Source organism: Kosakonia cowanii JCM 10956 = DSM 18146 (assembly GCF_001975225.1).
Taxonomy (GTDB): Bacteria; Pseudomonadota; Gammaproteobacteria; order Enterobacterales; family Enterobacteriaceae; genus Kosakonia; species Kosakonia cowanii.
This window is the reverse complement of record NZ_CP019445.1, coordinates 4,078,626-4,192,819: the sequence shown is the minus strand read 5'-3', so window position 1 is coordinate 4,192,819 and position 114,194 is coordinate 4,078,626. Positions and strand designations below refer to the sequence as shown.

110 protein-coding genes, 8 tRNA genes and 2 pseudogenes (1 of these 120 only partly in view) are annotated in these 114,194 nt (G+C 54.6%); 61 read left to right on the top strand and 59 right to left on the bottom strand.

Going from position 1 to position 114,194, the window contains the following annotated elements; genetic code table 11:
- Nucleotides 1-942, top strand: the 3' portion of a protein-coding gene (tsuA, locus tag BWI95_RS19945; RefSeq protein WP_054803206.1) for a thiosulfate utilization transporter TsuA/YeeE. It extends 114 nt beyond the left edge of the window; the window shows 942 of its 1,056 coding nt (coding positions 115-1,056); its start codon lies off the left edge, out of view; it ends in the stop codon at nt 940-942.
- Nucleotides 943-958: 16 nt separating this feature from the next.
- The gene (gene tsuB, locus BWI95_RS19940) at nt 959-1,186 is read left to right on the top strand and encodes a thiosulfate utilization sulfurtransferase TsuB/YeeD (RefSeq protein ID WP_023479141.1); all 228 of its coding nucleotides are present in this window, start codon (nt 959-961) and stop codon (nt 1,184-1,186) included.
- Nucleotides 1,187-1,220: 34 nt separating this feature from the next.
- Here tsuB and sbcB read toward each other — a convergent pair whose 3' ends face one another.
- Nucleotides 1,221-2,645 (bottom strand): exodeoxyribonuclease I, encoded by a 1,425-nt coding sequence (gene sbcB / locus BWI95_RS19935; protein ID WP_076770113.1) that lies wholly within the window; start codon nt 2,643-2,645, stop codon nt 1,221-1,223.
- Between the two features lie 209 nt (nt 2,646-2,854).
- Here sbcB and dacD point away from each other — a divergent pair, with 209 nt between their 5' ends.
- From dacD to cobT, 7 genes are all read left to right on the top strand, one after another.
- Nucleotides 2,855-4,015 (top strand): serine-type D-Ala-D-Ala carboxypeptidase DacD, encoded by a 1,161-nt coding sequence (gene dacD / locus BWI95_RS19930; protein WP_054803205.1) that lies wholly within the window; start codon nt 2,855-2,857, stop codon nt 4,013-4,015.
- Between the two features lie 121 nt (nt 4,016-4,136).
- A complete protein-coding gene (sbmC, locus tag BWI95_RS19925) occupies nt 4,137-4,610 on the top strand; it encodes a DNA gyrase inhibitor SbmC (protein ID WP_054803204.1) in 474 nt (157 codons plus the stop codon).
- A gap of 124 nt (nt 4,611-4,734) precedes the next feature.
- The gene (locus BWI95_RS19920; protein WP_023479166.1) at nt 4,735-5,793 is read left to right on the top strand and encodes an FUSC family protein; all 1,059 of its coding nucleotides are present in this window, start codon (nt 4,735-4,737) and stop codon (nt 5,791-5,793) included.
- Between the two features lie 166 nt (nt 5,794-5,959).
- Nucleotides 5,960-6,295: a DUF496 family protein gene (locus BWI95_RS19915; protein WP_054803203.1), complete on the top strand. Its 336-nt coding sequence runs from the start codon at nt 5,960-5,962 to the stop codon at nt 6,293-6,295.
- A gap of 179 nt (nt 6,296-6,474) precedes the next feature.
- Nucleotides 6,475-7,020 (top strand): bifunctional adenosylcobinamide kinase/adenosylcobinamide-phosphate guanylyltransferase, encoded by a 546-nt coding sequence (gene cobU, locus BWI95_RS19910; RefSeq protein WP_054803202.1) that lies wholly within the window; start codon nt 6,475-6,477, stop codon nt 7,018-7,020.
- Nucleotides 7,017-7,757, top strand: a complete 741-nt coding sequence (gene cobS, locus BWI95_RS19905; RefSeq protein WP_076770112.1) for an adenosylcobinamide-GDP ribazoletransferase — start codon at nt 7,017-7,019, stop codon at nt 7,755-7,757. The genes cobU and cobS overlap by 4 nt, the downstream gene beginning before the upstream one ends.
- A 19-nt stretch (nt 7,758-7,776) precedes the next feature.
- The gene (gene cobT / locus BWI95_RS19900; RefSeq protein ID WP_054803201.1) at nt 7,777-8,835 is read left to right on the top strand and encodes a nicotinate-nucleotide--dimethylbenzimidazole phosphoribosyltransferase; all 1,059 of its coding nucleotides are present in this window, start codon (nt 7,777-7,779) and stop codon (nt 8,833-8,835) included.
- A gap of 101 nt (nt 8,836-8,936) precedes the next feature.
- Here cobT and BWI95_RS19895 read toward each other — a convergent pair whose 3' ends face one another.
- A complete protein-coding gene (locus tag BWI95_RS19895; protein ID WP_054803200.1) occupies nt 8,937-9,248 on the bottom strand; it encodes an ArsR/SmtB family transcription factor in 312 nt (103 codons plus the stop codon).
- Between the two features lie 218 nt (nt 9,249-9,466).
- On the opposite strand from BWI95_RS19895, the gene fusA reads away from it, so the two are divergent.
- From fusA to BWI95_RS19865, 6 genes are all read left to right on the top strand, one after another.
- Entirely contained in the window at nt 9,467-11,569 is a 2,103-nt protein-coding gene (gene fusA, locus BWI95_RS19890) for an elongation factor G (RefSeq protein ID WP_076770111.1), read from the top strand.
- 180 nt (nt 11,570-11,749) lie between these two features.
- A complete protein-coding gene (locus tag BWI95_RS19885; RefSeq protein ID WP_076770110.1) occupies nt 11,750-12,052 on the top strand; it encodes a helix-turn-helix domain-containing protein in 303 nt (100 codons plus the stop codon).
- 63 nt (nt 12,053-12,115) lie between these two features.
- Nucleotides 12,116-13,072 (top strand): L,D-transpeptidase, encoded by a 957-nt coding sequence (gene ldtA / locus BWI95_RS19880; RefSeq protein ID WP_076770341.1) that lies wholly within the window; start codon nt 12,116-12,118, stop codon nt 13,070-13,072.
- 121 nt (nt 13,073-13,193) lie between these two features.
- Nucleotides 13,194-14,219 carry an LLM class flavin-dependent oxidoreductase gene (locus tag BWI95_RS19875; protein ID WP_054803199.1) on the top strand — a complete coding sequence of 342 codons (1,026 nt, stop codon included), beginning with the start codon at nt 13,194-13,196 and terminating at the stop codon, nt 14,217-14,219.
- Nucleotides 14,220-14,581: 362 nt separating this feature from the next.
- Nucleotides 14,582-15,439, top strand: a complete 858-nt coding sequence (locus tag BWI95_RS19870) for a glucose 1-dehydrogenase (RefSeq protein ID WP_076770109.1) — start codon at nt 14,582-14,584, stop codon at nt 15,437-15,439.
- 16 nt (nt 15,440-15,455) lie between these two features.
- On the top strand, nt 15,456-16,520 hold the full coding sequence (locus BWI95_RS19865; RefSeq protein WP_054803197.1) for a class I mannose-6-phosphate isomerase: 1,065 nt from the start codon (nt 15,456-15,458) through the stop codon (nt 16,518-16,520).
- 59 nt (nt 16,521-16,579) lie between these two features.
- On the opposite strand, the gene BWI95_RS19860 is transcribed toward BWI95_RS19865, so the two are convergent.
- Nucleotides 16,580-16,655: transfer RNA gene (locus BWI95_RS19860), tRNA-Asn, on the bottom strand.
- Between the two features lie 5 nt (nt 16,656-16,660).
- Between BWI95_RS19860 and BWI95_RS24080 the strand changes: the two genes are divergently transcribed.
- The 3 genes from BWI95_RS24080 to BWI95_RS19850 all read left to right on the top strand — a co-directional run bounded on the left by BWI95_RS24080 (nt 16,661) and on the right by BWI95_RS19850 (nt 18,462).
- Entirely contained in the window at nt 16,661-16,819 is a 159-nt protein-coding gene (locus tag BWI95_RS24080; protein WP_219846320.1) for a DUF5951 family protein, read from the top strand.
- Nucleotides 16,819-18,306, top strand: coding sequence for an EmmdR/YeeO family multidrug/toxin efflux MATE transporter (locus BWI95_RS19855; protein WP_076770108.1), 1,488 nt, complete (start codon nt 16,819-16,821; stop codon nt 18,304-18,306). The genes BWI95_RS24080 and BWI95_RS19855 overlap by 1 nt, the downstream gene beginning before the upstream one ends.
- 80 nt (nt 18,307-18,386) lie before the next feature.
- A tRNA-Asn gene (locus BWI95_RS19850) sits at nt 18,387-18,462 on the top strand.
- Between the two features lie 211 nt (nt 18,463-18,673).
- Here the strand turns inward: BWI95_RS19850 and BWI95_RS19845 are convergent.
- The 7 genes from BWI95_RS19845 to BWI95_RS19815 form a co-directional block, all read right to left on the bottom strand.
- A complete protein-coding gene (locus tag BWI95_RS19845) occupies nt 18,674-20,128 on the bottom strand; it encodes an AMP nucleosidase (RefSeq protein ID WP_054803196.1) in 1,455 nt (484 codons plus the stop codon).
- A gap of 133 nt (nt 20,129-20,261) precedes the next feature.
- Complete coding sequence (gene acuI / locus BWI95_RS19840) at nt 20,262-21,239, bottom strand: acrylyl-CoA reductase (NADPH) (RefSeq protein WP_054803195.1); 978 nt, start codon at nt 21,237-21,239, stop codon at nt 20,262-20,264.
- Nucleotides 21,236-21,937, bottom strand: coding sequence for an acrylate utilization transcriptional regulator AcuR (gene acuR / locus BWI95_RS19835; protein WP_054803194.1), 702 nt, complete (start codon nt 21,935-21,937; stop codon nt 21,236-21,238). Before acuR ends, acuI begins: the two co-directional genes overlap by 4 nt.
- A gap of 103 nt (nt 21,938-22,040) precedes the next feature.
- Nucleotides 22,041-22,229: a YjfB family protein gene (locus BWI95_RS19830; RefSeq protein WP_054803193.1), complete on the bottom strand. Its 189-nt coding sequence runs from the start codon at nt 22,227-22,229 to the stop codon at nt 22,041-22,043.
- A 105-nt stretch (nt 22,230-22,334) separates the two neighbouring features.
- The gene (locus tag BWI95_RS19825; RefSeq protein ID WP_076770107.1) at nt 22,335-22,643 is read right to left on the bottom strand and encodes a YciI family protein; all 309 of its coding nucleotides are present in this window, start codon (nt 22,641-22,643) and stop codon (nt 22,335-22,337) included.
- A gap of 10 nt (nt 22,644-22,653) precedes the next feature.
- Entirely contained in the window at nt 22,654-23,268 is a 615-nt protein-coding gene (locus tag BWI95_RS19820) for an FMN-dependent NADH-azoreductase (RefSeq protein ID WP_076770106.1), read from the bottom strand.
- A gap of 16 nt (nt 23,269-23,284) precedes the next feature.
- On the bottom strand, nt 23,285-24,049 hold the full coding sequence (locus tag BWI95_RS19815) for an alpha/beta fold hydrolase (RefSeq protein ID WP_083699425.1): 765 nt from the start codon (nt 24,047-24,049) through the stop codon (nt 23,285-23,287).
- Between the two features lie 118 nt (nt 24,050-24,167).
- Between BWI95_RS19815 and BWI95_RS19810 the strand changes: the two genes are divergently transcribed.
- Nucleotides 24,168-25,160, top strand: a complete 993-nt coding sequence (locus BWI95_RS19810) for a GlxA family transcriptional regulator (RefSeq protein ID WP_054803191.1) — start codon at nt 24,168-24,170, stop codon at nt 25,158-25,160.
- Nucleotides 25,161-25,205: 45 nt separating this feature from the next.
- Here the strand turns inward: BWI95_RS19810 and BWI95_RS19805 are convergent.
- Nucleotides 25,206-25,281, bottom strand: a tRNA-Asn gene (locus tag BWI95_RS19805).
- A 341-nt stretch (nt 25,282-25,622) separates the two neighbouring features.
- On the opposite strand from BWI95_RS19805, the gene nac reads away from it, so the two are divergent.
- Nucleotides 25,623-26,540 carry a nitrogen assimilation transcriptional regulator NAC gene (gene nac, locus BWI95_RS19800; protein WP_054803190.1) on the top strand — a complete coding sequence of 306 codons (918 nt, stop codon included), beginning with the start codon at nt 25,623-25,625 and terminating at the stop codon, nt 26,538-26,540.
- 101 nt (nt 26,541-26,641) lie between these two features.
- Nucleotides 26,642-27,592, top strand: a complete 951-nt coding sequence (gene cbl, locus BWI95_RS19795; RefSeq protein ID WP_054803189.1) for an HTH-type transcriptional regulator Cbl — start codon at nt 26,642-26,644, stop codon at nt 27,590-27,592.
- Between the two features lie 41 nt (nt 27,593-27,633).
- Here the strand turns inward: cbl and shiA are convergent, their stop codons facing one another.
- Nucleotides 27,634-28,950, bottom strand: coding sequence for a shikimate transporter (gene shiA, locus BWI95_RS19790; RefSeq protein ID WP_076770105.1), 1,317 nt, complete (start codon nt 28,948-28,950; stop codon nt 27,634-27,636).
- A gap of 243 nt (nt 28,951-29,193) precedes the next feature.
- Here shiA and BWI95_RS19785 point away from each other — a divergent pair, with 243 nt between their 5' ends.
- From BWI95_RS19785 to BWI95_RS19775, 3 genes are all read left to right on the top strand, one after another.
- Nucleotides 29,194-29,733, top strand: a complete 540-nt coding sequence (locus BWI95_RS19785; RefSeq protein ID WP_054803188.1) for a DUF2058 domain-containing protein — start codon at nt 29,194-29,196, stop codon at nt 29,731-29,733.
- 108 nt (nt 29,734-29,841) lie between these two features.
- A complete protein-coding gene (locus BWI95_RS19780; RefSeq protein WP_023479132.1) occupies nt 29,842-30,318 on the top strand; it encodes a cold-shock protein in 477 nt (158 codons plus the stop codon).
- A gap of 28 nt (nt 30,319-30,346) precedes the next feature.
- Nucleotides 30,347-30,592 carry a DUF2543 family protein gene (locus tag BWI95_RS19775; RefSeq protein ID WP_023479185.1) on the top strand — a complete coding sequence of 82 codons (246 nt, stop codon included), beginning with the start codon at nt 30,347-30,349 and terminating at the stop codon, nt 30,590-30,592.
- Nucleotides 30,593-30,667: 75 nt separating this feature from the next.
- Here the strand turns inward: BWI95_RS19775 and BWI95_RS19770 are convergent, their stop codons facing one another.
- From BWI95_RS19770 to mtfA, 3 genes are all read right to left on the bottom strand, one after another.
- Nucleotides 30,668-32,641: a PhoX family protein gene (locus BWI95_RS19770; RefSeq protein ID WP_076770104.1), complete on the bottom strand. Its 1,974-nt coding sequence runs from the start codon at nt 32,639-32,641 to the stop codon at nt 30,668-30,670.
- A 170-nt stretch (nt 32,642-32,811) separates the two neighbouring features.
- A tRNA-Asn gene (locus tag BWI95_RS19765) sits at nt 32,812-32,887 on the bottom strand.
- A 99-nt stretch (nt 32,888-32,986) separates the two neighbouring features.
- On the bottom strand, nt 32,987-33,784 hold the full coding sequence (gene mtfA / locus BWI95_RS19760; RefSeq protein WP_054803186.1) for a DgsA anti-repressor MtfA: 798 nt from the start codon (nt 33,782-33,784) through the stop codon (nt 32,987-32,989).
- 93 nt (nt 33,785-33,877) lie between these two features.
- Between mtfA and BWI95_RS19755 the strand changes: the two genes are divergently transcribed.
- Nucleotides 33,878-33,967 (top strand) — tRNA-Ser (locus BWI95_RS19755).
- A 192-nt stretch (nt 33,968-34,159) separates the two neighbouring features.
- Here the strand turns inward: BWI95_RS19755 and BWI95_RS19750 are convergent.
- The gene (locus tag BWI95_RS19750; RefSeq protein WP_054803185.1) at nt 34,160-34,909 is read right to left on the bottom strand and encodes an SDR family NAD(P)-dependent oxidoreductase; all 750 of its coding nucleotides are present in this window, start codon (nt 34,907-34,909) and stop codon (nt 34,160-34,162) included.
- A 97-nt stretch (nt 34,910-35,006) separates the two neighbouring features.
- Here BWI95_RS19750 and BWI95_RS19745 point away from each other — a divergent pair, with 97 nt between their 5' ends.
- Nucleotides 35,007-35,366 (top strand): winged helix-turn-helix transcriptional regulator, encoded by a 360-nt coding sequence (locus BWI95_RS19745; RefSeq protein ID WP_054803184.1) that lies wholly within the window; start codon nt 35,007-35,009, stop codon nt 35,364-35,366.
- 147 nt (nt 35,367-35,513) lie between these two features.
- On the opposite strand, the gene BWI95_RS19740 is transcribed toward BWI95_RS19745, so the two are convergent.
- Nucleotides 35,514-36,584: a LacI family DNA-binding transcriptional regulator gene (locus BWI95_RS19740; RefSeq protein WP_054803183.1), complete on the bottom strand. Its 1,071-nt coding sequence runs from the start codon at nt 36,582-36,584 to the stop codon at nt 35,514-35,516.
- A 203-nt stretch (nt 36,585-36,787) separates the two neighbouring features.
- Between BWI95_RS19740 and BWI95_RS19735 the strand changes: the two genes are divergently transcribed.
- The 3 genes from BWI95_RS19735 (at nt 36,788) to BWI95_RS19725 (ending at nt 38,687) form a co-directional block, all read left to right on the top strand.
- On the top strand, nt 36,788-37,042 hold the full coding sequence (locus BWI95_RS19735) for a hypothetical protein (RefSeq protein WP_054803182.1): 255 nt from the start codon (nt 36,788-36,790) through the stop codon (nt 37,040-37,042).
- Entirely contained in the window at nt 37,029-38,294 is a 1,266-nt protein-coding gene (locus tag BWI95_RS19730; RefSeq protein ID WP_054803181.1) for an oligosaccharide MFS transporter, read from the top strand. The genes BWI95_RS19735 and BWI95_RS19730 overlap by 14 nt, the downstream gene beginning before the upstream one ends.
- Before the next feature lie 138 nt (nt 38,295-38,432).
- The gene (locus BWI95_RS19725) at nt 38,433-38,687 is read left to right on the top strand and encodes a MafI family immunity protein (RefSeq protein WP_076770103.1); all 255 of its coding nucleotides are present in this window, start codon (nt 38,433-38,435) and stop codon (nt 38,685-38,687) included.
- Nucleotides 38,688-39,103: 416 nt separating this feature from the next.
- Here BWI95_RS19725 and BWI95_RS19720 read toward each other — a convergent pair.
- Nucleotides 39,104-40,005 (bottom strand): annotated as a pseudogene (locus tag BWI95_RS19720) (LysR family transcriptional regulator).
- Nucleotides 40,006-40,129: 124 nt separating this feature from the next.
- Here BWI95_RS19720 and BWI95_RS19715 point away from each other — a divergent pair.
- A complete protein-coding gene (locus BWI95_RS19715) occupies nt 40,130-41,521 on the top strand; it encodes an MFS transporter (protein ID WP_054803233.1) in 1,392 nt (463 codons plus the stop codon).
- Nucleotides 41,522-41,647: 126 nt separating this feature from the next.
- A complete protein-coding gene (locus BWI95_RS23410; RefSeq protein WP_156884930.1) occupies nt 41,648-42,307 on the top strand; it encodes a hypothetical protein in 660 nt (219 codons plus the stop codon).
- Between the two features lie 304 nt (nt 42,308-42,611).
- Here the strand turns inward: BWI95_RS23410 and BWI95_RS19705 are convergent, their stop codons facing one another.
- Entirely contained in the window at nt 42,612-44,045 is a 1,434-nt protein-coding gene (locus tag BWI95_RS19705) for an MFS transporter (protein ID WP_076770101.1), read from the bottom strand.
- Nucleotides 44,046-44,185: 140 nt separating this feature from the next.
- Between BWI95_RS19705 and BWI95_RS19700 the strand changes: the two genes are divergently transcribed.
- A complete protein-coding gene (locus BWI95_RS19700) occupies nt 44,186-44,542 on the top strand; it encodes an ArsR/SmtB family transcription factor (protein ID WP_054803179.1) in 357 nt (118 codons plus the stop codon).
- A gap of 785 nt (nt 44,543-45,327) precedes the next feature.
- On the opposite strand, the gene BWI95_RS19690 is transcribed toward BWI95_RS19700, so the two are convergent.
- The 4 genes and pseudogenes from BWI95_RS19690 to BWI95_RS19675 form a co-directional block, all read right to left on the bottom strand.
- The gene (locus tag BWI95_RS19690; protein ID WP_076770099.1) at nt 45,328-46,263 is read right to left on the bottom strand and encodes a hypothetical protein; all 936 of its coding nucleotides are present in this window, start codon (nt 46,261-46,263) and stop codon (nt 45,328-45,330) included.
- A 341-nt stretch (nt 46,264-46,604) separates the two neighbouring features.
- Nucleotides 46,605-46,835 carry a hypothetical protein gene (locus BWI95_RS19685; protein ID WP_076770098.1) on the bottom strand — a complete coding sequence of 77 codons (231 nt, stop codon included), beginning with the start codon at nt 46,833-46,835 and terminating at the stop codon, nt 46,605-46,607.
- Nucleotides 46,836-46,983: 148 nt separating this feature from the next.
- Nucleotides 46,984-47,133 (bottom strand): annotated as a pseudogene (locus BWI95_RS23835) (helix-turn-helix domain-containing protein); the annotation flags it as partial.
- Between the two features lie 129 nt (nt 47,134-47,262).
- Complete coding sequence (locus tag BWI95_RS19675; protein ID WP_054803177.1) at nt 47,263-47,682, bottom strand: bleomycin resistance protein; 420 nt, start codon at nt 47,680-47,682, stop codon at nt 47,263-47,265.
- A 312-nt stretch (nt 47,683-47,994) separates the two neighbouring features.
- Here BWI95_RS19675 and drpB point away from each other — a divergent pair, with 312 nt between their 5' ends.
- The 4 genes from drpB to BWI95_RS19655 all read left to right on the top strand — a co-directional run bounded on the left by drpB (nt 47,995) and on the right by BWI95_RS19655 (nt 57,678).
- A complete protein-coding gene (gene drpB / locus BWI95_RS19670; RefSeq protein WP_023479203.1) occupies nt 47,995-48,258 on the top strand; it encodes a cell division protein DrpB in 264 nt (87 codons plus the stop codon).
- 31 nt (nt 48,259-48,289) lie between these two features.
- The gene (locus BWI95_RS19665) at nt 48,290-48,988 is read left to right on the top strand and encodes a phosphohydrolase (protein ID WP_054803176.1); all 699 of its coding nucleotides are present in this window, start codon (nt 48,290-48,292) and stop codon (nt 48,986-48,988) included.
- 12 nt (nt 48,989-49,000) lie between these two features.
- Nucleotides 49,001-49,471, top strand: coding sequence for a very short patch repair endonuclease (locus BWI95_RS19660; protein ID WP_054803175.1), 471 nt, complete (start codon nt 49,001-49,003; stop codon nt 49,469-49,471).
- A gap of 332 nt (nt 49,472-49,803) precedes the next feature.
- Nucleotides 49,804-57,678 (top strand): hypothetical protein, encoded by a 7,875-nt coding sequence (locus BWI95_RS19655; RefSeq protein ID WP_076770096.1) that lies wholly within the window; start codon nt 49,804-49,806, stop codon nt 57,676-57,678.
- A 101-nt stretch (nt 57,679-57,779) separates the two neighbouring features.
- Here BWI95_RS19655 and yedA read toward each other — a convergent pair whose 3' ends face one another.
- Entirely contained in the window at nt 57,780-58,691 is a 912-nt protein-coding gene (gene yedA, locus BWI95_RS19650) for a drug/metabolite exporter YedA (RefSeq protein ID WP_076770095.1), read from the bottom strand.
- Between the two features lie 212 nt (nt 58,692-58,903).
- Between yedA and BWI95_RS19645 the strand changes: the two genes are divergently transcribed.
- The 3 genes from BWI95_RS19645 (at nt 58,904) to dgcQ (ending at nt 61,865) form a co-directional block, all read left to right on the top strand.
- Complete coding sequence (locus BWI95_RS19645; RefSeq protein WP_054803165.1) at nt 58,904-59,812, top strand: DUF808 domain-containing protein; 909 nt, start codon at nt 58,904-58,906, stop codon at nt 59,810-59,812.
- 73 nt (nt 59,813-59,885) lie between these two features.
- Nucleotides 59,886-60,068 carry a YodC family protein gene (locus BWI95_RS19640; protein WP_042717206.1) on the top strand — a complete coding sequence of 61 codons (183 nt, stop codon included), beginning with the start codon at nt 59,886-59,888 and terminating at the stop codon, nt 60,066-60,068.
- An 87-nt stretch (nt 60,069-60,155) separates the two neighbouring features.
- Nucleotides 60,156-61,865, top strand: coding sequence for a cellulose biosynthesis regulator diguanylate cyclase DgcQ (gene dgcQ / locus BWI95_RS19635; RefSeq protein ID WP_054803164.1), 1,710 nt, complete (start codon nt 60,156-60,158; stop codon nt 61,863-61,865).
- On the opposite strand, the gene BWI95_RS19630 is transcribed toward dgcQ, so the two are convergent.
- On the bottom strand, nt 61,829-62,659 hold the full coding sequence (locus tag BWI95_RS19630) for a mannosyl-3-phosphoglycerate phosphatase-related protein (protein WP_054803163.1): 831 nt from the start codon (nt 62,657-62,659) through the stop codon (nt 61,829-61,831). The two genes, dgcQ and BWI95_RS19630, sit on opposite strands and share 37 nt — an antisense overlap.
- 207 nt (nt 62,660-62,866) lie before the next feature.
- Entirely contained in the window at nt 62,867-63,097 is a 231-nt protein-coding gene (gene yodD, locus BWI95_RS19625) for a YodD family peroxide/acid resistance protein (protein ID WP_054803162.1), read from the bottom strand.
- 127 nt (nt 63,098-63,224) lie between these two features.
- Between yodD and dsrB the strand changes: the two genes are divergently transcribed.
- The gene (gene dsrB, locus BWI95_RS23640) at nt 63,225-63,413 is read left to right on the top strand and encodes a protein DsrB (protein ID WP_023479212.1); all 189 of its coding nucleotides are present in this window, start codon (nt 63,225-63,227) and stop codon (nt 63,411-63,413) included.
- 43 nt (nt 63,414-63,456) lie between these two features.
- Here the strand turns inward: dsrB and rcsA are convergent, their stop codons facing one another.
- The 14 genes from rcsA to fliF all read right to left on the bottom strand — a co-directional run bounded on the left by rcsA (nt 63,457) and on the right by fliF (nt 75,063).
- Nucleotides 63,457-64,080: a transcriptional regulator RcsA gene (gene rcsA / locus BWI95_RS19615; protein WP_076770094.1), complete on the bottom strand. Its 624-nt coding sequence runs from the start codon at nt 64,078-64,080 to the stop codon at nt 63,457-63,459.
- A 280-nt stretch (nt 64,081-64,360) separates the two neighbouring features.
- Nucleotides 64,361-65,149 (bottom strand): flagellar biosynthetic protein FliR, encoded by a 789-nt coding sequence (fliR, locus tag BWI95_RS19610; protein ID WP_076770093.1) that lies wholly within the window; start codon nt 65,147-65,149, stop codon nt 64,361-64,363.
- An 8-nt stretch (nt 65,150-65,157) separates the two neighbouring features.
- Nucleotides 65,158-65,427 carry a flagellar biosynthesis protein FliQ gene (gene fliQ, locus BWI95_RS19605; protein ID WP_023479157.1) on the bottom strand — a complete coding sequence of 90 codons (270 nt, stop codon included), beginning with the start codon at nt 65,425-65,427 and terminating at the stop codon, nt 65,158-65,160.
- An 8-nt stretch (nt 65,428-65,435) separates the two neighbouring features.
- Nucleotides 65,436-66,173, bottom strand: a complete 738-nt coding sequence (gene fliP, locus BWI95_RS19600; protein WP_023479117.1) for a flagellar type III secretion system pore protein FliP — start codon at nt 66,171-66,173, stop codon at nt 65,436-65,438.
- Nucleotides 66,173-66,547 carry a flagellar biosynthetic protein FliO gene (fliO, locus tag BWI95_RS19595; RefSeq protein WP_054803161.1) on the bottom strand — a complete coding sequence of 125 codons (375 nt, stop codon included), beginning with the start codon at nt 66,545-66,547 and terminating at the stop codon, nt 66,173-66,175. The genes fliP and fliO overlap by 1 nt, the downstream gene beginning before the upstream one ends.
- Nucleotides 66,548-66,554: 7 nt before the next feature.
- Complete coding sequence (gene fliN, locus BWI95_RS19590; RefSeq protein ID WP_023479148.1) at nt 66,555-66,971, bottom strand: flagellar motor switch protein FliN; 417 nt, start codon at nt 66,969-66,971, stop codon at nt 66,555-66,557.
- Entirely contained in the window at nt 66,968-67,972 is a 1,005-nt protein-coding gene (fliM, locus tag BWI95_RS19585; protein ID WP_054803160.1) for a flagellar motor switch protein FliM, read from the bottom strand. Before fliM ends, fliN begins: the two co-directional genes overlap by 4 nt.
- Nucleotides 67,973-67,976: 4 nt before the next feature.
- A complete protein-coding gene (gene fliL, locus BWI95_RS19580; RefSeq protein WP_042712913.1) occupies nt 67,977-68,444 on the bottom strand; it encodes a flagellar basal body-associated protein FliL in 468 nt (155 codons plus the stop codon).
- A 101-nt stretch (nt 68,445-68,545) separates the two neighbouring features.
- On the bottom strand, nt 68,546-69,826 hold the full coding sequence (gene fliK / locus BWI95_RS19575) for a flagellar hook length control protein FliK (RefSeq protein ID WP_076770092.1): 1,281 nt from the start codon (nt 69,824-69,826) through the stop codon (nt 68,546-68,548).
- Complete coding sequence (gene fliJ, locus BWI95_RS19570; protein WP_023479175.1) at nt 69,823-70,266, bottom strand: flagellar export protein FliJ; 444 nt, start codon at nt 70,264-70,266, stop codon at nt 69,823-69,825. The genes fliK and fliJ overlap by 4 nt, the downstream gene beginning before the upstream one ends.
- Before the next feature lie 20 nt (nt 70,267-70,286).
- Nucleotides 70,287-71,657: a flagellar protein export ATPase FliI gene (gene fliI / locus BWI95_RS19565; RefSeq protein WP_054803159.1), complete on the bottom strand. Its 1,371-nt coding sequence runs from the start codon at nt 71,655-71,657 to the stop codon at nt 70,287-70,289.
- Entirely contained in the window at nt 71,657-72,379 is a 723-nt protein-coding gene (gene fliH / locus BWI95_RS19560; protein ID WP_076770091.1) for a flagellar assembly protein FliH, read from the bottom strand. The genes fliI and fliH overlap by 1 nt, the downstream gene beginning before the upstream one ends.
- The gene (gene fliG, locus BWI95_RS19555) at nt 72,372-73,370 is read right to left on the bottom strand and encodes a flagellar motor switch protein FliG (RefSeq protein WP_023479131.1); all 999 of its coding nucleotides are present in this window, start codon (nt 73,368-73,370) and stop codon (nt 72,372-72,374) included. Before fliG ends, fliH begins: the two co-directional genes overlap by 8 nt.
- Nucleotides 73,360-75,063 carry a flagellar basal-body MS-ring/collar protein FliF gene (gene fliF, locus BWI95_RS19550; RefSeq protein ID WP_054803158.1) on the bottom strand — a complete coding sequence of 568 codons (1,704 nt, stop codon included), beginning with the start codon at nt 75,061-75,063 and terminating at the stop codon, nt 73,360-73,362. The genes fliG and fliF overlap by 11 nt, the downstream gene beginning before the upstream one ends.
- Before the next feature lie 223 nt (nt 75,064-75,286).
- On the opposite strand from fliF, the gene fliE reads away from it, so the two are divergent.
- A complete protein-coding gene (gene fliE / locus BWI95_RS19545) occupies nt 75,287-75,601 on the top strand; it encodes a flagellar hook-basal body complex protein FliE (RefSeq protein ID WP_094193003.1) in 315 nt (104 codons plus the stop codon).
- Nucleotides 75,602-75,692: 91 nt separating this feature from the next.
- Here the strand turns inward: fliE and yedF are convergent, their stop codons facing one another.
- Together yedF and yedE are read right to left on the bottom strand one after the other, a co-directional pair.
- Nucleotides 75,693-75,923: a sulfurtransferase-like selenium metabolism protein YedF gene (gene yedF / locus BWI95_RS19540; protein WP_034812490.1), complete on the bottom strand. Its 231-nt coding sequence runs from the start codon at nt 75,921-75,923 to the stop codon at nt 75,693-75,695.
- The gene (gene yedE / locus BWI95_RS19535) at nt 75,920-77,131 is read right to left on the bottom strand and encodes a selenium metabolism membrane protein YedE/FdhT (RefSeq protein WP_076770090.1); all 1,212 of its coding nucleotides are present in this window, start codon (nt 77,129-77,131) and stop codon (nt 75,920-75,922) included. The genes yedF and yedE overlap by 4 nt, the downstream gene beginning before the upstream one ends.
- A 205-nt stretch (nt 77,132-77,336) precedes the next feature.
- Here yedE and yedD point away from each other — a divergent pair, with 205 nt between their 5' ends.
- Complete coding sequence (yedD, locus tag BWI95_RS19530; RefSeq protein WP_054803157.1) at nt 77,337-77,747, top strand: lipoprotein YedD; 411 nt, start codon at nt 77,337-77,339, stop codon at nt 77,745-77,747.
- Nucleotides 77,748-77,812: 65 nt separating this feature from the next.
- Here yedD and fliT read toward each other — a convergent pair whose 3' ends face one another.
- The 3 genes from fliT to fliD are packed head-to-tail and all read right to left on the bottom strand — an operon-like array spanning nt 77,813 to nt 80,018.
- Entirely contained in the window at nt 77,813-78,172 is a 360-nt protein-coding gene (fliT, locus tag BWI95_RS19525) for a flagella biosynthesis regulatory protein FliT (protein ID WP_054803156.1), read from the bottom strand.
- On the bottom strand, nt 78,172-78,582 hold the full coding sequence (gene fliS, locus BWI95_RS19520) for a flagellar export chaperone FliS (protein WP_076770089.1): 411 nt from the start codon (nt 78,580-78,582) through the stop codon (nt 78,172-78,174). The genes fliT and fliS overlap by 1 nt, the downstream gene beginning before the upstream one ends.
- Nucleotides 78,583-78,605: 23 nt before the next feature.
- Complete coding sequence (gene fliD / locus BWI95_RS19515; protein ID WP_054803155.1) at nt 78,606-80,018, bottom strand: flagellar filament capping protein FliD; 1,413 nt, start codon at nt 80,016-80,018, stop codon at nt 78,606-78,608.
- 244 nt (nt 80,019-80,262) lie between these two features.
- Here fliD and BWI95_RS19510 point away from each other — a divergent pair, with 244 nt between their 5' ends.
- From BWI95_RS19510 to BWI95_RS19490, 5 genes are all read left to right on the top strand, one after another.
- Nucleotides 80,263-81,168, top strand: coding sequence for a flagellin N-terminal helical domain-containing protein (locus BWI95_RS19510; protein WP_054803154.1), 906 nt, complete (start codon nt 80,263-80,265; stop codon nt 81,166-81,168).
- Nucleotides 81,169-81,353: 185 nt separating this feature from the next.
- Nucleotides 81,354-82,259 carry a flagellin N-terminal helical domain-containing protein gene (locus BWI95_RS19505; protein WP_054803153.1) on the top strand — a complete coding sequence of 302 codons (906 nt, stop codon included), beginning with the start codon at nt 81,354-81,356 and terminating at the stop codon, nt 82,257-82,259.
- 204 nt (nt 82,260-82,463) lie between these two features.
- A complete protein-coding gene (locus BWI95_RS19500; RefSeq protein WP_076770088.1) occupies nt 82,464-83,369 on the top strand; it encodes a flagellin N-terminal helical domain-containing protein in 906 nt (301 codons plus the stop codon).
- A 204-nt stretch (nt 83,370-83,573) separates the two neighbouring features.
- On the top strand, nt 83,574-84,479 hold the full coding sequence (locus BWI95_RS19495; protein WP_076770087.1) for a flagellin N-terminal helical domain-containing protein: 906 nt from the start codon (nt 83,574-83,576) through the stop codon (nt 84,477-84,479).
- A 204-nt stretch (nt 84,480-84,683) separates the two neighbouring features.
- Nucleotides 84,684-88,334 (top strand): glycosyltransferase, encoded by a 3,651-nt coding sequence (locus BWI95_RS19490; protein ID WP_076770086.1) that lies wholly within the window; start codon nt 84,684-84,686, stop codon nt 88,332-88,334.
- A gap of 60 nt (nt 88,335-88,394) precedes the next feature.
- Here the strand turns inward: BWI95_RS19490 and BWI95_RS19485 are convergent, their stop codons facing one another.
- Complete coding sequence (locus BWI95_RS19485) at nt 88,395-91,964, bottom strand: glycosyltransferase (RefSeq protein ID WP_076770085.1); 3,570 nt, start codon at nt 91,962-91,964, stop codon at nt 88,395-88,397.
- A gap of 247 nt (nt 91,965-92,211) precedes the next feature.
- Between BWI95_RS19485 and BWI95_RS19480 the strand changes: the two genes are divergently transcribed.
- Nucleotides 92,212-93,351 carry a DegT/DnrJ/EryC1/StrS family aminotransferase gene (locus BWI95_RS19480; RefSeq protein ID WP_076770084.1) on the top strand — a complete coding sequence of 380 codons (1,140 nt, stop codon included), beginning with the start codon at nt 92,212-92,214 and terminating at the stop codon, nt 93,349-93,351.
- Nucleotides 93,352-93,383: 32 nt separating this feature from the next.
- Here BWI95_RS19480 and BWI95_RS19475 read toward each other — a convergent pair whose 3' ends face one another.
- The 9 genes from BWI95_RS19475 to BWI95_RS19435 all read right to left on the bottom strand — a co-directional run bounded on the left by BWI95_RS19475 (nt 93,384) and on the right by BWI95_RS19435 (nt 101,240).
- Complete coding sequence (locus BWI95_RS19475; RefSeq protein ID WP_076770083.1) at nt 93,384-94,580, bottom strand: acyl-CoA reductase; 1,197 nt, start codon at nt 94,578-94,580, stop codon at nt 93,384-93,386.
- Nucleotides 94,564-95,649 carry a LuxE/PaaK family acyltransferase gene (locus BWI95_RS19470; RefSeq protein ID WP_076770082.1) on the bottom strand — a complete coding sequence of 362 codons (1,086 nt, stop codon included), beginning with the start codon at nt 95,647-95,649 and terminating at the stop codon, nt 94,564-94,566. The genes BWI95_RS19475 and BWI95_RS19470 overlap by 17 nt, the downstream gene beginning before the upstream one ends.
- The gene (locus BWI95_RS19465) at nt 95,633-97,015 is read right to left on the bottom strand and encodes an AMP-binding protein (protein ID WP_076770081.1); all 1,383 of its coding nucleotides are present in this window, start codon (nt 97,013-97,015) and stop codon (nt 95,633-95,635) included. Before BWI95_RS19465 ends, BWI95_RS19470 begins: the two co-directional genes overlap by 17 nt.
- On the bottom strand, nt 97,012-97,977 hold the full coding sequence (locus BWI95_RS19460; protein ID WP_076770340.1) for a transketolase family protein: 966 nt from the start codon (nt 97,975-97,977) through the stop codon (nt 97,012-97,014). Before BWI95_RS19460 ends, BWI95_RS19465 begins: the two co-directional genes overlap by 4 nt.
- The gene (locus tag BWI95_RS19455; protein WP_076770080.1) at nt 97,970-98,788 is read right to left on the bottom strand and encodes a transketolase; all 819 of its coding nucleotides are present in this window, start codon (nt 98,786-98,788) and stop codon (nt 97,970-97,972) included. Before BWI95_RS19455 ends, BWI95_RS19460 begins: the two co-directional genes overlap by 8 nt.
- Complete coding sequence (locus BWI95_RS19450) at nt 98,785-99,528, bottom strand: SDR family NAD(P)-dependent oxidoreductase (protein WP_054803243.1); 744 nt, start codon at nt 99,526-99,528, stop codon at nt 98,785-98,787. Before BWI95_RS19450 ends, BWI95_RS19455 begins: the two co-directional genes overlap by 4 nt.
- A 10-nt stretch (nt 99,529-99,538) precedes the next feature.
- Complete coding sequence (locus tag BWI95_RS19445) at nt 99,539-100,282, bottom strand: SDR family NAD(P)-dependent oxidoreductase (protein ID WP_054803244.1); 744 nt, start codon at nt 100,280-100,282, stop codon at nt 99,539-99,541.
- Between the two features lie 4 nt (nt 100,283-100,286).
- Complete coding sequence (locus BWI95_RS19440; protein ID WP_054803245.1) at nt 100,287-100,529, bottom strand: hypothetical protein; 243 nt, start codon at nt 100,527-100,529, stop codon at nt 100,287-100,289.
- A gap of 63 nt (nt 100,530-100,592) precedes the next feature.
- On the bottom strand, nt 100,593-101,240 hold the full coding sequence (locus tag BWI95_RS19435; protein ID WP_232374395.1) for an acetyltransferase: 648 nt from the start codon (nt 101,238-101,240) through the stop codon (nt 100,593-100,595).
- 477 nt (nt 101,241-101,717) lie between these two features.
- Here BWI95_RS19435 and BWI95_RS19430 point away from each other — a divergent pair, with 477 nt between their 5' ends.
- The 7 genes from BWI95_RS19430 to sdiA all read left to right on the top strand — a co-directional run bounded on the left by BWI95_RS19430 (nt 101,718) and on the right by sdiA (nt 107,454).
- Nucleotides 101,718-102,437 (top strand): RNA polymerase sigma factor FliA, encoded by a 720-nt coding sequence (locus BWI95_RS19430; protein WP_023480141.1) that lies wholly within the window; start codon nt 101,718-101,720, stop codon nt 102,435-102,437.
- Nucleotides 102,438-102,499: 62 nt separating this feature from the next.
- Nucleotides 102,500-103,051, top strand: a complete 552-nt coding sequence (gene fliZ, locus BWI95_RS19425) for a flagella biosynthesis regulatory protein FliZ (protein ID WP_042717714.1) — start codon at nt 102,500-102,502, stop codon at nt 103,049-103,051.
- Between the two features lie 80 nt (nt 103,052-103,131).
- Nucleotides 103,132-103,932 (top strand): cystine ABC transporter substrate-binding protein, encoded by an 801-nt coding sequence (gene tcyJ / locus BWI95_RS19420; protein WP_042717715.1) that lies wholly within the window; start codon nt 103,132-103,134, stop codon nt 103,930-103,932.
- 106 nt (nt 103,933-104,038) lie between these two features.
- Complete coding sequence (dcyD, locus tag BWI95_RS19415) at nt 104,039-105,025, top strand: D-cysteine desulfhydrase (RefSeq protein ID WP_076770079.1); 987 nt, start codon at nt 104,039-104,041, stop codon at nt 105,023-105,025.
- A gap of 19 nt (nt 105,026-105,044) precedes the next feature.
- Nucleotides 105,045-105,713 (top strand): cystine ABC transporter permease, encoded by a 669-nt coding sequence (gene tcyL / locus BWI95_RS19410; protein ID WP_076770078.1) that lies wholly within the window; start codon nt 105,045-105,047, stop codon nt 105,711-105,713.
- On the top strand, nt 105,710-106,462 hold the full coding sequence (tcyN, locus tag BWI95_RS19405; RefSeq protein ID WP_054803247.1) for an L-cystine ABC transporter ATP-binding protein TcyN: 753 nt from the start codon (nt 105,710-105,712) through the stop codon (nt 106,460-106,462). Before tcyL ends, tcyN begins: the two co-directional genes overlap by 4 nt.
- Nucleotides 106,463-106,731: 269 nt before the next feature.
- Entirely contained in the window at nt 106,732-107,454 is a 723-nt protein-coding gene (gene sdiA, locus BWI95_RS19400) for a transcriptional regulator SdiA (RefSeq protein ID WP_042712095.1), read from the top strand.
- A 65-nt stretch (nt 107,455-107,519) separates the two neighbouring features.
- Here sdiA and BWI95_RS19395 read toward each other — a convergent pair whose 3' ends face one another.
- Nucleotides 107,520-107,744, bottom strand: coding sequence for a DUF2594 family protein (locus BWI95_RS19395; RefSeq protein ID WP_023480046.1), 225 nt, complete (start codon nt 107,742-107,744; stop codon nt 107,520-107,522).
- Nucleotides 107,741-107,812, bottom strand: a complete 72-nt coding sequence (locus BWI95_RS24155) for a hypothetical protein (protein ID WP_419978993.1) — start codon at nt 107,810-107,812, stop codon at nt 107,741-107,743. The genes BWI95_RS19395 and BWI95_RS24155 overlap by 4 nt, the downstream gene beginning before the upstream one ends.
- 394 nt (nt 107,813-108,206) lie before the next feature.
- Between BWI95_RS24155 and uvrY the strand changes: the two genes are divergently transcribed.
- The 6 genes from uvrY (at nt 108,207) to BWI95_RS19365 (ending at nt 111,748) form a co-directional block, all read left to right on the top strand.
- Entirely contained in the window at nt 108,207-108,863 is a 657-nt protein-coding gene (gene uvrY / locus BWI95_RS19390; RefSeq protein WP_054803248.1) for a UvrY/SirA/GacA family response regulator transcription factor, read from the top strand.
- Nucleotides 108,860-110,692: an excinuclease ABC subunit UvrC gene (gene uvrC, locus BWI95_RS19385; protein ID WP_076770077.1), complete on the top strand. Its 1,833-nt coding sequence runs from the start codon at nt 108,860-108,862 to the stop codon at nt 110,690-110,692. Before uvrY ends, uvrC begins: the two co-directional genes overlap by 4 nt.
- Nucleotides 110,693-110,748: 56 nt before the next feature.
- Nucleotides 110,749-111,297, top strand: coding sequence for a CDP-diacylglycerol--glycerol-3-phosphate 3-phosphatidyltransferase (pgsA, locus tag BWI95_RS19380; protein ID WP_023480080.1), 549 nt, complete (start codon nt 110,749-110,751; stop codon nt 111,295-111,297).
- 148 nt (nt 111,298-111,445) lie between these two features.
- Nucleotides 111,446-111,521: transfer RNA gene (locus tag BWI95_RS19375), tRNA-Gly, on the top strand.
- A 54-nt stretch (nt 111,522-111,575) separates the two neighbouring features.
- Nucleotides 111,576-111,649: transfer RNA gene (locus BWI95_RS19370), tRNA-Cys, on the top strand.
- A 12-nt stretch (nt 111,650-111,661) separates the two neighbouring features.
- A tRNA-Leu gene (locus BWI95_RS19365) sits at nt 111,662-111,748 on the top strand.
- Nucleotides 111,749-111,903: 155 nt separating this feature from the next.
- Here the strand turns inward: BWI95_RS19365 and BWI95_RS19360 are convergent.
- Complete coding sequence (locus tag BWI95_RS19360) at nt 111,904-112,809, bottom strand: LicD family protein (protein WP_054803249.1); 906 nt, start codon at nt 112,807-112,809, stop codon at nt 111,904-111,906.
- Nucleotides 112,790-114,184, bottom strand: a complete 1,395-nt coding sequence (locus BWI95_RS19355) for a bifunctional cytidylyltransferase/SDR family oxidoreductase (protein WP_076770076.1) — start codon at nt 114,182-114,184, stop codon at nt 112,790-112,792. Before BWI95_RS19355 ends, BWI95_RS19360 begins: the two co-directional genes overlap by 20 nt.
- Nucleotides 114,185-114,194: the final 10 nt, after the last annotated feature.

Here is a 114,194-nt window from a genome sequence, read left to right as displayed (position 1 = left end):
AACCGCATGTTTTATGCCCTGCTGATCGCGATTGCGATCCAGAGCGTGGGCGTTTTCGCCCTGATTCAGGCGGGTGTGGTGCAGTATGACGCTGGCGCTTTCCCGTGGCTTGGCACCGTGGTGGGCGGCTATATTTTTGGGCTTGGCATCGTCTACGCAGGCGGTTGTGCGACCGGGACCTGGTATCGCGCCGGGGAAGGGTTGATCGGCAGCTGGATTGCGCTCTTTACCTATATGGTGATGAGCGCGGTGATGCGCTCGCCGAACGCTGCGGGCCTCAACCAGCTGTTGAAAACCTATAGCACCGAGCACAACTCAATTGCCGAGACCTTTGGCTTCTCCGTCTGGCCGCTGATTGTGTTGCTAGTGGCGGTGACGCTGTGGGTGGTTGCCAAAGAGCTGCGCAAACCGAAGCTGAAAGTCGCCTCATTGCCGCCGCGCAGAACCGGTCTTGCACACATTCTGTTTGAGAAGCGCTGGCATCCGTTTGTCACCGCCGTGCTGATCGGCCTGATTGCGCTGCTGGCATGGCCGCTGAGCGAAGCCACCGGGCGTATGTTTGGTCTTGGCATCACCTCGCCGACCGCCAACATTCTGCAATTTTTGGTGGCAGGACAAAGCAAAGTGCTGAACTGGGGCGTCTTCCTGGTGCTGGGTATCTTCCTGGGATCGCTGATTGCGGCGAAAGCCAGCCGCGAGTTCCGCGTGCGCGCCGCCGATGCGCAAACCACGCTGCGCAGCGGCTTTGGTGGGCTGCTGATGGGCGTCGGTGCCAGCATGGCGGGCGGCTGCTCCATCGGTAACGGTCTGGTAATGACGGCGATGATGACCTGGCAGGGGTGGATCGGTCTGGTATTTATGATCCTTGGCGTATGGACCGCGTCATGGTTTTTATATGTTCGTCCACAGCGCAAAGCGAAGCTTGCCGCGGCTGTGGCCTAAATAAACAGGAGCTGTTATGGCAGTTAAAAAACTCGATGTGGTAACGCAGGTATGCCCGTTCCCACTGATTGAAGCAAAAGCGGCGCTGGCAGAGATGCACAGCGGCGATGAACTGGTGATTGAGTTCGACTGCACCCAGGCGACGGAAGCGATTCCTCAGTGGGCGGCAGAAGAGGGGCACACCATTACGGATTACCAGCAGGTAGGTGATGCCGCCTGGAGCATCACCGTCCAGAAGGCGTAAGCCGCAGGCCCTCCCGCGCGCGGGAGGGCGACTTTCAGACAATCTCTTCGGCGTACTGCCACAGCGCTTTCAACAGCGCCTGTTTCTCACTGTCCCCATCATACTGCTGGAACAGCGCCTGCAACTCTTCGGCATAGCGTTGCAAAAACTCCGGGGTAAAGATCTCGCGGCGATGCGCCAGCCAGCGCTGCTGCTCCTCTTCATCGAGCGTGCCGGGGAAGTTGCGCGCCCGGTAGTTAAACAGCAGTTTCTCAATGCGCCCGTCGGCAAAGGTGATATCCAGCGCCGGTAAGTTGCGCGGCTCGGTCTCAAGCAGGATTTTCATGGCGGCGCGGTCGGCATCGCTGAAAAAGCCGTTGTAGATCTGCGCGTCGACATTCTCCGACGGCACAAACGGCTCTGCTTCGGCGAAGATCGCCAGCACTTTTTCGCGTACCTGCGGATGGTCGCGCAGGATCTGTAAATTATCGAGACAGCGCTGGCGATCGATACCGAGCCGCTCGGCATCCTCTGGCCGCAGCGTGTTGGCCTGCGCCAGCACCGGGCACTTGTTCAGATGCACCAGCTTGACCGGCACCGCCGCGTCATCGCCCAGCTCGCTCTTCGGCGTATAGAGGCGCTCACGCAATGCATCGGTGTCCAGCTCCAGCAGCGGCGACATATCGCCCGCCAGATCGACCATAATCACCGCGTTGCGGTTTTCCGGATGCCACGCCAGCGGCGCAACCCAGCTGGTATTGCCGCGCGCCGCGCCAAACATGCCAGAGACATGCACCAGCGGCTTCATCTGCGGCACATCAATCAAGGTCGCCAGCTTCTGCTTGCTGCGATGGCTATAGAGATAGGCAAACAGCTTCGGCTGCTTCGCTTTCACCAGTTGTGCCATGGCGATGGTGGCATAGACATCCGCCATCGCGTCGTGGGCGTTGCTGTGCTCAATGCCGTTCGCTTTGGTCAGGTGCTCAAGGCGGAAACTCGGCAGACCTTCCTCATTTTCCGGCCAGTTGATCCCCTCCGGGCGCAGGGCGTAGCAGGCGCGCATCACATCCAGCAGATCCCAGCGGGAGTTGTGGTTTTGCCAGCTCCAGGCGTAGGGATCGTAGAAGTTGCGGTAAAAAATATTGCGCGTCACTTCATCATCAAAACGGACGTTGTTGTAACCTACCACGCAGGTATTTGGCACGGTGAAGAGGTCGTGAATGCGTTTAGCAAACGCCGCTTCATTTTCACCTTTGGCGCGCGCCACCTGCGGGGTAATGCCGGTGATCAGCACCGCTTCAGGCTGGGGGAGATAGTCATCGGCGGGTTTGCAGTAGAAGACTTCCGGCTCGCCGATGGTCGTGAAATCGGCGTCGGTGCGCAGCGCGGCGAACTGCGCCGGGCGATCCAGCGCGGGGCTGGTTCCGAAGGTCTCGTAATCATGAAAAAGAAATGTCGGGGTTGCCGGGGAATCAGACACCAGAAGCTCATCCTGTCAGAAAGTATGCCGACTATGGTAAACCATCGTCGCCCGTGTGCCGAAGAAAAACCGTGCCAGCTTACGGCGCAACTCGCAAAAACAGGGGCTTAAAAATGATTTATGTCACATTTCTTTGCAATTTTGCCAGGTAACGACACACGAAGTTCCGTACAAAGGACGCCCCTTTCCGATGTATTGAGGATATTTCATTGAAACGCCGTTTGTTTGCTGCTTCATTGTTGGCGGTGAGCGTCCATTGCGCTCAGGCCGACGACCTCCCATTTGCCCCTCAGCCCCCGGCAGTGCAGGCCGGATCATGGGTCTTGATGGACTACACCACCGGGCAAGTCTTAACTGCGGGGCATGAGCATCAGCAGCGTAATCCGGCGAGTCTCACCAAATTGATGACCGGCTATGTCGTCGACCGCGCCATTGATAGCCATCGCATCAGTGCGGACGACGTGGTTACGGTTGGCAAAGATGCCTGGGCGCAGGGCAACCCGGTGTTTGCCGGATCGTCACTGATGTTCCTTAAGCCGGGCGATCGCCTGACGGTGCGCGATCTGAGCCGCGGGCTGATTGTCGATTCCGGGAACGACGCCTGCGTGGCGCTGGCGGATCACGTCGCCGGTGGGCAGCCGCAGTTCGTGGCGATGATGAACGACTATGTGCAGAAGCTGAATCTGCGTGATACCCATTTTGAAACGGTACATGGCCTGGATGCGCCGGGGCAGCACAGCTCGGCCTACGATCTGGCGGTATTATCGCGCGCCATTATTCACGGCGAGCCGGACTTCTATCATATGTACAGCGAAAAGAGCCTGACGTGGAACGGCATCACCCAGCAGAACCGCAACGGGCTGCTGTGGGATAAAAGCCTGAACGTCGATGGGCTGAAGACCGGCCACACCTCCGGCGCGGGCTTTAACCTGATTGCCTCAAGCGTTGATGGTCAACGCCGTTTGATCGCGGTGATCATGGGCGCGGACAGCCCGAAAGGGCGCGAAGAGCAGGCGCGCAAGCTGCTGCACTGGGGTCAGCAGAACTTTGATACGGTTGAGATCCTGCGTAACGGCAAAAAAGTGGGCAGCGAGCGCGTCTGGTATGGCGATAAAGAGCTGATTGCTGTCGGCACCAATGAGGATCGCTGGCTGGTGCTGCCGAAAGCGGAGCTGCAAAACATCAAAGCGAAATATGTGCTGGACAGCAAAGAGCTGGAAGCGCCGCTTGCCGCCCATCAGCGCGTCGGTGAAATCCAGCTTTATGACCGTGATAAAGTGATTGCCAAAATGCCGCTGGTGACGCTGGAGAGCGTTGGCAAAGGCGGGCTCTTCTCCCGACTGAGCGACTACCTGCACCACAAAGGTTGACCATCGTGCGGGCAGAGTGGCAGGCTTGCGAGTCTGCTCGCATAATTGACGCGTGCGGCAAGCCTGATGGTCGCCGGGTAGATATACTGTACAGACAAACAGTAACGCGCAGGAGGTCACGATGGGCTACAACGTTAAGCAATCAGAGCAGCGCCGTATCGCCGGGTTTCATCTGGTGGGGCCGTGGGAAGAGAAGGTGAAGCAGGGCTTCCAGCAGTTACTGCTGTGGGTCGAGCATAACCAGATCCAGCCGCTGGAGTGGGTCAGCGTCTATTACGATAACCCCGATGAAGTGCCGCCGGAGAAGCTGCGCTGTGATGTCGCCATCACAGTCGAGCGCGACTTCCAGGTGCCTGTTAATAGCGCAGGCGTTATCACCACCGACATTCCCGGCGGCCACTATGCGGTGATGAGCGCACGGGTCTACAACGAAGATTTTGAAGGCAGCTGGAATCTCTTTTTCGACGAGCTGTTGGGTGACACCTCGGTGCAGATTGGTGCCGGCCCCTGTTTTGAGATCTACCAGAACGACGGTAAGGGCGACGGTTTCTGGGACATTGAGATGTATATCCCCGTCGAGCCGAACGCCCACTAAAGCCGGGCAGGGCAAAAAAGGCCGCGAGAGTGATGCTGGCGGCCTCTTTTTTTGTCCTGACAGGGCATTGGCAGGAAAAAATACCGCTACAATTGCGCCTTTCTTTTTGACCCGGAGCCTGGCTGTGCGTCGCGACAAATCCCTCAGCCCGTTTGAAATTCGACTTTATCGCCACTACCGCGTGGTGCACGGCGTGCGCATTGCGCTGGCGTTTATCCTCACCTTTTTGCTTATCCGCCTGCTCAATGTCCCGGAGGGTACCTGGCCATTGATCACCCTGGTGGTGCTGATGGGGCCGATCTCCTTCTGGGGCAACGTGGTGCCGCGCGCCTTTGAGCGCATCGGCGGTACCATTTTCGGCGCGGTGCTGGGGCTGGTGGCGTTAAAGCTGGAGCTTTACTCTCTGCCGCTGATGCTGCTGTGGTGCGCCGCCGCCATGTTTCTCTGCGGCTGGCTGGCGCTCGGCAAAAAGCCTTACCAGGCGCTGCTGATTGGGATCACCCTTGCGGTCGTCGTGGGTGGGCCAAGCGGCGATATGCACACGGCGCTGTGGCGCGGTGGCGATGTGATTATCGGTTCGCTGCTCGCCATGCTCTTTACCGGCATCTGGCCGCAGCGCGCCTTTTTGCACTGGCGCATTCAGATGGCGAACTACGTCACGGCCTTTAACCGCGTCTATCAGGGCGGTTTCTCACGCAACCTGGTGGAGCGGCCACGGCTGGAGAAGCATCTGCAAAAAATCCTCAACGACGTGGTAAAGATGCGCGGGCTGATTACCCCCGCCTGCAAAGAGACCCATATCCAGAAAGCGATCTTCGAGGCGATCCAGACCGTCAGCCGCAATATGGTCTGCATGCTGGAGCTGCAAATCAACGCCCACTGGAGCTCACGCGCCAGCCACTTCGTGATGATTAATGCCAGCACGCTGCAAGAGACGCAGCAGATGACCCAGCAGACGCTGCTCACCATCGCTCACGCGCTCTATGAGGGCAACCCGCAGCCGATCCTGGCGAACACGGAAAAGCTTAACGATATCGTCGCCGAGCTGCGGCAGTTGATTGGCGAACATCAGGGCGATGCGGTGACGGAAACCTCCATTCACGGCTATGTCTGGCTTAGCATGGAGCTGGCGCGCCAGCTGGAATTGTTATCGCATTTGATCTGCCGGGCGCTGCGCAAATAAACGGCTAATAACCGCCTCGGGGTGTCAGGTTGTTTCGATTCAGCTATATTTGCGGTTATGATAGCCAGCAGGAAAACTTATTGTCATATGCCACTGCTTTGGGTAGGTTTGCCTCTCAGGTGATGGCCTTAACGAATCCGAATCTCAATTAATCAGGGGTGTCAAAATGGAAACAACCAAGCCTTCATTCCAGGACGTTCTGGAATTTGTGCGTCTGTTCCGTCGCAAAAACAAACTGCAGCGCGAAATTCAGGACGTTGAGAAAAAGATCCGTGATAACCAGAAACGCGTTCTGCTGCTGGACAACCTCAGCGACTACATCAAGCCGGGCATGAGCGTTGAAGCCATTCAGGGCATTATTGCCAGCATGCGTACCGACTACGAAGATCGCGTTGATGACTACATCATCAAAAACGCCGAGCTGTCGAAAGAGCGCCGCGAAATCTCTAAGAAACTGAAAACCATGGGCGAACTGAAGTCGGTTGAAAACAAAGCCGAGTAAGCGCCTGCGCGGTGAGAGCCTCGTCTCTCACCGTCTTCTCTTTTCTCCATCCCCTTCCACTTTTCTTCCTCCTTTTTTCTTTATCACCCATAAAAACCAGGCCTTTCTCTGTTTGCAGAGTGGTAAAATGCGCCGCGCAGAAAGCACATCAGGACGTTTAAACATCATCAGGAGCCCGCATGTTAACGCTTGTCACCGGCGGCGCGCGCAGCGGCAAAAGCCGTCACGCCGAATCGTTAGTCAGCCACGCGCCGCGAGTGTTATATATCGCCACCGCGCAAATTTTTGATGAAGAGATGGCCGCGCGCATTGACCATCATCGCCAGAGCCGCCCGGCACACTGGCGCACGGAGGAGCGCTGGCAACAGATAAGCAATATCATCACCGCGCACAGCGATGCGGATGAAGCGATTGTGCTGGAGTGCATCACCACACTGGTGACTAATCTGCTTTTCGCCTTTGGCGGCAGCGACGATGCTGAGGGGTGGGATTACGCCAGGCTGGAGGCGCAGGTGCAGCAGGAGATCGACGCACTGATCGCTGCCTGCAACACCTGTCCCTCGTCGGTGGTGATGGTAACCAATGAAGTTGGAATGGGGATCGTGCCGGAAAACCGTCTGGCGCGGCATTTTCGTGATATTGCCGGGCGCGTTAATCAGCGGCTTGCTCAGGCCGCCGATGAGGTCTGGCTGGTGGTATCGGGAATTGGAGTGAAAATAAAATGATCAAGTTGTTCTTCGCCACATTGTCGTTTATCAGCCGCATTCCGGTGCCGGGCCGCTGGGTACAGGGGCTGGATGGGGCGGACTATGTGCGTGGGATCACCACTTTTCCGCTGGTCGGCCTGCTGCTTGGCGGCCTGAGCGGTCTTCTTTTCATGGTCTTGCACACCTGGTGCGGTGTACCGCTGGCGGCACTGTTGAGCGTGCTGGCGCTGGCGTTGCTGACCGGCGGTTTCCATCTCGATGGTCTGGCAGATACCTGCGATGGCGTTTTCTCGGCCCGCCGACGCGAGCGCATGCTGGAGATTATGCGCGATAGCAGGCTCGGCACCCACGGCGGGCTGGCGCTGGTGTTTGTGCTGGTGGCAAAAATCCTCTTGCTCAGCGAGCTTCAGTTGCGCGATACGCCGATGATAGCGGCGCTGGCGGCGGCCTGTGCTGCCGGGCGCGGCTGCTCGGTGTTACTAATGTTCGGTCACCGCTACGCCCGCGACGAAGGGCTGGGCAATCTGTTTATTGGCAAAGTTTCCGGCAGAGATACCTTTGTCACCTTAATCATCACTGCACTGATAACCGTGGCGCTGCTTGGTGCGCAGGGCGTGCTGGCGCTGCTGGTCACTATGGTGGCGATTTACCTGCTCGGCTGGTTGCTCAAGCGCACCCTCGGCGGGCAGACCGGCGACACCCTCGGCGCGGCGATTGAGCTTGGCGAGGTTATCTTCCTGTTGGCGCTACTCTGATCCCTTAACGAGAGACCTCATGCAGACATTAGCGACGATATTAGCCGCCATTCCGGCTCCCGACGAAGGGGCGATGCGACGCGCGCAGCAGCACTTAAATGGGTTACTCAAACCGGTTGGCAGCCTCGGGCGGCTCGAGTCGCTGGCGGTGCAACTGGCCGGGATGCCTGGCCTTCAGGGCGAGCTGCGGGTAGATGAGAAAGCGCTCATTGTGCTGTGCGCCGATCACGGTGTCTGGCAGGAAGGCGTGACGGTCTCGCCGAAAGCGGTGACCGCTATTCAGGCGGCGAACATGGTGCAGGCTAACACTGGCGTATGCGCGCTGGCAGCGCAGGCCGGGGCGAAGGTGCACGTGCTGGATGTCGGGATTGACGCGGAGCCTATTGCGGGGCTTATCAATATGAAAGTCGCGCGCGGTAGCGGGAATATTGCGACGGGTCCGGCAATGAGCGGCGAGCAGGCGGAAGCGGTGTTGCTCTCGACAGTGCGTTATACCCGCCAGCTTACTGCGCAAGGGGTGAAGCTGTTTGGCGTCGGCGAACTGGGCATGGCGAACACTACGCCCGCTGCGGCGGTGGTCAGCGTATTGACGGGCAGTGCGCCGGAGGCGGTGGTCGGCCTCGGTGCCAATCTGCCTGAATCGCGACTCGATCATAAAGTGCAGGTGGTGAGCAGGGCGCTTGCCGTCAATCAACCGGATGCGGCTGATGGGCTGGACGTGCTGGCAAAAGTGGGCGGCTACGATCTGCTGGGGATGACCGGCGTGATAGTCGGAGCTGCGTCCTGCGGCTTACCGGTGGTGCTGGATGGTTTTCTCTCTTATGCCTCGGCGCTGGCGGCGTGCCGGATAGCCCCGCAGGTGAAACCCTATTTGATCCCCTCGCATCTCTCCGCGGAAAAAGGGGCGCGTATCGCCCTTGCGGCGCTCGGGCTTGAACCCTATCTGTTGATGGAGATGCGTTTAGGTGAGGGGAGCGGTGCGGCGCTGGCAATGCCGCTGGTGGACGCCGCCTGTACAATTTACAACCAGATGGGCACGCTGGCGGACAGTAATATTGTGTTGCCGCCGGTGCAGTGAGGGTTGCCGGATGGCGGCTAACGCCTTATCCGGCCTACGCAAACCGAATGCATGCTGTTTTGTGGGCCGGATAAGCGCAGCGCCATCCGGCAAAACGCCGCTTACTCGGCCTGCTGCATTACCTGCAACAGTGTATCCAGCAAGCCGGGAAAACAGATATCCAGATCTTCACGGCGCAGTGAAATCATATTCTCCCGCCCCTGCGGGCGTTGCCACACCACGCCGCTGTCGCGCAGCACGCGCCAGTGATGGGTCATGGTCGATTTCGCCACCTCCTGTGGACGCAGCGTGTTGCAGCTCATTTCACTGCCGTCGGCCAGGCGCTTGATGATGGCCAGGCGCAGCGGGTTGCCGAGCGCAAAAAGCACATTTTCCAGGCGAAACTGCTCACGTTCAGGGTGGTTAGCGATCATACTTTTCCTGTATTAACGATGGGGCTGCGGCTGACTCAGCGGCGCTACTATACGCAAACTGCCTGCTTAACACCACGACCGCTACCCCGGATTCGCCAATCAAAGGAATAGTAAAAATAGTTCGAATATATACGTACAGTTGTACTATGCTAAACGCCGTTAAACCTCTGCGGCTTATTCGGGCCGCCAACTAACAGTCAACAGACTAAGGACGCATCATGCCCCGACCCATTCCTCTCGAACGTTATCGCAACATCGGTATCTCCGCGCATATCGATGCCGGTAAAACCACCACCACCGAGCGCATCCTGTTTTACACCGGGATGAGCCATAAGCTGGGGGAAGTACACGATGGCGCGGCAACCACCGACTGGATGGCGCAGGAGCAGGAGCGCGGCATTACCATTACCTCCGCGGCGGTAAGCTGCTTCTGGCCCGGTATGGATCGCAATTTTGAACCGCACCGTATCAACATTATCGATACCCCAGGGCACGTCGATTTCACCATCGAAGTGGAGCGCTCTATGCGCGTGCTGGACGGCGCGGTCATGGTTTACGACTCGGTGGGCGGCGTGCAGCCGCAGTCAGAAACCGTCTGGCGGCAGGCCAATAAGTATCACGTTCCGCGCCTCGCATTCGTGAACAAAATGGACCGCCCCGGCGCAGACTTCTTCCGCGTGGTACAGATGATGATCGACCGCCTGAAAGCCAACCCGGTGCCGATTGTCATCCCGATTGGTGCTGAAGAGCACTTCACGGGCGTTATCGACCTGATCAAAATGCGCGAAATCATCTGGGATGATGCCACGCAGGGGATGTCCTTTAGCTATGCGCCGGTGCCTGAAGAGTTACTGGAAACTGCGCAAGAATGGCGCGAAAAAATGGTCTCTGCGGCAGCGGAAGCGAACGAGACATTGATGGATAAATACCTCGAAACCGGCGAGCTGGACGACGCTGAAATTATTGCCGGTCTGCGCCAGCGCACCATCGCCGGTGAAATCCAGCCGATGCTGTGCGGCAGCGCCTTCAAAAACAAAGGTGTGCAGCGCATGCTCGACGCGGTGGTGGAACTGATGCCCTCGCCGCTGGATATTCCGGCAATTCAGGGTGTGGATGAAAGAGGCCAGCCGGCGGAACGTCATGCGAATGATGACGAACCCTTCTCGGCGCTCGCCTTCAAACTGATGACCGACCCCTATGTCGGCCAGCTGACGTTTATCCGCGTCTACTCGGGCGTGCTGAAAAAAGGCGATGCGGTCTACAACCCGGTGAAAGGCAAAAAAGAGCGCATCGGGCGTATTGTGCAGATGCATGCCAACGACCGGCATGAAGTGGATGAGCTGCGCGCGGGCGATATCGCCGCCTGTGTCGGGTTGAAAGATGTCACCACTGGCGACACGCTGAGCGATCCGGACAAGGTGATTACGCTTGAGCGCATGGAGTTCCCGGAGCCGGTGATCTCGCTCGCCATCGAGCCGAAGACTAAAGCGGACCAGGAGAAGATGGGCATCGCGCTGCAGCGGCTTGCGGCGGAAGATCCGTCATTCCGTCTGCATACGGATGAAGAGTCCGGGCAAACTATCATCTCCGGGATGGGGGAGCTGCATCTGGAGATCATTGTTGACCGCATGAAACGCGAATTTGGCGTGGAAGCGAATATCGGTCGCCCGCAGGTTACTTATCGCGAAACGCTGCGCAAAACCGTTAAAGAGATTGAAGGCAAGTTTGTGCGCCAGTCCGGTGGTAAAGGGCAGTATGGCCATGTAGTGCTGACGCTGGAGCCACTGGCGGCAGGAAGCGGCTTTGTATTTGAAGACTCGACCAAAGGCGGCGTGGTGCCACGCGAGTATATCCCCTCCGTTGAGAAGGGGCTGCGTGAAGCGATGAACAGCGGCGTGCTGGCGGGCTACCCGGTGGTGGATGTGAAAGCGACGCTAACCTTCGGCTCCTATCACGATGTCGACTCTTCGGAGATGGCCTTCCGCATGGCGGCGATCTTTGGCTTTAAAGAGGGCGCACGCAGAGCAGATCCGGCGATCCTTGAACCGGTAATGCATGTCGAAGTAGAGACGCCGGAGGAGTACGCCGGGAATATTATGGGCGATCTCTCTTCCCGTCGCGGCATGGTACAGGGGATGGAAGAGCGCTTCGGTAGCCAGATTATCCGTGCCGACGTACCGCTGGCGGAGATGTTTGGCTATGCCACCACGCTGCGATCGATGTCGCAGGGGCGTGCAACCTACAGCATGGAGTTCCATCACTACGCGGAAGCGCCGCGCAATGTGGCTGAGGAGATTATCGCCAGCCGCAGTAAAGGATAGAGTTTAACTCGTCACTTCAAACCCCGCTTCGGCGGGGTTTTTTACGCTCAATTGTTGTCCAGCGCTGTTATTCATTGAGCGGCTTCGCAACCTTTTTTCCACTCTGCTGTTTTTCATCGAAAGTGTGGAAGCGCGCTTCCAGGCTGCATCTGCAGAAGATCGACAAAAGGAGTAAATGCAATGAGTAAAACACTCGAGCAATTAATTGCCGAACAGACACCTGAGGTTGTCGCGAAGGCGCAAACCCTGGTGCAGGAGATGCTGCTTAATATTCACCTTGCTGAGCTGCGCGAGCGCGTGCAAAAAACGCAGAACGAAATGGCGCAGGAGCTGGGGCTTAAGCAGCCCACCGTGGCCGTAATGGAGAAGCAGGGGAGAGATATTAAGTTATCGACGCTGAAACGCTACGTCGAGGCAACGGGCAGCAAGCTGCGGATCGATATCGAGTTGCCCGACGGCTCCCATTATGGTTTCGCGCTCTGACAGCAGATCCCTGGAAGCCGACTATCATTAGCAGACATCCGCTTCGCCTGAGGAAAGGTTATGTTGCGTCCTGTCACACTGCTTTGCGCTTCTCTGCTGTCACTCTCGGCCCAGCCTGCGCTGGCGGTTACTTACCCGCTGCCGCCGGAAGGCAGCCGGCTGGTGGGTAGCCCGCAAACCATCACCGTGCCGCAGGGCAATACCTTTCCGCTGGAAGCCTTTGCCGCAAAATATGGGCAGGGTTTGAGCAATATGCTGGAAGCCAATCCCGATGCAGACCCCTATCTGCCAAAAGCCGGTACACAGCTGGTCATCCCGCAGCAGATCATCCTCCCTGCGACTGTGCGGGAAGGCATTGTTGTTAACGTCGCGGAAATGCGGCTCTATTACTACCCAAAAGAGAGCAATACCGTTGAGATCCTGCCGATTGGTATCGGCCAGGCCGGACGCGAAACGCCGCGTAACTGGGTGACTGCCGTTGAGCGCAAACAGGCGGGTCCTACCTGGACACCGACGGCCAACACCCGCAAAGCCTACGCCGATGAGGGCAAAACCCTGCCAGCCTTTGTGCCAGCCGGGCCAGATAACCCGATGGGGCTATACGCCATTTATATTGGAAAGCTGTATGCCATTCATGGCACCAATGCGGATTTCGGCATCGGCCTGCGCGTTAGCCAGGGGTGCATCCGCCTGCGCAATCAGGACATCAAATACCTGTTTGATAACGTGCCGGTCGGCACCCGCGTGCAGATTATCGATGAGCCGGTGAAAGTGAGCCGCGAGCCGGACGGCAGCAGCTGGGTCGAAGTGCACGAGCCGCTGTCGCGCAACCGCGCAGAGTTTGAATCGACAGCAAAAGTGCCTCTGCCCGCCACGCCGGTACTCAACAGAATCGTAAAAGAGGCGGGCGCGGATGCAGGCCAGGTGGCGATGGCGCTGGAGAGACGTTCAGGGATGCCGGTAAAAATCGGCGTGCCAGCTGTGAACAACAGCGAAATGCGAGGTATTGAGCGGATGTAAAAGCGGGCAGCGCAATTGCTCAATTAATTTGAATGTTATTGTTAAATCAATGTTATTTCTTCTTATGGCGTAAAGCGTAGAGTAGGGGGCACTTACGCTTTACTGAACGAAGGACGACGCCATGAAGAAGATCGGCTTTTTATCATTTGGTCACTGGACCCCCTCGCCGCAGTCCGGCACCCGCTCCGCGGCTGACGCGCTGCTGCAATCTATCGATCTGGCGGTCGCCGCAGAAGAGCTGGGTGCAGATGGCGCTTACTTCCGGGTGCACCATTTCGCCCGTCAGCTCGCCTCGCCGTTCCCGCTGCTCGCCGCCGTCGGCGCCAAAACCAGCCGCATTGAGATTGGTACTGGCGTGATCGATATGCGTTATGAAAACCCGCTCTATATGGCGGAGAGCGCCAGCGCGGCGGATCTCATTTCCGGTGGTCGTTTGCAGCTTGGCATCAGCCGCGGCTCGCCGGAGCAGGTGATTGATGGCTGGCGCTATTTCGGCTACCAGCCCGCCGAGGGCGAAAATGAGTCCGATATGGCGCGACGTCACACCGAAGTGTTGCTCGATGCGCTGCGCGGTGAAGGGTTTGCTAAGCCCAACCCGCAACCGATGTTCCCCAATCCTCCGGGGTTGCTGCGCCTTGAGCCTTACGCAGAGGGTTTGCGCGAGCGCATCTGGTGGGGCGCGGGCTCCAATGCCACAGCGGTATGGGCGGCGAAACTGGGGATGAATCTGCAAAGTTCGACGCTGAAAGATGACGAAACGGGCGAGCCGTTCCACATTCAGCAGGCGCAGCAGATCCGCGCCTACCGTGAGGCGTGGAAAGCCGCAGGTCATACGCGCTCACCGCGCGTCTCCGTTAGCCGCAGCATCTTTGCCCTGATGAACGATCGCGACCGCGCCTACTTTGGCGGCAGCCGCGACGACGATGACAAAATTGGTTTTCTTGATGAGAAGACGCGGGCGATTTTCGGGCGCAGCTATGCCGCAGAGCCGGACAAATTGATTGAACAACTTAAGCGAGACGAAGCGATTGCCGAAGCGGACACGCTGTTACTGACGGTGCCGAACCAGCTTGGCGTTGACTACAACGCCCACGTTATTGAGTCAATTTTGAAACACGTTGCGCCCGCAATGGGCTGGCGCAGCTAATCAGGACGCCCTGCCGCGCGCGCCGGCAGGGCGTTTTTTACCGTGTGTTCGAAAGACAGGAAGCGGTAAGTTTTTTTACAGTACGTTGATTTTAATAAAAATATCACCTTTATCCGCTCCTCGCTTTTCCTGCCAGTTAAAAAGCAGCGTATTACGCGATTTGTCGCCGGTAAGACGCCATATTCCTCCTCGCTTCGCTTGAAATCCTTTCCACTCAAACTGTTACTCAGAGTTATCTCCCTTGCGATTTTGTGACGGCTGCTACACTTATTGGCGTTAACGGTAACGACATAACGTCATTTCCGCGCGGTGAAACGCTTCGTTTTTGCAGGCGATTTCGCCCCCACACAAGGAGATAAGATATGACAGACCGTCCACAAAATCCTCAACACGCGCAACAACAACAGTGGCCCGGCAGTTTTTTAAAGATGGAGCCGAAACCCGATCACGGTGAAGCGGATTATCAGGGCTCGGGTCGCCTGAAAGGCAAAACCGCCATTATCACCGGCGGTGACTCTGGTATTGGCCGGGCTGTTGCCATCGCCTATGCCCGCGAAGGCGCAGACGTGGTGATCTCCTATCTTGATGAGCATGATGATGCGAAAGACACCGCACAGTGGGTTGAAAAGGCAGGGCAGAAAGCCGTCTTGATTGCGGGGGATATCACGAATGCTGAACATTGCCGCAATATTGTGGCGAAGACGGTGGAGCAATTCGGCAAGATCGACATTGTGGTGAATAATGCTGCCTACCAGATGACGCGCGAGTCGCTTGATGAGATCAGCGACGATGAATTCGACCGCACCATGAAAACCAATCTCTACGCCATGTTCTATATCTGCAAGGCGGCGGTACCGCATATGCCGGCGGGTGGGTCGATCATCAACACGGCCTCGGTAAATGCCGATCAGCCGAAGCCGAAACTGATTGCTTACTCGGCGACCAAAGCGGCGATTATCAACTTCTCCGGTAGCCTCGCTGCGCTGCTGGCTGAAAAGGGTATCCGTTCAAACGCCGTTGCGCCTGGCCCTATCTGGACGCCGCTTATCCCGGCGACCATGCCACCTGAGCAGGTTGAAAGCTTTGGTAGTGAAGTCCCGCTTGAGCGAATGGGGCAGCCCGCTGAACTCGCCTCATCCTACGTGATGTTAGCCAGCGACGAAGCGAGCTATATCTCTGGTGCGACCATTGCTGTTACCGGTGGCGTTGCAGTTATCTGACGGGCAAGGAGACGTGATGAAGGCTTATCCCCTGGCGCTCAGTGTGCCTGTTGCCACCCATATCTTCGGCGGGCAACGCATTAAGCAGCAGTTGGGCAAAGCGGATCTGCCCGATTCACGCATCGCGGAAACCTGGGAGATCAGCGACGTTGACGGCATGATCGCCTCGGTGGTTAACGGTGAATATGCAGGTTGCAGCCTGCGTGAGCTGGTGGAGCGCTATCCCGATGAGATGGTAGCGCCCGGTTGGCGCGGGCCGTACTTCCCGCTGCTGAGCAAATTCATCGACGGCAGCGGGATGCTCCCGGTGCACCTGCATGCCAACGATAAAGTCGCGCAGGCCCTTGAGCAGCAGCCCAATGGCAAAACCGAAGCCTGGTACATTCTGTGGGCGGCGGAAGACGCGACCTGTCTCCTCGGCGTGCGCGAGGGCGTTGATAATGCGCGGCTGAAAGCGGCACTGCTGGCCGAGGATTACGATGCGGTGATGTACCGCGTGCCGGTGAAAACGGGTGATACATTTTACGTGCCCGGCGGCATGTTGCACAGCTTCGGCCCCGACACGCTGATTTATGAAATCGAGCAGACCTCGGATATCCAGCAGCACGCCATGCCGTGGCGCATGGAGGATGGCTCGCGCCTGAGCCAGCAGGAGTGGGAGCGCAATATTGATGCGCTGTTACAGGAGCTGCGTCCGGAACTGCGCTGCCAGCCGCAGCCTGGGCTGGCGCTTGATGCGCCAAATCTGACGCGGCTCTTCTGCTGCGCCGGGCCCTACTTTGCGCTGGAGCGCTGGTCGTTCAGCCAGACGCAACGTTTTCATTTCAATAGCGCGCGTATTCTCACTAACCTCGGTGCGCCACTTACCGTTGAGGCAAACGGCGTCAGCATACCGGTTGGCAGGGCGGCATCGCTGCTGCTGCCCGCGGCGCTGGATGAGGTCACTCTGCATGATGCGGGAGATGTGCTAATCGGTTATGTGCCGGATCTGATGGCTGATGTGCTGCAACCGCTGCGGGATGCGGGCTACCGCGAAGATCAGATTGCGGCGCTCGGCGATATAGACGGGCACCTGCGTTAGCCTGATTGCGCAGAATGCAAAAAGCCCGCTCGGGTTTCCCTGAGCGGGCTTCTTAAATGTGGCTCCTCTGACTGGACTCGAACCAGTGACATACGGATTAACAGTCCGCCGTTCTACCGACTGAACTACAGAGGAATCGTGTGGAGGCTTATCTTAGCGGCGAAAAATCTTTTGTCAAACCCCATTTCAGGGGAGGGGAGTCAACTGCTGATTCCATCAGCGATTTGCATGTATTGACACCAATTTATGCTGAATTGCTTTGCAGGATCACCATTTCTCCCCCATCATTTGAAATGTAATTTCATCTTTTGCGGCAAGGACTATTTTGAACGTCGTCACCCCCCTTCGCCAGGCCGTCATGCGTACCCCCTGGTATAGAAAGCGTAAAAGCTATCGTGTGCTCTTCTGGCGGGAAATCACCCCGCTTGCGGTGCCGATCTTCCTCGAAAATACCTGTGTGCTGATGATGGGCGTGCTCAGCACTTTCCTCGTGAGCTGGTTGGGCAAAGAGGCGATGGCGGGCGTAGGCCTTGCCGACAGCTTTAACATGGTGGTGATGGCTTTTTTTGCCGCTATCGATCTCGGTACCACAGTGGTGGTGGCCTTCAGCCTTGGCAAACTCGACGCCGAGCGGGCGAGGTCAGCAACGCGGCAATCGCTGATGATCATGACGCTGTTCGCCATCGTGCTGGCAGCGGTGATCCACTACTTCGGCCGTGAAATTATTGATGTTATTGCCGGAGCGGCAACCCAGCCGGTGAAGGATCTGGCGCTTACCTACCTTGAGTTAACGGTGCTGAGCTATCCGGCGGCGGCGATTGCGCTGATTGGCAGTGGCGCGCTGCGCGGCGCAGGTAACACGAAAATCCCGCTGCTGATTAATGGCGGCATGAATATTCTCAATATCATCATCAGTAGCGCGCTGATCTACGGTGCTTTTGGCTGGCAGGGAATGGGCTTTGCGGGTGCGGGGCTCGGGTTGACCATTTCGCGTTATATCGGCGCGGTGGCGATTATCTGGGTACTGATGATTGGCTTTAACCCGTCGCTACGCATTCCGCTCAAAAGCTATTTCGAGAAGCTGAACTTCAACATTATCTGGGAAGTGATGGGCATCGGCATTCCCGCCAGTATCGAATCGGTACTGTTTAACGGCGGTAAACTGTTGACGCAGATGTTCGTCGCCGGGATGGGCACCAACGTGATTGCCGGGAACTTTATCGCTTTCTCCGTGGCGGCGTTGATTAACCTGCCCGGTAACGCGCTCGGCTCGGCCTCGACGATCATTACCGGTAAACGGCTTGGCAAAGGGCAGATAGCCCAGGCCGAACGCCAGCTGCGCCATGTATTCTGGCTCTCGACGCTGTTACTGACAGCGATTGCCTGGGGAACCGCGCCGTTTGCCGGGTGGTTCGCCGCGTTTTATACCCACGAAGAGGATGTAAAAGAGGTCGTTAAGGTGCTTTTATGGCTGAATGCCGCGTTTATGCCAATCTGGGCTGCGTCATGGGTGCTGCCTGCCGGGCTGAAAGGCGCGCGCGATGCGCGTTTCGCGATGTGGGTGTCGATGCTCGGCATGTGGGGCTGTCGCGTCGTGGCGGGTTATACGCTCGGTATCGTGTTAGGTATGGGCGTGGTCGGTGTCTGGCTGGGGATGTTCCTTGACTGGGCGGTGCGCGGTGCGCTTTTCTACTGGCGAATGGTCAGCGGCCGCTGGCTGTGGAAGTATCCGAAGCCGCAGAAAACGCCGACGGAACGGACCATTTCTGCGCAAAATGGAGAATAATTCGGCAAACGCGCCAAAATGTGAAATCAGGCTTTGACATGGCGCAGGGGCACCGCTAATATTCGCCCCGTTCACACGATTCCTCTGTAGTTCAGTCGGTAGAACGGCGGACTGTTAATCCGTATGTCACTGGTTCGAGTCCAGTCAGAGGAGCCAAATTTAAGAAGCCTGCTTACGAGCAGGCTTTTTGCTTTTCATATTTCGGTCATCTCGCCGTCTCAGTTTTTGCCCTTCACCAATCACAACCCGCTTTATAGGCTCACTGTCGATATAACCTTTTGTCGCGCTCCGCGCGGGCGAATGGCTTGTGTATTCTCACAAACGAGCTGTTCACCGCCAGCCGAAACTGGCGGTGAGAGAGGCAGGTTTATCGGAAAGGGGGTTCGTTAAAGGTGCGCAGCTTACGCGAATGGAGGCGATCGCCTTCGGCGCGCAGCAGGTCGATAGCGCGAATACCGATTTGCAGGTGCTCGGAGATGGCCCCTTCATAGAAGCGGTTCGCCTGGCCGGGCAGCTTGATCTCGCCGTGCAGCGGCTTGTCCGAGACGCAGAGCAGCGTACCGTAAGGCACACGGAAGCGGTAACCCTGCGCGGCGATGGTGGCGCTCTCCATATCAATTGCTACCGCGCGGCTCAGGTTAAAGCGCAGCGCTGAAGCAGAGTAGCGCAGCTCCCAGTTACGATCGTCGGTGGTGACCACCGTGCCGGTGCGCAGCCGCTGTTTCACCTCTTCTCCAGGCATCTCGCTCACCTCTTTGGTGGCGTCATACAGCGCGCGCTGCACTTCGGCGATGCTCGGAATCGGGATGTCCGGCGGCAGGACTGCATCAAGGACATGATCATCACGCAGGTAGGCGTGCGCCAGCACATAATCGCCAATCTGCTGGCTTTCGCGCAGGCCGCCGCAGTGACCAATCATCAGCCAGACATCCGGGCGCAGCACCGCCAGGTGATCGCAGATGGTTTTCGCATTCGACGGGCCAACGCCAATATTGATAAGCGTAATGCCCTGGCCGTCTGCCGTGACTAAGTGCCAGGCGGGCATTTGGTGCTTCTTCCACGCCAGATCGGAGATCGCCTGCTCCGGCGCTTCGGTGTCCGCGGTGATCCAGTGTCCGCCCGCGCAGGAGAGGGCGATATAGGGGCTATCGGGATCGAGGATCTGGCTGCAACCCCAGCGCACAAACTCATCCACATAGCGGGTGTAGTTGGTAAACAGCACAAACGGCTGGAAGTGTTCAACCTGCGTACCGGTGTAGTGGCGCAGGCGCGCCAGCGAGAAGTCGACGCGGCGGGCGTCAAAGTGCGACAGCGGGTAGAGTTCGGTCGGATGGAACAGGCCATCTGCCGTCTCATCGCCAATCTGCTCCAGTTCGGTAGTCGGGAAAAAGCGCGTCAGGCCAGCGCTCATTGAGCGATCCAGCGTCAGCTCTGAACCGTCTATCACATAAGGATAAGGGATCTCGTGGGCCGACAGGCCAACCTCGATCTGCGCGCCATAATCCTGGCACAGCAGCGTGAGCTGCTCGATAAGATAGGCGCGAAACAGCGACGGGCGGGTAATCGTGGTGGAGTAGCGGCCCGCGTGGGTAAAGCGTGCATAAGCGCGGGTTTTTGACGGCTTACTTGCACTGCCGTTCCAGCTCACCGACAACTGCGGGTAGACGAACAGCCCTTTTTCACGCGCTTCAACGTCAGGAAGCTCACCTTTCTCAATATAGATACCAATCGCCTCGCGAAGGGCATTGACGGAGCGGTCATACAGCGCTTCCAGCTGATCCAGCGCCTGTTCCGGGGTCAGATTTGCACCCTCGTTGGTCATTTTTATCTCCTTATCTGCGTTACGGCTCTACCGATAATATGTCACGACTTTGTGAAACGAAAGTTGCCGGACAGTGATTCGGAAGAAACGGGGGGAGAAAAGATCCGGCGCGCCAGCGCACGCCGGAAGCGGGTTACGCGTGGATGTTGACCAGCGTACGGCCATGAATATTGTTGTTGAGGAATTCGGCGGCGGTAGCAGGGACCTGCTCGAGCGCGATCTCTGTTGCGGCCTGCTGGTAATAGCTCTCCGGCAGCGTGCTTGCCAGCTTCTCCCAGACGGCGCTGCGCTTTTCAGTTGGCACCATCACAGAGTCAACTCCTTGCAGACGCACATTGCGCAGAATAAACGGCATTACGCTGGTCGGCAGATCGAAACCGCCCGCCAGACCGCAGGCCGCCACGCAGCCGCCATAGTTGGTCTGCGCCAGCACTTTTGCCAGCACCTTGCTGCCAACCGTGTCGACCGCGCCTGCCCAGAGCTGCTTCTCCAGCGGGCGCGTCTCATCAAACTCACTTCTTGGCAGGATCTGATCCGCGCCCAGCTGGCGCAGGAACGCATGGGTTGATTCGCGACCCGTCACCGCCGCAACGCTGTAGCCCAGCGTTTTCAGCAAGACAACCGCCGTGCTGCCGACGCCACCGCTGGCACCGGTAACCAGCACCGTGCCATCCTGCGGTTTTACGCCCGCCTCTTGCAGGGCGTTAACGCAGAGCATGGCGGTAAAACCGGCGGTGCCGATGATCATCGCATTGCGTGCGCTCAGGCTCTGCGGCAGCGGCACCAGCCAGTCGCCCTTCACGCAGGCCTGGGTTGCAAGGCCCCCCCAGTGATTTTCCCCCACGCCCCAGCCGGTGAGGATCACCGCCTGGCCCGGCGTGTAGCGCGCATCGCGGCTTTCACTGACGCGACCGGCGAAATCGATGCCCGGCACCATCGGGAACTGACGCACGATTTTGCCTTTGCCGGTGATGGCCAGCGCATCTTTGTAGTTGAGGCAGGACCAGTCGATATCGACTTTCACCTCGCCCTCGGCAAGATCCGGCAGGGCGATCTCTTGCACCGCGGCGAGGGTCTGTTTCTCATGTTGTTCCAGAACTAATGCTTTCATAACTGCGTTTTCCTCGTCATGAGGGGTGGATTTCGGCGTAATGCCAGCTCTGCAGGTGTTATTTGAATATGTTGGCGGAAGAAGGCCCAGAAGTGGTCGAGCGGCTCTGCGCTGCGAAAGAGTTTGGCGCGCATCACCGCGCCCTCCCAGCCGGACCAGAAGAGGCTGGCCAGCGCCTCGGGCGACGCCTGTTGCGGCAGTTCGCCGCAGGCTTGCGCCTCGCGCAGGCACGCTGCCACGCGGCACTCCCAGTTGTGCAGAATGGTTTTTAGCTGCTCTGGAAATGCATCGGGTAACAGCGGCGTCTCCTGCAACAGGTTGCCGACAAGGCAACCGCGGCGGAAATCATACTTCGCCATTCCTTCACTGGCGTGATGGACAAAGGCGTCCAGCCGTTGAAAAGGCGTACGTGACGTATTAAGCAGAAAAGTGTCGAGTTTATGGGCAAAGAAGGCACCGTAGGCCTCAAGCACCGCCATACCAAACGCCTCTTTGCTCTTAAAGCAGTGATAAAACGATCCCTTAGGCACGGCGATATTTTTGATTACCGCATCGATCCCGGCAGCGAGATAGCCGGTTTCTGTCAGCACCTCCAGACCCGAGCGGATCAGCGCCTGGCGAGTGTCGGTAAAGTCGCGTGCCTTTTGTGGCGGGCGGCCACGACGCGGCTTTTGCGTCAATGTATTATCGCCATCCATAATTTAGACCGATTGGTTTTAATTGGCTTAAGCCTACGCCGGACGGGGAGAAGAGGCAAGGGAGGAGGGGGAGAAAAATGCCCGCACAAGGCGGGCAACTCCGTCAGGCAGTCGTATTAATGGTACGACCGATAGCCGGATTAGAAGGCAACTGCGGGATCTGTTTGATCAGATCCGTTGCAATAGTTTGTTGCGTATCCAGCGCCTTTTTCAGCACCAGGGTGTTCACCTGGTTATCGAGCTGATAAGAATCAAGGCTGCTGGCTAATGATGCGATCTGAATTGGATCCATGTCGATCATCCTTTTGTTGTCGAGCAACATCGCTCAGCACGGCGAAATAAACGCCGCACTGAGTTATCGGCAAAGTGGCGCAAAACTTTACGCTGAACCTGCCCGCTATACCGTCTTCGCTGCGGCTGCCCACTGCGCGGGAAAATCCACTGAGCGCAGCCCCGGCTCAACCGCTACCCGCTCTACCGAGACGAGGGCGTTGATAATAAAGGGATCGCGCTGGAGATAAGCCTCAATCTGTTTCTCATCTTGCGCCTGCAGAAGGATAACGCCGCCGGAGTTGTCGCTCAGCGGGCCGGCGACAATCACCATCCCTTGCTGAAGCCCTTCCACCAGCCATGTTTTATGTCCCTCGCGCCACGGCTCCAGTCGCTCCGGCGAGGTTATCCAGCGTAATGTCACTGCGTATAACATCTGCGGCTCCTTACAGGTTAATGACATCTGCCACTGAGGCGATAGCGCGCTGAATTTCACGCTCTTTCACTGCATCTCCTTTCGAGATCCCCTCCGCGCGCACAAACGCGACGTTGGTGATGCCGAGGAAACCAAAAAAGGCATTGAGGTAGCGCTCCTGGAAATCCATCTCTGCCAGTGGCGTATCGTGGTAAAAGCCGCCGCGCGAAGAGGCGATAATCACCCGCTTATCACCGGCAAGCCCAACCGGGCCCTGCGCAGTGTAGCTGAAGGTTTTGCCCGGCTGGGCAAGGCGATCAAGCCACGCTTTCAGCTGGCTCGGAATGGAAAAGTTGTACATCGGCGCACCAATAACAATCACGTCGCTTGCCAGAAACTCTGCGACCAGCACCTCGGAGAGACGGTGCTCGACGGCGACATCGGCCGCGAGATCGGGCTCTGCCACCGGCCGGAAGCCAGCGGCGATGGGTGCGGTCAGATGGCTTATCTCGTCGTCAACAACATCACGATAAACCACCTCGTCATAGCGCCCGCTTTGCATCAGCCGGTCGACAATCTCCCGGGAGAGCAGGCGCGAGACGGAGTGCGCGTGATTAAAGCTCGAATCAATGTGCAGGATGTTCATACCAATAGCCTCTGGTTCAGGGAAGAGTGCGGGCAGCCCGATCGATAAACTCAGCCACGCGATCGGCATGGGAGATCATCGACAGATGGCTGGAGTAGAGTGAAACGCGCGTCGCGCCGATCGCCTTTGCCAGTGCGTTTTGCACGGTTGGGTTGAGGGCGGCGTCATTTTCGGTCACCAGATACCATGACGGTTTATCGTGCCAGGCAGCATGGGTGAGGGTGTCGGTAAAGGCACGTGCGGCAATTGGCTGCTGTGCGGCGGCCAGCAGCTGCGCCCGCTGGCGGGAGAGGTCGTTTGCCATCACCTTATGAAACAGAGCCGGGTCGTCGAGCCAGATCAACCCCTGTTCGTCGGCAGATAAGCCCGTCATCGGCGCGTGTAAACGCGTCAGCAAGCCCGCGACAGACTCGTGGCTGTCCGGCACCAGCGCCGAGAGATAGACCAGCCCTTTGACGCGCGGATCGTTACCCGCGTCTGTGATCACCGCACCACCCCACGAGTGGCCGACCAGCAAAACATCACCAGGCTGGCGGGCAATAACTGCGCGCGTGGCGTTAACATCATCCTGCAGCGAGGTGAGGGGGTTTTGCACGGCCGTCACGTGGTAGCCCATCGCCTGTAACCGGGCCATCACCGCCGACCAGCTGGAGCCATCTGTAAACGCGCCGTGTACCAGAACGATATCAGGCATGGTCTGTTCCTTTGCCTGGGCGGCAAAAATGGTCATCAGTAGCAGGGTAAAAACCCGCATGGTTAACAGCGTGAAGTTGCGCCACATTGCCAGCCCTTAATCAGTGGAGGAGAAGTTGGGAAGAGTGTGAAAGAATTTGCGGCTGGCGAGTAGTGTCTTATTTGACATCTATAATGCAAAATCGGACAGAGTGATGAGGTGAGGTATGCGCGTTGCGCTTCTGGCATTACCCGGCAGTATGCGTTCAGCGCTGGCGGGGTTAACGGATATGTTCTGGCTGGCAAACCAGGTTATCGGGCAAAATCATCACGCCACGGCGCGTTTTGAAACACAGATCGTGACGGCAGAGGGCACAGCCGTGCCGGATGCGCAGGGGCGAATGATTGAAAGCGATGGCGCATTTGATCAGCGCCCGGATCTCATTATCGCCAGCGGCATGAAGCTCAATGAGGATAAGCACCCCGTTGATGCAGAGGCGGTTGCGCAGGCCGCGCAGTGGGTTAAAGGCTGCCATGCAAAAGGAAGCGTGGTGGCGGGTGCCTGTGCGGGCGGCTTTGTGCTTGGCGAGGCGGGGTTGTTGACCGACAGGATCTGCACTACCACCTGGTGGCTGTTTCATACGTTTCGTGAACGTTATCCGCGGGCAAAACCGGTGTGGGGAAAAGCGCTGGCCGAGGATCGCAATGTCATCACCACCGGCGGGCCGCTGTCGTGGGTGGATTTAACGCTGCATATTGTCGCTAACCACGCCGGAAAAGAGATTGCCCGCCTGGTGGCGGATATGGCCGTTGCCGACAGCCAGCCACTCTCCCAGCAGCTCTATGCACCCAAAGGCTTTCTCAACTCCGTCGACCCGCTATTAACCAAAGCCGAAAATCTGGTGCGCTACCAGAACCCGGCGATCACCGTTGAGCAACTTGCCGCCGCGCTCAATATGACGCCGCGCACGCTGCACCGGAAAATGCGCGACCTGCTGCAGGAGAGCCCGAAAAGTTTCATCACCCGTGTGCGCATTGAGAGCGCGATTACGCTGCTTGAGGTGCCCGGCAACAGCGTCAGCCAGGTGGCCTTTGCCTGCGGATATCAGGATGAGACGGTCTTCCGACGGGCGTTCAGCGCGGTGATCGGTATGTCACCGGCGCGCTACAAGGCATGGAGCAGAAGCCGACAGAACCTGCCGATGGAGCAGGGCGGCTGATGCAGAAAAGCAAAAAGCCCGCTTAAAAGCGGGCTTTTCTAAATCTGGCTCCTCTGACTGGACTCGAACCAGTGACATACGGATTAACAGTCCGCCGTTCTACCGACTGAACTACAGAGGAATCGTGTGAACGGGGCGCATATTATCGATGACCATCGGGCTTGTCAAAGGGTGGATTGCAATGAGATGACCGTTTGCTGACAAATTGGGCAATCTGTTCATCCCGCGCCCATTTGCGCTGCTTTATACGCCGTTTTGCACCGCGGTGGTGCAAATTACCCCTTATGGGGCATAAGCAAACCGCTGTTTCATGCTCTATTTATCCCGTAGCGATTAGAAAGGCTTATTATCCAGCCGCTTAACTCTCCTTTTATTCATCTCAGGAAATGTGGCAAGCATATTGCAACTCTCCCAACATCATCACTCTTAGCGTTGGCATGGGTAATCCTTACAGGAGGCAAAATGAACTTAAGACGCCTGAAGTACTTCGTAAAAATCGTCGATATTGGCAGCCTGACGCAGGCCGCTGAAGTGTTACATATTGCGCAGCCTGCGCTGAGCCAGCAGGTCGCAACGCTGGAAGGCGAGATGGATCAACAGTTGCTGATCCGCACCAAGCGCGGCGTCACGCCGACGGAAGCGGGCAAGATCCTCTATACCCATGCGCGCACCATTCTACGCCAGTGTGAACAAGCGCAGCTGGCGGTGCATAACGTCGGCCAGACGCTGCGCGGCCAGGTATCGATTGGCCTCGCGCCCGGTACGGCTGCCTCCTCCGTAACGATGCCGCTGCTGCAAGCGGTGCGCGCTGAGTTGCCGGAAGTGACCGTTTATCTGCATGAAAACAGCGGCACGGTGCTTAACGACAAATTGTTAAACGGCCAGCTCGATATGGCAGTGCTCTACGAGCGCGCGCCGGGTGCCGGGATTAATAGCCTGCCGCTGCTGAAAGAGGATCTCTATCTCGTCGGCACGCGGGATTGCCCGGGGCAGAGCGTCGATCTGGCGGCGGTTGCTGAGCTCAATCTCTTCCTGCCGCGCGATTACAGCGCCGTGCGTTTACGGGTGGATGAAGCTTTCTCCCTGCGCCGCCTGACGGCAAAAATCATTGGCGAGATCGAGTCGATTGCCACCCTGACGGCGGCGATCGCCAGCGGAATGGGGGTGACGGTGCTGCCGGAATCCGCCGCGCGCTCGCTCTGTAGCGCCACGAACGGCTGGATGGCGCGCATCACCACGCCATCAATGAGCCTGCCATTGTCACTGAATGTCTCGGCACGCGGCAGCATGTCGCCACAGGCGCAGGCGGTGAAAGACATTCTGCTGTCGCTGGTCAGCCGTCCGACGATGGAGAACCGCGAGCTGCAGCTGGCAAGCTAGTCTTTATTCCTTAAAGGTATAAGTTGCTGGTTTTTATTATTTGTTCTGCCTGGCCGCAGACTTTAACAATAACGTCATGATTGATGGGCCAGGAGCGAAGGGTGAACTTCCAGCAACTTAAAATTATCCGTGAGGCGGCGCGGCGGGATTACAACCTGACGGAAGTCGCCAACATGCTGTATACGTCGCAGTCCGGCGTGAGTCGACATATCCGCGAGCTTGAAGAGGAGCTGGGGATTGAGATCTTCATTCGCCGCGGCAAGCGGTTACTGGGCATGACCGAGCCGGGCAAAGCGCTGCTGGTGATTGCCGAGCGCATTCTTAACGAGGCGAGCAACGTCCGCAGGCTCGCCGACCTCTTCACCAATGACACCTCCGGCGTTCTGACCATCGCGACTACCCATACGCAGGCGCGCTACAGCCTGCCGTCGGTAATCAAATCCTTCCGCGCGCTCTTTCCTGAGGTTCGTCTTGAGCTTATCCAGGGGACGCCGCAGGAGATCGAAACCCTGCTGCATAATGGCGGCGCGGATATCGGTATCGCCAGCGAACGCTTAAGCAACGACAGCGCGCTGGTGGCGTTTCCCTGGTTCCGCTGGCATCACAGTCTGCTGGTGCCGCAGGATCATCCGCTGGCGCAGGCCTCACCGCTGACGCTGGAAGAGATCTGCCGCTGGCCGCTTATCACCTATCGTCAGGGCATCACCGGGCGCTCGCGCATTGATGAAGCGTTTGCCCGCAAAGGGTTAATTCCCGACGTGGTGCTGAGCGCGCAGGACTCCGATGTGATCAAAACCTATGTCGAGCTGGGTCTCGGCGTCGGGCTGGTGGCGGAGCAGTCCAGCGGTGAGCATGAAACGGGGAAACTGGTGCGCCTCGATACCCGGCACCTGTTCGATGCCAATACGGTCTGGCTGGGGTTAAAGCGCGGTCAGTTGCAGCGCAACTATGTCTGGCGTTTTATCGAACTCTGTAATGCCGGGTTGTCGGTCGATGAGATCAAACGCCAGGTGATGGAGCCGGATGAAGCGGCGATTGATTATCAGATTTAATGCAAAAAAAAGCCTGCGCAGATGCAGGCTTTTTTATCGACTTAGTGCACCTGCGGCCTAATAAATATCGCTGTCACAGCCGAGAGTAAACAACCCGCCATCAGGTAGATCGCCACGCTGTGCCACTCGCCGCCGGAGAAGGTTAACAGTGCGGCAGCGATAAACGGCGTAAAGCCACCGCCGACCACGCTTGCGACCTGATACCCAACGCCCGCGCCGCTGTAGCGGTAACCTGCGCCAAACATCTCAGTAAACATCGGTTGCTGAACGCAGACCACCATATCGTGGGCGATATTCGCCAGCAAAATGGAGAAGATAACTACGCCAAGAATAGAGCGTGCTTCCAGCGCCATAAAGAAAGGGAATGCGCTCATGGCGCCGAGCAGCGCGCCGGTAATATAGATACGCCGACGCCCGAAGCGATCTGCCATCCAGGCGAAGAGCGGGATAGTAAAGCAGCTGACGCCGCCCACCAGCAGCCCGATATTGAGAAATAGCTCGCGCGGCATGCCCAGGTTTTGCGTGGAGTAGTTAAGCGCAAAGGCGGTGACGATATACATGGTCAGCAGTTCGCACAGCCGCAGGGCGATAATCTTAAGAAACGCGCCCGGATGGCGAACCAGCGCTTCAAACACTGGCGGGCGGGTTTTCGCCTCAGTGGGCTTGTCTGCCTGCGCGCGTTCGAACTCGACGGACTCTTCCATGCCATTACGTACCCACAGCGCGCCAAGCACCAGCACAATGCTGAACAGGAACGGCAGACGCCAGCCCCAGCTCAGGAACTGCTCATCAGTGGTCAGCGTGCTGATCAGCGAAACCAGCCCGGTAGAGAGCAGCAAGCCGACGCCATAGCCCACCTGAATGCCGCTACTGTAAAAGGCTTTTTTACCAGCCGGGGCGCTCTCCACTGCCAGCAGCGCCGCGCCACCCCATTCGCCGCCAACGGCGAAGCCCTGAATGGCGCGCAGAGTTACCAGCAATACCGGTGCCCACCAGCCAATGGTGGCGAAAGAGGGGAGAATGCCAATGCAGGCGGTGGCAATGCCCATCATCCAGACGGTCATCATCAACATCCGCTTACGTCCTAAGCGGTCGCCGAAATGGCCAAAGACGATGCCGCCTAGCGGGCGAAACAGAAAGCCGACGCCAAAGGTGGCAAACGCGGCAAGCGTGCCCATTGCCGGGTCGATCTGCGGGAAAAATTCGCTGTTAAACACCAGCGCGGCGGTGATGCCGTAGAGTAAAAAATCGAACCAGTCGACCACGGCGCCCGCAAAGCTGCCCCATGCAGCGCGGCGTGCGCGGTGGGAGGACGGGGTCTGCTCATCGGGTCGGGGGGGAATGAGTGTGGAGTCCATAGCTGTCCTGTCTGTTCCTTACATCTTGCAATTTTTTATTATTAAAACCAGGGAAAGGATTACTCACATTGTATGCGGCAAAATTAAGGCCGCCCTTGAGACTACAGCGACAGCCCGCGTGAGAAAACCCTTTTACACAGATGTCGTACCTGACAGCGTTAAGCGGTCTGATCCTGCGCCTGGTATATCCTTAACAATTCCCGCTATAATCCGGGAAATTTGTTAACGGATTCAGAAGCGAAAATGGCAAAACTTACCTTACAAGAGCAGCTCCTGCAGGCAGGGCTGGTCAACAGCAAAAAGATGGCCAAAGTGCAGCGCACGGCGAAGAAGTCCCGCGTGCAGGCGCGCGAGGCGAGAGAAGCGGTAGAAGAGAACAAAAAGGCGCAGCTTGAGCGCGATAAGCAGCTTAACGAGCAGCAGAAGCAGGCGACGCTCGCCAAAGAGTACAAAGCGCAGGTGAAGCAGCTGATTGAGATGAACCGCATCACCATCAGCAGAGGCGATATCAACTTTAACTTCACCGATAACAACCTGATCAAGAAAATCGTCGTCGATAAGGTAACGCAGGCGCAGCTGATTAGCGGCCGGCTGGCAATTGCCCGTCTGATGACGGAAAACCGCAGCGAGCCGGAGTACGCAATTATTCCCGCAAGCGTGGCTGATAAAATCGCCCAGCGCGATGCCGACAGCATTGTGCTCAACAGCGCACTGAGCCAGGAAGCGCAGGATGAAGACGATCCGTATGCCGACTTCAAAGTGCCTGACGATCTGATGTGGTAAGGGGCGCAGAAGAATATCGGGCCAAAAGCGTGGTCTGCGCGGGCAATGTGCTTTACACTGCGCGCGGCAAAAATAGCACAGAACAACGAGTCAACAGGCGGTAAGGCGATGAACGGAAAAATCACAACCTGGTTTAAAGAGAAAGGTTTTGGATTTATCAAAGATGAGAACGGTGAGAACCGCTATTTCCATGTGATTAAGGTCGCCAACCCAGAGCTGATTAAAAAAGATGCGGCGGTGACGTTTGAACCCACCACCAACAATAAAGGCCTGTCGGCCTATGCGGTAAAAGTGGTGCCGGACAGCAAGTATATTTTTATCGCCGGCGAGCGCCTGAAGCTCACCTCGATCAAATCTTATGTTGTCTTCAACGAAGAAGTGCCTGCTGATACCCGTATCGATAAAGAGAGCCCGGTGCTCTCAGTCGGGGTGCTGATGAGCAGCATCCGGCCAAAATCTGATATCAAGCCAGGGGAGATGCGCACGCTGAAAAAGCTGGCGATCACCACCTTCCAGGGCTCAACGCTTATCTTTACGGAAGATGAGATCGATATCGACGCGACGGTGAAACTGCTTAAAGTTTGACGTTATCTGCTGCTTTTAAGGATCCCTTATGAACCACGATATTCCGCTGAAGTTTTATGACATCGCCGATGAGTATTCGACGGAGTCCGCGACGCCGGTGAGCGAGTCCGAGCGTGACGCGGTGGCGCACTACTTCCAGTTGCTGCTGACCCGCTTGTCCAACAATGAAGAGATCAGCGAAGAGGCGCAGCAAGAGATGGCCCGCGAAGCCGGCCTCAAAGAGAGCCGCATTGATGAGATCGCTAACTTCCTCAATGAGTGGGGCAACGAATAACGCGGCATTATCCGTGCTTTTCACTGCACAGAAATGCAAAAAGCCCGCACAATGCGGGCTTTTTCTTTAACGGTATCAGGTACCGATAATGCCGCCGTCGGATTTGGTGATCACCACCGTGGAGGAGCGCGGTCGTCCATCGGCTTTGAAATCCGGCCAGTTGGAGATAGCGTGCGGATTATTGGGATCGGTGATGTCATCACCGCCTTCACCGGGATGCTGGATATTGATAAACAGCGTGCGGTTGTCCGGTGTAAAGGCAATACCGGTAATTTCACACCCGCGCGGCCCGGTCAGGAAGCGACGATAATCATTGCTCCCCGGAATGGTTGCTACCATCTGGTTATTGCCCATCCCTTCATAGGCTTTTTTATTGATGGTGCTGGAGGAGACATCGGTCTGGATCCAGAGTACGCCACGATGATCGAAGGAGAGGCCGTCCGGGCTGCCAAACTCTGCACCCTGCATTGAGCCTTTCACTTTCGGGTCGTCACTGTCCGTGCGCCCGGCGAGCACCAGGATATCCCACTTAAATTTGGCTGACGCCGGATCGGCGTTCTCTTCGCGCCAGTGCATGATATGGCCGAACTGGTTATTGGCGCGCGGGTTGGCCGCATCCACCGGCGCTTTGCCCTCTTTACCGCGATCGGAGTTGTTGGTCAGCGTGCAGTAGACGCTGCCTTTCGCGTGGGTATCGACCGCGATCCACTCCGGGCGATCCATTTTGGTTGCGCCGACCTTATCGGCAGCAAGACGGGTTTTGATCAGCAAATCGCCCTGGTTGTCGAAGCCGTTGCTTTGATCAAGCCCGTTTTCGCCGAAGATCAGCGGCAGCCAGTCGCCGGAGCCATCTTCATTAAATTTGGCGACGTAGAGCGTGCCCGATTCCAGAAGATTCATATTCGCCTTGCGATCGCTCGGGTCATATTTGTTCTCAGAGATGAATTTATAGATGTATTCAAACTTCTGGTCGTCGCCCATATAGACCACCACGCGGTTATCCGCCGCCAGCGTCACCGCAGCGCCTTCATGCTTGAAGCGGCCTAAAGCGGTATGTTTGCGCGGCGTCGAGGTCGGATCGTAAGGGTCAATCTCCACCACCCAGCCAAAGCGGTTTGGCTCGTTGGGGGTTTTGTCGACGCTAAAGCGCTCATCCACTTCGTTCCAGCGGTAGGACTCATCGCTGTCGCTGATGCCGTAGCGCTTCTCCAGCGCGTTGAGCGGTGCTTTTTTGACAAAAATATCTGACCAGTTCTCTTCGCAGGTGAGATAGGTGCCCCAGGGCGTTCGACCATTGGCGCAGTTTTGCATGGTGCCCAGCACCTTTTCACCCTGCGGATCGGCCGCGGTTTTCATCAGCGGCTGGTGACGCGCCGGGCCGCTCAGCTGCATCGGCGTATTAACGGTAATGCGGCGGGCAAAGCTGGAGGGGCGAACCACCTGCCAGCCGGCGTCCCCTTTGTTCACCTCGATAACCGACACGCCCATCGCGTTTTGCCCTTTACGCGCCTTGTCGAGATCCCAGTTAGCGGTCCCGTCTTTAAACAGCATGCCGTTATCAATGTACTCATGGTTGAGCGCCAGCAGACCGTGCGCCGGGTTCTCTTCGCCCTGCGGCAGGCTAAACCACGCCATACCGTCATGGTGCATACCGGCCTGCGCCGCCTGCTCATCGGTGGTATTGCTGGCGTCGAATTTAAACTCCGGCAGATTGCCTTTTAATCCCACGGCGTCGCCCCAGCGATAGAAGGGACGGGCGATATAGCCTTCCGGCACCGTGACGTTATCGGCGGTCGAGACGGGAATGCTGGTGAAGCCGAGCGACATCGCTTTCGCTAAGGCGGACGGTTTCGGCATCGCCGCGAAGGCGTTTTCTGGCATCAGTAAAGAGGGGAATGAGGCCGCAGCGCCGGCGACCATCCCCATTTGCAGAAAGCGGCGGCGTGACATAAACGCGCTGACCACCTCTGAAAACGCGGCGTTGTGGCTTGGGTTACTGATCTCATCGCTGTGCTCTTGCTTGAACACCGATTTAAGGGGTCTGCTCATATCGTTTTCCTGTGATTTCCATAGGCTTGCGTCGCAATGGAGAGCAGTCTAAAAAACTTTTGTTACAAATTTATAACGTTAGAAGCAGAGCGGCTTAATAAGTCGTGTTTGCTGGGGGAGGGTAAAGAATAAAAAGCAAAAAGCCCGCTAAAAAGCGGGCTTCTTAAATTTGGCTCCTCTGACTGGACTCGAACCAGTGACATACGGATTAACAGTCCGCCGTTCTACCGACTGAACTACAGAGGAATCGTGTGAACGGGGCGAATACTACTGACCCCGTACTTTAGTGTCAACACTAAATTTAACGTGCTGATTCAATTGGCTAATTAACATCCAGGCCTGTAATTAGTGCACCGGATTCGTCTCTTCGCCATAGCTTCCTGGCTGACCGCGCAGGCGGCTTAAGGGATCCTGCTGATAGAAGTGGCAGAAGCGCTGCCACAGGGCAGGGAAACGCGGGGCAAACAGCTCTGGCGCGCTAAAGAAATACTCTGACAGCACCGCGAAACACTCGGCGGGATCGGTAGCGGCATAGGCATCAATGCTGGCGGCGCTTTCGCCGACGAGATCGATCTCATCCTGAATATTCTCCATGGCGGCACGCAGATCGTGCTCCCAGCCCGCCACATCGCGCAGCGGGATCAGCGGAATGCCGCTGGCGCGATCGCCGTTGCGCATATCAAGCTTGTGCGCCACTTCATGAATAATTAGGTTGTAACCGGAGGCATCGAAGGAGTCCTGAATGTCGAGCCAGTTAAGCACGATAGGACCCTGCTGCCAGCTCTGCCCGGAGTGGACCATGCGCTGATTATGCACAAGGCCAAAATCGTCCTCCCACTCATCATCGACGATAAAAGGGGCAGGGTAGATCAGCACTTCGTGAAAGCCATCCAGCCATTCGAGGCCCAGCTCCAGCACCGGCAGGCAAAACAGCAGGCTGATGCGCGCGCTTTTCAGCGCGTCCAAATCGAATCCCTGCAGCGCCACCAGGCGCTTTTGCTGCAAAAAACGGTCGGCCAACTGAACCAGTTTGCTTTGCTCGTCGGGCGATAAATTCGCCAACACGGGGACTTTTAACGCATCTTGCCAGGGAAGATCTGCTTCATCGGCAGTCTCCCGGATTTTCCAGGGCCACTTAATCATCGTTTTGCTCGCAAACTCGCCACTTGAACCAAATCAACGGGACTGGGTCTGTTAAAATGCCAAATTTCCTGGCATGATGGCAACTATCTGAACGGAGAGATGCCGGAGCGGCTGAACGGACCGGTCTCGAAAACCGGAGTAGGGGCAACTCTACCGGGGGTTCAAATCCCCCTCTCTCCGCCATTATTCAAGCACTTACCCGCCTGGCTTTCAACGATCCAGATCCCAATGAGAAAATCCTTTAAGAAAAATGCGGATCTAAACGTTCACATTTTTTGGTTCAACGTCGGGCTCACTTTCACCTCTCTGCCGTAAACCCATACCAGCTATTTATGCTTACAGGCACCCCGGCCCTTATCGGAGCGCCTGAATTGTTCACACCTGAGCCATACCGCCATCGACGAAGACTTCGCTGCCCGTCATGAAGCTGCTCTCATCGCTTGCCAGGAACAAGGCAACGGCGGCCGTCTCTTCCGGGCGGCCGATGCGGCCAAGCGGCGTTTGTGCGGCAAGGCCCGCGAGCAACGCTTCCGACTGTCCACTGGCCCCGAACAGGTCGTGCAACCCTGGGGTTTCTGTACCGCCGGGTGAGAGCACATTGATGCGAATACCGGTTCCCTTCATATCGAGGGCCCAGCTTCTGGCGAAGTTTCTGATTGCCGCCTTCGTCGCGCTGTAGATGCTGAAAGCGGGCGTTCCCATTGAACCTGTGGTTGACCCGGTCAGGATGATCGAGCCGCCAGCGCGCATGAGCGGAAGCGCCTTCTGAACCGTAAACAGCGTCCCCTTCACGTTGACGCCGAACATGTGGTCAAAGTCCGCTTCGCTGATCTCGCCCAGCGGAGCGAACGTTCCTAAGCCAGCGTTTGCGAACAGGATATCGAGCTGACCTGCTTCGCTCTTGATCTGCGCGTAGAGATGGTCGAGATCCGCCAGGCTGGAGACATCACAACGGATTCCCGTCGCGCCATGACCAATTTTAGCTATTGCCTTATCGATCTCGGCCTGGCGACGTCCTGCGATATAAACGCGGGCGCCTTCTGCTGCGAAGCGTATGGCGCTTGCAAGGCCGATCCCCGTGCTTCCACCTGTAATCAATGCGGTCTTGCCTGTGAGTCTGGACATAAGCTTCTCCTTAAGTGATTTGTCGACAGCTGCACTTTAGACGGGAAATTACTTTTGGTATAGTATGCACCTTTTGGTAAGTACCCAAGGAAACCCGATGACACCCTCATTTACATGTGGTCTGGACGCAGCGCTGGCTGTGATTGGCGGTAAGTGGAAGCCTTTAATCCTGTACCACCTGGCGCATGACACCCGCCGCTATGGTGAGCTGAAACGCGCGGTTGCTGGCGTCAGTGACAAAATGCTTATTCAGCAGCTGAAGGAGTTGCAGGCCGATGGCGTGGTGCAGCGCATCGACTACCAGACTATTCCGCCCAAAGTCGAATACTCGCTTACCGAATTCGGCGTCAGCCTTGCTAATAGCCTTGCCCCACTGTGCGCATGGGGAAGCGCGCACATGAGCGAGATTGAGAGGATTGCGCTTGCCCGACAGGACGCATTGACGTCGACAGAGTGATAGCCGTTGTGGCAGGTGAAACCAGTCGTAGGTGTTTGGCTGTGCTCAAGGCCTTAAACGCAGTTAAAAGAACTTAATGTCCGCTCTGTGTCAGGAGTGAACGTTGATTAATAAGATGGGGCGCTCCACGGGCAGAATCTGTAGATCTTACAGCTTTTTCACCAGTGTTTTTAATTGCGTAATTAGCTGCGCGTTGTCATCCCCGGGGTGACTGGCTATGGGCCAGGTTGACTGACGAATAACCAGTCGTGTAGGCAGCAGCTCACGGATCCTGATTTGCGGGTCGGCTACGAGTTGGATAAGCATCTCCACGGCCCGCTTACCGAGTTTATCGAAATCCTGTGCCACGGTCGTCAGCGGCGGCTGGAAGTAAAGGCTATCTGCCGTATCGTCATAACCCGTGACGGAGACTGCCTGGCTACCGTTGCGATTGAGCTGCGCCAGGGCGCTCAACACGCCGAGTGCCATCTGATCGTTTGCCACAACGATCGCACTTATCTTCGGGTACTGATGTAACAGTTTGAAGGCATTGTGCCAGCCGCTGGCCGCGCTCCAGTCGCCAAAAACCGTCACAGCATTACTTACCCCAAGTCGATGCAACGTCTCACGCCAGCTGCTCAAGCGCATGCGTGCTGAAACCGAACTTTCAGGGCCGGCAAGCAGACCGAAATCCCGGTGCCCCAGCTCCCAGAGATGACGAATGCAAGCGCTACAACCATCAAGATGGTCAAAACGCACGCAGCAGACATCGGTCTCCGGCGAAATATCCAAAAACAGACAGCAAATATCCGGATTCTCACTCACCAGCTTTTCGGCAACACTGCCTTCCAGCGGCAGATTAATAATTGCACCACGGATATTCTGCGCGCGAAACTCATTTAGCCGTGCCTGAAGTGAGGCGTAATCCACGATCGCGGGCATTGCAATAGCGACCTCAAGCTGGCGTGCGCTGGCGTGACTTTTTATTGCCGCGGCGATTTGTGAGGGCGCATGCAGGGTCAACGACGCGGTAATCAAACCAATCGACGGCGCAGACTTCCCCGCCAGCAATTGCGCCGAACGGTTAGGAACATAGAGTAACGCCTGCATCGCGCTGATAACCTTGTCGCGGGTGCGTTCAGACACAACCCCGGGTTTATTCAGTACACGCGAAACCGTCTGCTGCGACACCCCGGCCTTGCGAGCTACATCTTCTAACGTTGCCGTACGGCGCTGCATAAACCACTCCTGTACACGTTCGTAACAATGTCGTTCGCTAACATTTTATGTCTTAAAGACGACAAAATAACACCATTTCCGTGGGATTTCGTGATCGTGTATGAGTTTCACTTTCGCCAGTATTGTGGCTTTAAACAAAATATCTGATAACTCACCCATCTTGTCTAGCGAACGACATTCTCATTTATCAGGCGAATATACCTATGCAACATCACGATCCCCGGACGTCTCCGGGCCACCTGTTTCATGACGTGCTGGCGCGAGAGGAGTGGCAAAACCCGACAGGCTGCGATTCACTGACGTTCAGCGTCGAGGAAAACCGTCGGGCTGATGGCCAGGAGAAGATTATCTTCGATGGCGATAATGCTCTGACCGGGGTGAAAGTGCGAAACCACCAAAAAAGCGGCTTTAATAATGACGCGTACACAGGATGGAATATAGACAATGAAACTCTCTGAACTCGCGCCAAGAGAACGGCATAACTTCATCTACTTTATGCTGTTCTTTTTCTTCTACTACTTCATTATGTCGGCCTACTTTCCCTTTTTCCCGGTCTGGCTGGCGGAAGTTAATCATCTAACCAAAACAGAAACGGGGATCGTTTTCTCCTCAATCTCGCTGTTCGCGATAATATTTCAGCCGATATTTGGCCTGATATCTGACAAGCTGGGGTTACGCAAACACCTGCTGTGGACCATTACGATCTTGCTGATCATGTTTGCGCCGTTCTTTATTTTTGTGCTGTCGCCGTTATTGCAGCTGAATATTTTCGCCGGTGCGCTAGCGGGCGGTATTTATCTGGGGGTGGTCTTCTCCAGCGGTTCCGGGGCGGTAGAGGCCTATATTGAACGCGTCAGCCGTGCGAACCGTTTTGAATACGGAAAAGTGCGCGTTTCCGGCTGTATTGGCTGGGCACTGTGCGCATCCATCACCGGTATTTTGTTTGGCATCGATCCCAATATCACCTTCTGGATTGCCTCAGGTTTTGCGCTGGTGCTGGGAGTGCTGCTGTGGATGTCGCGTCCGGAAGGGAGCAACAGTGAACTGGTAATCTACGCGCTGGGAGCCAACCGTAAGGCCTTCTCGATGCGCACCGCCGCGGAACTATTACGTATGCCACGCTTCTGGGGATTTATTGTCTACGTAGTTGGCGTCGCCAGCGTATATGACGTATTTGATCAACAGTTTGCCAACTTCTTTAAAGGCTTTTTCTCCAGTCCGCAACGCGGAACAGAAGTATTCGGCTTCGTCACCACCGGAGGGGAATTACTTAACGCGTTGATTATGTTCTTTGCCCCTGCCATCGTGAACCGGATTGGCGCGAAAAACGCTCTGATCACTGCCGGCATTATTATGTCAGCGCGTATTCTGGGTTCTTCTTTTGCCTCTTCAGCTATCGAAGTGGTGATCTTAAAAATGCTGCATATGTTTGAACTCCCGTTCTTGCTGGTGGGCACCTTCAAATACATATCATCTGCCTTTAACCCGAAACTATCGGCAACGCTGTTCCTGATTGGTTTTAACTTATCGAAACAGCTTTCAGGCGTTGTACTCTCCGCATGGGTCGGAAGGATGTATGACACCGTCGGCTTCCACCAGGCTTATCTCATTCTTGGCAGCATTACGCTGAGCTTTACTATCGCCTCCCTCTTTACCCTGAAAGGGAGTAAAACGCTGCTGCAGGCTACCGAATATAAAAGCGCAGCCTGATAAGACGAGCCCGCTCTACAAAGCGGGCTTTATAGGTTATAGCCTTCGATGTAATGGCCGAATGACAGGTTGGTGCGAAAAGCGGACATTGATATATGTTAATTTATGGAGAGCAGGTCAGTTGAGGAATTTTAAAAAATGTTTGCTAATCGAATAAGGGAGTTTGGAAAGGCATTTGAAGGCAGATTAGAGCCTTTTTTGCTCGAAGGTGCTTTGGACTATATAAACTTTAACGAAGAGCCATTAGCCTTTGAAATCTTATGCGAACATATTTGTGAGTATGATGTACAGCTTAGCCAAACTGAATATGATGAAGCCATAGCATTAGCTAAACATATGGGGTTAGATGTACTGGATGTACCCTACAAGCACTTAACTAGCTTGATTGTATAATGAGTCGATTTCACCTATACCCCGTTGATTTTCAAGGAATGTTATTAGCAATTTCCGCTCTGTGCCAGAGGTGGTCATTGCTGGCGTTACTTTGTGTTAATAGCAGGAGAACATGTCATTCAACCGTATCCATTTTAGCTGAAGCGTCTACTGCCAGGATTCATTAACTATCTGGATAGCTGCCTTCATTTGTCATATCTCTTTTCATATCTCTGGCAAAGAGATTCATAGTGCGGCGAAATGCTTTACGCATGATGGCAACATCCGGGAATCTACTTACCTTTGTAATGACAGAAAGGAGGGGATTAATATTTTCGATTTTACTTCTGGTAAACCCCAGCCGGAGAGAATCCCATGTGGCTTAAAACTTCCGTGATAACAGTGCAATTTACTTAGTTGATATGGGATGGAATACTTCACCGTTCTCGACACACCTCTAAAATTTTCTCTCGAAGCCAGCGGTGACCGGGATCCTTTTCCATTCTTGGGTGCCACATCTGCGACACCACAATGTTGCGGGTTTTGAATGGCAATTCAAAGAGATGTAAATTGTCTGTCATTCGTTGGTTGCGCAAGTACAGTGCGGGAACCATGGCGATAAGGTCAGAGGCCAGGGCGACGGATAACGCAGTGGGAAAGCCTGGAACCACGCTCACCACTTTGCGCGTGACGCCTAACGCCGCCAGGGCATCATCGACAAAACCATGTAGCACCCCGTCGGGTGACGCCACCACATGTCCCCAGGCAATATAATCTTCAACGCTTATTTCCGGCCGTGAGGCCAGCGGATGCTCCTTGCGCACCGCTCCAATAAAGCGATCCTGAAAGAGTCTCTGCACCCGAATTTCTGGCCCCATATTGCTCTGAACACCAATCTCCAGGTCAACCAAACCCTCCCGAAGATAACGAGACGTTTTTTCAGGTTTCGGCGCAAAGCGTATGCAAATACCCGGGGCCGCTTCGGCCACGGCGGCAATAAGCAGTGGGCCAAATGCCACCACAAAACCATCATTGGCCCTGATGGTGAACAGCCGTTCGAGGTTTTCCACCTTGAGTGCCCCGGATGAGGGCTGAAGTACCGCTCTCGCCTCATAGACCGCGCTTCTGGCACGGTCCCGGGTTGCTTCAGCCCAGGGGGTGAGCACCATGTTACGTCCTGCTCGCACCAGGATGGGATCCCCTGTCACTTCACGTAGCCTGCTGAGTGTGCGGCTCATCGCTGAGGTACTCAGGTTTAAGCGTCGAGCCGCCCCGCAACGCTGGCTTCTGCCAGCAAAAAGTCGAGCGCAACCAGCAAGTTAAAATCAGGATCGGACATAGTGGTTCCTGGTGAGAATTCAGATATGGCGTCGAATGCAATTATAGAGTGCAAATGCTGCGTCTTCCGCCCTGACTCGCTGCTGATTATAGTTTTCGCATCCTTCCTTTCACAGGCATTAAAGATGACAACGTTATTTGCAAATCAGCCGGGCGATGAAGGCCTGCCGGGACAAGAGCGTGCACGCGTGATGGCCGCCGTGATGACCACGACGTTGATGGGCGTGTTTGACGGCACGATGATTAACATTGCCCTGCCATCCATGGCAAAAGCGATGCAGGTACCGGCGAATGTCGCGGTCTGGTTCGCTAATGGCTACCTGCTCTCCGCCGCCATGACGTTGGCTATCTTCGCTGCGCTCGCAGTACGCGTCGGTTACCGCCCCGTGTTTCTTTCAGGCCTTACCGTTTTTACGCTCACTTCACTGGGTTGCACGCTGGCCAGTACGCCGGAGATGCTCATCGGAATGCGCATTATGCAGGGCATCGGCGGCGCAGCTACCCTGAGCATTGCCCCGGCGATACTGCGTTCTGTTTTCCCCGGGCGACTGCTTGGCCGTATTCTTGGGCTACATGCCCTGCTTATTGCTTCAAGCTCGGCCATAGCGCCTGTACTTGGCGGCACAGTGCTGGGCATACTGAGCTGGAAATGGTTATTCGCCATAAACGTGCTCGCTGGCGCCGTTTCCCTGTTGCTGGTATTCAGGTCGCTGCCACCAAAACCGGCGTCCGATAGAACGCCGTTCGATACGCCAGGCGCTGTGCTGTCTGCACTACTTTTAGGCTCAATGGTGATGGCGGCAAACAGCTTCTCCTCAGACCATCACATCAGCGTCGGGGCTATCAGCTGGAGTCTGCTCGCGATGTTCAGCGCCATCACATTTATCTGGCACATCCGCCGGGCAAAGCATCCTTTATTACCACCCGTAATGTTCAAAAATGGACGCTTTACCCTTGCGGCTTTAACTTCGCTGGCCTGTTTTGTGAGCCAGGGAATTACCTTTATTGCGCTGCCATTTCTGTTTCAGAGCGTGTATGGCTACAGCCCCGTAATGTCGGCGTTACTTTTTACGCCATGGCCGATCGGCATTGTGTTGATAGCGCCTCATGCGGGCCGGTGGGCCGACACATTTTCAGCGCCGCTGATTTCTACCGTTGGGTTAGCGCTTTTTGTGGTGGGGTTGATTTTGCTGGCCACGCTGCCCGCCAGCCCTGCGGCATGGGATATCTGTTTACGTAGCCTGTGGTGCGGCATCGGATTTGGTTGTTTTCAGAGTCCTAACAACCGGGAGATGCTCTCTAACGTATCCCGCGACTATGCCAGCTACGCATCAGGCGTATTGTCTATCGTGCGGACGTTCGGTCAATGTCTCGGCGCTGCTGTCATGGGGGTACTGCTGGCAATAAATGAACTACAGGCTGTCCATTATGCTCTGTGGATTGCTGTCGTTGCTTCTGCGGCATCAGTGGTGTTAAGCGTGAGCCGGTTACGTAAAACAGGCCTGGCGGCAGCCTGAACTTGCGTGCTTGTGTCATTCAATCGGGAGCAGGGCATATACCTGCATCATTTTCTTGCGGAACTATTCCTGGGGCAAACCCACACAATATCGGTTAATGAGTTTCCAGGAAAAAAGGAGGTCATAATGCAAGTAAATCGCTCAACTCCATTAACGCACCACGCTCAAGCCGAAGCTGGTCAGCCGTCATCTCAAGAAAGCGTCTCCCTGAAAGGGCCTTTAAGCGGCCTGCACGCTGGCGCTCCAGCTATGCGGGGTTCTGAGGCTCCTGAAAACCTGAAAAAAGGATTACTGGGGATGGGGCAGGCTGCACTTTTAAAAGGCAAAAACACCAGGATGGAAACAGGAGGGTGTGGTCCCTGTATTGGCGTGGGAATTACTTACCGATCAAACAACGGAGAAGTCAGTGGGTTACTTGCCCATCTTCAGCCCGAGGCCGACATCAGTGATTTTGCCTGTAATGTTCGGCATGCCTTTGATGACCACTTTGAGTCTGAAATGAAACTGACTCTTGCCACCACGCTTGATGAAGATAAAAACGTCGCGAGTGACCAGCAGCTGAGACTGGAAAAACTTCAAAATAGTCTCAAATCCCAGTATGACTTTCTTGATCTTGATGACGAGAACATACATGTATCCACATCTCATTCATCACTTTCTGTAGATATAGCTAAACAGGAAGTCAATCTCGGGCAAGATACAGACAAAGATTTCAGTAAGGATGACATGGACTATATGCAACATCACATGCTTAACGACAGCAGTTCATTGCGTTACTTTAGCTAGATTGTCGTGGTCAGGTAACACTGACCACTGTTTTACAGGCGACGACATTAGCAAAATCGCCATTTGCTGCAGAACAATAGTGGATATCCGCTCCTTGCTCAAAGCAGACCTTCAGCTCAGTCAGCTTCGTGCCAGAGCAGACATTCATATACAGGCTGTTATTGCAGCCGTTGAATTTCTCGCGCACCTGCGGGGGTAAGTCAGCGACGCTGAGGATAATTTTCAGAAAGACCCGCCTGACAGCGGGTCTGTGAAGCGCTTATTTTAGGTGCATAAGCAGGAGCAGAAGAGGTTTGATTACCCGTTACGCGGAGGCTGTTGATAGACCCTTTGCCGCTTTACGAGGTAACAGACGGGAAACAAAAAGCCCCGCAACCTGTCCGGCCGCAGCAAGGTAAAAAGCCAGCTGTAAGGCATTCTCAAGACTGCTCACAGAGGTTTCCCGTTGCAGGCTCTCACTCCCGCTCCCGGATAGCGCTATCAGCACAGCTATACCAATCGCATTACCCACATTCAGCGTTGTAGAAGCCATACCTGAAGCGATCCCCTGCTCGTTATTCGGAACGCCTGAGCCTGAAGCTATCCACATTGCCGTCCATACAATACCCTGTCCTGCTCCTGAAATGACCAGCCCCGGCATTATGTTCATATAAGATGCACCAGAAAATGCTGCCGGTGCCAGAGCCAGCGTACCGGTAATCCCCATTAAAAAACCAATAAGTAATGTTGTGCGCACCGGCAGACGATTTGCGAGCCGGGCACCGAGCTGCGTTCCGGCAAAGATTGCCAGCGAAGGAATAATAAAGGCCAGACCCGTCTGTAAAGCGCTGTACCCCATAACACTCTGAAACAGAATCGTCAGGAAATAAGGCAGAGCGCCGAATGTCCCCATATAAATGGACGTCATCGCCATGCCTGTAACCAGACTGCGGTTTCTGAATAACCGTAACGGCATCAGTGGATCCTGGCTGCGGGCCTCAATAGTGACAAACAGCAGCAGAGATATAGCGGCCAGACTCAGAGAGAAAAGAATATGTCCTGACAGCCAGCCATCTTCAGGCCCCTGAACCAGAGCGTATACCAGCAGGGTGGCGCCCACCGTCACCGTTACCGCACCTGGAAAATCAAAACTGCGGCGCGTCTTCCTGAGGCTGTCTTTCGGTAAGACATAAAAAGCAGCACAAATCGCGATGGCTGACAGTAAAACGTTGACGAAAAATACTGACGGCCAGCCATACGCACTGGTAAGTACTCCTCCGGCAAGCGATCCCAGGGTGAGACCACTTGCGCCTGCGCCGCCCCAGACAGCCAGAGCCCGGTTTCGTGCAGGTCCTTCCTCAAACAGTCGGTTTATAAGTGACAGCGTGGACGGAAAAAGTAATGCAGCGCCTATGCCTTGCAGGGCTCGCGCAATGACGATAACGCCAGGCTCCCACGCTAAACCACCTGCAAGCGAAGAAAAGGCATATAGCCATAATGCGCAAATAAATACGCGACGTTGCCCCAGCAGATCGGCAGCCCGCCCGCCGAAAAGTAAAAAACCTCCGCAACATACCGTATAGGCACTCACGACCCACTGCAGAGTCTGCTCAGAAAACCCCAGTCCGGCACCAATTTCCGGCAGCGCCACAAATACAATATTTATATCCAGCGAGTAAATGAGCTGGGCGAACGCCAGTAGCGCAAGGCTCCAGTGTTGTAAACGTCGGGCACCTGAATCCATTGTGGATGTGGGCATAGAACAATCTCCGTATAATTTTAAGAAAACCAATGTACGAGTACATACGTACATTTAATGTATGTATGTACTCGTACATTAGTCAACTGATAAAACTTAAAGTAGGATAGGGAGATGTTAACTCCCTTATGGAAAAACGGATGCTTGCAAACCACCCTGACAGAGAACAACTTCGTCTTGAGAACGTGCTGGCCGCTTTGGGAAATCCATTACGCCTGACAGTGGTACGTGTGCTTGCTGGTGGCGGCGAACATGCGTGTAGCGCGGTGCTGAGTGGTATTCCCAAATCGACGCTGACTCACCACTGGCGTGTATTGCGCGACAGTGGTGTGATCTGGCAGCGCCCCTTCGGGCGAGAAAACTTATTGTCGCTACGTCGGGAAGATCTCGATGCGCGCTTTCCCGGTCTCCTTGATGTCCTGTTGGGCGCAGTTAACAATGATGCTCTCACAAAAGAGTCGACCGCAAAAAATCTGCCGCAGCCATCTTCAAAATAGGGTGCGGATGCAAGACTGAAAGAGACTCACATTACGAATTCGATATTCCTACAATCCGCTTTCCGCTCAGAGCTGCTGGCTGATAAAGATGACTTAGCCGCCTTTCGCAGCTTTATGATGGGCAGACGTAGTTGCTCGTCAAAAGATAGTCGGAGAGCCTTGAGGTCCGCTTCGTGCCAGGAGCGGACTTTGCTGACATCAGTTTGTATCGATTTAAGGGGAGCAGGTCACTTTCTTCTATAAAAAAGAAATCTAGTTGTCTAGTATAATGCTAAACCTCTTTAATATCATGAGGAAGGTGATCATAGTTGAAATAAATAAGGCGTAGCAAAAAAATGAGACGACAGTAAAGAATCCAGTGTAAATAGATGTTGTTATCTTTACATCGTAGAATGAAAGTATTGCTGACAAAATCACTATAATTATTGATGTTAATATCGCAAAGCAAATGTTTTGGCATAGCTCTTTATATAAGGCTATGTTTTTTGTGAATGTTTTTATTTTATCAATAACTGTTTCTCTATCTCTCTTATCAATTATCTTGCTTTTTTGGTCATAAACCATTACTACTGCGCTCATAAGTAACGCTGTCGTAATAGATCCAAAATTAACCATTATACCAACAACGGATGTCGGCATTACTTTAAAGAAAAGACAAACAAAGAAAGAGGCTATTAACGGAAAAATAAAATGTAGCCAGAGATCTGGCTTAGAGAGAGAAGTGGCTCCATCCTCTTTTAAGCTGGCAATGTGGTTCTTTATTAGCCAGTAGATGTTTATTTTATTCATATATTGTACCCACTCCCATAAATTGCTGAAAGATAATCGTTTATTTCATCTTTTATAGCATCGTGTAACCCTTGGGTATCAGGTTCTTGAGTTAGAGGGTCTATGTTTAACTTAGCATCATCCAGTGTAATAGATACGCCCTTAGCGATAATATCGTTCAAATCATATATCTTATTCTTTCCATTCACTTGAGCTGTGATCTTTATTTTATCGCTATCTGGCTCTAATATTTCAAGGAGATCGTTTTGCGACTTACTTTTCCCCAGGTAGTCAGAAACCTTACCCATAGAGTAGCCTTTATTCTTGATAATAAAGTCAGCAGTTGTTCTGTTTCCGATTAAACGCATTGCATCGGCGGCATCCTTGCTAACTTTATAACCAACTGCTCTTATTTCTACTACCTCTGAATTCTTTATGCTATTTGGTATGTCTTGATGTAATAATGGGCGTACTCGTGCTTCAAAAGATGGTGTATTTGAGACGAACCCAAGCTCTATTATTTTCTTTATAGGGGTTCTGGCATTTAACCTCGCATTCTCATGGAAAGCAATAATCCCAGTATCTAAACTGTCAGGGAGATACATAAAAATATATCTTTTTTTCTCTGTTACTTCATCGTGGTTTACTTGCTTATGGTTTGTTGACGAGAGCAACTTCTGCCTGACAGTATAGTTTTCCCCATACCTACCAGCATTTACGTAACCGTATATTATTCTTTTGTTGTCGTCAAAAGTAAGATTTCCAGAAGGTATGGATACTATTAGTTTTGTATCAGTATCCTCAAGCGGAGTATTTAAATTATTATTTAATATTACTTTTACTATATCATAAGCCTTAAGGCTCTGATCATTATTCAATTCACCAAGCTTAAAGGACTTTCTTGCTTTCGCTTTGAGTAATACCCTAAAGGCTGACATATGGACTGCGTGCATAGTTAAACCTGCCTGAATGATTAGTTTTACTTTTGTTGGATTCTAGCGTAGAAAAGTTTGCACTTGAACAAGCCTATATCAAATATATCAAATAACAGCCTCTTTTGAGGGTTTTTTTCTTGGGCTTACCGGTAATGCAGATCGCCACATGAGGTCTTTTCGCTCAGGCGAACGGCCAGTACCGTATGGCATCTGACGAAAGTTCCTGATCATGACTGGCAGTGTATCTCAGGAGTTTATATCTGTACTCGCAGCCTTTAATGATGAGTGAAATTATGATAAATGAAGAGTGCGGAGCTCTGGTCGCGATAGAAATATGCCGCCTGGAGGCAGCAATATTTTTATTTTTGGACAGCGCACACAAGTAGCTTCCAGCGGATAGGTAGTCCGTTCTGGTGCTGATGGTGGTTCTGAGGTGGGAGTGTATGACCTTTTGCAATTCCGATTTCGTCACCACAATTAACACAACGATAGATACCCGGATTAGCAGCCTCACTACCTGGCGCTAACTCTGCATCAAAGGCTGCGTGTGAGTTTTTTTGCAGATTATCAGCGTATTTATAATATGCCATCGTTTCTTCCTCTATATGGCTCAACCGCTGAGCCTCTACCAACAATCTAAACATTCACAACTTAGTTGACTATATGAGATGCAGGTTCTTTTAAGCTTTTATGATGCTGATCATTATTCATGTTTAGCTACACACGAGTCAGGACATATCAGCTATTTTTGACGCGTAATATTGTTTGCCGGGATGTACTGAATTCTCTCGCAATTGCACTTATAGTCGCGCCGGATTCAATTCTTTCTAATACGGACATTTTTTGCTCTTCGTCCAGTACAGGCGGACGGCCAAAGCGTTTACTGGCAGTGACTTGCTCCCTATTGCTTAAGACACCTTGATGTAAGTATGCATTCCGAACTTCAGCTCTTCGCTCAAAGCAGACCTTCAGTTCTGTTAAGTTGTCGGCTTTGTATCAGAAACAGACATTGATATTTCATTCAATGTACTGGCTAAAGCGTAAAAGATAACCATCGGGATCCTGCACGAGGAACTCTCTCTGGCAGGCGGACGTTTCTCCGGTGCTGTAATGGCTATCGTGGAGATCCCGATAAAGCGTTACGCCATGTGCATGCACCCGGGCGAGGATCTGTTCAATATCGTCCACTTCTATCTGAAAATTAATGCCTCGTCCAAATGGCCTGGTGAGTTCGCCCGTATTCCAGCCATCCGGATGATACTGCTCAAGCATCAGTTGTGCTTCACCAAGAGAGATATAAGCAAAATCAGGATCTTTGCGCTTGATCATGATGTTAAAGCCAAGCACGTCTGCATAGAAGTGCAGGGAGGCTGTAAAGTCCGTTACAGTCAGTTCTGGAACCATTCGGTTCCAGAAGGGTTCATTCTTATCAATCAACTTTCTTATCCTTTATTAACAGACCCAACATCCGGCAGACCTTCTGAATCCTGCGCGTGCATGCTTATTCCTTTTTCGGCTTTGCTAATACCATATATTCATAAATGTTTTTATAATTAGTTTATTTATCAATGAGTTAACAAGTGCTTAACGCTGCAAACGATGCGAATTATTCCGGCGTTATGCCTTAAAAGTATCAAAATTGTTGATATATCTTTAATTCATATTTTCTGACGATATGATGTCGGAGAACTCTGAATAGTGAGAACGTATCTTATTAACAATCCCCGACCACAAAAGGAAAACGAGATTATGGACGATTTCGCAGTTCGTAGCGCAGGTGGAAAGCTGGCGCTATGGGTCTTCTGGATTTTCTGCCTCTATTTTTGCTGGTCTCTGGCGAGCAATCTCTGGCTTGCCGGCCCTGTTGATATTGCATCAGGCTTCGCCAGCGGCGCAGCGCGATCTGTCGAAAGCGGGTTAAACACGGTGTCTGGCATCGTTGCATTAAGTGCGGTAGGTGCGATACTGGGCGCCATTGCCTGGTATACACGTCCACGTGATATGCAAGCGTGACGTAGGGCTCCACCGTTTCACAGGATGATGCATGTCTCTCTTCGACTGGCAGCAGCGCTTTGACAGCTGGATGACGCAGCACTTTACCCACGCCGATGCCGCTCACGATCTCGCGCACTTTCGCCGCGTATGGCAAACGGCGCAAACCTTGATGGAAGGCGAACAGGCTGACGCGCTGGTGGTGCTTACCGCCTGCTACTTCCACGACATTGTCAGCTTTGCCAAAAATCATCCGCTGCGTCACACCTCGTCGCAGCGGGCGGCAGAAAAAGCCGCCGCGATCCTTACTACCGACTTTCCTGACTTTCCCGAAAGCGCCATTCCTGCGGTGCGCCACGCCATTGAGGCGCACAGCTTCAGCGCCGCCATTACGCCACAAACCCCTGAAGCTAAAATCGTGCAGGATGCCGACCGGCTGGAGTCCCTTGGCGCGATTGGTCTGGCACGGGTCTTCGCCGTCTCCGGCAGCATGGGCGGCGCGCTGTTTGACGGCGACGATCCTTTTGCTGCCCGCCGCGAACTGGACGACAAACGCTTTGCCCTCGACCACTTTCTCTGCAAGCTGCTAAAACTGCCTGCGACCATGCAGACCGCCAAAGGCCGCGCCCTGGCCGAGCATAACGCCGATTTCCTGGTACACTTTATGGCAAAACTGAGCGCCGAACTGCAGGGCGATTTTCAGCGTCTTGATGACGAGGTGCTGCGCCGCTACAGCGCGCGCCCATCCTGAGGAGAGGGAACGATGGCAGATGTGCATGACAAAGCGACGCGCAGCAAGAATATGCGCGCCATCGCCACGCGCGATACCGCCATTGAGAAACGGCTGGCCGGTTGCCTGGAGGCGCTGGGGCTGGACTTTCGCGTGCAGGACGCCACTCTGCCCGGACGCCCCGATTTTATCGTTGATGCCTACCGCTGCGTTATCTTCACCCACGGCTGTTTCTGGCACCATCACAACTGCTATCTGTTTAAAGTCCCCGCCACGCGTACCGATTTCTGGTTAGAGAAGATTGGCAAAAACGTGGCGCGCGACGCCCGCGACTGCGCACTGCTGCTGGAGCAGGGCTGGCGGGTGTTAGTCGTCTGGGAGTGTGCGCTGCGCGGAAAACTGAAACTCAGCGACGACGCGCTCAGCGTTCGCCTGGAGGAGTGGATCTGCGAGGGGCAACAGACCGCACAGATCGACACCCAGGGAATTCATGGCGCGTTTTAATTTGCCATAGCGAAAATAATTTCCCTGGTAAATAAGGATGAGTGAGACCCTGATCCCTGATAAGAAAGTTAAAATCACCTCTCTAATTTCATAAATTACTGCCGTAAAAAGGCAACGCTCTTTTGTTGCTTATAAAAATCGAAGCCCATCGCTGATTAATTATCGGATTGAATAAAATCCCTGTTTTGTTGTGTGGGACGCATGCCATCTGACTCGCTTTTATTAAAACCAACACATGTTGTATTTACTGATGATCAACAGGGTTGTTGTCGTCTGAATAAGACGACCCCCAATAGATTGAAATAGATCACTCTTTTTATTGTGGAGGTTTTATGTCATCTCACGAGGCTTTATCTAAAACAGTTCATATCCTCTTTACTGATGATGAAAAGGCATCTTTTTCGTCTGCAGTAAAAAAGGCTGAAGATGGTGAGGCGTTATTCTGCGAGGAGATGATTGACGTTGCGATAGATATTCCGTCGCGAGATCTCCATGGGGTGAGCAGCGAATGCTTATCGCGGCAAACAGAAGAGGCACAACACCTGAAAGCGCGCCTTCTTGAGACCCTGAGCCGCAAGATGCCGCACCTCATCGAAAAGCGACATCGGGGATACAACAGGCATGAGCCTGATGCGGCCGACATTCAGCGGATACAGGAAAAGGTACGGGCCGTGCAGGGTACAACTGTGCCGGAGAGGCTTCTCGCCCCCGCTCACCATTTTCTCGACACCCTGTTATTGCTGCAACAAAGCCACCATCCCGCCGCGAATGAAATAGACCCTTACGCCTTCGATTTAATGTACGCGATCTCCGATGCGCTGGATGCTGTCACCGCCGCCGAAAAAGTCGAGCATCTGGAGTGGGACGCGCAGGTTGCCGCAACGGCGGATGCGTATCGACATAACTTGATTGCCGCACTCCCACAGGAACTCACCCAGCCTCAACAGGCTGAGGAGTTACTTCTGTCCGCAAGCAATGCGTCATGTGTGGAGTATCAGCGATTCGCTCAGCTGAAACAGTCGCTTATGGCTGAAACCCGGCTGACCCGCCAGCGTCTGGCAGAATACCTGCAACAGCAGGCCAACGTCATACAGAGTAATGCCCGTGATGCGCGGCTATTCGCGATGAAGATGTTACTGAGGCAAGGGGATCGAGTGACGTTGGGGAGTGCTGAGCAACTGGCAGACTGGATGCAGGAGTATCTGGTCTTCGCGTACCCGATGCCCGGAGTTGATGGTGCGCTGCAAGGTAATCCGCAGGTCAGCGAGCGCAAAGCAGGGGAGGATCATGAGCCCGATGATATCCGGCTGGTTCGTCATATCCTGCACATTGGCAAGATGTTTGGAAGCCTGGCTGCGAGGCTGAAGCAGGTACAAAAGCGTGTCGCGCCTGACGATGAGAAAAAAGCGGCGGATAAACTGTGGCATCGCGCCGGGTGCCGGGTCAGAAATCTCACCCAACTTGCAAAGCAGGCCGGCGCTGGCCCGCACAATACCCTTACCAGAGTGAGCGCAAGGGAGAAGCCTTTGCGTCAGCCACCCTCCAGCGAAACTCTCAACCGTGTGGTAAGAGATAGCGCATTGCTTCTGCTTGACGCAATTCAACAGACAGAACGGCGAATCAAACAGATCCCTGCCGCCGCAGGGAGAGTCGCAGACGCAGTTGAGCAGTATCTGCAAATGACCGAATCTCGCGCGGGTGATGAGGTGTTACCGGCGCTCAATCATCTGCTCACTCAAGAGGTGGAGGCTGAGGCAACGCGCTGGCACTCTGTCGCACATCACGCGCAGCAGCAGCTGGAAGCGCTTATTGATCCCCTGGCTAAACGCACAAAAGATGAGTGGGCAGACTTATTCCGCAGCGCTCAATTTGAAGCGCTTCGCGATGCGGGCAGAGGAGAAGGGATCGAAAAACTCGATAAAATCCTCCGTCAAACCGCAGGGAGGTTAAGCCAGCTGGCATTACAAATCCAGAGGGCAGTGGTTCGCCTCGCGAAACTCGGTCACAGCGGCAGGATTGAACTTAATCACCATATTGCGCAGTGGTTAGTGGCGTTAATGCGGATGAAAGCAGGGGTCAAAAATAGTGTCGTTGAGATAACGGGCCGCGCGCTGGGCAGTTTCTCGCACAGTGGAATGTTGGTACGCGGCATAAGCGATTGGGCGACAGCGTTACGTCAGGAGTACTTACGTGACGTCCACCCGCAAAACAAAACCGAAGCAGCCATCTTATTTGACCGAACGGTGCTGGAACTCATTAACGATAGCCGCAGTCAGTTGGCGAAAAAAGCCGATCCGCAGGCTGAAGGTTTCATAAGCAGGCTAAAACTCGCGCTTCAGCTTGCAGCAGAAGATACCACGGCTTACCCACCCACGCCGGAGGCGATCCTGGCCGGATCCCGTAGCCTGCCGGAGGATCTCCAGCGCTGGGCTGAGAGCAAGGTAATCGGTGGCGCATTGTCAGCGATACTCCGGGAAGGTTTTAGCCTGACAATCGGACCATGTTCTCTACCCGTGCGAGTCGTGCTAAGGGAAGGGCAAACGGGGGTGAATAGTTCTCTTCGCGATCGCATTATCAATAAAGCGTTATCGCCAATCGCGTTTCGTTTAACGATGTCACTGTCACCAACGCGAGATATTAGCGTCGCGGCCGCGCCTCTCTATAAACAGCAGGGTGAGATTACAAAACAGATCGTTTCGTTGCCGCAGGCGCTGGCCTGGAAGGCAGGGTTTGTCGGAACGGGGGCAGGGGTTAATACTGCGCTGAGGCGTTGTATTGAGCAGGCACTTGTGCGGGAAGTCGAGAACTTCATGGCCGAAGCGGCTATACAAGGTGAGCTGGCGGCGAAACCCGCAGCACCCTTCGCAGAAACAGATGAAAATTTACCGCCACGGCGGAAAAAACGCGCAGCCGGGTATCCCCAGGAACCCTCCGCGAAAGATTTTGATCTTGCGCCCGAACGGGAAACGGCACCTGATTTACAGCATGAGAGTGAAGTAAAAGAGGAGCCGGGTAATAAAGGTGCAACGGCTGCTTTATTATCTGATGTCAGGGGCTGGAACGTACGGGGCGCTTATAATCTTGCCCTCACTGGCGTACACCGTGAGGGAGGTATTTACCATGCTGACGATGGGCATTTATATATTTATCTTGCCGGTCGCTTCTGGCCCTGCAAGAAATTGAGTGCCGATCTATACGGCGTGTTTGTTAGCGCGTGGGGTATGAAAAAAGTCGTAATTATCAGTGATGTTAATGGTTACTGGGATTACGCAGATCAGACCGATGTTGAAAAGTTTAACGCCTTTTTAGCTATCCAAAAAAACATTGCAGAATCTAATCTGGACTCTGCAGCGAAAAAAAGGATTGATGCGTCTCTTTCTGCGGATAACTTTATCTCCTGGGGTGGCTTAATTAAACGGATAATTAATATCATCAACAGAGAGTTTTATAATCTTTATTTGCATCCAGACAATGAAAATCTTATCGCAATTATGATGCTCAGAAAAATGATTCTCGACACCCAGAGTGTGGCGGACGGGATCCTTAAAGGCAGAGCATATGAGAGTACGAATTTATTCTGGAATCAGCAGTTGCTGTCTCACTATTGGGAAGCATTCAATGTTGATATTACCGATGTCAGTATATTAGCCACCGCGCGCTATGCGCGCATCCTCGCCGATGACGCGCTGGCTAAATATAATAAGCTTAATAAGAAATTCTTCGAGAAAGAAAAGAAACGATTGGCGAAAATTAACGCTAGCATCGCTGACTTGAAAAATAAAATATGGGAGGCGGAAAACAATCCACGCGAATATATTAGTGCCTCTCTTGCTATGGCTTTCTATGTAAGATATAGCCAAGATTTTACCACCGAGTTGAAGAAAAAAGAGGGTGAAAGAAGCGTTGTTCAATCCATCGTTAACAGAGTGCAGAAAAAAATAGATAGCTACAGACAACTTATTCAGGCGTATAAGGAAAAATACCAGCGATATGAGGAGGGGATGGCGCTTGGCGATAAAACTTTTACCCAACGCCTAAGATTGCAGCATGATACATCAGATATTATTACCGCCGCAAAAGAAGCCGTTGCAGAGTTGGCGCTGAAGGAAGTTAAACTCCGACAAAGCCTTCGCTTCGGTGACGGCGAATGGGACAGCGAACAGATTGATACGCTTCGTATCGCCCGGGCAACCGTAAGAACAATACTGGTGCAACAACAAACATATGTCGAACTGGTCGAAACTCTGGAAACGATAAATATTACAATACCCGCCGCCAGGGAGAATTATGCTGATATTGTTTGGGCGAACAACGTTACTGATGAGATATACCCGAAAATCTTTGCCGGGGAAGAAAACGCTGCAGCACGCGATCTTCTTCCCGCTATGCTGCACTGGTTGCAGAAGAATAAAAAGAGCGTTTCACATCTAAAAAATCTTCGTGCGCAGGAGATCATTGATACTTATGCAAAAAGCCGTCATGAATTAAACCCCTTAATGATTGAAAAAGATATTCCAGAAGGATACACCTCCTTATCTACAATGTTGGGTAGAGAATATTTTTCGAGTAAATGGTATTACAACCAGCAATTTATTGAGTACAAAAGAAAGTACAGCAGTTATGAAGCAAGCGAGCGGGTTAAGGAGTTGCTGATTGTTTCAGGTCTTTCGGTCGATGAAATTACAGCACCTGTTAAAAAAAGCATCCGGCTCGATGTCAGAAAGAAAAATAATGTCAAAAATGTTCATGCCGGAGAGCTGTTATTTATTCAACTTAAAGACAATAACTGGGTCTTTTTTTCCATTTTTCCAAATGCAACCTTTAGTCGACGCTTTACTGAAGCGCAAATGCACAGCAACCCGTGGCTGAACGCCATTGCCAATCTTGTGCCCCAGAGAGTTCATAGCCATGGGCTGGAGAGTGTATTTACCGAGGCCTTTTTTAAAAAGCAGTTCGGTCACGCAAATGAAAAAATTTATTGGGATGGCACGCGACGTGCAGCGAAAGAAAAAGAGGCCTTCATCAATAACATCCTTTATAAGACGGAATATCCTAACCCCTTTGCACACGCTCACTTTGGTGGCACCGAGTACAGTGTTTATAAACATGAGGAGCAATTACACCATAGTCTTGTCGTTACGCTGAACATCAGTATGAAAAATGCGCTCGATCGTTCGGCCAATAAACTTAAATCCGATCTTTATAAGCCATCTGCGCTGCATCGTATTGCATGTATTTTCATCCCATTTTATTCCGATATATATGGATCTGTGACTGATGGTGAATATCAACCCGATGGTTTTGCTCTCATTGCCGATATTTTTGCGGTAGTGTGTGTTGCGGCGCAGTTAGGGGCAAAAATAGGCGCACTGATAAATAATGCGAAAGGGATCGCAACTATCGCACGCGAAGGGGTCGCGAGAGGTTTAACAGGTAAAAGCTTGTATAAATATATGATTCGTGAGATGGGAGAACAGGGGGTTATCAACGCTATTGAATTGGGAAAAATAAGTGCCAGCGCGATATTCGATTTAGTTGATGCATTAATGCTACGCGATCTCTCCAGCTATATCATGTCTAAAATTCGCGCTGACATGATCTTTCATAATATTGTTCCTGGAAAATCTGCCGCTGCAACAGTGGGTAAAGAGTTTATTCGTCTGGATGTAACGTTAAAAGATATGCATAAGCAGACTTTGCGCGGCGGTGAGGTTTATGTAAGCATCTCTCCGAAAACCAGGTTGCGCGTTTATTATATAGAAACTGCAAACGGTATCGCTGAAGTGCGTTGGAGCCCGACAACTAAAGCATGGCGTACTGTTGATCCCAAAGACCCATCAAATCCCGGTCAGATTATGCATCCTGAAAAGAACAAATGGGTCGTTACCTCAGTTGCGAAAGGTACCAGTATTCAACCTGAGATGGGTATACAGAGGTTACGTACTAATTTACCTGATGAAAAAATCCCCTTTAATACCCAGCATGCAAAAGAAACCGAAGGGGTTGATGCGCAGGCTTTACTTGAGGAGCTTTACAGACGTAATTCAATCAAACTCGCGATGACTAATCCTGCAGAACGAAGCAAATATGTAATGGCTTCAGTCGGAAATTACATGATCGAAAAAGGCTTCGAAAACATCCGCTATCGCGGTATGGCTGTTTTTGTAGACTCTGTGGATCAAATGCCGGCAAACCACTTTGTCGTTATCGGTGCTAAAAATAATCGCGACTATGTTTTTGATCTCTCGGCGGGAGCGTTCTCCAGAAAATATGATGAATTCAATGGTCCTGTTATTCTTCCTGAAGAGTTGTGGGCGCAAAAATATGCAAACATCAACGGTGCCAGCCTGATTAAATACGCTGATTATAAATCTCGCGTAAAAGCAGATGAGATATTTGGTGCTTACAGTGAATATACCCACCATGGGCCTCAGGCTGTTATTCCCAATGCGAAAGTGCTCAGGCGCCCTGAATGGTATTACCCCGATTCGGTAGCGGCAGATAACAGTGCTGAGGTAGTGACAACTGCGGCGCTCTGGCACGGTGCAGGAAATGAACTCATGTCATCGGTGCACCGTAGCCAGAGGAGAACGGTTACCACTGACAATGCTGCAGATTACGCTGTGGATCTGCTCGAAAACAGTGAATTACTGAATAAAGAAACGGCGAATTTACTGCGCCAGTGCATAAAGCATGTCGAAGAGGGAGGAAGGGCGATTACCGAAGCCACGGGCTTACTCGACACGCCGCGGCTGATTACCTCTCAGGACGATCTGCTGTGCGTGGATAAAGGGGAAATGCTGTTCTTCTTCCGAACGAATGCAGCGGTGCAGGCCACTTCGACACATCCTGTTCACGTTATGGTCAGCGTCGGTAACGGGCGTTTTGCCGGCATAAATAACAACACTCTTGATCAGGCGCTCAGCAATGACCCCCGCATTCTACTGGCTGAGCAGCTTGGCGACTTTACAGGCACTCAGGCCAAACGTAATGCAGACGGAGAAAAAATGCAGATCTTTGCGGCCAGGCCGACAGGACTTCTTCTCGCGGACAAACCGGCATTACGCGACTTAGCCAGCACTCTTCCTGCGGACACGGATAGCATCAGCGGTTTGACCGATTTACTGGCACAGTGCGGTAAATTGTCGCCCGAACAGGCCCAGGGATTAGCGCGAGCGCTTCAGCCAGTGATTAATAATCCGGCTCCTGTTTACGGCCAAATGGGCGCCATTGAGGATGTGCTCACTTCACCCGTGCGTATTAAAAAAGAGGCGGAGATGATGGCTGTGCCGCAGGGATACCTTGTGACCTTTATGCGCATGGGTAAATCCAATGCCGGTCATGTGATGTACAGCCTGGGCAATGGTGAATTTATTATCATCAACCCTGCAAAGCTTGATGCTTCATTAGCCGATAAAAGTACCATTATTCACGCCAGGGATATCCCTGCTGAAGTATGGCGCTATAACGTGATTTCTGCCGGTGGAATTGCCCTGAAAAAAATGCGCGTGTCGGCGTTACTGGGCGAGGGGGGAGCTTTTTCTGTAGAAGGGAGCACGCTGTCTATTAAAGCCATGGGTGGTCCCGGCGCGGTTAATAGTATGGATGCGCAGGAGCTGGCAGATACTATCCGTGGTTTAGCAAGAAGCGAAAATTTTGCCGTTGATCTATCCCGCATCAGTGAAATTAAATTTTACAGTCACTTTGGTGCATTTGGCAGGCTACCCGCCGGTAAGGCGCTGGCCTGGCTCCTGAATAAAAAGGTGACGGCTTACCCGGTATTTTATAGCCCTAAATTACAGGGCAAAGAGGCTTTACTGTCGGAAGCGAAGAGTTTTTTACCCGAGGATTTATCTGCAGATGAACTCGCTCTACTGGCTAACCAGCAAAGTCGGAGTCATGAATTTTGGCAACATACACGCTCACTGTTCGGCGACAAAGGTGCAACGGAGAGCGTGGAGATGAGCAATGACCTTAAAGAACTTTTACTTAAAGTGGCGGATTATGTCCGCGGCAAGATTTCAATAGATGATTTTTTAGATGGTATGCCTAACTTTACTAATGGATTGTTGATTATGAAGGTTGGGCTAAACCTTCTGTATAACCATGAAGAGATTGATTTTGACGGATACGTTTCACTGAGTTGTGATGTATTAGGCGCAAGCCGGTTCGGCGTGGAGCTAATAATACAATTTATTGACAAGTAGGCTGCTCACAGGATTACAGAATGGTTGTCGTGAAGGCAGGAAGTATTACCCTCTTTTAGCCCGGTAATACTTCCTTTTTTATGGCGACGATGAGAAGGGGGTTATTTCTCAATCTCGCAGCGCTTAACCACCGGGGGCGCAGGCAAAAGATACTTGCCAAGGGTAACCAGCACCACTGCAAAAATAATCACCCCCAGTGCCAGCCACTCGATTGTGGAGAGATGTTCACCCGCAAAGGTGGTGCCGAGCAGCACCGCGACCACCGGGTTGACGTAGGCATAACTGGTGGCAACGGCGGGCGTGACGTTACGGATCAGGTACATGTAGGCATTGATGGCGATAATTGAGCCGAACAGCGCCAGATAGCCGACGGCGAAGAAGCCCTCAATCGGCGGCACGGCGGTCAGACGCTCGCCGCTGAGCGCGGAGGCCGCGAGCAGTACGATCCCGGCGGCCAGCATCTCAATTGCACCAGCCATCATGCCGACCGGCAGTTCAATACGCGATCCGTAGACGGAGCCAAACGCCCAACTGAGCGAGCCAATCAAAATCAGCCCGGCACCCCACGGATTGCCGCTCAAGTTGCCGCCGCTGTTAAGCAGCACGATGCCAACCAGGCCAATGGCGATGCCCAGCCACTCCAGCTTGCGCGTGGCAATACCAAAAAAGCGGCTAAAGCAGAGGGTGAAGAGCGGCACCGTCGCCACCACCACCGCCGCGATGCCGGACGGGACATTCTGGTGTTCAGCAACGGTCACAAAACCATTGCCGACCGCCAGCAGCAGCACGCCAATCAACGCCGCGTTAAGCATTGGGCGCAGCGGCGGCAGCTTGTGGCCGGTCAGCAGCAGCACTACGGTTAACAGCGTGCCGGCGCAGAAAAAGCGCGTCCCGGCCAGCATAAACGGCGGCCAGCTCTCAACGCCGATGCGGATAACAAAATATGTGGAACCCCAGATAATGTAGAGCGCAAAAAGCGCGCCAATCAGCGGTAAAACCTGCCTGAAACGCATAACCCACCACGGGAAAGGATAAGGGGCTTATAGTTAACGATAAAAGTATTTCTATGGCGAGGGGTTAATCACACCTCTGGTGTTAAATATTTGTTGACATTATGTTCGCTCATTCACCAAGGTTATTTTCGCCTGCTATCTTTTACCGCATACTGTTACGCGTTCAACACTCGCTGGGCGGTTTGCGCAGCTTAATTAAAAAGGAAGACATTTTGGCAGGAAGTAGTCTATTAACCCTTCTCGATGATATCGCCACCTTGCTGGATGACATTTCGGTAATGGGAAAACTGGCGGCGAAGAAGACCGCGGGCGTGCTGGGGGACGATCTCTCTCTTAACGCACAACAGGTTACCGGTGTGCGCGCTAATCGTGAGTTGCCGGTCGTCTGGGGCGTGGCGCGCGGCTCACTGCTCAATAAAGTGATCCTGGTGCCGCTGGCGCTGCTGATCAGCGCCTTTATACCGTGGGCCATCACGCCGTTACTGATGCTGGGCGGGGCCTATTTATGTTTCGAAGGGGTAGAGAAAGTGCTGCATACCTTCGAAGCGAGAAAACATAAAGAGAGCCCGGAAGCGCGGCAGCAGCGGCTGGAAGCGCTGGCGGCGCAAAACCCGCAGCAGTTTGAAAAAGATAAAATCAAAGGTGCCGTGCGCACTGACTTTATCCTCTCGGCGGAAATCGTCGCCATCACGCTGGGGATTGTTGCGGAAGCGCCGCTGCTCAACCAGGTGCTGATCCTCTCCGGTATTGCGCTTTTGGTCACTATCGGTGTTTATGGCCTGGTGGGGATTATCGTCAAGCTGGATGATATGGGCTACTGGCTGGTGGAGAAGAGAGGCGTGCTGGCGCAGGGGCTGGGTAAAGGGCTGCTGTTTGTCGCGCCGTGGCTGATGAAGATCCTGTCGGTGGTGGGCACGCTGGCGATGTTCCTTGTCGGCGGCGGCATTGTGGTTCACGGTATTCCGGCACTGCACCACGCGATTGAGCACTTCGCCAGCACGCAAAATGCGCTGGTGCAGGCAGTGGTGCCGATGGCGGCGAATCTGGTTATCGGTTTTGCTATCGGCGCGGTGGTTATCGCGGTAGTAAATGGCATCAACCGTCTGCGTGGCGCGAAATAAGCCGGTCCTATTACGCAAAACATAAAAACTTCGTCTATGGTGAAAACGTTTCACTCTGATTCAGGAGGCAGGTATGGTCTTTGTGGTCAGTGATGAGGTTCAGGCTAAAAAGGGTGGTCCGCGCATGATTGTCACCGGTTACGCCAGCGGTATGGTGGAGTGTCGGTGGTATGACGGCTATGGGGTCAAACGGGAAGCCTTTCGTGAAGATGAGCTAATGCCCGGCGAAGGGCAGCGCATTCACGAAGAAGCATAACCAACCAAACGCCCGGCTCTGCTGGGCGTTTTTCTTGGCAACCGGCGCGCGACAAAAGCAGTTAACCAGACTTTTCAGGGAGCCTCTGTGCGCCACTCCACCTTTAATCATCTGCCCGGACAAAGTAACAACGCCGGACGCTATTTCGATCCCACCTGGGTGGTTAACCTCTGTTTTGTGATCGTGATGGTCTGCTCGACCGTGCTCACCTGGCGCGAAGTGCTGGTGCTGGAGAACGCGTATGCCACGAGCCAGCGTAGCGCGCTGGAGAATGTCAGCAATGCGCTGGATATGCAGATGCAGGTCGGCGTTGAACGACTGCTCTTTTTCCGCCACACCATGGAGGCGGCGCTGCAAACGCCGCTCGATCTTAATGTCCTGCGAAAGCGCCACGGAGAGTTTGACAGCAAACGCGTGTTGCCGCAGTGGCAGATCGGTCGCGATAACCAGCGCACGCTGCCGGTATATGGCGTCTCGGACTACTTTGTTGAACAAACGGCGCTGCTGACCCGCGACAACCCGAACCTGCACAATGAACTGACCGCAGCGATGGAGCTGGGCTACCTGTTTCGTCTTTCAACTCATGCGCAGATGCTACCGCGTCGCGCCTGGTATATCTCCCGCGCCGGATTCTTCATTACTACGGATACTCAGGCCAGCGAAGAGACCATTGTGCCTACCTATTACCGTCTGCTGATGCGGCCGTGGTTTATCGGCCAGCAGAGGCAGGAGAACCACGGACGTGGCGTACGCTGGTTCAGCGACCTGACGCCGGGCAGTGAGCATCATGGCGATGTCACGGCCAGCGTACCGCTCGATTATCAGGGTAACTGGCTGGGGGCGCTGGGAGTCAGTTTCTCCGTTGATGCCATTCACGCGCTGCTGATGCACGCCAGTCCCGGTGGAGAAAGCGATGAGAAGGGCAACTATCTGCTCTATGACAGCCACTTTAAGCTACTCACTACCACCTCGCTCGACGACAACGTGAAGCCCGCCTTTAACCCTGAAGAGCGCGCGCGGCTCAGTGCGGAGATGGCGAAAGATACCGTGGGCGGCCTGCGCCTCGGCGCACGCTACATCAGCTGGCAAAAACTGAAACATTTCGATGGCGTGCTGGTGCGTATCCACACCTTGCGCGAAGGGATCACCGGCGATTTTGGCCGTATCAGCATTGCGATGGCCATTCTGTGGCTGCTGTTTATGACCATGCTGCTGGTGGCCTGGGGGGTGATTCGCCGGATGGTGAAGAATATGTACGCCATGCAGAATACGTTGCAGTGGCAGGCCTGGTACGATCCGTTAACCAGGCTCTGTAATCGCGGCGTGCTGTTTGAGCGGGCAAAAATCCTCTCACAACAGGCGCGCACGCAAAAGCAGCCCTTCGCGGTGATCCAGCTCGATCTCGATCACTTCAAAGAGGTTAATGACCGCTTTGGTCACCAGGCCGGGGATTTGGTGCTGTCGCATACCGCCGGGTTAATCAGCAGTAGCCTTGACGATAAGCAGGTTGCCGGGCGCGTGGGCGGCGAGGAGTTCTGTATTCTTCTGCCGGGCTGCACGCGGGCTGAGGCCGCCGCGATAGGCGAGCGTATTCGCCTGCGTATCGCCAGCAAGGAGATCCTCATCCATAAGCATACGACCATTCGCATTAGCGCATCGCTGGGGGTTAGCGATGCGCTGGAAGAGGGGAACTACGATTTTGAACACCTGCAATCCGTTGCCGACCGGCGTCTCTACCGGGCGAAGCATCAGGGGCGTAATCAGGTTTGCGCCGACGATGAGATGCCGAACAGCTGATTAAGCCCCTCGCGCCAGCCCGCTGCGCCCTCAAGCTCGGTGTGGTAGACCCGCTCAGGCGTATCGCGGCGCACTGTCACACCTTCACGGTTCAGACCACGGACGACAATCGCGTAATCGACGCTGTCGAGCAGCGGCGCATCGTTCGGGCCATCACCCAGCCCGACGGTGGTAAAGCTTTTCCCGGTGTAATGGTGATATTGCCGCGTCAGCCAGTTCACCGCCTGATCTTTACCGCCGCGCTCATCCAGCACGTGCCAGAAACGCGCCCCCTGCACGAAACGCAAACCGAGCTGCGATAAAGCATCGTCAAACGCCGCCATTTCGGAATCGCTGTCGCGCCAGATAAGAGTTTCAGAAGCTTCCTGTAACTTTGCCAGCGCCGCCTGGGCAGGCGGCAGGCCGGTCACTTCCGCCAGTACGCTCTCGTCGAGATCGGAAAAGGAGGTAAATTTCCACCCGTGCGTATTACGCAACTCGTTCAGCACGCGGGTAATCTCTTCATGGGGCGCGCCGCTCATCAGACGCGGGTAGTGCTCATCATCATGCCAGGAGTCATCAAGCTGAACTACCGCCCCGTTTTCCGCAATAAACGGCAAACCCTCCAGGCTCAATATCTTTTGCAGGGCAGCCATCTCGGCGGCGGTTTTACTGCTGCATAAAATGACCGGAATACCCTGCTCACGCAGACGGCTCAGCCAGCCTGCGGCGGCCTGCCATTCACCGGTATGGCTATCCATCAGGGTGCCATCCACGTCGGTAAAAATCAGTAACGGATCGTCCAGGCTCGGCATCGTTGGCTCCTTGGAATCAATAGGGCACTGCATACGTTATAAAGGGGAGGGCTCTGGGGCTAAATGCCTGTTTTATCGATATATCTTGTCAGCGCAAATAATAGCCGATAGAGTGGGCTCTACATCAGATTCCCCTGATGTGCGAATTTTGTAAGTGCTTCTTGCGTAAGCAAGTTTCCCCGGTCGTTAACCGGCCGGGGTATTTCTTTAGCGGTTCGCTTCCGTAATGCTGAAGTCATGCACATCCAGCTCAAAGGCCTCTGCCAGCTCCCGCCATGTATGATACTCACGCCCGTCGACGCTGACGCGCTGCCCCTCATCGTCGTCAATGCGCTGGACTTCGCTTTCGCTGATCTCATTAATGGCCGCCAGCAGTGCATCGATATCTACCTGCACGTCACGCTTGGCCGTCTCGTCGTACTCTCTCACCGTTTTCATGCTATCACCTCATGGTTGCGTGCTGAGCTTAAGTATAGACGCCAGAAAAAAGGTGACGCTTATGTCACGGGCTGCCAGCCTGCGCGTTTTGATCTACACTGGCGTAAATGTGACTGGAGGAGTGATTATGAAGGTTAACGATCGGGTTACGGTCAAAACGGACGGAGGTCCACGCCGTCCGGGTGTTGTGCTGGCTGTTGAAGCGTTCAATGAAGGTACGATGTACCTGGTTTCTCTTGAAGATTACCCGCTCGGTATCTGGTTCTTTAATGAAAAAGATCACCCGGATGGGGTTTTCGTCGAGCTGGCAGAATAATTTATCGCCCTCCGTTGCGGAGGGTAGATATAAGAATTTTGTCTTACCGCATATTCACAAATATACCGTTAGTAACATTATCTGTTAGCCGCACTACATGATAGATAACTTGTTTATTGTGCGTTTTAATCTTCCTTTTAATATTTCCTTTATGTGACGATACCGTTTTAGCTTTAATATTCATCTGATCGGATATTTGAATAGTATCTTGTCCTGACATCCACATTTTTAACATGCTGGATTCTGTCCGACTCAGTGAAAGTGTTGGCAGATTGATAGTACCGATACTTTTTTTCTCTTTGCTCAAATAATCGCCCAAAATATTGTCCAGAGACTCAGGTTTTATCGATTTTGAGCTAATTAACAAGTTCTTACGGACTAACAGGTACTCATCAAAATGGATATTGGCGATGGCCATAAACACGATAAACAGTGTACGGGGATGCTGATTAATGACCTGCTTTATATGCTGACTGCTGCTTGGATCATGGATAAAGCAGTCTTCATTAATAAACACCACGGAAGGTTGAAATGTGGCGCAAGCTAATTCGAGTTCATCAACAGATTGCACGTCGTTGATATCTCGTTTTTTTACTCCCCGGCTTGTCAGATACCCTGTTAATCCCAACCGGGTATAACTGCATAAATCCATAATAATCGTTGACATGGCATACCCTCACTCAATGCGTAACGATAATTCACCACCCGCCAGAAGCTTCAGAAGCCATACAGGAATATATTACTGAAGTGCATGGGAAGACCTCAGGCGAATCCACTATCCCGTAAAGTTACGTATAATTTGCCAGGAATCATCTTAAAGTAAAGTAAATGTTGCGTTCTGTGAGAATGCTAAAAACAAATAAGCCGCGCCAGGGTTATCCTGGTGACTGTTTTTAAAATTTCACTTTAGGATTATCCTCAGGATGACACTGCAAAGCAGAGGGGTACTATCTCTGCGGCAGTTCGCTGACGATATCTGCCAGCAGATCGAAGATCTCACTGAAGAGACGTTCGCAGAAGGGCGCGATCAGCGGCATCATTGCCGAGATGAGCAGAATACCGACGCTCAATGTGACAGGGAAACCGATAACAAACACCGACAGCTGCGGTGCCATACGGTTCAGCAAACCAAGGGAGAGGTTGATGGTCAGTAACAGGGTAATAATCGGCAGCGCCAGCATTAAGCCATTGATAAAAATCATCCCCGCCGCGCGCGTCAGCGCCAGATACGCATTACTGTTGACCGGGTTACCGCCGATCGGCAGGGTGTGAAAGGTGTCGACCAGCATCGAAATCAGCCATAGATGGCCGTTAAAAGTCATAAACAGCAGCAGTGCCAGCATATCGAGAATGCGCGCCAGCACCGGCATGTTTAGGTGGCTGGTCGGGTCGACAAAGGTGGCAAACGACAACCCCATCTGCAGGCCAATCAGCTCACCGGCGAGACGAATTGTGGCAAAGGCAAACTGCATGGTGAAGCCGAGCGCAATGCCGATCAGAATTTGTTGCATCCCCACCCACAGCGCTGCGGGCGCGAAGATACCGATATCGGGCGTATCCGGCAGCGTCGGGGCGATAACGATGGTAATGACAATTCCCAGACCGACTTTAATGCGGCGGGGAATGCGCGATTCGCTCAGGATCGGCGCGGTCATGATCAGCGCCATCACGCGCAGCAGCGGCCAGAAGTACATACTGATCCAGTGCAGCCACTGGTCGCTGGTGACGTTCAACATAGGCCGGATTACCCGATGATGTAAGGAATGTTGTTGAACAGGGTACGCATGTAATCAAGCAGCAGATTCAGCATCCACGGCCCGGCTACTACGATGGTGACAAACACGGCGATGATCTTCGGAATAAACGACAGTGTCATTTCGTTGATCTGCGTTGCCGCCTGCAAAATGCTGATCACCAGACCGGTGATCAGGGCAATCAGCAGCAGCGGAGAGGCGAGGGCAAGGGCGACTTTCATCGCCTCGGTGCCCATCATCATGACCGATTCGGGTGTCATTGCCGCTCCTAACTGTAAAAGCTTTGCGCCAGCGAACCGACCAGCAACTGCCAGCCATCCACCAGTACAAACAGCATTAATTTAAACGGCAGCGCAATGGTCGCGGGCGGTACCATCATCATCCCCAGTGCCATCAGCACGCTTGCGATCACCAGGTCGATAATCAAAAACGGAATAAAGATGGTAAAGCCAATCTGGAATGCGGTCTTCAGCTCGCTGGTGACGTACGCTGGCAGCAGGATACGCATCGGCACCGCTTCCGGGCCTTCGATCGGCGCGCTGTTAGCGAGACGGGCAAAGAGGGCCAGGTCAGCCTGACGGGTCTGGCGCAGCATAAACTCGCGCAGCGGTTGGGCACCACGCTCCAGCGCGACATCCACAGAGATTTTGTTCTCGCTGAACGGCTGATAGGCGTCGGCATAAATCTTATCGATCACCGGCGACATAATAAAAAATGTCAGAAACAGCGCCAGCCCGAGCAGCACCTGGTTCGGCGGCGCGGAGGGCGTGCCGAGGGCGTTACGCAGCAGGCCAAACACGATGATGATGCGGGTAAAACTGGTCATCATCAGCAGAATGGCGGGCAGGAAGGTGAGCGAGGTGATAAACACCAGCGTCTGCACCGGCAGCGACCAGGATTGACCGCCACCCGCCATCGGCTGACTGATCAGGCCCGGTAACTGGGCAAAGGCGGCAGGCGCCGCCAGCCACAACCCGGCGGCGGCGATAGATAACAAACGGCGCATCACGATCTCCCGGAACGCTTAAGCAGATTCTTCATCACGGCCTGAAAATCGACGTTTTTCTCGTTCACAGCGTCACTGTCGACGGGGGCGGGAGGAAGTTTGTGCAACAAATTGATGTGGGTGGGCGTTACGCCCAGAACCAGACGTGCATCTTCAACATCGACGATCACCACGCGCTCACGCGTGCCGACCGCAGCGCTGGCGGTGACTTTTAATCCCCGGCTGCTGGCGGTCTTGCCGCCAAAGCCGAAGCGTTTGGCCAGCCACGCCACGAGTAAAATCACGGCGATGATGCCAAACAGTGCGCCACTCACCTGAATAAGTGGCGAACCGGAAACGGCGGACGGTTGCGAAACCGTGGCCTGTGTCTTCATACGTGCCTCAGCGGCTCAAACGACGCATACGCTCGGACGGGGTGATGATATCGGTAATGCGCACGCCATATTTATCGGCGACCACCACCACTTCACCCTGTGCAATCAAATAACCGTTGATCAGGATATCCAGCGGCTCGCCCGCCAGACCGTCAAGGGCAACCACCGAACCCTGCGTCAGGCGCAGCAGCTCTTTGATGGTCATCCGGGTACGGCCCAGTTCGACGGTCAGCTTCACCGGGATATCCATAATCAGATCGATATCCTGCAGATTGCCGCCCACTTCGCCACCGCCCAGCTGCTGGAACACGGCATCGGCCGCGCTCTTGGTTGCCGGCGGGTTCTTTTGTTCGTTCAACGCGTCAGCCCACAGATCGTCCAGTGCTCCGTTGTTGTCATCGGACGGATTGTTCATATCACTCATTTGGGCTGTTCCTCATTCAGCGAATTCAAAATCGGGTTTATCAAGTGCTCTACACGTAACGCATATTGTCCGTTGACCGTGCCGTACTGGCTGGTAAGCACCGGTACGCCGTCCACATGAGCGATAATGCGATCGGGTTTATCAATCGGCAGCACATCGCCGGGTTTGAGCTTAAGTATCTGCGACAGGCGCAGGGGAATGTCGGCGAAATTGGCAATTAAATTCAGCTCAGAGTGCTGAACCTGGCGCACCAGGTTGTCACGCCAGTTCTGGTCCTCATTACGTGAGTTCTCCAGCGGCGGGTTCACCAGCGTTTCGCGCAGCGGTTCAATCATGCTGAACGGCAGACAGATATTAAACTCACCTGTCAGGTTACCGATCTCAACATGGAACGGCGTATTCACAACGATATCGTTGGGCGACGTGGTGATGTTGGTAAACTTCACCTGCATCTCAGAACGCACATACTCGACATCCAGCGGGTGAATCGCTTTCCACGCGTCGCTGTAGCCTTCAAGCGCCAGCTTCAGCATGCGGTTGATCACGCGCTGTTCGGTGTGCGTAAATTCGCGGCCTTCTACCTTAGTCGGAAAACGCCCGTCGCCACCAAACAAGTTATCCACTGCGATAAACACCAGGCTCGGCGAGAAAACAAACAGGCCGGTACCGCGCAGGGGTTTTAAGTGGATCAAGTTAAGGTTAGTCGGTACGGGTAAGTTACGCGCAAACTCATGATAGGGCTGAATGCGGATCGCGCCGACGGTGATGTCCGGGCTACGACGCAGCAGGTTGAACAACCCCATACGGAACTGGCGCGCGAAACGTTCGTTGATGATCTCCAGCGCCTGCAGACGTTCACGAACGACGCGGCGCTGGGTATTCGGGTCATAGGGGCGAATATCGCTATCGCCCGTTTTACCCGGTTTCGGATCATCGCTGTTATCGCTGTCGCCGTTGAGTAGCGCATCGATTTCTGCCTGAGAAAGAATACTATCGCCCATGTCTTTACCGCAAAATGAAAGCTGTATAAAGAACGTCAGTGACTTCCTGCTTCGGTTGTCCTGGCACTAGTGGCGTTGCGATTGTCTCTTTAATCGCGTTAGCAAGGTTCTGCTTGCCTTCGTTGGTCGCAAGTTGTGCGGCATCCTGACGTGAGAAGAGCATCAGCAGGCGGCTACGTACTTCCGGCAGATATTCGCTCAGTCGTGCACGCGTGGCGTCATCTTTCAGACGCAGCGTAATGCCGACGTAAAGCACGCGATCCGCATCACCCAGGTTCACCGTAAAGGTGTCGAGTGCGAAAAAGACCGGTGCCGGCGGCGGTGGCGCTTCTACCTTGGCATCAGCCGCAGGTTTTTGCTGCATACGCCAGTAACTATAGCCAGCCGCGGCGCATGCCGCGAGTGTGATTAAAACCAGCAGCGGGATCCAGATAGAGCGCTTGCGTTTTTTTGTGATAGCGGAGTCAGTCATCTGATACGGGCTTCCTGTTAACAGCTTATGCGATGATTATCCCGTGTCCTGCTCCGGTCAAAGGGTGGAAAAGACGGGGATAATCATGCTACCTCTGCCGTTTAGGCGAAGATATCGACTGCGCCAGTGCCGCGAGCGGCGGATTGCAGGCTGGCCGGCGCAACGATGGCTTCATCTTCTTCGCCGCCAAACGTGCCATTATTACCGGTACGCGAAGGCTGCTGTTGCTGCTGAGAGGCCTGCTGTTGCTGGCCTGCGAAGCTTTCGCTGCTGATATAGCTCTGGCCAAGCTGGATGCCGTTCTCCGCAAGGGAGGTACGCAGCATCGGCAGCGCCGCTTCCAGCGCCTGACGCACATGGCTGTGGGCGGAAACCATCTGCAGCTGTGCCTGGTTATCTTCAAGCTTAATCGAGATTTGTACCTGGCCCAGATCTTCCGGATGCAGATGCAGCTCGGCGCTCTGCTGGCCCTGGCGGGTAAAGAGCGTCACGTGCTGGCTAATATTCTGCTGCCACTCGTGGCTGCCAAGCGGGGCGCTGATAACCGACGCGGCCACCGGAGCGCTGGCCTGCGCGCCGCTGACGGCGCTCGACACCGGTGCCATGCTGGCGGTGGTGTTGGTGGTCTGCAGCGCAGCCGTTTCATGCTCGCGTTTAACGGCGAAGGTTGAGGCGATCGGCGCATTTTGCTGACCATCGTCTGCCGCTTTAAACGGTACGCCGTTCGCAGCGGTATCCGCTTTCCCATTGCCGCGCGGCTGATCGCTATCCACGGCGTCGCTCAGCGTGCGGCCTGCAAGCGCGGTTTTCGCACTTGCGCCAGCATCAATGGCGGCGGTCGTAGACGTCGGTTTCGCCTCTGAGCTGAGCTGCGCTGCTTGTTGATGCGGCAGCATCGCCATCAGGGCGCTCAGCCCGGCTAAATCTTCATTCGGGGTGTCGCTGTCGGCTTTGACATCACTGGCTTTCGCCGTTTTGCTTAGCGCGGCAAGGACATCGTTTTTCGCCGCTGGCGTCAGGCCGGAGAAGAGTTTCGCAATCTCTTCATCGCTCTGGGCACTGGCAACGATATCCGCTTTCGCATCCTGACGTGCCAGCAGATCCGCCAGCTTCTGCGCCGGGGTTTGCGCGCGTGCGTCACCGCCAGCCGCCGCGACAGCAGCACCGTTGATTGCACCTTTTGCCAGCTTGCCGCTCAGGGCGGCCGCCTGCAGATCGGCCAGCGTCACCGGGGCATCGCTACCCGGGCGTTGCACGCCGGAGAGCGCGCCGGTCAGCAGACCGAGAAAATCTTGTGCGCCATCAGCGCCTGCTTTACCCGCTGATGCGCCGGTTGCGACATCATCGGTTTGAGTAACTACCAGTTTTGGCAGAGTGATCATTCTATTTTCCTCGATGACGCTCGTTGTGCAAACTCATCCATTTTTTTCTGATCAAGGCGGTTTTCCGCCAGCAACGCCGCGGCGCTCTGACGATCCTGCAGGGTTTGCCAGGCTTGTAAACGCTGTTTCTTCTCGCGCCAGCAGCCGAGCGCGAAATCGACTTTCTCGTTCCAGTGCTTCAGCTGCAGACGATGTTGTTCAATGGCTTTCTCCAGCGTCTGGATAAACTGCTGGTAGTTCTGCCAGCGCTGGTTATCGATCCCCTGGCTCATGGTGTTGTTCAGGCTGTTGCGGTATTCATGCTGATAATCGATCAACATTTTTAACTGCTCTTCAGCCTGCTGGCAGGCGCGTCGCATCTCACCCAGTTTCAGTGCGGCGTCGTCGACCTCTTTTTCCGCCAGATCCTTTAGCGTCGTTAATGCGCTGTTTTGCGTCATAAAGTCAGCTCTCCACTACCTCAGACACCCGGGAAGATAAGCTCTAAAGCCTGCATTGAATCTTCCCACCCGGCACGTTCGAAAATGCCCTGTTGCAGAAACGCTTCCAGCTGCGGCCACAGTGAAATGGCTTTATCCAGCATCGGATCGCTGCCGCGCGCGTAAGCGCCGACGCTCACCAGATCGCGGTTACGCTGGAAGCTTGACAGCAACTGTTTAAAGTTGCGCACGCGCGCGTAATGTTGCTCAGAGATCAAGGCGGTCATCGCACGGCTGATGGACGCTTCGATATCAATCGCCGGATAGTGTCCGGCTTCCGCCAGTCGGCGGGATAACACAATGTGACCATCGAGGATGGCGCGCGCGGAGTCGGCGATCGGATCCTGCTGGTCATCCCCTTCGGTAAGCACGGTGTAAAACGCGGTGATGGAACCGCCGCCGTGAATACCGTTACCCGCGCGCTCTACCAGCGCCGGCAGTTTGGCAAATACTGAAGGCGGGTAGCCTTTAGTCGCCGGTGGCTCACCAATTGCCAGCGCGATCTCACGCTGCGCCATTGCATAACGGGTCAGGGAGTCCATGATCAGCAACACATGCTGACCGCGGTCGCGGAAGTCTTCCGCAATACGCGTGGCGTACGCCGCGCCCTGCATACGTAATAAAGGAGAGACATCCGCAGGCGCGGCGATCACCACGGAACGCGCACGGCCTTCAGCGCCGAGGATGTTCTCGATAAAGTCTTTTACTTCACGGCCACGTTCACCAATAAGGCCGACGACAATCACGTCCGCCTGGGTATAACGGGCCATCATGCCTAACAGCACGCTTTTCCCGACGCCGGAGCCGGCGAACAGCCCCATACGCTGGCCGCGCCCGACCGTTAACAGCGCATTGATGGCGCGCACGCCGGTATCAAGCACATGTTCAATCGGCGTACGTTGCAGCGGGTTAAAAGGTTGCGTGATCAGGGCACCGGTTTCACCGGTATCAGGTGCGGGCAGGCTGTCGAGAGGTTTTCCGGCACCGTCGAGTACGCGACCGAGCAGGGCAGGGCCGAGCGGCAACTGTTTGCTGCTTTGTAAACCATCGCCTAATGCGCTGCGGGCATAGACACGCGCGCCGGGCAGAATGCCTTCCACTTCTTCTAACGGCATCAGAAACAGGCGCTGACCGTTAAAGCCGACCACTTCGCTCTCGACTTCACGGGTCTCCAGACCATCCTGACGTTCAATAATGCACGTCGCGCCGAGCGGCAGCTGTAACCCGGTTGCTTCCAGCACCAGACCGGTGGCGCGGGTCAGCCGACCGTAACGACGCACCGACGGGAGCTGCGTCATTTTGTGTTCGAAATTATCCAGCGTGGTCAGCCAGCGGGTTAAACGTGCGGACATTACACGACTCCGGGTGCCGCCAGACGGCACAGTTCCTGCCAGCGTGTGGCGACGCTGGCATCTAAATCGCCCTCATCGGCGGAGACTTTGCAGCCGCCCTGATGCAGGGTCGGGTCGCCGCGCAGACGCCAGCCATGCAGGCTGAGCGTTGCGCCAAGCATCTCTTCAACGCGCTGCAGATCGTCCGGGTGGACGCGCAGCTGCGGTTTGCCGCTAAACAGCGGTTCCTGCTGTAATAGTAGTTGGATCTGTTTGATCAGCGCGCTGTTGTCCACCACCGGCGCATGGCCAAGCACCTGGCGCGCCGCTTCCAGCGCCATCTGCATCAGGCGGGAGGCGATTACGCTATCGAGGGCATCCAGCGTGTACTGGAATTCACTCACCAGTTGCTGCATGCGGGCGTGGATCGGGGCCTGCTGCTGGCGAGCCTGGTTAAGACCCTGCTCCATACCCTGAGCAAGGCCTTCCTGAAACGCTGCGTCATAACCCGCTTTGCGTCCTTCGGCGAGACCGGCGTTGTAGCCGCTTTCGTGCGCCTGCATCTGGATCTGCGCCAGCTGCTGCTGTTGCAGCTGCTCGGCGCTCAGTTCGTCCTGCTCTGTCTCTTCGCTCTCATAAGGCGAGGCGGTTTTTTCCTGCTTCAGCAGGGGGGCGAATTCGGCTGCCTGCGGGAACGCCAGATCATCTGGCGTCCAGCGTTTCCACGGCAATTCATTAGACATAGGTATCCTCGCCGCTGCCAATTACCATCTCGCCGGTTTCCGCCAGACGGCGAACGATGAGCAGGATAGCTTTCTGTTCGTTTTCCACCTGCGAGAGGCGAACCGGGCCGCGGTTGGCCAGGTCGTCGCGCAGGATATCTGCCGCACGCTGCGACATGTTGCGCAGGAACTTCTCGCGCAACGGCGGCTCGGCGCCTTTGAGGGCGATAAGCAGCGATTCGGAATCCACTTCCTGCAGCAGGCGCTGGATAGAGCGGTCGTCGACATCCACCAGGTTCTCGAACAGGAACATCTCGTCGATGATCTTCTGTGCCAGCTCGCCATCGAATTCGCGTACTGCGGTAATAACCGCTTCTTCCTGCTGCGTCTTCATCAGGTTGATGATTTCCGCTGCGGTTCTCACGCCGCCCATTTTGCTGCGCTTGAGGTTCTGGCCGTCGAGCAGGTTGTTCAGCACTTCGGTCAGTTCTGCCAGCGCGGCAGGCTGTACGCCGCCGAAGGTGGCGATACGCAGCATCACATCGTGACGCATACGCTCATCAAACAGGGCAAGAATATCCGCCGCCTGCGACCGTTTGAGGTGCACAAGGATGGTGGCGATAATCTGCGGGTGCTCGTCGCGGATAAGGTCGGCGGCGCTCTGCGGCTCCATAAAGTTGAGCGTTTCGATGCCGCTGGTGGTATCGCGCGTTTCGAGAATATCTTCCAGCAGGCTGGAGGCGCGCTCTTCGCCGAGCGCTTTTACCAGGACGGAGCGCAGGTAGTCGTTGGCGTTGACGTTCAGCGCCGCGAACTGTTCCGCTTCGTTCTCAAACTCCTGCAGTACGTCCATCAGCTGTTTGTTAGAGATCTGACGCACGCTGGCCATCGCGGTACTTAAGTGCTGGACTTCGCGGGCGGAGAGGTGCTTAAACACCTCAGCCGCGCGATCTTCACCAATGGTCATCAGCAGAATGACGCTCTTGTCCGTTCCGGTAAGATTATTGCTCATGTTCATTACTCATCCACTGGCGAATGACCAGCGCCACGACGCGCGGATCGTTATCTGACATTTCGCGAATACGCTGGCTCATGACCTCGGCGCTCAGACGCTGATTACTGCGGCGCTGCTGCTGTTGCTCATCTTTGCTGAGGCGTACTTCCACGGACTCTTCAATTTCGTTACGCGTTTGTGCCGCTTCCTGCACCGCTTTCGCTTCTTCCTGGCGGCGAACCAGCTGCGGACGGACCGCTTTACGCCACAGGATGAAGGCGACAATCAGTACCAGTAACCAGCGACCTGCGGTCATCAGCTGGTCGATAAACGACTGCTGTTGCCAGAACGGAAGCTCACCACCGACATCTTCGGTCATGTTGAACGGCGAGTTCACGACGTTCAGCGTGTCACCGCGTTTCTCGGTGTAACCCATCGCTTCGCGGGTTAAATCTTCAATCTGTTTCAGCTGATCGGCAGTCAGTGCGGCAGTTTTGCCATCCGCCAGCGTGCGGTAGTTCACCACCACGGCGACGGAGAGGCGCTGCACATCGCCAACATTCATCTTGGTGTGACGAATGGTGCGATCAACTTCGTAGTTGTTCGTTTCATTATGCGTAGTATTACGCGGGCCGCTTGAGGCGGTATTGGTCGAGGTCGTCTGCTGACCCTGCTGCTGGCCCTGCGCATTCTGCTGGCCGTTCTGACCATTCTGCGGCGTAGTAATCGGCGCAGAGTTAGCCGGAGCCGGCTGGTTGGAGAGTGCGCCAGGCACGCCGCCCGGATACTGACCACCAATCTGCTCGCTGCTGTTAACCTGGCGTGAACGCAGCACTGCTTGTGCCGGGTCACCGCCGTTCGGCGCGTACTGCTCTTCAGTCTGCTCTTTGCTGGCGAAATCCAGCTGGGCAGTCACCTGAGCGTGAACATTACCGTTACCGACGATAGGGCCGAGGATTGCTTCGATACGACGCTGCACACGGCTTTCGACATCGGCGGTGTATTTCAGCTGCGCGTCATTCAGATCGCGACCGGCAACGCCAGACTGCGTCAGCAGGCGACCGCTCTGATCGACAACGGTCACGTTGCCCGGCGGCAGGCCAGCAACGGCGCTGGAGACCAGGTGAACGATAGCGCTGATCTGACCATCATCCAGCGCACGACCCGGTTGTAAATTGACCGTGACCGACGCGGACGGGGATTTCTGCTCACGCACGAACAGTGACGGTTTTGGCATCGCCAGGTGAATACGTGCGCCTTTTACCGGACCGAGGGTTTCGATAGTGCGGGCCAGTTCGCCTTCCAGCGCGCGCTGGTAGTTAACTTGCTCGCTGAACTGGCTGATACCAAACTTCTCTTGATCCAGCAGTTCAAAACCCGCCGCGCCGCCTTTCGGCAGACCTTGCTGGGCGAGACGCAGGCGCAGCTCGTGCACCTTGTCAGCGGGCACTTCAATCGCGCCGCTGCCGTCAGCAAAGCGGTAAGGGATATTCATCTGCGTTAACTGGGTAACGATGGCACCGCCGTCCTGATCGGACAGGTTGCTATAAAGGGTGCGGTAATCCGGCGATTTCGCCCACAGCACCATAGCGACAATGATGGCGCAGGCTGCTGCCGCGGCCACCATCAACGGAATTTTTGGGTTCGCGCGTAAGCGGTTGATCCACTCAAGAGATTTATTCTGCGGTGCAGTTGTTGCAGTCGCACTCATTGTGCACCTCGTGACTCTGGGTGGATGTTGTTATGTGAGTTGAGAAACAAATCGGACTCCCGGGTCGGCAAACTCGACAAATGACCATTAAGATGGCGATGTCATTATTTGATGAAATGGATTTTTCTATGCCTCAAATAACCTGGTTTTTTGACGCTATTTACCGCCATCATCTCATTGACAAACTGTTAGCCTTGTCAGGTATCAATCCATCCGGGGAATAATAATGGCTATACAGGGCATTGAGAGCGTTGTCAGTCAGCTGCAGGCAACTGCAGGTGTTGCGCGTGCTCAGAGCGTGGAGAGCGAACCGTCTATCAGCTTCGCCGGGCAACTGCACGCGGCGCTGGATCGCATCAGCGACACGCAGAACGCCGCACGTGTACAGGCGGAGAAATTTACGCTTGGCGAGCCGGGCGTGGCGCTGAATGACGTGATGACCGATTTGCAGAAATCATCGATCTCGCTGCAGATGGGCATTCAGGTGCGTAACAAACTGGTTTCTGCTTACCAGGACATTATGAATATGCAGCTGTAGTTCACAGACGCAGAGATAAAAAAAACCAGGCCGGAACACTCCCGCCTGGTTTTTTTATACCTTGCGCCGCCTGTTGCGGCGCAAAAGTGGGCTACTTCTGAATCAGATAACGGATGGTTGGCCCATCCTGCTGAATATCCAGCACCGTGTAGCCGTGGTTGCGCGCATCGAGCGGAATGTTGTTAATCGACTGCGGGCAGTCGCTGACCACTTCAAGAATTTCCCCTTTTTTCAACTGCGGCATCGCTTCAAGGGTGGCGACCGCCGGGTAGGGGCAGGGTTCGCCGCTCATATCGAGACGGTAATCAGGCACAATGCTCATGCAGGCTCCTTGGCAGGGTTGGCGGCAGGTTTCTGGCGGCGGAAGAACTGTTTCTCCCAGCCGACCACAAAGAGAAACGCGGCCAGTAACAGAAGATAGGTGACCAGCAGACCGCCGAGCGGCCCGAAGGTGTTAAGCAGGTTGATTTTGTCCCAACTGGTGGCAAGCGTCGGCGCGAGATCGTCCCAGAAATACGCCAGGATGGTTGAGCCAATCACGTTACCCAGCCCGACCCACCAGTAGTGCACCTGGCCTTCAACGGCGCGGTACATCCAGCCCGTTTCACACCCGCCCGCGAGCACAATACCAAAACCGAACAGCAGACCGCCGAGCACCGCATTGGGGCCGGCCCACATGATTTTCGCTTCCAGCCCCAGCTGCACATAGCTGAAAATGCCGATGGCGCTCGCCGCCATGCCAAAGATGATCGCCTTCGCCATCATCGTGCGCCCGGTGATCCACATATCGCGGAACGCCGAGGTAAAGCAGATTTGCGCTCGCTCAATCAGCAGACCAAAGCCCACGCCGAACAGCATTGCCAGCCCCAGCTTCGGCTGATTCATCGCCGTTAACAGCGCCCAGCCGAGCATGCCAATAAACACCAGCATACCAAGACGAAAACGGCGCTTCGCCTGATCGGGCTTCTGGGTGAGCGGCGAGGCGGCAGTGACTTTCTGCATCTTCACCGGAATGCGGAACAGCGGCAGCAGGGTAAAGCGCGCGCCGAACCAGGAGCCAATTGCCGTGGCGATGGCAAAAAACCAGGCGTGCAGGGAGAACTGTGGGATCCCGGTAAAGAAGGCCGCAAGGTTACAGCCCATCGCCAGGCGCGCGCCAAAGCCAGCAATAATGCCGCCAACAATCGCCTGCGCGATGCGGATGCGGTTCTGCGGCATACGCAGTTTCACATTATTAGCCCACAGCGCAGCGGCAAAACAGCCGCCGAACATGCCGATAATCATCATGCCGTCGATGCGCGTCAACGGCGTGCCCTCGAGGTGAATTATTTTGAAGTAGCCCCACTCTTCGGTGTGCACTCCGGCCAGTTGCAATAACTGACCGCCCCAGCGGGTAAACTCGCCGGTCACCGCCCAGAAGGTGCCGGTAATGCCGAAATAGTAGGTAGAGAGAATACCGGCCGCGATCACCGCCGGAACAGGAGACCAGAACTTAATAAGGAAGCGGTCTTTGAAGTGTTGCCATGACATAGTAAAAAGCCTCTGAACTCAGAAGGTATGGGGACGTACAGAAAAGTCGTACAAAAGAAGCGGGATGATACACGTCTTCACGCCTGAACCGCTGCACAATAGGGCAAAAACCTGGCGTAGATCAAAGTTGTTCTCGCGCGGTGAAAGGGTGGCGAGGCGCGGCCTTTAATGCCACAATCGCTTTTTTTCACGAGCAGGATGAAGAATGAAAAAGCGTATGATTCTCGGCGCGATGCTGCTGCTGAGCGGCTGCGTGCAGGTGGATAACTATCAGGCGGTGGTGAAGCACCCGGCGCCCGCAGGATTAGCGGGTTACTGGCAATCAACGGGGCCGCAGAGCAGCCTGGTCAGCCCGGAGGCGATCGCCAGCCTGATTGTGACGCCGCAGGGCGATACTCTTGATTGCCGCCAGTGGCAGCGCGTAATCGCGGTTCCTGGCAAACTGATGCTGGATGGCGATAAATTCTATAACGTCACGCAGAAGCTGGATGTCTATCGTTTAAATCAGGAAGGCAATACGCTGGAGTTTGATGGGCTGACGCTGTCGCGCACCGATAAACCGACCGTGGAGTGCCAGCAGGCGCTGGAGAAAGCGGGTCTGGATATTAACCGCTAGGTCGTGCGAAAAGAGGAAAGCGTGGCGGGTGAGGGGGAAACCGCAGCACCCGCCGCTAATGAGATTTACATCTCATTGGGGAAGAGAATATTTCCGGAAAGACGTCCATATGTCGAATTCAGGTTATGTTGTCGGGAGGATTGACCAACCAATGTCCTCAGCTCGTCCATTCGCTGGTGTAACAATGTCTTCAATAACACTTCATTATCCAGGATTTGCTTGAGCATCGGGCGAATTTGCGCCTGCACATGAGGCGCTGCTTCGCTCGAGTCCTGGAACTGTGTCAACTTCTCAACTGAGGTAACGTACCCCAGTTCGTAGTTGATAAGTTCGTCCCAATGCCCTTCCTTAGCAAGGTTGAGCATGGTACGGCTGGTGGCCAACAGTTGCTGATAGTGGTGGACCAACCCGAGATTTGCTTCCATTAGTAAGTGTCCCGCGCGTTTTGATGAGTGGGGCCAATCTCTTTCCAGGCATCAGCAATATTGCTCAGCAACAGGGTGACTTCATCAATAGCGGCGAGGTCATTATGGAGATTTGCCTGTAAAAGACGTCGTGTCATGTAGTCATAAAGACTGTCCAGGTTTGCCGTGAGATCGCCACCGACTTCATGGTCGAGACCCGCACGCAATCCGTTGTTAATGATATTAATTGCCTTTGTAAGCGCCTGTCCTTTACCGGGGATATCTCCCTGCTCAATCAGGATCGCGGCTTTTTTCATGGCGCTTAACGCGCCATCAAAAAGCAATACCACGAGTTGATGCGGGCTCGCGCTCATCACGGCGCTTTCGACGCCGACCTGAGCATAAGCCTGAATTCCCGATTTCGTATACATGTCCAACCTCAACTAATGGTTTATTAACTCATTGCATTAAACTGTTGTGTCAGATAGTTCCCTGTTGATGTCATGGAGGAGACTAACTGGCTCAAACTGGTGAACTGCGCTTTGTAGCGTGCCATGGTGGCCGTAATCTGGTCACTCACCGCTTTGTATTGCGTATCCAGGCGCTTCAGGGTTTTGTTAATGCCGTCGGTCGCATTCTGGATGCTACCTTTACTGCCCAGAATATCTTTCAGCAGGTTGCTCGCCTGAGTCGCAAAGCCTGTGGTTTTGCCATCGCCGGAGAGGAACGTCACCACATCGGCGGATTTTTCATTCATTGCTTTTTCAAGCTTGGTGCTGTCCACGGTCAGCTTACCGCTCACATCCTGGGTAATCCCCAACTGCGACAATACAGAAAAACTGTCATTCCCCGCCTGCGATGTAGAGAGCTGAGAGCGCAGACGCGTCTGAATGTTACGCAGCGTACCGTCACCCAGCAGATCGCCGTTTGAGGTGTTCTGTTTGTCACTGCCCTGATCTACCGCCGTGTATTTGGTCTGGTTACCAATGGTGGTTTGCAGCGAGTTATACGCATCAACATACGCCTGGATCGCTGCGGTCATCGGTGCGTTATCTTTCGTTACCGACAGCGTTTCCGGCGTACCGGTAGTCAGCTTATTCAGCGTCAGCGTTACGCCTTCCGGCGCATCGGTGATCTTGTTGCTGCTACGGGTGATATCGATACCGTTAATTTTGACTTTCGCATCGCTTGCCGCCACCTGCTGCGTCATCACATTGCTGGCACTGCCGGTGTTGGTTGAATCATAGCTAACGTACTTCGCCAGTTCCGCATCATTGGTGGTGATGGTCATCTGGTTGGTGGTGCCACTGTCGCGTGAGGTCAGCGCCAGGTAGTAACTGTTATCGTCCGCTTTGATGATACTGGCGGTGACGCTGCCCTGTTTGGCGTTAATCGCATCACGCATGTCCGCGAGGCTGGTTTTATCTTTATCCAGTGTTACCGTCAGCGGATCTTTTTGACCCGGCTGCGTGATGGTAATCGTGCGCGAGTCGAGGCTCTGGTCGCCTAAATCGGTATCTTTACTGGCCACTTTCGGGCTCAGCAGAGACTGTGACGCCGCCAGCGCGGATACTTCAATAGAGTACGTCCCCGCCGACGCTGTGTTAGCAAGCGTGGCAGTAAACGCGGTGTTAGTGCTCGACACTTTCGTCCCTGCGATCGCCGAGGTATTTTTCAGTGCATCCGCCGCCGTTTGCAGTTTGTTGAGGGAGGTTTGCACCACGCCCCAGGCCGTCAGCTTGGCTTTGTAAGAGGACTGCTGAGACGCAATTGGCGTCAGCTTGGTCTGTTCAGCCGTCTGCAAATTGTCATACAACGTATTGAGATCCAGGCTGGTGCCTGCGCCGAGTGAACTAATAGTTGCCATTTCTTCATCCTTCAGTTTTAGACAATCACTGTGGAGAGTATCGGCAGCGATGATGAAAAGATTAGAAGCTTTTTTTTAAAGCAATGGCTAAATAAAGAGGGTGAATCAGGGGCAGTTTGTCGCTTTAAAAAAATGATCTTTTTTTCTAAAGGTTGTTTTCAGGCTGTCGATAATCAGGTTAACGGTGAGAAAGCCGTAGGCAGATGCCTGAATCTGATAACTATTTTTATGAAGGAATTACATCATGGCTGTTATTAATACTAACACCCTGTCGCTGATGACTCAGAACAACCTGACTAAATCTCAGTCTTCTCTGGGTACATCTATTGAGCGCCTGTCTTCCGGCCTGCGTATTAACAGTGCTAAAGATGATGCCGCGGGCCAGGCAATTGCCAACCGCTTTACTTCTAACATCAATGGCCTGACCGTTGCTGCCCGTAACGCCAACGACGGTATCTCTCTGGCACAGACCGCTGAAGGCGCGCTGAGCGAAATTAACAACAACCTGCAGCGTATCCGTGACCTGACCGTTCAGGCGCAGAACAGCTCCAACTCCGCGTCTGACATCGACTCCATCCAGGCTGAAGTTAACCAGCGTATGGAAGAAGTGAACCGCGTGACCACCCAGACCGACTTCAACGGCATCAAAGTGCTGAACACCGGTACCGGTTCAAGCAGCTACAGCTTCCAGGTTGGCGCGAAAGATAGCGAAACTATCTCCATCAGCCTGACCAAGTCTGACTCCTACAACCTGTACAATGCGACCGGTGCAACCGCAGCGACTACCGGCCAGACCATCAACGGCAACAAACGTTCTACTGCCGCTGAAGGCTTCGACGTACTGAAAGGTACCGTTGATGCGTCCGGTAACACTGATGGTAGCCCGCTGGCGGATATCGATAAGGCCATCAAAGCGGTTGACGATCAGCGCAGCCTGCTGGGTGCCTCCCAGAACCGTTTTGAGTCCACCATCACTAACCTGAACAACACCGTGAGCAACCTGTCAGCGGCCCGCAGCCGTATTCAGGACTCCGACTATGCGACCGAAGTGTCGAACATGTCCCGCGCGCAGATCCTGCAGCAGGCCGGTTCTTCCGTGCTGGCGCAGGCCAACCAGGTTCCGCAGACTATGCTGTCCCTGCTGCGTTAATCCGCAGACACCGTTGTACAGAAAAGCGCCGCTTGTCGGCGCTTTTTTATTTGTCTGAAAAATAAAAGATAAAAAGAAGTAAAAAAGAACTAAAGAGTTCGAAAGGTCCGTCGATAACTACTTGGACGGTGATGAAGCCGCTGGCGCTTACCGGAATATAAATTTCTTACTTAAGGATAACTATCATGGCTGTTATTAATACTAACACCCTGTCGCTGATGACCCAGAACAACCTGACTAAATCACAGTCTTCTCTGGGTACTTCTATTGAGCGTCTCTCTTCCGGTCTGCGTATCAACAGTGCAAAAGATGATGCTGCTGGTCAGGCAATCGCCAACCGCTTTACTTCCAACATCAATGGCCTGGGTGTTGCTGCCCGTAACGCCAACGACGGTATCTCTCTGGCGCAGACCGCTGAAGGCGCGCTGAGCGAAGTGAACAACAACCTGCAGCGTATCCGTGACCTGACCGTTCAGGCACAGAACAGCTCCAACTCCGCATCTGACATCGACTCCATCCAGGCTGAAGTTAACCAGCGTATGGAAGAGATCAACCGCGTAACCACCCAGACCGACTTCAACGGCATCAAAGTGCTGAACACCGGTACCGGTTCAAGCAGCTACAGCTTCCAGGTTGGCGCGAAAGATAACGAAACTATCTCCATCAGCCTGACCAAGTCTGACTCCTACAACCTGTACAACGCCACTGGCGCCACTGCAGCGACTACCGGCCAGACCATCAACGGCAACAAACGTGCCACCGCTGCTGAAGGCTTCGACGTACTGAAAGGTACCGTTGATGCGTCCGGTAAAACCAACGGTGCTCCGCTGGCAGATATCGATGCGGCCATCAAAGCGGTTGACGATCAGCGCAGCCTGCTGGGTGCCTCCCAGAACCGTTTCGAGTCCACCATCACTAACCTGAACAACACCGTGAGCAACCTGTCAGCTGCCCGCAGCCGTATTCAGGACTCCGACTATGCGACGGAAGTGTCGAACATGTCCCGCGCGCAGATCCTGCAGCAGGCCGGTTCTTCCGTGCTGGCACAGGCCAACCAGGTTCCGCAGACCATGCTGTCCCTGCTGCGTTAATTCGCAGACATCAGTTGTACAGAAAAAGCGCCGCTTGTCGGCGCTTTTTTATTTTCTGCGCTGTGCGCTTTTTCGACGATTTTCGCGCAAAAAGTATAAAAACTTCTAAAGAGTTCGCTGAACCCGTCGATAACAATTATGACGGTGATGAAGCCGATGGCGCTTACCGGAATATAAAAAATTTCTCACTGAAGGATAACTATCATGGCTGTTATTAATACTAACACCCTGTCGCTGATGACCCAGAACAACCTGACTAAATCACAGTCTTCTCTGGGCACCTCGATTGAGCGTCTCTCTTCCGGTCTGCGTATCAACAGCGCGAAAGACGATGCTGCTGGTCAGGCGATCGCGAACCGCTTTACTTCTAACATCAACGGCCTGACCGTTGCTGCCCGTAACGCCAACGACGGTATCTCTCTGGCACAGACCGCTGAAGGCGCGCTGAGCGAAGTGAACAACAACCTGCAGCGTATCCGTGACCTGACCGTTCAGGCGCAGAACAGCTCCAACTCCGCATCTGACATCGACTCCATCCAGGCTGAAGTTAACCAGCGTATGGAAGAGATCAACCGCGTGACCACCCAGACCGACTTCAACGGCATTAAAGTGCTGAACACCGGTACGGGCTCAAGCAGCTACAGCTTCCAGGTCGGTTCTAAAGATAGCGAAACTATCTCCATCAGCCTGACCAAGTCTGACTCCTACAACCTGTACAATGCGACTGGTGCAACAGCGCAGACTACCGGCCAGACCATCAACGGCAACAAACGTTCTACTGCCGCTGAAGGCTTCGACGTACTGAAAGGTACTGTTGATGCGTCCGGTAGCACTGATGGTAGCCCGCTGGCGGATATCGATAAGGCCATCAAAGCGGTTGACGATCAGCGCAGCCTGCTGGGTGCGTCCCAGAACCGTTTCGAGTCCACCATCACTAACCTGAACAACACCGTGAGCAACCTGTCAGCTGCCCGCAGCCGTATTCAGGACTCCGACTATGCGACGGAAGTGTCGAACATGTCCCGCGCGCAGATCCTGCAGCAGGCCGGTTCTTCCGTGCTGGCGCAGGCCAACCAGGTTCCGCAGACCATGCTGTCCCTGCTGCGTTAATTCGCAGACATCAGTTGTAAAAAAAAAGCGCCGCTTGTCGGCGCTTTTTTGTTTTATAGGGTGGGTAATTTTTCGACAAAAATCGTGCAAAAAACATAAAAAAACCTAAAGAGTTGGCAAGGTTCGTCGATAACAATTATGACGGTGATGAAGCCGCTGGCGCTTACCGGAATATAAAAAATCTCTCACTGAAGGATAACTATCATGGCTGTTATTAATACTAACACCCTGTCGCTGATGACCCAGAACAACCTGACTAAATCACAGTCTTCTCTGGGCACCTCGATTGAGCGTCTCTCTTCCGGTCTGCGTATCAACAGTGCAAAAGATGATGCTGCTGGTCAGGCGATCGCCAACCGTTTCACCTCTAACATCAATGGTCTTACCGTTGCTGCCCGTAACGCCAACGACGGTATCTCCCTGGCGCAGACTGCTGAAGGCGCGCTGAGCGAAGTGAACAACAACCTGCAGCGTATCCGTGACCTGACCGTTCAGGCACAGAACAGCTCCAACTCCGCGTCCGATATCGACTCCATCCAGGCTGAAGTTAACCAGCGTATGGAAGAGATCAACCGCGTAACCACCCAGACCGACTTCAACGGCATTAAAGTGCTGAACACCGGTACCGGTTCAAGCAGCTATAACTTCCAGGTTGGTTCTAAAGATAACGAAACTATCTCCATCAGCCTGAGCAAGTCTGACTCCTACAACCTGTATAACGCCACTGGTGCAACTGCGGTAACCACCACCCAGACCATCAACGGTAACGCGCGTTCTACTTCTGCTGAAGGCTTCGACGTACTGAAAGGTACCGTTGACTCCACTGGCGGTACCAACGGTGCTCCGCTGGCAGATATCGATGCGGCCATCAAAGCAGTTGACGATCAGCGCAGCATGCTGGGTGCCTCCCAGAACCGTTTCGAATCCACCATCACTAACCTGAACAACACCGTGAGCAACCTGTCAGCGGCACGCAGCCGTATTCAGGACTCCGACTACGCGACGGAAGTGTCGAACATGTCCCGCGCGCAGATCCTGCAGCAGGCTGGTTCTTCCGTGCTGGCGCAGGCCAACCAGGTTCCGCAGACCATGCTGTCCCTGCTGCGTTAATCCGCAGACACCGTTGTACAAAAAAGCGCCGCCTGTCGGCGCTTTTTTTTATCTCCACGGCTATCACGCCGGACAATCGCCAGATTTAAGCCCTTTTCAACAACCTTATTCCCCCCTCGAAACGCAGGCATTCCCGCACAATAACTCTAATTACACTTGCGCCCACCGTTTCGGGTAGCAGGTCAAACAGGTTGAGGATGACGGATGCAAACCCTATTAATCAGTATTGATAGTTTCGACGCTTTTACGCAGCCTGCGGCTGAACTTATTGATATTGCTGACACGCTGTTGGCGTCTGGCTGGCGCGTCGAGGTCATTTGCTCGACGGCAGGTAAAACGCTGGGCGCGGAAATTGCCCGCCTGACAGCGACAGGCCGTTTTGCGATCATTACCGATAAGCAAGGCGAGCTTGCCCGCCATTACACGCTCATCTGGATCTACCGCGGCTTTTTCAGTGACAAGTTACTCGATGCCCTTAGCGCCGGCGATCTGCGCGGCGCGATGCTCTTCCGTCACTACTGCGATTACAATGACATGTACATCCCCTGGGGCGTCGCGCTGGAAAACCGTCTCGCCGCGCTGACGCTCGATCTCTCCCCACGCAGCTCTGCCATTTTGTTGCAAACGGGTATTGATCCTGCGCAGCTTAAAACGATGCCGTGGAGCGTACCGCGTCGCTTTGCACAGTATGTGCGAACGCGCCAACCGCAAAGCCTCACGCGCGCGCTTTACATGGCACCATCGATGTCGACAGAAATGTATGAAATCCAGGCGCGCGCGCGCGATGTGGGCATCAAAATTGAGTGGCTCGATCTCAGCCTGCAGAGTGAGCGTCTCGAACCCGGCTGGCTTGAGCAGTACGATGTTGTCATTGGCAACGAAGATAGCGTGGCAAAAGCGCTTTCTCTGGGTATTCCCCTGTTCCTGATTAATGAAGGCTACGTGGAAGGCTACCTGGGTGAAAATAACATCGCCCAACATGAGGCGGAGCACTTTAGCGCACTTACCCTGCGCAACTGCCCGGATGCCGATGAGTGGGTAGAGTTACTACAAAGCGGCTATGCCGGAGCGCAGGCGTGGACTCAGGCGCAACGGGCGCACTTCGCGTCGAAATGGGCACTGGATGCACAGCTTGAAGCCCTGCTGGCGCAAGATTTACCTGAAAAATCGCTGCTGATTGATGATAAAGAGCGCTACACCCTGCATTTTCACAGCAAAGCGGTGCTGGCCCAGCAGCAGACCAGCGATTACTCACTGACGCGCTGGTTTGAAGACCGCAAGCTCAGCGACGCCCGTCGCGAGGCGCTGCTCTCCTTTGCCGCGGCATATCCGCACAAATCCACTCTTGGCGTCATTATTGTTGGCGAAGGCCCGCTGGCTGAGAAAACTAAAGCGTCGGTCGAGTGCCAGTCGCTGGCACCCGTCACTATTGACGTGATTGCAGAGGAGGGCGCTTGGCCTGCAGCAGTGAATACGCTGCTCACTACCCGCGAAGCCGGTTCGATGTTGATCGTCCCTGCAGGCTATACCTTACGGGATGACGCGCTGTTGCGTTTCGTCGGGCAAGCGCTCCATCAGCCAGAGGCCTTGCTCTTCTACTGCGATGAGATGACGCAGGGTGAGGGGAACGATCCAGAGCTGACGCTGCGTCCGGAAGTGAACATTGATGTGCTACGCGGTTTTCCCTATATCGGACGCGTGCTGCTCTTCTCACGTGAAGCGGCGCAACAGCTGGGTGGCCTGAATCCACGCTATCCGCACGCTGCGATGATCGATCTGCTATGGCGCTTTGTTGAAGCACAGGGGCCGCAATCGCTGGCGCGCGTGGCGGAAGTTCTGGTAGAGAACCCGCATAAAGCGTCGCACTGGTATGCGAGCCCGGCGGTGATAGAGGAGTGCGGCGAGGTGCTGCTTGCGCATCTGCAGCGCCTCGGTATCAACGCCTCGCTGGAGGAGGGCAACGCCCCGGCGATGAAACGCCTTCGCTACCACTGGGGTGCCACGCCGCTGGTCTCTATTATCATTCCGACCCGCGATCGCTTCGCCCTGCTCAAACGCTGCATCGAAAGCCTGATGGAGAAGACGCGTTACCCGCACTATGAAGTGCTGATCGTCGACAATCAGTCTGTCGAGGAGGATGCCTGCCGTTTTCTCAACGATCTTGCCGGCCTGGGCATCGATCAGGTGCGCATCCTGCGTTATGACGCCCCATTTAACTATGCGGGGATCAATAACGCTGCGGCTCAGCAGGCGCGCGGAGATGTGCTGGTTTTCCTGAATAATGATTGTGAAATCATTGATGGCGACTGGCTTGATACCTTGCTGGAGCAGGCACTGCGCCCGGAAGTGGCACTGGTAGGTGCGAAGCTCGAATATCAGGATGGCACTATTCAGCACGGCGGGTATCTGCTCGGCCTGCAACACGGCGTCGAGGTTGCTTTTGAGGGGAGTGACAACCAGGCCAGTGGGTTTAGTCACTTCCTGAAAACGCCGCGCAATCTGGCGGCGGTGAGCGGCGCCTGCATGATGGTGCGCAAAGAGGTTTTCTATGCCCTTAATGGCTTCACTGAGGAGAAATATCCGCTCTATTTCGGCGATGTTGACCTTGGATTGCGGGCGCAAAAGCTGGGTTATCTCAACGTCTGGACCCCTTACGCCCGCGTCAAACATATGGGCGGCGCCACGCGTCTGCTCGGCAGTAAAATCGGTGTACAGGAGCGTCCTTTACTGCACGACTATGCGACGCTTCGGGCTGAGTGGCAGCAGGGGCTGCTGGCAGAACCCTCTTACCATCCGTTAATGCAGAAAATGGGTAAAGCGTTCACCCTGAGCGACAGCGTGGCCCGGCTCCACCAGCCGCTGCCGGGGCGTCCACTGCCGGTAGTGATGGCGCATCATATTAACTGGGTTGGCGGTGGTCATCACCGTGTGATGCAGCCATTCAAAGCGATGGAGCGTCACTTGATGCTGGAGGGGGGGCTTACCAATACCATCCCCGGCGTGATGGAGGCTGCGCAATTACAGCCGGACGTTATTCTGCTGGAACTGATCACCGGTAGCCGCTTCCCGGATATCTTCAGACAGCTGCGGGAAGTGAGCGCAGCGAAAATTGTGCTCGAATATGACGATTACCTGTTAAACGTGCCGTTGAAGAATGGTAACCGGCAGCACTTCCCACAGCATATGATCAAAAGCTTCAGAAAAGTGCTCGACAGCGCCGACTGGCTGGTGGTTTCAACCGCACCGCTGGCGGAGGCCTATAGCCGTTTTCATTCCGATATTCGAATTGCGCAAAACCGACTGGCGCCGCATCAGTGGGGAGACCTGCGCAGCGCGCGCGGCGTAGGGAAAAAGGTGCGCGTTGGCTGGGCGGGCGGCAGTTCGCATAGCGGCGATCTGGAGATCCTGCTGCCGCTTATCAAGGCGCTGGAAGGGCAGGTTGAGTGGGTCTTTATGGGCATGAAACCGCGCAATGTGCAGTGCGAGTTTCATCCCGGCGTACCTTTCGAACTCTACCCGGAAAAGCTGGCGAGCCTCAATCTCGATCTCGCGCTGGTGCCGCTGGAAATCAACCAGTTCAACGAGTGTAAAAGTAATCTGCGCCTGCTGGAGATTGGCACCTGTGGCGTGCCGATTATCGCCACCAATATTGAACCGTACCGATGCAATCTTCCGGTGACGTTGGTCGAGAACCGCTTTAAAGAGTGGATGAACGCCGTGCAGGCCTACATCAATGATGAGGATTTACGCCACCGTCAGGGAGATGCACTGCGCGAGGCCGTACATCAAGAGTGGTATCTTCGCGATGCCGGGCTGGATGAGTGGCGCCACGCCTGGTTACCGGCAGAAAAGTAGCGTAGCAATATGAAAAAAAGGGAGGCCAGAAGGCCTCCCTTTTTATTAACTGCTTTGCGACTATGCGTCTGGCAGCCAGATGCGGGCCTGCTGAAGCACTGTTTGTTCATCCCAGAAGCCTTGCGCCAGCACCTGCGCTTTTAGCGCATCGCCCAGTGCCGCTGAAGCCGGGCGGTCGTGCAGATGATTTTCAATGGCCTCACGCCAGAGTTTGGGCTTATTCCCCACGCGGGTAATGGCAGCAAAGTTGCCGGTTGCAACAATATCGCTACAGATAACCGGCACGCCGCAGGCACCATATTCCAGCACCCGACGCGGGCTGAGCGTGCGATTCCACAGATTATCCGCCATCGGCAGTAAAGCGAGATCCAGATTGAGGCTGGCCAGCTTCTGCGCAAAATAAGTCGGCTGCACAGCTGCGTGATACTCGGTCATCAGCGGACGCAGTGACGGCGGGCAGTAGCCATAGAAAACCCACTCAACGCGATCCGCCAGCTGGCCTACTAATTTGTGAATGATTTCCAGATCGCCGACATCGGCAGCGCTGCCGATCCAGCCGACACGCATTTTATCGCCGGTACCGCGCAGCGTATTGAGCGCTGACCACTGACGAGGATCGAGGCGAGCGGGCATAACGCGGATATCGCTATGCAGACCTGCGCACTGCTCCGCAAGCGCTTCGCTGGCCACCACCAGCCTGTCGATATGGCTTAACGTAGCGCGCAGAGCGGCTGCCAGCGCCTGTGGAGATTCGCTGCGCTCGGCCGCATTGACCGGCATAGCGGGCAACCAGCCGTCAAGGTCGAACACTTTGAACAGGCTCTCTCCCTGCGGCAGCCGTCGTAACCACTCTTGCGTGCCGTCACTGACCTGGCGATGAACAATTAACGTATCCGGCGCAAAACGCGCCAGGTCGGCGTAAGTACTGGCGTGATAGTTGATCTGACCTTCGACCAGCCCCACTTCATGCATCAGCGAGAGCGGTGTATCGAGACGCTGCTGACTCTCAGGTAAGCTGCGTAGCGGGAAGGAGACCAGGCGCGGGATCGGTTTCCAGTGCAGCGGCTGCCAGCTGTTATAGCGATCTACCTCAAACTGGAAACCCGCGCCATCCTGGGAGAGGTTAGGGTTATAGGCAGGATCGTTTGCGATAATCGGTAGCCACTTGCGGTACATGGCATCCTGTTCAGCCATAAAGCGCTGGCGCTTTTTCTCCTGCACCGTCTTGTCGACATGAGTCTGGCTGACGCTGCCTTCATGCATCACCAGCGCGTGCGGTGTCCAGACCGTTAAATATCCCGCCTCGCGCACTTTTAAGCAGAGATCGACATCGTTATAGGAGACGGTGAATTGCGTCTCGTCTAATCCGCCAACCTGCTCATACACCGCTTTGCGGATCAGCAAACAGGCGGCGGTTACCACATTGTAGTTCTGGTCGACACGCAAACGGTTCATATAGCCGCTGCGATCGTTTTCACTGCCGATATAGGGGTGATCGGCCGGGCCGCGCAGCCCGAGTACGACACCCGCGTGCTGGATTTTTCCGTCAGGGTAGAGCAGTTTTGCGCCCGTGATACCCACTTCCGGTCGCAGACCGTGGTTAAGAAGATTATCCAGCCAGTCGGGGTTAATGATTGCGGTATCGTTATTCAGCAGTACCAGGTAGTCGCCGCGCGCTTCCCGTGCCGCCATATTATTGATGGCAGAGTAGTTAAAGGGGTGCGGATAACGCAGGACGCGAATGCGTTCAGGATCAATGGACGAAATGCCCTCCAGCCACTGTAGCGCCTCTACCGTTTCGCTGTTGTTATCGACAATCAGCAGTTCGTAATTACGGTAGCGCGTTTTTTCCAGCAGAGTGGTGACGCAGGCACTGAGGATGCGCAGCTGATCTTTGGTCGGGATGATGATCGACACCAGCGGCTGTTCCTGGTGATGGTAGCGCAGGGCATACAGACCCTCGCCGGTCACCGCCACCTCGCCCTGGGGGTAGCCGCGCTGGCGCAGGTGATGGGTTAAAATGTTTGCCTCTTCCGCTCGGGTCAGGATCTCAGGCAGGTGGCCGAGAAGAAATGGCTCCGGAAGGTGTCCGGCAAAACCCATCCCTTTCTGCTCAATCAGGCGCACGATGTACTCAAATTGCCACGCCTGCACATAGTGCGGGTTGAAACCGCCCAGCTCATGTAGTGTACGGGTGCGAAACAGCCAGTGGCGAGCCATTTCCGCCGGGTAGCTCAGCAATAAATCGAGGTTAAAGTCCGGGCGAAACGCCGTGGAGTGGATATCACCTTCCTGCTGATAGAGTTCGTCACCGTAGAGCGCATCACACTGTTCCGCGTCACCCAGTGCCAGATCGAACATCAGCATACCGCTGGAGAGCAGCGTTTCGCCTGCCTCGAGGAACAGCACCCAGTCTGTTGCACTGTCGCTGAGAAAAGCGTTGATGTACTGCACCGTTTGCGCCTGTGCCGCCACAATAGCGATCGTATCAGGTGCGCAATGCAGCGCGGTTTCGCCTACCGTAACCGCTTCAAGCGTTAGTCCGTAGCCGGTATAGCCGTTGATACTGTCAAATGTTCGCTGCGTGGCTGCCGGATCGCGGTCTGCATGCAGAATAAAGACCGTTAAGGTTTGCGCGATGTTGCGCGCCGTTGCATACGCGTCGACATAGACCCGGTGTTGGGCAGGAAGCGTGCGCTGTTGCAGCCACTGCTGAATTTGATAGCTCTGATAATGGCGGCTTGAGAGGTGCGTTGCGTGCAGCATGCCGTGAATCAGGTTCTCCTGCTGTACCTGCTCAGGGGCATTGAGCGGTGCCACCTTGACGATGCAGTTCTCCTCTTTGGTGCCTTTGTACCAGCCCTGTTCCCGAATGATTTGCGGGAAACGGGTATAGGTACGATTTATCATCTCGCGATACTTCTCATCGTTGGCTCGCTTACTGCTCTGATTTTCTGAAACGCGAAATGCGGCGAGAGGCTCGGCGATAAATGCCAGGTTGCCGAGGCGCAGCAATTTCACGTAGAGCGCGACATCCACGAGGAAGGGCATCGGTTCACCGCCCAGGTTGAATAGCTCCTCGCCGAAGGCGAGCGCGTCTTCGCGATAGCAGAGCACCGCGCTGGGCTCGCCGATAAAGTTGACCTGGTAGTCGGCAAAAAAGGCGACCAGATCGGCACCATCGATCGCTACATCGCAGCCAAACGGAAAGGCCGTGGCATTAATATCCACCAGCGGCTTGCCCTCTTCATCAATACGCGTGCGACGGGACGAGGCGAGACGATTGGCGGGTGAGGATTCAATGGCGTCAACCAGACGCGTCACGCACTCTTTATAAATGATGTCGTCGTCATAAAGGAACTTGATGTATTTACCCTGCGCTTCCCGAATACAGCGGCGCACGTTATTAACCTCGCGCAGTGCTGGTTCGTTTTTGAAGTAGCGGATCGGCACGGTGGAGTGACCCGCGTAACGCTCGGTCAGGGTGCGGATGGTGTCATCGCGGCTATCGTCACAGATAATGATTTCACAGTTGGGCCAGCTTTGATGCAGGGCGCTCAGAAGCGCTGTCTCAAAGAACTCAGGGTTGTAAGCGGGGATGGTAATACTTACCAGAGCGTGTTCGTTCATTTTTTATCCATGCTGAGCTACCCGCGCGCGCGAAGGCAGGGTCATCGTTTTAATACCCCGACTTTGTCACACCGCTGGCAAATCCAGCCGTTAAATATCGGATCTTTTATCCCCTTATTCCTCTGATAGTGAGCGACATTGCACTCGTTTGCATAATTAGCACCATAAATGAATGCTGTTTTGCCGATCGAATAGCCGCAGGCTGGGTACTATCAGCAAAACTTCTCTTAATCAGGCAGGCTTCTCCATGGGCGATAACATTTTCGTCACCAGTCCTTTGTTACCCTCTCTGGAAGAATTTATTCCTTACATGGAGAAGATCTGGCAAAACCGCATTTTGACGAACGGCGGGCCGTTTCATCGTCAGCTTGAAGAGGCATTAGCCGACTACCTTGGTGTAAAGCATGTGTGCCTTTTTTCTAACGGCACCCTCGCGCTACTGACCGCGTTACAGGCATTGCGCATCACCGGCGAGGTGATCACCACTCCTTACTCATTTGTGGCGACGTCGCACACGCTGCTGTGGAACAATTTGACGCCGGTATTTGCCGACATCGATCCGCAGACATTTAATATCTCCCCTGAACGTATCGAAGAGCTGATCACGCCACAAACCACCGCCATCATGCCGGTACACTGTTACGGCATTCCCTGCGATACCGACAGGATCCAACAGATCGCCGATATCTATGGCTTGAAAGTGATTTACGACGCGGCGCACGCCTTTGGCGTCCGCCAGGCGGGGACCAGCATTCTGAACCACGGCGATTTGTCGGTGCTGAGTTTCCATGCGACCAAGGTTTTCAACACCTTCGAAGGCGGCGCAATTATTTGCCATGATGAGCGCACCAAACAGCGCATCGACTATCTGAAAAACTTTGGTTTTGCCGGGGAAACCCGCGTGGTTGCGCCGGGCATCAACGCCAAGATGAATGAGATGGAAGCGGCGTTTGGCTTGCTTCAGCTCAATCATATTGATGGCGCGCTGGCCTCGCGGGCGAGCATTTATCAACGCTATTGCGAAGGCTTACAGGGCGTGGCTGGCATTCGCTGGTTCGATGCGGCTGGACGTTTCGACTGGAACCACGCCTACTATCCTGTGCTGGTGGAGAGCGACTACCCGCTTACGCGCGACGGGCTTTATGATGCGCTGAAAGAGGAGGGGATATACTCTCGCCGCTACTTCTATCCGCTGATTAGCTCATTTTCAATGTATCGCCATCTGCCCTCCGCCGCGCCGCAACATTTACCGGCTGCCAATGCCATCGCGGAGAAGATACTCTGCTTGCCCATCTACCCGGACTTAAGCGAAGCGGATCAACTACGGGTTATTGAGGTGATTCGTCGACACGGGCTGAAAAAGCGCATGGTCCCCCACGTAGCGTGAGAAAAAAAAGCACTGGCGAACCAGTGCTTTTTTTATGCGTAAGCCACGTGCCGGGTCAGCATCGCCACCAGATCGTATCCATCCCAGTTCAGCGTGAAATCGAGGGTATGACCAAAGGGGACAATACGATCAACCCCTTTTGGACGCCGCGCGCTAAGCCACTGATTGACCTTTTCCGACTCGACGCCAAACAGCGCCAGTGTCTGGCAGCGTTCGCCGCACATTGGGGTGATTTCATCGAGTTCAGCGGCTCCATACTCCATAAAGAAACCGCAGTTGCCGCGCAATGCCATCATCTGAGGCGCAAGGGAAGGTAGCTCAACGCGCATCAGCAGGTTATTGGCATCAGAGGCTTTTTTTACGCCGGGATAGTTCGCCGCCAGCTGATACAGACGGCTCAGCTTATCGACGGCTGCCACTGGTTCCAGTGTGTAACGCGCTGCGGCGTAGTCGTGAAAGTGTTGCCAGAAGAGCGTCCGGGCCTGCGCTGCATCTTGCCCCAGCCACACCACCAGCGCAGGGGAGGAGCAGGCATTCTGATCGTTGAGCAGGGTATCGTTAAAGAATGCCTGCGCCAGCGCGGCTTTGTTTTCATGCGCCAGGTAGCGTCCGGCGTCAATCGCCGCCAGCGAGTAGCGATCGGCAAAGGCAATATCGAGTGCGCGCACCGGCAGCGGCGAGCGACGGATCTGGGCGATGGTTTCATCTCCACCCCAGATTATCCGCGTATCGCACAGCGCCGAGAGCGCATCATTGATGGCTTGTTGCCGCCCATAGCGCAGCAGACAGATCCAGGGCGCAAGCGATGGGTGTTCTGCCAGCGCGGCGGATAACAGGCGGATGATAAGCCTCACCTGAGGGTGATCGCGCCCCGGTAAACGCACGATATTGGCATTGCCGGTTAGTAGCCCGCTAAACAGCGAATAGGCGAAATTCGCCGCGACATTTCCCGGTGCGATATGAAACGCCACGCCGCGACCAAAGCGCTGCGCGAGATCGCCGCTACTGGCGCGCATCTGTGCCAGCGATGCCGGCCGGCACCAGAAACCGAGGCTCACCACGTCTGGCCACGCCTTCGCTTCGCTGTCTTGCAGCGCCAGGCGCGAAAAGGTGTGCAGAAACTCCAGCACCGGCGCGGCAAAAGGAGCAAACGGAGCCAGCGCAGGCATCGCCCGCAGCTGTGCTTCATCGCCAATGGCAAAGGTTATACCGTCAAAATGTGGCTGCATACGTGTCGCTACACCCTCGTAATTCCGCTTTCTTCAGCCGGCCAAAGAGATGGAAGTACTTCCCTTTGCGCCCGCAGGGGCAGTCATCTTCACCCAGCAACACGCCCTCATCTTCTGTCAGCAGGGAGTGACCCGGATAGGACTCCGGAAGCAGGGAGAGCACCTGAACAATCCCGCGCTCGCCGACTGGCGCGCAGGAGAAATCGGCTGCGTTACGGATAATCACATCCGAGAAAATGGAGCTGTGCAGATGGCCCTCTTCGCACTGCATCGAAACAGAGCCGGTCTGCTCCACCATGCCGTAGTAATCATGCACCGCGGGCAGCCCGCAGACCGCCTGTAAACGACGGGCGAACTCAGCTGGTGAGACCGCTTCGTTTTGCAGCTTTTTCCATCCGCCGCCATGAATCAGTAGCGCATTATCCAGCGCCAGCCTCTTTCCGCTGGCCGCCAGCGCTTTATAAAAGTGCTGCCAGACCATAAAAGTGAAGCCAAACATCAGGATGCGCTTGCCGCGATGTTTTTCCAGGAACGCCTCGATCGCCGCAACATTCAGGTTCATCCCTTCATCCAGCGCCCATGCGCGATCCGCCCCGAAGAGGGAGAAACCGAGAATTCCCGCGCCGCGCGCCGAGAAGTGCAGGCGATCTTTAAGCACATCGGGCGAGTCGATAATCAGCATCGGCATCCGCCCGGCACCGGTAAAGTGGCTGACGATCTTTACCAGCGTTTTTTGCTGCATTGCCGCAGTGGTTTTATCGAGGAAAATTCGCGACACCTGCTGGCCGGTGGTGCCGGAAGAGGTCATGGTTTTCACCACCTCTTCATCCGCCACGCTTTTGAGCGTTAACGTTTTGAACAGCGATACCGGCAGGAAAGGGATCTCTTCAGGCGCGTTAATCGCCTGCGGCGCAATACCCTGCGCATCCAGCATCTGGCGATAGGGCGCGCAGTGTGCATAGTGATGGGCGGTTAGCGTTTTCAGCCGCGCCAGCTGCAACGCGCGTTTTTCCTCGCGCGCCAGCGAGTAGGGTGCGATGGCCAGCATCTCATCAAGGGTGAGGGACATGTTCTTTCAGCCTGTGATAGAGCGTCTTACCCGCCGGGTTTTTGGGAATGTCAGCAAGAATAATGGTGTGAAACGCGCTGGCATGAAGATGGCTTAACTGGGCGGCATACTGTTTCACCGCGGCGGCATGTGAGGCATCGGTGAGAAAGATACAGAGCAGATCGTCGCGCCCGTCGCAGGCGAGGCTGACTTCCGGGAAGGCGGTTTTTAATAGCGCCTCCATCTCATCCAGCCCCACGCGGTTACCGAATATTTTCAAAAAACGCTTTTTGCGCCCAACAATGCGGTAGAAGCCTGCTTCATCGACGGTGGCGATATCGCCAGTGTGCAGCGTGCCGGCAAACTGGTCGCCGAGCGCTAAATCTTCGCCACGCTCGGCGTAGCCCAGCGCCACGTTATCGCCGCGATAAATCAGTTCACCCTGCGTATCCGGCGTGGTGATGGGTTGGTTTGTCTCATCCAGCAACAGAAACTCGCCGCCCGGAATTGGTTTACCGATAAAGCCGTAACGCGCGTCGGCGTCTTCCGGCGGTAGCCAGGCCATACGCGAGGTCGCTTCTGCGGCACCATACATAACGATAAAACGCTTCCCGCTCTGGCGGGCAAACTCGGTGTACTCCTGCTGCAACGCTGGCGAAAGTTTGCCCCCGGCCTGGGTCAGCGTGCGCAGATCCGGCAGATCCATGCGCATAAAACGCAGCTTACGCAGCATCTCCCAGGTATAGGGCACCCCGGCGAAGGAGCTGGCGCGCGTCTCGCGGACAAAGTTCCACAGTTCGCGCTGCATCACGCTGTGCCCCGTCAGGAGGAGAGTAGCGCCAGCGTGTAAATGGCTGTTGATGATCGATAAGCCGTAGACATAGTTGATCGGCAGGCTTACCAGCCCGCGCTCATCGGCATCAATCTCTAAATAGTGCGCGATGCTGGCGGCGTTACTCTGCAGATTACGTTTACTCAGGCGCACCAGCTTCGGGCTGCCGGTTGAGCCGGAGGTCGACATCAGCAGCGCCAGATCGTCATGCAGCGGCCAGGGCGTTAGCCCGGTGACGGTCAAATGATAACCCGTCTCCTGCGGTTGCCAGAGCAGGGCCGGGCGGTAAGTATCAATCAACTGTTGCGTCAGTGACTCATCAAGGGCGCTGTCGAGCAGCAGGGCCACCGCATCTGCTTGCAGGCAGGCGAGATAGCCGATTACCGCATCGGCCTGGTTCTGGCAAAAGAGAAAAACCAGCGCGCGCGCGGGAAGCTTACCGGCCAGCGCATTAACTCGGGCAGTCAGCTCGCCATAGCTGAGCTGCTGCCCGCGATCGTCGATCAGCGCCAGCCGCGCAGCATCGTGTTGTTGCGTCTGCCAGAAGGGGGTCATTGCAGCGCGTCCACAATCCGCGCGCACACCTGCCCGGCAGTCAGGCCGCTCTGCTCCAGCATCCAGCCGTAGTCGCCAGCGTGCGGATAACCTTGCGGGATGCCGACAATCATCTGTCGCGGCCGCTGCGCCTGATTGGCAATACACTCCGCCACGGCGCTGCCAAGACCGCCGATCACGCTGTGCTCTTCCAGCGTTACCAGCAATTTTTTCCCCAGTTGCGCGCTGATGGCGGATTCATCCAGCGGCTTGATGGTATGCATATCAATTACCGTGGCGGCAATGCCGCGTTCAGCCAATTGTGCAGCGCAGGTGAGGGCAACATGCACCATGCTGCCGGTGGCGATAAGCGCAATGTCGTCGCCTTCGCGCAGGGTTATCGCTTTGCCCGGAATGAGTTCAAAATCTTCTTTATAGACGATGGGAGCGCGCATACCGCCAGTAAGGCGGAGATAGACCGGTCCATCGTAGGCCAGCGCCGCCTGGGTCATCTTGACCGTGGCGGTACAATCTGCCGGGGAGAAAATGGCGATGTTAGAGACCGAGCGCAGCATTGCCAGCTCTTCGATACCGTGGTGCGTGGCACCAAACATGCCTGTCGCCAGACCTGACGCCAGCCCGACCAGCTTAACGTTCTCCTGCATATAACCGAGGTTAAGGCGTACCTGCTCTGCCGCGCGCAGCGTCAGAAAGTTAGGAAACGAGGTGGCGAACGGCACAAAGCCGCTGGAGGCCAGACCTGCGGCGACGCCCACAAGGTTCTGTTCAGCGATGCCGGTATTAAAGAAGCGATCGGCATAAGTCGTGCTAAAACGATCGAGGCCCGAGGATTTACAGAGATCGCCGGAGAGCGCAACGATACGCGGATCCTCGTGCGCCAGCTCAAGCAGGGTCATACCGAACGTGCCGCGTGAGCCGAGCATCGACCACGAGCGGATAGTGGCGGGTTTAAACTCAATCATCTTCGCCTCCGCGCAGCGCATCGAGCGCATCAGACAACTGCTGTGCCGAGACGCGGTTACGGTGAAACTCTTTACTGTTTTCCATAAACGACACCCCTTTGCCTTTGACCGTGTTGGCGATAATTACTTTCGGTTTGCCGTTGTGCGGTGCGGCGAAGGCCGCCTGCAGTGCGTCAATATCGTGGCCATCACAGACAATGGTTTCCCAGTGGCAGGCGCGCCACAGCGCCTCGAGATCCATCTGCATCACCTCGGCGGTAAAACCATCGGATTGCAGACCGTTACGGTCAACGATCAGGGTCAAATTATCGATCTTATGGTGCGCCGCCATAAACGCCCCTTCCCAGATAGCCCCCTCGTTGCATTCGCCGTCGCCGACCAGCACATAGGTGTGCCATGCTTCGCCGTTCAGGCGGCGTCCGAGCGCCAGCCCGGTCGCGAAAGAGAGCCCCTGAGCCAGGCTGCCGCCGGAGAAGTCGATGCCATATTCCGGGTGTTTGGTCGGGTGAACCTGCAGCACCGAACCGTTGATTTCAAACTCATTGAGCTGCGCCTCGGTAATGATGCCGAATTCGCACAGCGTGGCATACAGCCCCAGCGCCGCGTGGCCTTTACTGAGGATGAAAACATCCCGTTGCTTGTTGGTAATTTGCTGCGCATCGTAACGCATCACGCTGCCATACAGCGTACTCAGGATGTCGGTCATCGACAGAGCAGGGGAGACATGCACGCCATCGCTCGGCGCGTGGTGCGCCACATTAACGATACGGCGACGTATGCGTCGCGCCGCATCCTGAATTTTTTGCGTCATTTGAGACCACCATCCACACGGATCGTCTGGCCCGTGATATAGCTTGAGAGATCGCTGGCTAAAAACAGCGCCGCTTCGGCAATTTCTGCCGGTTGGCCGGCACGGCGTAAGTCGGCGCTATTTTTCGCCTCCTCGACCACCTGCGCAGGCATGGTCAATAACATCTCTGTATCAGTGATCCCCGGCGCGATGCAGTTTGCGCGGATCCCTTTTTCACCCAATTCAGCGGCGATAGATTTGGTCATAGCGATCAGTGCCGCTTTTGAGGCACCGTAGGCAGATTTACCCGGGTTGCCGTCTTCTCCGGCGGTCGAGGCAATATTGATAATGCTGCCGCGCTGGTGGCGGGTCATCAGTTTGGCAACGTATTGCGTAAACAGGTAGACCGAGAAGAAGTTGACTTCAAACTGGCTGCGCAATTGCGCTTCGCTGGTCATCTGGAAGAGACTGTTGAGCGTAATACCCGCGTTATTGACCACGGCATCCAGCGGGCGTTTATCCGCCATAATGCGTTTTACCGCCTGCTTCATCGCATCATAGTCAGTCATATCGAAGCCCAGCGGCCAGATTTGCACATCATGGCGGCTGGCAATCTGCGCCATCTCGTCACAAAAGAGCGCATCGGCTTCGCGCGCATGAGCATAGATGTTCGCGCCATTGGCGGCAAAAACCTCGACCATCGCACGGCCCATGCCACGACGGCAGCCGGTAATAAGAACTGTTTTTCCTTGCATCAACATAGGTGACTCCTCAACCCATTCCGCCATCAACGCGGATAATCTGGCCGGTGGTGTAACTGGAGGCGTCGGAGGCGAGCCATAGCAGGGTGTTAGCAACCTCTTCAGGTAGCCCCGGACGTTTTAATTCGCAACGCGCCATCTGGCGTGCCATTACCTCTTCAGAGAGCGCGGCGGTCATGGCGGTAGCTATTACGCCTGGTGCGACGGCATTGACCCGCACGCCCTGCGGGCCAAGTTCCGCAGAGAGGGTTTTGGTCGCGGCTATCCACGCGGCTTTAACGCTGGCGTAGGCAAGCTGGCCCGGGTTGCCATCCAGCGCTGAGATACTGGAGATATTGATAATGCTGCCTCGCTTCTGGCGCAGCATCAGGCGGGCAATATATTGTGTGAAAGCGATCTGCGAGAAGAAGTTGATGGTGAAGGTTTTCTGCAACTGCTCCAGCGTCACCATTTGAAAGTTGGCATCAAAGTTTGCGCCAGCAATGTTCACCAGAATGTCGACCGGCTTTTTCGCTTTCTGAATCGCCATCGCGGCCTGTTTGACCGCATCGTTGTCGGTGAGATCAAAATAGACCGGGATAATCTCCACCTGATGCTGCGCGCTAAGCTGCGCGCAATAGTGTGTAAACTCCGCCGATTCGGTCTGGCAGCAGGCGAAAACATCGGCTCCCGCCCGGGCGAAGGTTTCCAGCGTTGCCTTGCCGATACCCTGCAGGCAACCGGTGATAACAGCCGTTTTCGCTTTCAGCAACATGGTCTTAGTCCTGAAGTTCGACGTCGTATTTCTTCAGGATCTCTTTACCTTTTGCCCAGGAAGAGAACTCAATGATGTCGTCGGTATCCATCATGATATCGAACGCGTCCTCCAGCGAGGCGATCATCGTCATGTGACCGACGGAGTCCCAGGATGGGGTGTCCTGATATTTGTAGTCAGCAAGGATCGCTTCGCTGACGTCAAAAGTTTCCGTAAAAATGCGGTTATAGGTAGCTAAGTTAGACATCGTGTTTCTCCAGAATTGTGTAAAAAATGAGTTGTCTTGTACGCGGCATACCGGCGGCCAGGATCATCGAAAGACTTTTTTATCGTCGTTTGCGCGGATGACTCTTGCCGGGTTGCCCATGGCGATAACGCCGTCAGCGATATCAGCAAACACGGCGGCACCCATACTGACGATCGCCTGCTGGCCGATAGTGGTGTTTTCACGGATTACCGCATTCATGCCAATAAAGGTCGCGTCGCCGACCCGGCAGTGACCCGCCAGGTTGGCATAGGATGAGATCACGACGTCGTCGCCAATCAAACAGTCGTGTCCAAGGCTGGCGTTAGGTTGCAAATGGACATTGCGGCTAATGCGACAGTCGCATGAAATAAAGACGCCACAACAGACGACGCACCCCTCTTCGAGGGTAACGTCAGAACTGACATGCGCGGCAGGATGCACCAGCACAGGGAGCTGGAAGCCGGCTGCCCGTGCTTTATCCGCTAACACGCGGCGAGCAGCAGGTTCACCGACGGCAATGACAATCTCATACTCGGCAGGATTCAGACTTTGCAGCGTCACGACGTCATAGCCTTTAAGCTGGCGCGCAGGCTGCATATCATCAATAAAGCAGAAGCCGTCCCAACGGGGATGCAGATGATTGATGTGTGTCGCCAGTTCAAGTACTTCTCTACCGAGACCACCTGCGCCATAGATTGCCAGTTTCATCATATCCTCGAGATGCGGTATTGCCGGGCGATGAGTTTGGCGAAACCGCGTCACGCTGTTGCGTTCGCTCGCGCGCAAAAAGGGATAGCCCGGATCAGGGCTTTAATGTAAATGAGCGGCGGGGGGAGTCAGGGGGGGAATAACCATCATTTTTCCTCGCTTATCAACGGATAGGGCTGGGTGAAAAAGCGCGATTTTTTGAATAATTTCATTTAAGTCAGAGACTTTGGCTGATTGCCTAACAAAAACTGGCGCCGCACTAAATGGTTTTTGCCATAAGCGAAAATTTTTTTATCCGCTAAATTGTGTCTATTATCCCCTTGATTGATTGGAATTTTCTTGAAAGGTTGTAGGTTTTAAAGCGCGAATTTTCTCTATTGGTGTAAATAACCTGCCATTTCACCCACTATTCATCCGATTAAAACAACTATAGAAACGGATAATTACGCCGATAACTCAATTAACGCAGGGCCGTTTATCGTGAATTCACTCTATACCGCTGATGGTGTAATGGATAAACACTCGCTGTGGCAACGTTATGTTCCTCTAGTGCGTCATGAAGCATTGCGCCTGCAGGTGCGTTTGCCAGCAAGTGTGGAACTGGACGACCTGCTACAGGCGGGCGGCATTGGTCTATTGAATGCAGTAGATCGTTATGACGCTCTGCAAGGAACGGCATTTACCACTTACGCAGTACAGCGTATTCGTGGGGCGATGTTGGACGAGTTGCGCAGCCGCGATTGGGTGCCACGCAGTGTCCGACGTAATGCCCGCGAAGTGGCGCAGGCAATGGGGCAACTAGAGCAAGAGCTGGGACGTAACGCGTCGGAAACAGAAGTGGCGCAGCGTCTTGGTATTCCTGTTGAGGAGTACCGTCAGATGTTGCTCGATACGAACAATAGTCAGCTTTTCTCCTATGACGAATGGCGGGAAGAGCACGGCGACAGTATCGAGCTGGTGACGGAAGATCATCAACAGGAAAACCCGTTATTCCAGTTAATGGAGAGTAATTTACGCCACCGGGTGATGGAAGCGATTGAGTCGCTGCCCGAGCGTGAACAACTCGTCCTGACGCTGTACTACCAGGAGGAGCTGAATCTCAAAGAGATTGGCGCCGTACTGGAAGTCGGGGAATCGCGTGTCAGCCAGCTCCATAGCCAGGCCATTAAGCGCTTACGTACCAAGCTGGGTAAGTTATAGGTCGGTGATACTGCATCGCCCCTGGTAAATGCCGAACAACGCATTGACAACCAGGAGTTATCATGACGGTGCAGCAATCGAAAAGACGGCCATTAAGCCGCTACCTGAAAGACTTTAAACACAGCCAAACGCATTGTGCTCACTGCCACAAACTACTCGACCGCATTACACTGGTACGCCGGGGCGAGATCGTCAACAAAATTGCGATTTCGCGACTGGACATGTTGCTGGATGAAGCCGCGTGGCTACAAGAGCAAAAAGAGTGGGTGGCACTCTGTCGCTTTTGTGGCGATCTGCACTGCAAAGAGCAGAGCGACTTCTTCGATATCATCGGCTTTAAACAATACCTCTTTGAACAGACTGAGATGAGCCACGGTACGGTGCGCGAATATGTCGTGCGTCTTCGCCGCCTTGGTAACCATCTCACTGAACTGAATATCTCCCGCCAACTGCTGGAAGAGGGGTTCCTTGATGAGAACCTCGAACCTTGGCTACCTGCGACCAGCACCAACAATTACCGCATCGCTTTGCGCAAATATGCCCAGTTTAAAGCTCAACAACGCTTTACTGGCGCGCAAAAGATCGCTGTCGGCGCGACATCTGATATATATTAAAAAAGAATGTGTTATCAGGCCGCGGCTGGGCTTAGCGCTCAGACGCGGCGCGCTATAGCGAATCTCTTAGTGGGGGAAGAATGAAACTAGCACTTTTGGGTCGTCAGGCATTAATGGGTGTTATGGCTGTCGCGCTGGTGGCCGGTATGAGCGTCAAAACCTTTGCCGCAGAAAATCTGCTGAACAAAGTTAAAGAGCGCGGCACATTATTAGTTGGGCTGGAGGGCACCTATCCGCCGTTCAGCTTTCAGGGTGATGATGGCAAGCTGACCGGTTTTGAAGTGGAGTTCGCCGAAGCCCTGGCGCAGCATCTGGGTGTAAAAGCATCGCTGAAGCCGACGAAATGGGACGGCATGCTGGCCTCGCTGGACTCAAAGCGCATCGACGTGGTGATAAACCAGGTCACCATCTCCGACGAGCGCAAGAAAAAGTATGACTTCTCAACGCCCTACACCGTGTCCGGTATTCAGGCGCTGGTGAAAAAAGGCAATGAAGGCAGCATCAAATCGCCTGCCGACCTGAAAGGTAAGAAAGTCGGCGTTGGTCTTGGCACCAACTACGAAGAGTGGCTGCGCAAAAATGTGCAGGGCGTCGATATTCGTACCTATGATGATGACCCGACCAAATACCAGGATCTGCGCGTAGGCCGTATTGACGCCATTCTGGTCGACCGCCTGGCGGCGCTGGATCTGGTGAAGAAAACCAAAGATACGCTGGCCGTCGCCGGTGATGCCTTCTCCCGTCAGGAGTCTGGCGTGGCAGTGCGCAAAGGCAACGATGACCTGCTGAAAGCAATCGATGCGGCCATTGCCGAGATGCAGAAAGATGGCACCATGAAGGCGCTGTCAGAAAAATGGTTCGGCGCAGATGTAACGAAGTAATCGTGCTCTGCTAAAAAAGGCGCTTAATCAAGCGCCTTTTTTATTGCTGAGGATATTTCCGTGCATAATAAAACCATTACGTATCTTTGCGGCTTCAGGAGGTTGTATGCCATTACACAATTTGACCCGTTTTCCTCGCCTTGAGTTTATCGGCGCGCCGACGCCGCTCGACTATTTGCCGCGCTTATCGGATTACGTTGGACGCGACATTTATATCAAACGCGATGATGTGACGCCGCTGGCAATGGGCGGCAACAAGCTGCGCAAGCTGGAGTTTCTTGCCGCCGATGCGCTGCGTGAAGGCGCCGATACGCTGGTCACCGCCGGCGCAATCCAGTCTAACCACGTGCGCCAGACGGCGGCGGTCGCGGCGAAGCTCGGCCTGCACTGCGTCGCGCTGCTGGAAAACCCGACCGGAACTCGCGCGGAAAACTACCTCACCAACGGCAACCGCCTGCTGCTCGATCTCTTTAACGCGCAGATTGAGATGTGCGACGCGCTTACCGACCCCGCAACTCAACTGAGCGAGCTGGCCACGCGCATTGAAGCGCAGGGCTTTCGCCCCTATGTTGTGCCAGTGGGCGGCTCTAACGCGCTGGGGGCGATGGGCTACGTCGAGAGCGCGCTGGAGATCGCACAGCAGTGTGAAGGCGTGCTCGGTCTCTCCTCGGTGGTGGTCGCCTCCGGCAGCGCCGGTACCCATGCCGGGCTGGCAGTGGGGCTGGAACAGCTGATGCCGGACGCAGAGTTGATTGGCGTTACTGTATCGCGCAGCGTTGCGGAGCAAAAACCGAAGGTGGTGACGCTGCAACAGGAGATCGCCCGTCAGCTTGAGCTGAAAGCACAGGCGGATATCCAGCTGTGGGATGACTACTACGCGCCAGGCTACGGGTTGCCGAATGATGAAGGGATGGAAGCGGTAAAACTGCTGGCGCGCCTTGAAGGGATCCTGCTCGATCCGGTTTATACCGGCAAAGCGATGGCCGGCCTGCTTGATGGCATTGAGCAGAAGCGGTTTAAAGATAACGGCCCTATTTTGTTTGTGCATACGGGCGGCGCACCGGCGCTCTTTGCCTACCATCCTCACCTTTAACGCAGGCAGAAAAACCAGAATGCAAGAGAGCCTACAACTCGTTATCGACTCCGCCCCCTATCTGCTGAAGGGCGCAGTCTTTACCTTACAACTCAGCATCGGCGGCATGTTTTTTGGCCTGTTGCTCGGTTTTTTACTGGCGCTGATGCGCATGTCGAAGCTGCTGCCGCTGCGCTGGCTGGCGCGTTTCTATATCTCTGTATTTCGCGGTACGCCGCTTATTGCCCAGCTGTTTATGATCTACTACGGTCTGCCGCAGTTCGGTATCGAACTCGACCCGATCCCGTCAGCGATGATTGGCTTGTCGCTCAATACGGCGGCCTACGCGGCAGAAACGCTGCGTGCGGCGATCTCGTCGATCGACAAAGGGCAGTGGGAAGCGGCAGCCAGTATTGGTATGACGCCATGGCAAACGCTGCGCCGCGCCATTCTCCCGCAGGCGGCGCGCGTGGCGCTGCCACCGCTCAGTAACAGCTTTATTAGCCTGGTGAAAGACACCTCGCTGGCGGCAACCATTCAGGTACCGGAGCTGTTTCGCCAGGCGCAGCTTATCACCTCGCGTACGCTGGAGGTCTTCACCATGTATCTGGCGGCATCGCTCATTTACTGGGTGATGGCGACGGTGCTCTCGACGTTGCAGAACTACTTTGAAAACCAGCTTAACCGGCAGGAGCAGGATCCGAAATGAGCGCAATCGATGTAAAAAACCTGGTGAAGAAGTTCCAGGGGCAGACGGTGCTGCATGGTATTGATCTGCAGGTGGAAGAGGGCGAAGTGGTGGCGATCATCGGCCCGAGCGGCTCGGGGAAAACCACGCTGCTGCGCAGTATTAACCTGCTTGAGCATCCTGAGAGCGGCTCTATTCGTGTCGGGAATATCACCATCGACGCCACCCGCTCTGTCGGTCAACAGAAAAGTGCCATCCGCGAACTGCGTCAGCATGTCGGTTTTGTGTTCCAGAACTTCAACCTCTTTCCCCACCGCACGGTGCTGGAAAATATTATTGAAGGCCCGGTGATTGTTAAAGGCGAACCGAAGGAGGAGGCGCTGGCACGAGCGCGTGAACTGTTAGCGAAAGTGGGGCTGAGCGGGAAAGAGAACAGCTATCCGCGCCGTCTGTCCGGCGGTCAGCAGCAGCGTGTGGCGATAGCCCGCGCGCTGGCGATGCGCCCGGATGTGATCCTCTTTGACGAACCTACCTCGGCGCTCGATCCTGAGCTGGTGGGCGAAGTATTAAACACCATTCGTCAGCTGGCGCAGGAGCGACGCACGATGGTGATCGTCACTCATGAGATGAGCTTTGCCCGCGATGTCGCGGACCGGGCGATTTTTATGGATCAGGGGCGCATTGTAGAGCAGGGTGCGGCGAAAACGCTGTTTGCTGAACCAAAGCAGGCGCGCACGCAGCAGTTCCTTGAAAAATTCCTCACCCAGTAAAACAGGTCGCGCGATTCAGCAGTGCCAGGCGCTGAATCGCGACGATTTTACTTAAAGCCTTTATTAAAGTAACCAATTAGCCCACCTATGCCAGGGAAATAATGTTGTCTTTTACGCCTTATTTCCCGCCACTCGCCGTGCTTTAATTCGGCAATAAAGTGAACTCCTTACCAATTATCCCGATATTTTATATTTATAATTAAGTTTTATGTGTTAGCTTATTGTATACAAAAATATGATTAATAAGTGCAGGGGTATTACCGGTCGGTATGCAGCAAAAAGATTTTTTAACCTGGCGTCGTGAAATGATTTCGCGTTTTCAGGAAATGACTGTGGCACAGGACGTTTATACGGAGATCCAGCAGCAGACACAGCTGTTGGAGTTTGACTATTACTCGCTTTGCGTGCGGCATCCGGTGCCTTTCACCCGGCCGAAGCTGAGCGTGGAAACCTCATATCCGCCTGGATGGATGGAGCACTATCAGGCAGAGAATTACTTCGCTGTCGATCCGGTGCTGAAGCCTGAAAACTTCATCCAGGGACACTTGCCGTGGAATGACAAACTGTTTCATGATGCGATGACATTGTGGGATGCCGCACGCGACCACGGCCTGCGCAAAGGGGTTTCGCAGTGTTTAATGCTGCCTAACCATGCGCTCGGCTTTCTGTCCGTTTCGCGTTCCAGCCTGTTTGGCAAGACGATGGCCGACGATGAAATAGAGATGCGTTTGCAGACGCTGGTGCAGTTGAGCCTGCTGGCACTGACGCGCCTGGCGGACCATACGGTGATGACACCGGAGATGAAATTCAGTAAACGCGAGCGCGAAATTCTGAAGTGGACGGCAGAGGGGAAAACCTCAGCGGAAATAGCGATGATTCTCTCTATCTCCGAAAACACGGTCAATTTCCACCAGAAGAATATGCAGAAGAAATTTAACGCGCCGAATAAAACGCAAATTGCCTGCTATGCGGCGGCAACGGGAATAATTTAATAGAGTGTGCGACGGAAGTCGTAAAGTGATTCCGGCTGTCAGAGAGCCTGACAGCCGGCGAGTAATTACTGGCGGTAAGCTTGTTTAATTTGCTTAACGGTGCTGGAAAATACGTCGGCATTAGCTTCGTCTTCCATTTGTGCAATTAATCTTTCCATTTTAATAATGACGCGGCCTGCATCAGCCTGACCCATCGCTTGCAGCATCAGGGTAATCATCGACTTCAGGCAAGCGACTTCCTGCGCCAGTTCTTTTGCGTTTTCGGCGGTAGTGAAATCAGGTGTGCTCAATTTATTTTCCTCATTACATTGTCACGGACTTTCGCGACGATTGCTGTTAAGGCCGCGAAGTATACCACAAGGCTTATAAAAAAAAGCAGTGGTTGTTTTTTCACCGCTATAGAAAGTAATTGATTGAGGTCTGGTTGAAAATTACGGCTGTTATATTGTTGCACATCAAATATATGTTTAGCGCGCGTTAAGCGCGGTTAATTGCTGTAACAACTCTATTAGGGTAATTTCTTCTGCATAATCCTGCGTCCTTTGCTAACTTTCTGAAAAGAAAGAATTTATCATTTTACCGCTTCGTTTTTTATATTGAAAAAAGTTTCCAGATTATGTACAACTTCATTTCCAAAAACGAGAACAAAAATTGGCGTTCGTTGTTTTTTTGCCTTTCATTATGGGCTAAAAAAAAGCTAATATATGCCGAATTAGTTTTCGCAGCGTTATCCCTTTTCCGGAGATACTCCTTTGATCAACGTACTACTTGTTGATGACCATGAACTGGTGCGCGCAGGGATACGACGCATTCTCGAAGATATTAAGGGCATAAAAGTGACGGGTGAGGTCAACTGCGGTGAAGACGCCATTAAATGGTGTCGTGCCAATGCGGTTGATGTTGTTCTCATGGATATGAATATGCCCGGTATCGGCGGCCTTGAAGCGACGCGTAAAATCGCGCGCGGCAGTGCCGACACAAAAGTCATCATGCTTACCGTTCACACCGAAAACCCCTTGCCCGCCAAAGTGATGCAGGCTGGCGCTGCGGGTTACCTCAGTAAAGGCGCTGCGCCGCAGGACGTGGTTAACGCTATTCGCTGCGTTCACTCAGGCCAACGCTATATCGCTTCTGACATTGCACAACAGATGGCACTTAGCCAAATCGAGCCAGAAAAGACAGATTCACCGTTCGACAGTTTGTCGGAACGTGAATTGCAGATTATGCTGATGATCACAAAGGGCCAGAAGGTCAATGAGATCTCAGAGCAACTGCATCTGAGCCCGAAAACGGTGAACAGCTATCGCTATCGAATGTTCAGTAAACTGAACATTCACGGTGACGTCGAACTGACGCACCTCGCCATTCGCCATGGTTTGTGCAATGCGGAGACGTTAATAAGTCAGTGACTGAAGTTTTTGATTCCAAAGCCTTTCTGAAAACGGTAACCAGTAAGCCCGGTGTCTATCGTATGTATGACACCGGCGGTACCGTTATCTACGTCGGTAAAGCAAAAGACCTGAAAAAACGTCTTTCCAGCTACTTCCGCAGCAATCTCGCCTCGCGCAAAACCGAAGCGCTGGTCGCGCAGATCCAACAGATCGACGTGACCGTCACGCACACGGAGACCGAAGCGCTGCTGCTGGAGCACAACTACATCAAGCTTTACCAGCCTCGCTACAACGTGCTGCTCAGGGACGATAAATCCTACCCGTTTATCTTTCTCAGCAACGATACGCACCCTCGCCTGGCAACCCATCGCGGCGCGAAGCATGCGAAGGGGGAGTATTTCGGCCCCTTCCCGAACGGCTACGCGGTGCGGGAAACGCTGGCGTTGTTGCAAAAAATCTTCCCTGTTCGCCAGTGCGAAAATAGCGTCTATCGCAACCGCTCCCGTCCGTGCCTGCAGTACCAGATTGGTCGCTGTCTTGGCCCGTGCGTCGAGGGGCTGGTTAGCGAAGAGGAGTATGCGCAGCAGGTCGACTATGTGCGGCTGTTCCTCGCTGGCAAAGACGATCAGGTGCTGACCCAGCTTATCGCGCGAATGGAGAAAGCCAGCCAGGCGCTCGATTTTGAAGAAGCCGCGCGCGTGCGCGATCAAATCCAGGCGGTACGGCGCGTAACGGAGAAACAGTTCGTTTCCAATAACGGCGACGACCTCGATGTTATCGGTGTGGCATTTGACGCCGGTATGGCCTGTGTTCATGTGCTGTTTATTCGCCAGGGCAAGGTGCTCGGCAGCCGCAGCTACTATCCAAAAGTGCCGGGCGGCACCGAGCTTGGCGAAGTAGTTGAAACCTTTGTCGGCCAGTTTTATCTGCAGGGTAGCCAGATGCGCACGCTGCCGGGCGAAATCCTGCTCGACTTTGACCTTACCGATAAAACCCTGCTTGGCGATTCTCTTTCTGAGCTGGCCGGGCGTAAAGTCAATGTGCAGACCAAACCGCGTGGCGATCGCGCCCGTTATCTGAAGCTGGCGCGCACCAATGCCGCGACGGCGCTCAGCACTAAGCTTTCTCAGCAGTCAACCGTCCATCAGCGGCTTGCCGCGCTGGCGAGCGTGCTTAATCTGCCTGCGGTAAAACGCATGGAGTGCTTTGATATCAGCCATACTATGGGCGAGCAGACGGTCGCCTCCTGCGTGGTGTTTGACCCCAACGGGCCGGTGCGCGCCGAGTATCGTCGCTATAACATCACCGGTATCACGCCGGGGGATGACTACGCGGCCATGAACCAAGTGCTGCGCCGCCGCTATGGTAAAGCCATTGAAGAGGACAAGATCCCCGATGTGATCCTGATTGACGGTGGTAAAGGGCAGCTCGGCCAGGCGAAAACGGTGTTTGCCGAACTGGATGTGCCGTGGGATAAACATAAGCCGCTGCTGTTGGGCGTGGCGAAGGGCGCTGACCGTAAAGCCGGTCTGGAAACGCTCTTTTTCGAGCCGGAGGGGGAGGGGTTCAGCCTGCCGCCGGATTCACCCGCGCTGCACGTGATTCAGCACATTCGCGATGAATCGCACGATCACGCTATTAGCGGACACCGTAAAAAGCGGGCAAAGGTGAAGAACACCAGCTCGCTCGAAACCATCGAAGGGGTGGGGCCGAAACGCCGCCAAATGCTGCTGAAGTATATGGGCGGTCTGCAAGGGTTACAGAACGCCAGCATTGAGGAAATTGCGAAAGTGCCGGGCATCTCGCAAGGTCTGGCAGAAAAGATCTTCTACTCGTTGAAACATTAGGGGCTCTGTAGCAACATAGAGCGAAATTTTACGGACAACAGACAGTTAACGCCAACATGCGATTCAATATTCCTACGTTGCTCACCCTTTTTCGCGTCATCCTGATCCCGTTTTTCGTTCTGGCGTTCTATCTGCCGTTCAACTGGGCGCCGTTTGTCTGCGCCCTTATTTTTTGCTGCGCGGCGGTAACCGACTGGTTTGATGGTTATCTGGCGCGTCGCTGGAACCAGAGCACGCGCTTTGGGGCCTTTCTCGATCCGGTGGCCGATAAGGTACTGGTCGGGATCGCAATGGTGCTGGTGGCGGAGCACTATCACAGCTGGTGGGTGACGCTGCCTGCGGCAACAATGATCGCCCGTGAAATTATCATCTCCGCCCTGCGCGAGTGGATGGCAGAGATGGGCAAGCGTAGCCGTGTGGCGGTCTCATGGATCGGTAAAGTCAAAACCACGGCACAGATGGTGGCGCTGGTGTGGCTGCTGTGGCGACCGAACCAGTGGGTGGAGTATGCCGGTATTGCGCTCTTCTTTGTCGCCGCGGTGCTGACGCTGTGGTCGATGCTGCAGTATCTCAACGCTGCGCGCGGCGATCTGCTCGAACCGTGATCGTTTCGTCGCAAATTTCAGCAAACGATCGTGCTTTTGAAAAATATCGTTGACTCATTGCGTCAGGTAAGTAGAATGCAACGCATCGGAAGGCGGCACAGCTTGCCAGAAGATAATAAAATCAAGCGATTACAACACGCCTGATGACGCGGGAATAGCTCAGTTGGTAGAGCACGACCTTGCCAAGGTCGGGGTCGCGAGTTCGAGTCTCGTTTCCCGCTCCAGTTTTACGCATCGGCTGTTACAGCGGGTGCTGGCTGAAAAGCCTGAAGGATTTTGGCGCGTTAGCAAAGCGGTTATGTAGCGGATTGCAAATCCGTCTAGTCCGGTTCGACTCCGGAACGCGCCTCCAATTTCTTCCCGAGCCCGGATGGTGGAATCGGTAGACACAAGGGATTTAAAATCCCTCGGCGTTCGCGCTGTGCGGGTTCAAGTCCCGCTCCGGGTACCATGGGGAAAAAGCAGAATAATCAAAGCAATAAGCAGTGTCGTGAAACCACCGAAAGGTGGTTTTTTTGTGCCTGAAATTTGCTGACGGGAAGGGTAATCTCAGATTTCTGCAACAGAGGAAGCCCGCAATCAGGCTTCCGGTTTCATGCGCAACAGTTATGGCTGCGAGGGTAAGCGTGATGGGGACGCTGGCTTGTCATCGCCAATCGCCACAAAGTTGATACGGTGTTCTGTATTGCGTTTTTCCAGCGGCGGCAGCTTCATATAGTCGCCATAGATATTCTCTAAATAACGCTCTGGTTGCGCCGGCACCCGCAAGGCATGCGCCGCAAAGGTGGCACGCACCTCTTTGCTGCCAAAAATTTCACGTTTCACCACCTCTCGTTCGCCATAGACGCCGTACAGATTCCCCACCCACTCGCTTGAATCGACATCACCGTGACCTACGATTTTGTCATAGAGGGTAAAAATAGTGCGGGCCGAGAGGATATTGCTCAACGCCGAAAGAAGGGCAAAGCGTAACTGCACGTTGCCGTTCAACGGTCGCGGATAAAAGCCTTGCTGCTTATTCATCGACAGCGATCGCATCAGGCGAACCGCGCGAAAGAGTAGCTGCCGGCGCCAGCCCGGCGCGGGAATAGCGTCCAGAGGGAATACATCTATACCAATTCCGCGATCGAATGGCTTTTTATAATCCATCACCAGATGAGATTGCGCGTGGGTCACCACAAGAAAAGGGAAGGGCGTGGTCGGGCAATTCTGCGGATGAATAGGTCGTAATGAGTCGGGTAAGCTGTCAAGCAGAGTCAATAAACGCTCGTAGTCAGGCCGCGCGACCACGATATCGATATCATCGTCCCAGGGTATAAAACCGCCATGGCGAAGCGCCCCGAGCAGTGTACCGCCGACTAACCAATAACGGATCCCGTGCTGTTCAAAGAAATCGGTTAATGAAACCAGCACGGCACACGCCTGACGCTGTATATCTTCGATGGGTACGCCAGCGACGAAATAGGCGGCTTCTGCTGCTTCGCCGGCGGGATCAGTTTTTACGTCGTACATCAAACACAGCTCCGGTAAGAGAGGAACACATAGCCTGCAGCGTCGCACGCGCCACGGTTTCGGGATCCAACAGGGTTTCCGGCGGTTCAGCGCCAAAGTTACGCATGCGCATTGGGGTCATGGTCCGTTCCGGGTTGATGCAAAGCACCCGTACATGTTCAGCGGCCCACTCTTCCGCCAGCGCCTGCGTCATATTAACAATCGCGGCTTTGGTCGCACTGTAAACAGCATAAAAGGCGCGTCCACGGGTGTAGGAGCTGGACGCGAAATTAATCAGGCAGCCTTGGGTCGCCCGTAACCATGGGTAGGCTTCCTGAGAAAGCGTAATTGCCGCAGTGAGGTTAGTGGCAATAACTTGCCCTATTTCTACGGCGCTGAGGTGCGTTAAGGGTTTTTTGATCAGCAGCGCGGCAGTATTAATAACAGCGTCTATCTTTCCTTCCTGCGCCGCAACGGTGGCCAGCAGATCGTGAACCTGGTTTTGCTGAGTGATATCCAGGCCATCCAGAGTACGGCTGGCCCCATACACACGGGCGCCATAGCGCTGAGCAAGATCGGCTACCGCAGCACCGATACCGGAACTGGCACCAATCACTACCACGACTTTGCCCTCAAGCTGGCTCAGAGTGCTCTCATCCTGCACCGCCTGGGTAGTGCGTAATTGCAGCAGTTTCTCCGCAAAAAAGAGATCGATGCTATCGGTGATTTTGATATTAGCGGCATCGCCGAGAACGGTACCAATGGCGACTTCAGGCATTTCGCGGCGCACTACGCCACAATCACACGTAACGCCAACAAATCCTCGTGCGATGACGCGCTGGTAAGCTTCGCGCAGCACACCGAGATGAAAGCCTTGCGGCGTTTGACCACGGCGAAGACGGCTACGATCGGGAATATCCGCTATCTGCTGGCGATCGTTAACTTCGACAATCGTATCGCTGGCTGGGATCACCACATCAACCGCGGCGTACTCATCCAGGGCAGATAAGAAGCGCGCTAGCGTAGGTTGGTCAAGCAAAGGGCGAGCGGCATCGTGCGTAAGCACTTTAGCGTCTGCGCTAAACTCTGTCAGGGCCGCCAGTGCTGATGCGGTAGAGTCGGCGCGATCGCGCCCACCTTCGACAATCTTCATCACTTTGCGCCAGTCATTACGCATGGTCACTTCCCAAAGGGTGTCCTGATAACCGGCAGGCACTACGATGATAATGTGATCCACCGCGTCACACTGTTCGAATACCTCAACCGTATATTCAATCACCATACGTCCGGCCAGTTTAACAAACTGTTTGGGAACCTCACCGCCGAAACGCAAGCCGCGTCCACCGGCTAAAATGACGGCAATCGTTTTTATGGGGGGATGTTGTAGATCGCTCATACGGCGTCCT

Bases quoted from the DNA above. Each gene is read 5' to 3' on its own strand.
- sdiA (WP_042712095.1), top strand. From the start codon at position 106,732: ATGCAGCAAAAAGATTTTTTAACCTGGCGTCGTGAAATGATTTCGCGT.
- BWI95_RS19810 (WP_054803191.1), top strand. From the start codon at position 24,168: ATGCGCGTTGCGCTTCTGGCATTACCCGGCAGTATGCGTTCAGCGCTG.
- BWI95_RS19445 (WP_054803244.1), bottom strand. From the start codon at position 100,282: ATGTTGCTGAAAGCGAAAACGGCTGTTATCACCGGTTGCCTGCAGGGT.
- BWI95_RS19510 (WP_054803154.1), top strand. From the start codon at position 80,263: ATGGCTGTTATTAATACTAACACCCTGTCGCTGATGACTCAGAACAAC.
- BWI95_RS19655 (WP_076770096.1), top strand. From the start codon at position 49,804: ATGTCATCTCACGAGGCTTTATCTAAAACAGTTCATATCCTCTTTACT.
- BWI95_RS19455 (WP_076770080.1), bottom strand. From the start codon at position 98,788: ATGACGCAAAAAATTCAGGATGCGGCGCGACGCATACGTCGCCGTATC.
- yedF (WP_034812490.1), bottom strand. From the start codon at position 75,923: ATGAGCATTGTGCCTGATTACCGTCTCGATATGAGCGGCGAACCCTGC.
- nac (WP_054803190.1), top strand. From the start codon at position 25,623: ATGAACTTAAGACGCCTGAAGTACTTCGTAAAAATCGTCGATATTGGC.
- BWI95_RS19725 (WP_076770103.1), top strand. From the start codon at position 38,433: ATGTTTGCTAATCGAATAAGGGAGTTTGGAAAGGCATTTGAAGGCAGA.
- fliL (WP_042712913.1), bottom strand. From the start codon at position 68,444: ATGACTGACTCCGCTATCACAAAAAAACGCAAGCGCTCTATCTGGATC.
- BWI95_RS19730 (WP_054803181.1), top strand. From the start codon at position 37,029: ATGAAACTCTCTGAACTCGCGCCAAGAGAACGGCATAACTTCATCTAC.
- BWI95_RS19360 (WP_054803249.1), bottom strand. From the start codon at position 112,809: ATGTACGACGTAAAAACTGATCCCGCCGGCGAAGCAGCAGAAGCCGCC.
- BWI95_RS19825 (WP_076770107.1), bottom strand. From the start codon at position 22,643: ATGTTATACGCAGTGACATTACGCTGGATAACCTCGCCGGAGCGACTG.
- mtfA (WP_054803186.1), bottom strand. From the start codon at position 33,784: ATGATTAAGTGGCCCTGGAAAATCCGGGAGACTGCCGATGAAGCAGAT.
- dcyD (WP_076770079.1), top strand. From the start codon at position 104,039: ATGCCATTACACAATTTGACCCGTTTTCCTCGCCTTGAGTTTATCGGC.
- BWI95_RS19465 (WP_076770081.1), bottom strand. From the start codon at position 97,015: ATGACCCCCTTCTGGCAGACGCAACAACACGATGCTGCGCGGCTGGCG.
- tcyJ (WP_042717715.1), top strand. From the start codon at position 103,132: ATGAAACTAGCACTTTTGGGTCGTCAGGCATTAATGGGTGTTATGGCT.
- pgsA (WP_023480080.1), top strand. From the start codon at position 110,749: ATGCGATTCAATATTCCTACGTTGCTCACCCTTTTTCGCGTCATCCTG.
- BWI95_RS19470 (WP_076770082.1), bottom strand. From the start codon at position 95,649: ATGTCCCTCACCCTTGATGAGATGCTGGCCATCGCACCCTACTCGCTG.
- BWI95_RS19820 (WP_076770106.1), bottom strand. From the start codon at position 23,268: ATGAACATCCTGCACATTGATTCGAGCTTTAATCACGCGCACTCCGTC.
- BWI95_RS19485 (WP_076770085.1), bottom strand. From the start codon at position 91,964: ATGAACGAACACGCTCTGGTAAGTATTACCATCCCCGCTTACAACCCT.
- BWI95_RS19750 (WP_054803185.1), bottom strand. From the start codon at position 34,909: ATGTCCAGACTCACAGGCAAGACCGCATTGATTACAGGTGGAAGCACG.
- BWI95_RS19775 (WP_023479185.1), top strand. From the start codon at position 30,347: ATGAACCACGATATTCCGCTGAAGTTTTATGACATCGCCGATGAGTAT.
- BWI95_RS19895 (WP_054803200.1), bottom strand. From the start codon at position 9,248: ATGATCGCTAACCACCCTGAACGTGAGCAGTTTCGCCTGGAAAATGTG.
- fliF (WP_054803158.1), bottom strand. From the start codon at position 75,063: ATGAGTGCGACTGCAACAACTGCACCGCAGAATAAATCTCTTGAGTGG.
- BWI95_RS19460 (WP_076770340.1), bottom strand. From the start codon at position 97,977: ATGATTGAGTTTAAACCCGCCACTATCCGCTCGTGGTCGATGCTCGGC.
- BWI95_RS19495 (WP_076770087.1), top strand. From the start codon at position 83,574: ATGGCTGTTATTAATACTAACACCCTGTCGCTGATGACCCAGAACAAC.
- BWI95_RS19705 (WP_076770101.1), bottom strand. From the start codon at position 44,045: ATGCCCACATCCACAATGGATTCAGGTGCCCGACGTTTACAACACTGG.
- BWI95_RS19785 (WP_054803188.1), top strand. From the start codon at position 29,194: ATGGCAAAACTTACCTTACAAGAGCAGCTCCTGCAGGCAGGGCTGGTC.
- fliM (WP_054803160.1), bottom strand. From the start codon at position 67,972: ATGGGCGATAGTATTCTTTCTCAGGCAGAAATCGATGCGCTACTCAAC.
- yedE (WP_076770090.1), bottom strand. From the start codon at position 77,131: ATGTCATGGCAACACTTCAAAGACCGCTTCCTTATTAAGTTCTGGTCT.
- BWI95_RS19500 (WP_076770088.1), top strand. From the start codon at position 82,464: ATGGCTGTTATTAATACTAACACCCTGTCGCTGATGACCCAGAACAAC.
- BWI95_RS19875 (WP_054803199.1), top strand. From the start codon at position 13,194: ATGAAGAAGATCGGCTTTTTATCATTTGGTCACTGGACCCCCTCGCCG.
- tsuB (WP_023479141.1), top strand. From the start codon at position 959: ATGGCAGTTAAAAAACTCGATGTGGTAACGCAGGTATGCCCGTTCCCA.
- BWI95_RS19715 (WP_054803233.1), top strand. From the start codon at position 40,130: ATGACAACGTTATTTGCAAATCAGCCGGGCGATGAAGGCCTGCCGGGA.
- fusA (WP_076770111.1), top strand. From the start codon at position 9,467: ATGCCCCGACCCATTCCTCTCGAACGTTATCGCAACATCGGTATCTCC.
- fliS (WP_076770089.1), bottom strand. From the start codon at position 78,582: ATGTATACGAAATCGGGAATTCAGGCTTATGCTCAGGTCGGCGTCGAA.
- cobT (WP_054803201.1), top strand. From the start codon at position 7,777: ATGCAGACATTAGCGACGATATTAGCCGCCATTCCGGCTCCCGACGAA.
- BWI95_RS19865 (WP_054803197.1), top strand. From the start codon at position 15,456: ATGAAGGCTTATCCCCTGGCGCTCAGTGTGCCTGTTGCCACCCATATC.
- BWI95_RS19355 (WP_076770076.1), bottom strand. From the start codon at position 114,184: ATGAGCGATCTACAACATCCCCCCATAAAAACGATTGCCGTCATTTTA.
- drpB (WP_023479203.1), top strand. From the start codon at position 47,995: ATGGACGATTTCGCAGTTCGTAGCGCAGGTGGAAAGCTGGCGCTATGG.
- fliP (WP_023479117.1), bottom strand. From the start codon at position 66,173: ATGCGCCGTTTGTTATCTATCGCCGCCGCCGGGTTGTGGCTGGCGGCG.
- yedD (WP_054803157.1), top strand. From the start codon at position 77,337: ATGAAAAAGCGTATGATTCTCGGCGCGATGCTGCTGCTGAGCGGCTGC.
- BWI95_RS19885 (WP_076770110.1), top strand. From the start codon at position 11,750: ATGAGTAAAACACTCGAGCAATTAATTGCCGAACAGACACCTGAGGTT.
- fliO (WP_054803161.1), bottom strand. From the start codon at position 66,547: ATGAAGACACAGGCCACGGTTTCGCAACCGTCCGCCGTTTCCGGTTCG.
- BWI95_RS19630 (WP_054803163.1), bottom strand. From the start codon at position 62,659: ATGCCGAGCCTGGACGATCCGTTACTGATTTTTACCGACGTGGATGGC.
- BWI95_RS19450 (WP_054803243.1), bottom strand. From the start codon at position 99,528: ATGTTGATGCAAGGAAAAACAGTTCTTATTACCGGCTGCCGTCGTGGC.
- yedA (WP_076770095.1), bottom strand. From the start codon at position 58,691: ATGCGTTTCAGGCAGGTTTTACCGCTGATTGGCGCGCTTTTTGCGCTC.
- BWI95_RS19440 (WP_054803245.1), bottom strand. From the start codon at position 100,529: ATGTCTAACTTAGCTACCTATAACCGCATTTTTACGGAAACTTTTGAC.
- BWI95_RS19435 (WP_232374395.1), bottom strand. From the start codon at position 101,240: ATGATGAAACTGGCAATCTATGGCGCAGGTGGTCTCGGTAGAGAAGTA.
- tcyN (WP_054803247.1), top strand. From the start codon at position 105,710: ATGAGCGCAATCGATGTAAAAAACCTGGTGAAGAAGTTCCAGGGGCAG.
- fliR (WP_076770093.1), bottom strand. From the start codon at position 65,149: ATGTTGAACGTCACCAGCGACCAGTGGCTGCACTGGATCAGTATGTAC.
- fliN (WP_023479148.1), bottom strand. From the start codon at position 66,971: ATGAGTGATATGAACAATCCGTCCGATGACAACAACGGAGCACTGGAC.
- BWI95_RS19830 (WP_054803193.1), bottom strand. From the start codon at position 22,229: ATGGATCCAATTCAGATCGCATCATTAGCCAGCAGCCTTGATTCTTAT.
- BWI95_RS19700 (WP_054803179.1), top strand. From the start codon at position 44,186: ATGCTTGCAAACCACCCTGACAGAGAACAACTTCGTCTTGAGAACGTG.
- fliT (WP_054803156.1), bottom strand. From the start codon at position 78,172: ATGGAAGCAAATCTCGGGTTGGTCCACCACTATCAGCAACTGTTGGCC.
- cobS (WP_076770112.1), top strand. From the start codon at position 7,017: ATGATCAAGTTGTTCTTCGCCACATTGTCGTTTATCAGCCGCATTCCG.
- fliK (WP_076770092.1), bottom strand. From the start codon at position 69,826: ATGATCACTCTGCCAAAACTGGTAGTTACTCAAACCGATGATGTCGCA.
- acuR (WP_054803194.1), bottom strand. From the start codon at position 21,937: ATGGATGGCGATAATACATTGACGCAAAAGCCGCGTCGTGGCCGCCCG.
- sbmC (WP_054803204.1), top strand. From the start codon at position 4,137: ATGGGCTACAACGTTAAGCAATCAGAGCAGCGCCGTATCGCCGGGTTT.
- cobU (WP_054803202.1), top strand. From the start codon at position 6,475: ATGTTAACGCTTGTCACCGGCGGCGCGCGCAGCGGCAAAAGCCGTCAC.
- BWI95_RS23410 (WP_156884930.1), top strand. From the start codon at position 41,648: ATGCAAGTAAATCGCTCAACTCCATTAACGCACCACGCTCAAGCCGAA.
- BWI95_RS19660 (WP_054803175.1), top strand. From the start codon at position 49,001: ATGGCAGATGTGCATGACAAAGCGACGCGCAGCAAGAATATGCGCGCC.
- yodD (WP_054803162.1), bottom strand. From the start codon at position 63,097: ATGAAAACGGTGAGAGAGTACGACGAGACGGCCAAGCGTGACGTGCAG.
- BWI95_RS19640 (WP_042717206.1), top strand. From the start codon at position 59,886: ATGGTCTTTGTGGTCAGTGATGAGGTTCAGGCTAAAAAGGGTGGTCCG.
- BWI95_RS19665 (WP_054803176.1), top strand. From the start codon at position 48,290: ATGTCTCTCTTCGACTGGCAGCAGCGCTTTGACAGCTGGATGACGCAG.
- BWI95_RS19505 (WP_054803153.1), top strand. From the start codon at position 81,354: ATGGCTGTTATTAATACTAACACCCTGTCGCTGATGACCCAGAACAAC.
- BWI95_RS19745 (WP_054803184.1), top strand. From the start codon at position 35,007: ATGACACCCTCATTTACATGTGGTCTGGACGCAGCGCTGGCTGTGATT.
- fliD (WP_054803155.1), bottom strand. From the start codon at position 80,018: ATGGCAACTATTAGTTCACTCGGCGCAGGCACCAGCCTGGATCTCAAT.
- fliZ (WP_042717714.1), top strand. From the start codon at position 102,500: ATGACGGTGCAGCAATCGAAAAGACGGCCATTAAGCCGCTACCTGAAA.
- BWI95_RS19780 (WP_023479132.1), top strand. From the start codon at position 29,842: ATGAACGGAAAAATCACAACCTGGTTTAAAGAGAAAGGTTTTGGATTT.
- fliQ (WP_023479157.1), bottom strand. From the start codon at position 65,427: ATGACACCCGAATCGGTCATGATGATGGGCACCGAGGCGATGAAAGTC.
- dsrB (WP_023479212.1), top strand. From the start codon at position 63,225: ATGAAGGTTAACGATCGGGTTACGGTCAAAACGGACGGAGGTCCACGC.
- BWI95_RS19480 (WP_076770084.1), top strand. From the start codon at position 92,212: ATGGGCGATAACATTTTCGTCACCAGTCCTTTGTTACCCTCTCTGGAA.
- tcyL (WP_076770078.1), top strand. From the start codon at position 105,045: ATGCAAGAGAGCCTACAACTCGTTATCGACTCCGCCCCCTATCTGCTG.
- BWI95_RS19770 (WP_076770104.1), bottom strand. From the start codon at position 32,641: ATGAGCAGACCCCTTAAATCGGTGTTCAAGCAAGAGCACAGCGATGAG.
- BWI95_RS19870 (WP_076770109.1), top strand. From the start codon at position 14,582: ATGACAGACCGTCCACAAAATCCTCAACACGCGCAACAACAACAGTGG.
- fliH (WP_076770091.1), bottom strand. From the start codon at position 72,379: ATGTCTAATGAATTGCCGTGGAAACGCTGGACGCCAGATGATCTGGCG.
- rcsA (WP_076770094.1), bottom strand. From the start codon at position 64,080: ATGTCAACGATTATTATGGATTTATGCAGTTATACCCGGTTGGGATTA.
- acuI (WP_054803195.1), bottom strand. From the start codon at position 21,239: ATGAAAGCATTAGTTCTGGAACAACATGAGAAACAGACCCTCGCCGCG.
- shiA (WP_076770105.1), bottom strand. From the start codon at position 28,950: ATGGACTCCACACTCATTCCCCCCCGACCCGATGAGCAGACCCCGTCC.
- BWI95_RS19690 (WP_076770099.1), bottom strand. From the start codon at position 46,263: ATGCACGCAGTCCATATGTCAGCCTTTAGGGTATTACTCAAAGCGAAA.
- BWI95_RS19475 (WP_076770083.1), bottom strand. From the start codon at position 94,580: ATGCAGCCACATTTTGACGGTATAACCTTTGCCATTGGCGATGAAGCA.
- BWI95_RS19685 (WP_076770098.1), bottom strand. From the start codon at position 46,835: ATGGCATATTATAAATACGCTGATAATCTGCAAAAAAACTCACACGCA.
- BWI95_RS19915 (WP_054803203.1), top strand. From the start codon at position 5,960: ATGGAAACAACCAAGCCTTCATTCCAGGACGTTCTGGAATTTGTGCGT.
- BWI95_RS19490 (WP_076770086.1), top strand. From the start codon at position 84,684: ATGCAAACCCTATTAATCAGTATTGATAGTTTCGACGCTTTTACGCAG.
- BWI95_RS19845 (WP_054803196.1), bottom strand. From the start codon at position 20,128: ATGACCAACGAGGGTGCAAATCTGACCCCGGAACAGGCGCTGGATCAG.
- fliI (WP_054803159.1), bottom strand. From the start codon at position 71,657: ATGTCCGCACGTTTAACCCGCTGGCTGACCACGCTGGATAATTTCGAA.
- fliG (WP_023479131.1), bottom strand. From the start codon at position 73,370: ATGAGCAATAATCTTACCGGAACGGACAAGAGCGTCATTCTGCTGATG.
- BWI95_RS19740 (WP_054803183.1), bottom strand. From the start codon at position 36,584: ATGCAGCGCCGTACGGCAACGTTAGAAGATGTAGCTCGCAAGGCCGGG.
- fliJ (WP_023479175.1), bottom strand. From the start codon at position 70,266: ATGACGCAAAACAGCGCATTAACGACGCTAAAGGATCTGGCGGAAAAA.
- BWI95_RS19735 (WP_054803182.1), top strand. From the start codon at position 36,788: ATGCAACATCACGATCCCCGGACGTCTCCGGGCCACCTGTTTCATGAC.
- BWI95_RS19815 (WP_083699425.1), bottom strand. From the start codon at position 24,049: ATGTGGCGCAACTTCACGCTGTTAACCATGCGGGTTTTTACCCTGCTA.